This is a genomic window from Pseudoalteromonas sp. 2CM41L (assembly GCF_023161905.1).
In the GTDB taxonomy this organism is placed as follows: domain Bacteria; phylum Pseudomonadota; class Gammaproteobacteria; order Enterobacterales; family Alteromonadaceae; genus Pseudoalteromonas; species Pseudoalteromonas atlantica.
The window spans coordinates 1-115343 of record NZ_JALNTN010000013.1 but is presented as its reverse complement, the minus strand read 5'-3'; the positions used below and the strand labels follow the sequence as shown (position 1 = coordinate 115343).

Genomic DNA, 115343 nt, shown 5'->3' with positions numbered 1-115343 from the left:
GTCGCATTATAGGGAGATCCGAAAACAGATCAACCCTTTTTTGAAGAAAACTTGAAATAAATGACTGTTCGCTGAGTATTTGAGCTAAACGCTCAAAAACTCTACTAAAAGTAGCCTTAAGCCCACTAAATTAGCGAGTTAAAATTAAATATCTCTGTTTGGTTGGCCAAATTGCTTTATCACTATCCTAATTACACTGTACATTTACAGCCTGGGGTATGTTTTATAAACCTTATACACTCGACTTATAGGGTTACCGCATAATTAAGCTTTTTGAGAATGCAGGCTTTATAACTACATTGGTTTAACTAAGTCGGTTTAACAGAATGAAGGTAATAGGTAATAGGTAATAGGTAATAGGTAATAGGTAATAGGTAATAGGTAATTATCAAGTAACTATTTGGAGGGATGTCAAATTTTAGGCATTAAAAAGCCGAGCATTAAGCTCGGCTTTTTGGTGTCTCTTTAAAGACTTACTCTGCAGACTGCGCGTCTTCTTGAACTTCTTCGTTAGTCGCTGGGCGACCTACTAGTTCAATATAAGCCATTGGTGCATTATCACCAGCACGGAAGCCACACTTAAGAATACGAGTGTAACCACCTGGACGGTCTGTATTACGAGGACCGATTTCGCTGAACAACTTACCAACTACTTCATTATCACGCGTGCGAGCAAACGCTAAACGGCGATTTGCTACACTGTCAGTCTTAGCCAGTGTGATTAAAGGTTCAATTACACGGCGTAACTCTTTCGCTTTAGGCAAAGTAGTTTTGATGATTTCATGTTTCACCAAAGAACCTGCCATATTGCTGAACATCGCTTTACGATGGCTACTGTTACGGTTTAATTGACGACCACTCTTACGATGGCGCATGACCCTATCCTTCTAACTAAACTAATATAGTGATTTAGATTATTCAGCTAGGCTTGCAGGCGGCCAATTTTCTAGGCGCATGCCTAGAGAAAGACCACGTGAAGCTAGCACGTCTTTTATTTCAGTTAGAGACTTCTTGCCTAGGTTAGGCGTTTTAAGAAGCTCAACTTCAGTGCGCTGAACTAAATCACCGATATATTGAATTTGCTCGGCTTTCAAACAGTTTGCTGAACGTACTGTTAGTTCAAGATCATCAACTGGACGAAGTAGAATAGGATCGAATTCTGGCTTCTCTTCTTTCTCTTCTGGCTCAGTTACATCACGTAAATCTACGAATGCATCTAATTGCTCAGCTAAGATAGTAGACGCACGGCGGATCGCTTCTTCAGGATCTAAGGTGCCGTTTGTTTCCATATCAATGATTAACTTGTCTAAGTCTGTACGTTGCTCAACACGGGCTGATTCAACCGAGTACGCAATACGTTCAACTGGGCTGAATGATGCATCAAGCAGCAATCGACCAATTGGACGCTCATCGTCATCAGAGGATAAACGACTAGATGCCGGCACATAACCACGACCACGCTCAACACGAATACGCATGCTGATCTCGCTGCTATCTGTCGTTAAATGACAAATAACGTGATCTGGATTAGCAATTGTTACATCGCCATCGTGCTGAATATCAGCCGCAGTCACAGGGCCTACACCAGATTTAGTCAGGGTCAGAAAAACTTCATCTTTGCCTTCTAACGTTACTGCTAGACCTTTTAGGTTTAGTAGTATTTCAATGATGTCTTCTTGTACGCCTTCTTTCGCGCTGTACTCATGCAATACACCGTCGATTTCAACTTCAGTTACTGCACATCCAGGCATAGATGATAACAGTATACGGCGTAAGGCATTACCCAGAGTATGGCCAAAGCCACGCTCTAGTGGTTCTAAAACTACTTTAGAACGCGTTGGGTTGATAGCGTCGATATCGACTAACCTTGGTTTTAGAAATTCTGTAACAGAACCCTGCATTTTATCCTCTCTTAACTCTTAACTTTACTTAGAGTAAAGTTCGACGATTAGTTGTTCATTAATGTCCGCAGACAGATCTGAACGCTCAGGTAGGCGCTTAAAGCTACCTTCCAATTTCTTACCGTCAACTTCAACCCAAGTCGGCTTTTCACGTTGCTCAGCCAACTCTAGAGCAGCGATGATACGTGCTTGTGTTTTAGACTTCTCACGGATTACTACAGTATCTTCTGGAGCAATTACGTATGAAGGAATGTTCACAACACGACCATTAACTAAAATCGCTTTGTGGCTTACTAACTGACGTGCTTCAGCGCGTGTGCTAGCAAAACCCATGCGATATACAACATTGTCTAAACGTTGCTCTAAAAGCTGTAACAAGTTTTCACCTGTATTACCTTTAAGGCGAGCAGCTTCTTTGTAGTAATTACGGAATTGCTTTTCTAATACACCGTAGATACGACGTACTTTTTGCTTTTCACGTAATTGTAAACCGTAATCAGATAAGCGACCTTTACGAGCGCCGTGCTGACCAGGTGCAGTCTCAAGTTTACACTTAGAGTCGATAGCTCTTACGCCGCTCTTAAGGAACAGGTCAGTACCTTCACGACGACTCAGCTTGAGCTTAGGGCCCAAATATCTTGCCATGTTATTTCTCCTAACCTATTGTTAAACGCGACGTTTCTTCGGTGGACGACAACCATTGTGTGGTATTGGCGTCACGTCAGTAATGTTGGTGATACGGTAACCAGCAGCATTCAAAGCACGTACAGCAGATTCACGACCTGGACCTGGACCTTTAATGAAAACTTCTAGATTTTTTAAACCGTATTCTTGAGCAGCAGTACCTGCACGCTCTGCAGCAACCTGAGCAGCAAATGGTGTAGATTTACGTGAACCACGGAAACCTGAACCACCGGCAGTAGCCCATGATAGTGCATTACCTTGACGGTCGGTAATTGTTACAATAGTGTTGTTGAAAGACGCATGAACATGAGCCATACCATCAGCAACTTGCTTTTTAACCTTTTTACGACGAATTGGTGTCTTAGCCATAATACTATCCCCTTATCGCTTAATAGGCTTACGAGGACCCTTACGGGTACGCGCGTTAGTCTTTGTTCTTTGACCACGTAGTGGTAAAGAGCGACGGTGACGTAGGCCACGGAAACAACCAAGGTCCATAAGGCGCTTGATATTTAGAGTAACTTCACGACGAAGGTCACCTTCTACAGTGTACTTGCCAACTGCATCACGCAGTACGTCAAGAGTTTCGTCTGAAAGTTCACCGATTTTTGTGGTCTCGGCGATACCAGTCGCTTCTAAGATAGCCTTAGAGCGAGTCTTACCTATGCCATAAATAGCTGTTAAACCAATAACTGCATGTTTATGATCAGGGACGTTAATGCCAGCGATACGGGCCACTAACACATCTCCTATATTTGAATTTGGTAATCAAAAGTTTGAAAAGCCCGTAAGGATACTCAAACGAAGACCAAATCACAACTAAAAACACAGGCCGAGAAATCTCAGCCTGCACGACTGTTTACTTAGCCTTGCCTTTGCTTATGCTTAGGCTCACTGCAAATTACGCGTACTACACCAGCACGTTTAATAACTTTACAGTTACGGCATATTTTCTTAACGGAAGCACGTACTTTCATTGCTCAACTCCGTAAACTGACCTTATCGGCCGTAGCCTTTAAGGTTCGCTTTTTTCAGCACAGAATCATACTGATGTGACATCAGGTGAGTCTGTACTTGTGCCATAAAGTCCATGATTACTACAACGATAATCAAAATTGATGTACCGCCGAAATAGAATGGCGTTTGCCATGCCATAGTCATGAATTCGGGCACCAGACAGATAAAGGTTATATACAAAGCACCTGCCAATGTCAGGCGTGTCATCACTTTATCAATGTATTTAGATGTCTGCTCACCTGGACGAATACCTGGGATAAATGCGCCAGATTTCTTCAGGTTGTCTGCTGTCTCACGCGGGTTAAAAACCAACGCTGTGTAGAAAAAGCAGAAGAAGATGATAGCTGCTGCTAGCACCATCGCATACAAAGGCTGACCTGGAGTCAACGTTGTTGCAATAGCTTGTAGCACATCAGCGACCGGACCTTCACCCTGGCCGAACCAGCTTGCAATTGTACCAGGGAACAGAATTATACTGCTAGCGAAGATTGGTGGAATAACACCCGCCATGTTTACTTTTAGTGGTAAATGCGTGCTTTGAGCAGCAAATACTTGACGACCTTGTTGGCGTTTAGCGTAGTTAACAACGATACGACGTTGTCCACGTTCGAAAAACACTACAAGATAAGTAACAGCGAATACTATAACCGCAACCATCAACAGTACAAAAACATTCAAATCACCTTGGCGCGCCATTTCGGCTGTCGAACCAATAGCAGACGGCAGGTTAGCTACAATACCAACAAATATTAGAACTGAGATACCGTTACCGATACCGCGTTCTGTTATTTGTTCGCCCAACCACATTAGGAACATAGTACCAGTTACTAAACTCACCACTGCGGTGAAATAGAAACCGAGACCCGGGTTAACAACTAACCCTTCCATCATGCCCGGTAAGCTAGTTGCAATACCGATTGATTGGATAGTAGCAAGCACAAGCGTGCCGTAGCGTGTGTACTGGCTAATTTTTTTACGCCCTTGCTCACCTTCTTTCTTAAGCTCTATAAACGGAGGATACATATGCGTTAATAGTTGCGTAATAATCGAAGCCGAGATATACGGCATAATACCCAGTGCTAACACTGAAGCTCGCTCAAGCGCACCACCGCTAAACATGTTGAACATCTCAACAATGGTGCCCTTTTGTTGCTCGAAGAAATCGGCAAGTACAGCGGCGTCAATCCCAGGGATTGGCACAAATGAACCTAGACGGTAAATAATGATAGCACCTAAAACAAATAGTAATCGACGCTTCAATTCCGAAAGTCCACTTTGTGCACTTTGTGTATCTTGACCTGGTTTAGCCATTAGTACTTCCTTAGTCTTCTACCTTGCCTCCGGCAGCTTCAATAGCTTCGCGAGCACCTTTAGAAGCCTTAAGGCCTTTAACGGTAACAGCGCGTGAAACTTCGCCAGATTTAACAACTTTAACGAACAGAACGTTCTTTTTAACTAGACCAGCTGCTTGTAACGCGTTTAGGTCTACCACATCGCCTTCAACTTTAGCGATTTCAAAAAGGTTTACTTCTGCAGATACTAACGATTTGCGTGAAGTGAAACCAAATTTAGGTAGACGACGTTGCATAGGCATTTGACCGCCTTCAAAACCAACGCGTACTTTACCGCCAGAACGTGATTTTTGACCTTTGTGACCACGGCCACCAGTCTTACCAAGACCAGAACCGATACCACGACCAACACGTTTTGGAGCAGTTTTAGAACCTGCAGCAGGTGAAAGTGTATTCAAATGCATGAAATTAACCCTCTACCTTAACCATGTAAGAAACTCGGTTGATCATACCACGCACACATGCTGTGTCTTCTAACTCAACAGTGTGGTTGATACGACGTAAACCAAGACCGCGTAATGTAGCTTTATGCTTCGGTAAACGACCGATAGAGCTCTTTACTTGTGTTACTTTTACAGTTTTATTTGCCATGGTTACCCCAGAATTTCGTCTACGCGCAGACCACGTTTAGCAGCGATTGACTCAGGAGAGTTCATGTTCTCTAGAGCTTGAATCGTTGCACGTACTACGTTGATCGGGTTGGTAGAACCGTAACATTTAGAAAGTACGTTCTGCACACCAGTAACTTCTAGTACTGCACGCATAGCACCACCTGCGATGATACCAGTACCTTCAGATGCTGGTTTCATGAACACTTGTGAGCCAGCATGACGTCCTTTAACAGGATGCTGTAATGTGTTGCCATTTAGGTCTACATTGATCATGTTGCGACGTGCTTTTTCCATTGCTTTTTGAATAGCAGCTGGAACTTCACGAGCTTTACCATAACCAAAACCTACTTTACCTGCGCCATCACCAACTACAGTTAGTGCAGTGAAGCTAAAGATACGACCACCTTTAACTACTTTAGACACACGGTTTACCGCGATTAGCTTTTCAGCTAAATCAGGCTGTTGTTGCTTTGCTTCTACGTTAGCCATTGTCTACTCCTAGAATTGCAAACCGGCTTCACGCGCAGCATCAGCTAGCGCCTTCACACGGCCGTGATATTTAAAGCCACTGCGATCAAAAGCAATCTTTTCGATGCCTTTGTCAGCCGCACGTTCTGCAACCGCTTTACCAACTGCTTGTGCAGCTGAAACGTTGCCTGTGCCTTTAACTGTTTCGCTAATAGCTTTCTCAACAGTAGAAGCAGCAGCCAGTACAGTACCCTCAGCATTAACTACTTGAGCGTAAATGTGACGTGGCGTGCGGTGGATAACAAGACGCGTTGTGCCTTGTTCAATATAATTTCTACGAGTGCGTTTAGCACGACGTAGACGAGCTGTTTTTTTATCCATCGTCTTACCTTACTTCTTCTTAGCCTCTTTACGGCGTACATTCTCATCTGAATAACGAACACCTTTACCTTTATAAGGCTCTGGTTTACGGTATGCACGAATGTTAGCAGCTGTTTGACCAACTAACTGCTTATCTACGCCCTTAACTAGAACTTCTGTTTGGCTTGGAGTTTCAATCGTAATTCCCTCAGGAACTTCGAAATTAACTGGGTGCGAGAAACCAAGTGTTAAGTCTAAAACTTTACCCTTAGCTGCAGCACGGTAACCAACACCTACTAACTGAAGTTTCTTCTCGTAACCTTCATGCGTACCAACAACCATGTTGTTGATTAGAGCGCGAGCAGTACCTGCTTGAGCCCATGCATTAGCTACGCCTTCACGAGGTAAAGTTGTAATAACGTTGTCGTTAACTTGTACTTCAACAGCGTTGTTGATAGTACGAGTAAGTTCACCGTTTTTGCCTTTAACTGTGATGTCCTGGCCTTTTAATGTAACTTCTACACCGGCAGGAACATTGATTGGTGCCTTTGCTATGCGAGACATAGTTCCCCTCCGATTAAGCTACAAAGCCAATGATTTCACCACCAACACCAGCACTACGTGCTGCGCGGTCTGTCATTAGGCCTTTAGAAGTTGATACGATAGCGATACCAAGACCACCCATTACCTTCGGTAATTCGTCACGTTTCTTATAGATACGTAGACCAGGGCGGCTAACACGCTGGATATTTTCAATTACAGCTTTGCCTTCGAAGTATTTCAACTCGATAGAAAGCTCAGGTTTCGCTTCGCTGTTTACAGCGAAATCTGCGATGTAACCTTCGTCTTTTAATACTTTAGCTACTGCTACTTTCAGCTTTGAAGTTGGCATCGTTACAGATACTTTCTTCGCTGATTGACCGTTACGGATACGTGTAAACAAATCCGCGATAGGATCTTGCAAGCTCATAGTCTTACTCCCGTGATACTATTACCAGCTAGCCTTTTTAAGGCCAGGAATTTCACCGCGCATAGCTGCTTCGCGAACTTTAATACGGCTCATGCCGAATTTGCGAAGGAAACCATGTGGGCGGCCCGTAATGTTACAACGATTACGTTGACGTGCAGGGCTAGAATCACGTGGTAAAGCTTGAAGCTTAAGTACCGCGTCCCAACGATCATCTTCAGATGCGTTAACATCGCTGATGATAGCTTTTAGTGCTGCACGCTTTTCAGCGTACTGAGCAACTAGTTTAGTGCGCTTTGCTTCGCGCGCTTTCATAGAATTCTTTGCCATAACCCTACCCTTATTTCTTGAATGGGAAGTTAAACGCTTCTAACAACGCACGGCCTTCCTCATCAGATTTCGCAGAAGTTGTGATTGTGATATCCATACCGCGTACACGGTCTACTTTATCGTAATCAATTTCTGGGAAGATGATTTGTTCACGTACGCCCATGCTGTAGTTACCACGTCCATCAAAAGACTTAGCACTCACACCACGGAAGTCACGGATACGTGGGATAGCGATTGATACCAAACGCTCAAAAAAGTCCCACATACGCTCGCCGCGTAAGGTTACTTTACAGCCTATTGGGTAGCCTTCACGCACTTTGAAGCCAGCAACAGATTTGCGTGCTTTAGTGATTAAAGGTTTCTGACCAGCGATAGCTTCTAGATCCGCAACAGCGTTATCTAAAATCTTCTTGTCAGCTAGGGCTTCGCCCACGCCCATATTTAATGTGATCTTTTCGATCTGAGGGACTTGCATGACAGAGCTGAAACCAAACTTCTCTTGAAGCTCAGCAACTACTTTGTCTTTATATACTTCATGCAGTTTCGCCATCATTCTACTCCAACTATTAGATAGTTTTACCAGTAGATTTAAAGATACGTAATTTCTTACCATCTTCAATCTTGAAACCTACACGATCTGCTTTACTCGTTTCCGAGTTGTAGATCGCAACGTTTGATACGTCGATAGACGCTTCTTTCTCAACAATGCCGCCAGCTTGGTTCAATTGTGGAACCGGCTTTTGGTGTTTCTTGATTAAGTTAATGCCTTCGACAAATACTCGACCAGACTCGGTAACAACTGAAAGCACTTTGCCGCGCTTACCTTTGTCTTTACCTGCTAGTACGATTACTTCGTCATCACGACGGATTTTTGCTGCCATGATAGACTCCTTACAGTACTTCTGGGGCTAGTGAAACAATTTTCATGAACTTATCATTACGAAGTTCACGAGTCACAGGGCCGAAGATACGAGTACCAATTGGCTGCAAGTTATCATTTAAGATAACAGCCGCATTGCTATCGAAACGGATCAGAGAACCGTCCGGACGACGAACGCCTTTTTTGGTACGCACAACTACCGCGTTTTTAACATCACCTTTCTTCACTTTACCGCGAGGAATAGCTTCTTTCACAGAAACTTTAATGATATCGCCAACTGCCGCATAGCGACGGTGTGAACCACCAAGGACTTTTATACACTGCACTTTGCGAGCGCCGCTGTTATCAGCAACTTCCAGCTGAGTTTGCATTTGGATCATGTTAATGACCTCCGGTGTAGTAATTACAACTTGCCTTAAATTTGTTTAAAATCAAGGCACTTCGATTAAATCCCACTCAAAAAACAACAGAGTTGTCTCTTAAGGGCGGGCAATTGTACCAGCATTGGCTAGTGAGTGGTAGGTTATTTTTTAATTAATTTAAGGGAAGGACAGATTAAAACTGAGTAAAAACCGCTATGTAGCTATTTTACAAGTGGTTATAAAACAATCAAGGCGCAAATAGCGCCTTAATTATTTATTTGTGGGGCTTAATAGTTAGCCAAATAAACCTTTTAGTTTATCTTTAACTTTGTCCTTGGCTTTTTCTTTTGCTTTCTCTTTGGCGTCATCGAGTTTTTGTTTTGCTTCATCTTTAAGCGCGTTGCTTACATCTAGCTTAAAGCCAACGTCATGAAATGGGCCTTCTATACGCAGTGGGATTTTAAAGCCTGTACTATCATCTGTAGTGCCTTGCCCTTCAATCGAATCAACAATGCCGGTCACTAAGCGATAATCAACATTGGTTTTAGGCAAATCTACATCGCCCTCACCTGTAATACGAATAAGTGGGCTCATCAGCGATAGGTCGTTATTATGGCCCACGCCATTAGTAAAGTTAAAGCTACCGGTGAGCGCAGAAAAATCTGTTTGCTCTGATTCTTCAAAGCCTGTATCAAGCCCTTCACTCACAGCACCAAGATTACCCGTAATAAGCTCTTTGCCTTTGCGAACCATCTCAGCCACGTTTGCGCCTTTAACAGCACCATCGGCAAATTCAAAGCTAACCTTGCCATTTAATGCATTAATGAAGGTTTTTTGACTTTGCCCAGTTGTGGTTAAATTCCAATTTAATGACCCTTTACCCATAAGCTTATCAAAGCCAGCTGCATCAGTGAGTAACGGTTGTGCGTCTATGTCGGCTAAATCAAAATTTGTGCTTATTTTATACGGCGTTTGCTGCGCATTTATGTTGATAACCCCTTTACCAGTGCCCTCATATGCTTTAAAGCTATCTAAGCTTAATTTAGCAACGCTGTTATTTAAATCGACTGTAAATTGATTAGCACCTAGCTCAATATCGTTAGCTTTTAAACCGCTTGAGCGAATAACTACATTAGCATTAAGTGCATTTAATGCGCTTAAATCAATTTTAGTATCGTCCCAAACAATCGGCTGCGCGGCTTTAGGTTCTTCGCTTTGCGGCGCTTGCTGCTTAGCGACTACCTCCGGTAAGTAGGGATTCAAATCAAGCATACCTAGGTCTATATCAGCATTAACCGCTAGTTTATTGCCTAAGTTTACTTCACTTTTTCCTTTAATCTCTAATTCATCTAGGGTAGCAATCAGCTCTTCTAAGTTAAACGTATCATCTATAAGATGCATTTTACCGTTTACACTAAACGCATTAAATGCATTTTCTTTAGCGTTTAAGTCTACCCCTTGCCAAGTTGCTAGCTCCTTAACAGAGTCGCCACTTAGCGCTAACTCGCCTTTTATATCTTTACCTTGGCGAGCAATACTGCCGTTAAAAGTAAGATCGACCAAGCGAGAGTCTACGCTTTGAGTAACCTCAAATGTCGCCCCTTCAATTGCCTTTGCCGGCGTATCAAGTTTTACATCAAGCTCAAAGCGCTCTTGCATATATGTAATGCCGCCTTTGATCTCTAGTGTTTTACGTAGTGAAGGAAGTAAAATAGCCAATTCCAAGTCACTAATTTGTTGTTTAGCGCCTGTTTGCCCATCTAGGTAAGTAAACGTACCACCGTAAATAGCCACTTCACCTAACTCTATATCAAAGTTCTCTGGTAGTTTAACAGCCTCACCTGATTGAGTTTGCTCTTGCGGCTGCTCTGCTACAGCATCAAACAACTGCCAGTTAGCTTTACCGTTTTTATCAGTTTCTAATAAAATATTGGGCTCGTTAATAACAAACTTATCAAGTTTGAATTCGCCGCCAAATAACGATAACCATGGTATATGCACAGCTAATTGCTCCATACTTGCCATGTCGTCGCGCGAGCCTGTCTGCATGTTTGCAAAGTGTACATCGTTAAGCTCTAACTTTAATGCAGGAAATACACTAAGCGTTTTATCACCTTTAATAGTAAGTGTGCGCCCTGTTGTTTTTTCAACCTGTTCAGATACTTTATTAAAAATAGTATCGGTTGGGATTAAAAACGGAGCGGCAATAATTAACGCAATACAAAGTAAGAGTATTACACCAACAATTTTGAGTAAGGTCTTCATGATCATCCTTTCAAACGTGCAAATAATGTTCTTATCATAGCGAGTGTTAGCTTTAAAATCATTGTCGTTGTGACAAAAAAGCACTTTATTGTAATTTATTTAATTTGAAATGAATTTATGCTTAAAAGTAAACGTTGCGAAATTGGTGACTAAAAGTAAAGCTCATCAAGTTTAAATCTAACCAAGTATTAAACCCTACAACATTGCATCCCTTGAATTGTTAGGTATGATGCACGGCCCTGTTGCTATTGGCGTATTTGCGCTAAAATAAAGCAGCTAAAAAATGTATCTACTCGGAGACTCTACAAGGCATGAAAAAACTGCTAATTTCACCGTCAAAAATGGCGCTAGGCGAACAAGAAAGTCAAATTTACCAAAACATCTTGAAGCAAGCTTCAGAACTAAGCCTAAACCTAATGGCCGTGAAAGTAGAAAACCACCCAGAGGATTTTTTAGGCTGGTGTTATGAGCTGCTAAGTGCAAGTAAAGACCGTATAAATTACGATTTACTAGAGCCACAACAACTGCCAGTTTTAAAAAAGCTGCACGACCAGCTAACCTCAGCAATTAGCTTTTTACAGCTTAAAACAATACGTGTAGCACCTTGGCCTGTTATTAGTATGTTTGTAGAGCAACACAAAGAACTTATTGCACTGGACGAACAGCTTCGCCTTACCACGTATTTGCACAGCATTCGTGAGCAAGCACTAAAAGATATGATCCCAGAGGATTTACTGGCATTTAGTGGTAAACACACTGCCACGCTCGACCCAAGCACCTATAACTTTGATGTTGAATGGTTCGCATCAACAAAAAGTGCAAAGGGTTTTCATCAAATGCTAGCCGACTTACCTGGCGCGTTTGACGATGCACTTGCTAACATCCCGCTTGAAGGTGATGTGAGCGAAGCTGATTACCAACAGTTTGTTGTTGCTTATTTACTTGCCTTTAACGGTAGCGATGAAAAGCCAACCCTTGCTCCTGCTACACGTTTATTAGCAATGCGCCGCCCCGATGTGTTTACGCCGATTAGTAATAGCCGTCTTGATGCATTATGCGCAGCTTTAGGTATTACAAAATTAAACAATCGCGACTTTGAGCGCTACTGGCAAGATATAGTACAAAGCATTCATGCTATGTCGTGGTTTAAAATGGCTAATGGCAGCAATGAACTAGAAGAGCAACTAGTTAGTATAAAAGCGTTATTACCGTGCTTTTTTTACTATGCAGATGCCAGCACGGCCGACAACTCAAATTATATTAAGCTATTAAATAAACCTAAACGCAGCACAACAAGTGCAGGAAAAGCACAGCGCAGAGGTAAAGAGTCAGCCGAAATACTTGTAGACCGTGCACTTGCAGCCGATGACATTCCCGAGCATATTCGTAGCAAACGCGACTCTATTATTAGCGAAGTACAAAAAGGCCGCGGAGTAAACGAAACAATTAGTCTTATGCGCACTATATTTGGCTAAATTTACCTAACCTAACTGTATTTTTCTGGTGCAGTTAGGTTAATTTATGCACCAGCAGTGTGCGTTTTTTAATTAACCACCTCAATCATCCCCTCTTCTAAAACTTCTCAACATATTGTTTTATAAAAGTAAAAAAACAGTTTTATAGAAATTATTTTAAGCTGGCACATACAGTGCAATTGCATTCCCAGTTAAACAATAAAACACCGCCAGTCAAAGGGTTGCCAATAAGAGAATAAAAACCTAGGCGATAAAAATCATATAACGGGAAATGGACATGCTAAAACTAAAAAAAACCGTCGCAATTAGCGCAATAGCTTTATTAGGTGCTACATCTTTAACATCAACAGCCGTACATGCAGAAGTAACAGCAAACGCAGCGGCTACGTCTAACTACTTATGGCGTGGTCAAGAGCAAACTGGGGGCGATGCTGCTATTTCTGGCGGTATTGATTACGCTGACGAGTCAGGCTTTTATGTAGGTACTTGGGCATCAAATGCTTCATGGGCCGATGAAATGACTTACGAGCTTGATGTTTACGCGGGTTTTGGTGGCGATATTAACGACACATTTAGCTACGATGTAGGTTACATTTATTACGCTTACCCAGATGCAGCTTCTGAGGCAGATGCTGATTTCTCTGAAATTTACGGTAGCATCAGCGCAGAAGGTTTCACCTTTGGCGCTGCAATCCTTGCCACTTCAGCGGCAGATGGCGATGGCACCGACTTTGGCGATTCATTATACCTAAATGCCGATTACAGCTTTGCTGTTGGCAGCAATGGTACTGAGGTTGCGCTGCACTTAGGTCACTACTCTGGCGACTTTATAGGCGATGATAATATTATTGATTACGGTATCTCTGTATCAAAAGATGGTTTTACTTTTGGCGTATCTGACACCGACATGGATGAGTCAGATGTTAAAGTTTACGTAGGCTACGCTGTAGACTTTACGCTTTAAAACAAAATGTGTTACTTGCTGCAACACTAAGGGCCTTTTGGCCCTTTTCTCGTTTAGGGCACCTAAATACTCACAGCGCCTTTTAATTTTAGCTACTAAAGCACTTTGCTATATAACCCACTTCGGTTAATCGCCGAGCTTCTCGCTGCTATTACCCCTTTTTACCAATATGCTAATTCGCTTTATTAAGCTTTATTGCGCATTTGTATTAGTAATTCGCTAAAACAAAAAAGGCCGCATTAAATGCGGCCTTTCAGTTAATTACTAATCGTTAATCGTTAAAACTTAGCTAGGTTGTTTTTACTGTCTTTATCTACAAGCTTAATGTACGGGTCAACCCCTGCGTACACTGGCTTTTCTTTTACTTTTAGCTCAATAGCATTAGTACCAGAGACTATTTGATGCTTTTGCGAGTAAATCACAAAGTCTTCAGCGAGAAGGTTTTCAGGGTCATCGCTAAACAATGCAATATCAATTAGCTCATCAAGTGGTTGCTCGGTTTCTTCACCTTGTCCATCGGCATGCTGCTTAGTTGCTTCAACGTTCAGTGTTACTGTATAAAAACCTTCGCTATCAACATCATCTGTAACCGACACTGCTTTCATTTCAAGCTCATAAAGCGTTATATATTTAAACTGATCATCAATAAAACGTTGCTCCGCTTGCGTTGCGTCTTGTTTTAAATAGCTAAGTAAATCAAGCGTAGTTGGGTATGGGGTTGATTGGTATTTAAACTCATTCAAAAACGCTTTAAGTGCGGCATTTAAGCGTTCTTCACCTAATCGGTCATACAAAGCCATCATCGCAACTGAGCCTTTATTGTAATGAAGATATTGTTGCGACTGCGTTTTATACAGCGGCATTTCTTCAAAGGCTTCGCCTGTGCGGCCCATTAAGTATCTATCTAACTCGTACTTTAAGAATTTACGAAGCTTCTCGGCGCCAAAGCGTTTTTTTAGTACCATAAGCGCACTGTATTGGGAGAGCGATTCAGAAATAACGGCACTGCCCTCTACATTAGCCCCAGATACTTGATGCCCCCACCATTGGTGTGCAACTTCATGTGCGGTTACATAGTAAGGTAGGTCAACTTTACTCTCATCTCTTAAGTCTGTGTTAAAGCCAATACTTTCTGAGTAAGGCACCGTATTAGCAAAACTTTGCGCAAACGAGCGATACTTAGGAAACTCAATAATACGAAGCTGTTTATGCTGATATGGCCCAAAGGCTTGCGTGTAGTAATCTATTGAGTCTTGTACCGACTCAATCATACGGTCAACATTCCATGCATGATCTTTGTGGTAGTACACCTCAATATTTACACCGTTATGTTCAACCTTTTTGCTTTCAAGCTCCGCCGAAAGCACAGAATAAAAGTTTAAAATAGGGGCATCCATTTTATAAACAAAAGTACGTCTTCCGTCTTTTACACTTTCACTTTTTAAATAACCGGGTGTAATAGCAAATTGTGACTCATCAGTGGTTACTGTTGCCTTGTAGTTTATAAAGCCATTAGCAGGCCCAAACTCATTTTGCGTATAATAGCGGCTGTCTTCTAGTTTATGTGCACGTTCAAGCTCGGGTAAATCGTGCTTACGGCGCTCATACTTATCCGCAATTTGAAAATACTTTTGATAACCAAAATTTGGTAATAATTCTCTATTATTTACAAATGTACCATTGTGCACGAGTTGAGTATCAGATCCTCTATCAACAAAACCGTCGTGTTCACGAGTAACAGAAAGCTCACCTTCGCGTACTTCATTAGGCATTAGCGGTTGTTCAAACTCAAACCATACCATGCCAAAATCGGTTAAACGCTCAACTATTTTTCCGCCCGCCATTTTTACATCCCAGCTTTTAGATTGGCTAGGCTCGTTAATTAACACACGGGTTATTGGCTCGTTTGCGGTATTGGTAAACTTAATTTTAGCCACGGCATTTAAAGCACGTTTTTTAGGGTAAATATCAATGTGTAAATCAACATCAGTTATTATAGGCAGTGGCAAGTCTTTGTATTGTGAGAACTCTTGCTCATACCTTACTTGTAGCGCTTCGTTATCATCACTTGTTACAAACTCATTTATTACACGGGTGTTGTAATAAATGTTATAACCCGCGCCCACAAATACCAATAAACTTATAACGGCTGCAATCTGGCCTTTTAAAGACATGTTGTAACGCACTAAAGATAAACGCGTACGCAATGTTTGCGATGGACCACGATGCCATAAAGCAAACCCTACAATAGCTAAAAACACACTCAATGCGCCCCAATATAGGGTATACCAATGCGCGCCTTGTAAAAAATGCCCGTAACCGTTTATGTCTGAATACGGTACGCTGCTGCTTTGCGAAAAATGATACATATGATGCTCAAACCCGTAAGCACCCATTACCATTTGAGCAATGTAATACAGAATAAACAAACCCATACCTATGTATTTATTAGGGCTAACTATTTGTAAAAAGAACGCCAAAATAGCCATCATAATTAAAGGCAATAATGTAAGGTAACCCAACCTAAATAAGTACTGGCCAAGCTCTAGGTTAAATTGCCCCTTAAATAGTTGCACTGCAATGGTAAACATCATACCTACTAAATAAAGGCCACAAACCGCAGTGATTAGCGCAATAATTTTAGATACCCAAAACACACTGTTATGCACTGGGTAGCTGTCAACAATATCGCCCATACCACTGTGGCGTTCTCGCCAAACCAGCTCTGCGCTGTAATAAGCAATAATAATAAACATAAATATAGCGGAGGCGTTTTGAATAATGCCCACCATGTTTTGTGTGAGCGGCCAATCTGTTGTGCCATATGCGCCAATAGGCGCAAAAAGTGGTGCGAGTAACGTAATAATACTGACACCCGCTAAAATCATAAAAGGAGCACTTAATATAACCTGCTTAAGCTCAAATAAGCTGCGCATTACTAATTGCGATTGCGTATTGACCCCTTTTGACTTGTAATTTTTAGCGCTGCTAATAAGTGCTGCTTGTTTGTTTTTTACAAACGTAGAAACAGCAAATTGCTTTTTCTGTTTTTTAGTGACTACGCGATTAGCTAACTTTCCGAGGCCAAAAAACATCGCTAAACTTAGTGCTACCCATAAAATACGGTTAATTAAAAAATCGCCCGAAAGCGTTAACACTTCAGTATTTTTATCACTTACAGTCCAGTAACGGGTTAAGTCAATTAACGACCCAGTGCCAAATGGGTCTGCGTAAACAACAATATTTCTAAACGCTAAATCGTCAAAATAGATACTCGCCAATTGGTAACTTATATAGATCACCACGGCCGTTACATATACCGCCATCATGGTTTTAAAATAAACCGCCACACTATTAAAAATAGCACTGAGCACCAATAAGCTTGGCACCGCTAAATATAAAAAAGGCGCAGCGTAATATATAAACTTATTAGGGCCTACTAGCTCACTATCAAGCCAGCCAACCAACAAGCCAAACTGAGATCCCAAAAATACGCCTAGTGGCACAGTTAAAAAAACAACGAGCACAACCAAGTAAGCACCAAAAAAACGCCCTGATTGATAAGCAAGCGGGTTAACGGGCTTACTAAACACCAGCTCATCCATTTTGGTCTCGCTGTTGCGAATCGCTGAGCTTGCAACAAAGTTAACCACTAAAAACATAGCAAGCGTACAAAAGGTAACCGTTAAAACCATAATGGTATAAGGCGAATTCATATGAACATTAGCCCCACCTAGCGGAAACTTACTACTGGAGCTTATAAAAAACGCCATAAAAAAGAAGATTAATGAGGTCACATAAAACGAAGGCTGGCGCACAAAATAGCGCAGCTCAAACGCGAGCATATTAAAAAACATAGCGCCCCCTTATGCTACTTGGCTGTTACGATGATTAAGCAACGTAGAAAAATATACATCTTCTAGGTTTGCACTGCTGAGCTCAAAACCTTCAGGGGCTTCATTGGCTAATACATGTAATATGGTTTGCCCAGCAAATAAGCGTTTTGAAATAACAGGCAGTTGCGGCTCAAGCTCTAGTGCTTCTTCTTGGCTCATGGCTTTGCGCCAAATTTGGCCTTGGAGTTTATCGGTAAGGGCAATGGGGTTACCCTCTAATAGTATTTTTCCGCCTGCCAGTACGGCCATGTTTGGGCAAAGCTCTGCCACATCTTCAACAATGTGGGTCGATAATATAACGACTTTTTGCTCGCCTAAGCTTACTAGCAAGTTATGAAAACGATTTCGCTCTTCAGGGTCTAACCCTGCTGTTGGTTCATCAACAATTAGTAAATCAGGGTCACCTAGTAAGGCTTGTGCAATACCAAAACGCTGGCGCATACCGCCCGAAAAGCCACTTACCGCTTTTGAGCGATGTTGATATAAATTAGTATGTGCAAGCAAGCCTTCTACCGACTCTTTACGCTCGCCTTTATTATGAATGCCCTTTAAAACAGCCATATGGTCTAGCAAGTCGTAAGCACTAACACGTGGGTATACACCAAAATCTTGCGGTAGGTAACCTAAACGTTGGCGCAGAGCCTGTGGGTCTTTAAAAACATTAATACCATCAAAAGTAATTGAACCCGAATCGGCAGATTGCAACGTAGAAATAGTACGCATTAGTGATGATTTACCGGCCCCATTTGGCCCAAGCAGCCCAAACATTCCTTTTCCTATAGATAAATCAACACCTTGTAGTGCATGTACGCCATTATCGTAGGTTTTAGATAACCCTGTTATTGATAGCATTTTTACTTCCTTGAATTTTAATAGTTTTTTTATTGCGCTTTTTATATCACATTAAAAAAAGGAACATAAGTTACGCAGCGGTTAATTTTGTAACAATAAATAAACACAATAGGTAATAATACTTGCCTCGCATTTATTCAGTCGGTATAAAAACCACACACACACTTTATAAGAAGCGTAAAGCCATGCAAAAACATCAAAGCCAACCACTAAACGACTTTATAGAATACCCTCACGATGAAATGCTAAAACGCGCAACCGAATTTTTACAAACCAGCCAGCGCCGCCATAGTATTCGCAGCTTTAGCGACCGACCTGTGCCTAAAAATATAATTGAAGCCTGTATAAAAGCAGCAGGTACCGCGCCAAGTGGAGCGAATCATCAACCGTGGCATTTTGTAGCTATAAACAGTAGCGATGTAAAAAAACAAATAAGAGAGGCCGCCGAAAAACTAGAGCGCTCTTTTTATGAAGGCAGAGCAGGAGAAGAGTGGCTTGATGCGCTAAAACCATTAGGTACCGACGCCAATAAACCCTATTTAGAGCATGCGCCTTGGCTTATTGCAGTGTTTAGTCAAAAAAAAGGCGGTGTGAATACGGATGATAAAAACACCAATTATTATGTGCACGAATCAGTAGGGCTGGCTACTGGGTTTTTAATACAAGCCCTGCACCGCTGTGGCTTAGCTACGCTTACCCATACACCTAAACCAATGAGTTTTTTAACCGACATTTGTAAGCGCGACAAAGACAACGAACGTCCTTACATGTTACTTATTGCGGGCTACCCAAGTGACGATGCAACTGTACCTGTCCATGCACTTGATAAAAAGTCGCTTGATGAGATTGCCACTTTTATTTAAAGCAAATTACTCAGCCGTACTTTGCTTACAAAACCATTCGTAAAGTAACGTAATAATCGACTCAACCTTTGGGTCGATTAACGAATAATAAATTGTGTGTCCCTCACGGCGAGTTGCCACTAGCTGGGCTTTACGTAAACTCGCCAAATGCTGAGACAAAGCAGACTGCGCCAACGGAACATTTTGATTTAACTCACCCACACTTTGTTCACCTTGCAATAAACTACATAAAATCATTAAACGGTTTTTATTTGCCATTAATTTTAAAAATTGCTCTGCCTGCTGAGCGTTTTCTGCAAGTTGTTCAATATTCATAGTGATACTTAATTATTTTGCGTGTTTTAATTATAGACTTTTACATTAGTAAGTTCTAATATAATTAACATTAGAAAAAGCTAATATTAAGGTCAATTCATGAAAATAAGTGACGCCATACTCTTAATTGGCGGAAGTGCCGTTACAATTTCTGTGCTTTTAAGCTACTTTGTTGATAGTAACTTTCAATTTTTAACGTTATTTATTGGTATTAACTTAGTGCAATCCGCCTACACTAAATGGTGCCCATTAATGACTTTTTTGCGCAAAAGAGGATTTACAGACTAATGCTTACTTCAATTCCTGATTTACTAAAAATTATCACACCTAACCAACGCCGTATTGATGCAGCGCAAGCAAAGCAAGAGCTAGAACAAAATAAAGGTTTACTTATTGATGTACGCGAACCCGCTGAGCATGCCAATGTAGCTGCGGTAGGGGCAATAAATATTCCACGCGGATTACTCGAAATGAAGCTAATGGAAATAGAAAAAGACGCTGCACGCCCTATTTACTTACATTGTGCCAGCGGTGCCCGCGCCACTTTAGGTGCAGAAGCGCTAACCCGCGTAGGCTACGAAAACGTTACCGTTATTACGTGTAATGCAACGCAAGTAAGTGAAGTTTTTTAATTGCTTCACAAAAAAGTAACCTAAATTGCCTACACTTTGCTTTTTACACTTTACAGGTACAAAGCAATGGCATTTACACGGAGAAGTTTTTTAAAAGCATCGGCAGCAGGATTTGGCGCTGCCGTATTATCACTTGGTTTAACAGGCTGTCGTTTTGACGATGATGACGACACTCCCGTTAGCTTTGACCACGGCGTTGCCAGCGGCGACCCGCTAAGCGATAGCTTAATTATTTGGACCCGTGTAACCCCACTCGATGTAACAACTAAATCGTTAAAAGTACAATGGCAAGCCGCCACCGACCAAAGCTTTACAAATATTGTTCACGATGGTGAAACACATATCAGTGATACCACCGACTTTACTCTTAAAGTTGATTTACAAGGGCTTGATGCCAACACAGTTTATTACTATCGCTTTAATGCACACGGAAAAACCTCCCCTATCGGACAAGGTAAAACGCTTCCTGTCGGTGCGGTTGATCAGGTGAAATTAGCCGTTGTATCGTGCGCAAATTATCCTGCCGGGTATTTCCATGTGTATGGCGAAATTGCTAAGCAAAGCGATTTAGATGCGGTACTGCACTTAGGTGATTACATATACGAATACAGCAATACGGGTTATGCAAGCGAAGACGCCGCACAGTTAGACCGACTGCTACCATTAGATAATAGCAGCGAAATTATCGCACTGACCGATTATAGAAAACGCTATGCAAATTATCGCCTCGATGCCGACTTACAAGCAGCCCATAGCCACTGTGCATTTATAACAGTGTGGGACGACCACGAAATCACCAACGACACATGGCGCGAAGGCGCAGAAAATCATAACGAAGGTGAAGGCGAATTTAGCCAACGTAAACTCAATGCACTACAAGCCTACTTTGAGTGGATGCCAATTCGTAATGTAGCCGACAAAGAACGTATTTACCGACGCTTTGAGTTTGGTAATTTAGTCTCTTTATACATGCTAGATACCCGTGTATTAGCCCGTGATGAGCAGCTTAACTATAGTGATTTTGACCTTACCTCCCCTGCAGGGCAAAGCGCATTTGCTGCAGCAATAGGCGCAACAGACCGTGCATTATTAGGCAGCGAACAACTTACATGGCTTAGCGATGCAATCACTACCTCAAGCACACAGTGGCAAGTGTTAGGGCAACAAGTGCTAATGACAAAAATGCACTTACCAGTAGAGGTCATGTTACTACTTGCTAGCTTACAAAGTGCTCAGGCAAACGGAGGCGATCCAAGTGAATTGCTCGCACAGGCCAATGTATTATTTGCAGAGCTGGCGCAAATTAAAGGCCGTGTATTAGCGGGCGACCCAAGTGTAACCGAGGCAGAGCTTGCCCGTGTTCAAACCACCATACCGTATAACCTTGATGCGTGGGATGGCTACGCCTACGAGCGAGAAGTATTATTAGGCACCGCTATTGCAGCACAAAAAAACTTAGTAGTTTTAGCCGGAGATACTCATAACGGCTGGGCGGGCCAGCTTAAAACTGATGCCAGTAACCCTATTGCAGCCTCACAAAATGCTGGGGTGGAATTTGCAACGGCATCGGTTTCATCACCAGGGCTTGAAGAATATTTAGCGCTAAACACACAAGATGCGCAAACCGTAGCGCAAATAGAGCAAGTAATTGCCTTATTAGTTGATGACCTTGCTTATAATAATTTAGTGGAGCGCGGCTATTTAACCATTACATTTACACCTGCAAAAGCCAGTGCTAAGTGGAATTATATAAGTACAATTAAAGCGCGCGAATATCAGGTTGTTGAAAGCCGTACCAAAGAGCTAAGTATGCTGGCAGGTCAGGCTCAATTACAAAACGCTTAACGCTTCGCCTCTAAAGCTGCCAAACGCGTATCTATGCGCTCTACTACCTCAACTAAGCGAGCAAGTAATGCTTGGTTGAGGTGATCTTCAGCAAGCTCCTGTGTTTTAGGGGCTTGCGCAGCTAAGTTATCTTTTTGCTCAAGTATGGCTTCTCTAAACTCACTGGCATTTTCAACACCAAGTAATGACACTAATGCGCCATGACCCGACTGCCCTGCAGTTTCAAAGCTTAACCGGTATAACCCAAAAAAGCGCATAAGCGGCCCTTGGTTCAGCCCCACATCGGTTATTTTTTCAAGCGGTATAGATTTTTCTTCTTTAAATAAAATGCCGCGTTTAACCACCAGCTTTTGCGTGAGTAATTGCGCCGACATAGCGGCCAAAATTTTACCTGCCACCAGCCATACAACAAATAACACCACAGGTATAAGTGGAATGGTTACTAATGCAACGGCACTAAAAAAGCATGCCATGGTCATCCAGTATTGCTTCACTTTGGGATCAAAGCTGGCACTTTTTAAGATAGGGTTATTCATTGGTTTATCCTCATTCCCATTTTATTAATCTAATCAAACGTATGCCTTTATTCACTTATGTGATCAACGTCTTCAATGCAATTTAGCCACTTACATTCAGATAAACTTTCATACACTCTCTTACAAACGCCAATCAAAAATATAGCTACACTAAAGCCTAATAGCGTTGCGGCACACTTTACTTATCGCAAACAATTTTCACTTTTTACTTAACACCAAGGCTCCTATGAACACTTATATACAAAACTCACTACGGTTATTAGTTGGCACACTTGCACTTGGCAGTATTACTGCTCAAGCTGAGTCGCAGTTTTCATTAGGGGGCGGTGTCATTTCTACCAGCTCACCTTATGCAGGTACCGACAGTGAAACGCTATTTTTACCTATCATTACTTACGAAGGCGAAAGGCTTAGTTTTAAAGGTTTGTCGCTTGATTATAAATTAGTGGAGCAGCAAGGTTTTAACTGGTCATTAGTTTTAGAGCCAGGCGATAACTTTAATACCTCAGATTCAGACCTTGCAGCCATAAAAGCCTTAGACGATAGAAAGCTATCACTCTACGCAGGCACGCAGGTTAGCTACACTGCAAGCTTTGGTAAAATAAGCGCCAGTGCTACCCATGATGTAATAGGCCACGGCGATGGCGCTAAATTTAAAAGCAATTACAGTTACCCTATTAAATTATCTAAACAACTAATGCTCATTCCTTCTGTGGGTGTTGAGCTAAATAGCAGTGATGTATCTAACTATTATTATGGTGTAGCACAGGGCGAATCTACCACCTATGCGCCTTACGAACTTAGTTCTACGGTTAACTACAATGCGGGTTTATTTTTAATGTATTACATTAATAAAAACTGGAACGTAAATGCCATGGTTAACTATAAGCAGCTCGATTCTGATATTGAAGACTCACCCATTATTGATACCGATAACACCACGACTGTGATGATGTCGGTTAACTATCGTTTTTAATCCCCCCTTTGTTAGGCATTAATTAAGCATTAAAAAAGCCGAGCATACAGGGCTATGCTCGGCTTAGGTTTGGGAAAATATAACTGCTACTGCTTATTAATAAGTATGCTTACATTTTCTCTATCTGGGCCTATTACATTAAACGTGTAGGTACCTTGTTCGGTAATATTCAGTGCTATGTTGGCGCCTACCGCTTCAAGTGGTGTTAGTTCATCAATTACCACTACCGGCGTATCGCCTGCTCCACCGTAATCCACTGTGCTCCAATCTTCAGACGCTACTTTAAATTCGTAGTCGCCTACCTCTAATTCAATAGAAGCAGAGTAAATTGCATCACCCTCGTACATAAGCGGGTTATCGGTACTCCAGTCATTTAAGCTGCCGCGAATAAACACCGGTGTTTGTGCAAACATTTCGCCGTTGAGCACTTTTAGCGTTACGTTATTTAAATCACTGGCGTCAAATATAAACTGGTATTCACCTTGCTCGGCAATGTCTATAGTCATATTCGCGCCCGCAACCGACAACTGCTCAGCGGTGCCAACCATTACACTGGCATCTCCCTCAGCCGAGCCATAATCAACCGTGCTCCAATCTTCTGACGCTACTTTAAATTCATAGCTTGCAGCGCTCAGTGTTTTAGTAAAGGTGTAAATGCCTTTACCTTTATAACTTAGCTCATCGGTTACTCCCCAGTCATTAAGCGTACCGCGCACATAAATAGCCGTGCCTACAAATGGCTCTTCGTTATATAAAGTAAGCGTTGGATTTTCTGGGTTTGAAGCATCAAGCGAAAATACATAGGTTGCATCAATGGCAGCGCTGAAGGTCATGTTTGCACCTGAGCGCGTTAATGGCTCACTTTGATTTTCAACTACATCTTTATCAGCGTCAGTAAGCGCACCAAAATCAACTGTAGACCAATCTTCTGAGGCAATTTTAAATTCGTAGTCGCCAGCGCTTAGCGCAATTGCTATACGGTATTCACCCTCGCCAATATATTCAAATGCATCGCGTGTGCCCCAGTCGTTTAAAGTTCCGCGCACAAACACTGCGGTGCTGCCATAAGGTACTACATCAGGCGCACCTACGGTCGCATTTGCACTTAAACCAACACCTTGGCTCTCACCTTGGTTTTTAGTAAAAACAGCTAGTGTGTAGGGCGGTACAGTAAATGTGCCTTCGTTATCGCCTTGGGCAAAATTGGCGCTGGCCATGCTTGCATCAACACTGTTTTTTAATACGTCGTGTAATTCAAAACCCGCTGCAGTGGCAATAGTATGGCTAAGGGTTTGCTCGGTTGCGTTAATCATCACTACAAGCGCGTCAAATGCTGGGTCTAAGTCTGTGAGTCCTTCGCCATCATCAATGCTCATTACAATTAAGCCATGTTGCTGCGCTTTACCTACGTTATGAAAACCCACTCGCTCAATGACATCTTGCTCTGTGGTTAATCTAAATAGTGGGCTGCTGCTACGTATTTGTAAAAACTCGTTAAATACATCACCTGCATAAGCTATGTCTTGCGGCATTGCCTGTGCATCTAGATTAGCAGAGATAGGCATAATTTCAGACCATTTTTCTTGGTTCTTCTCTGCGTTTGGTAAACCAATGTTCCAGTTATTATTCTCTTTGGTTAAATCAACAGCATTAAACCAATCACCGGCATTATAGCTATCACGATCCATTGACTTAGAACGCAGTAAATCAGCGCCTAATTGCATAAAAGGAATGCCTTGGCTCATAAGTGGAATAGACAATGCCATGTTGTGCGCGCGCACACGTTGCTCAATACTCATGCTTGATGCATGTTTGTATTGCAACTGATCCCACAGTGTTTCGTTATCGTGTTTTGATACGTAATGAATGCTATCTGCTGGGTCTAGTGCATACGCCGTTGGCTGAGTATTCCAAGTAAAGCTATTACCTTTAGATGAATTACCTTTAAAGTCTTTTAAAATGTAATTTTGTAAGTTGCCCGCCAGCGATAACCGTAACGTGTCTTGTTCGGCTAGGTTGCCATCTGTCGGGTTATTGCTAAACATTGCACCACCACGCACGGCTTCACGAATACGGTCGTTAAATGTACCCACCTCTGAGCCTGCCATATCAGCCTGTTTAGCTTGTGTGAATAAACGATTGTTAGCTACTTCACCAAAATCCCAGCCTTCACCGTAAAAATAGTTATCAGGGTCAACTGCCTGCACGGCTTCACGCGCAGCTAATATTGATGATTTAGGCATATGCCCCATAACATCAAATCTAAAACTGTCGTAGCCAAATTCACGCGCTAAAATAACCAATGAATCAGTAACAAACTTATCCATCATTACATGCTCTGTAGCTGTATTTTCACAACACGTTGAGCGCTCTATTTCACCACTTACTTCGTTATAGCGATGATAGTAACCCGGTACTAGCTTATCAAATACCGACTTGTCCCAAATACCCGACGACGTTGTATGGTTATAAACCACATCCAGTACAACACGAAGTCCTACTTCTTGCAGTGATTGCACCATGGCGCGGGTTTCTTTAACGCGGGCAATGCCCTCTGGGCTTGAGGCATACGAGCCTTCAGGCGCTATAAAGTAATGCGGGTCGTAACCCCAGTTAAAGCCGTCTAAATCACGCATCGCACTGGCTAATGCTTGTGCATCATCTGAGCCAGGGAGGTAACTTTGCATAATATCGACAATGGTGCTGTTTTTATCTTCGATTTTACATGCATCAGCTTCATCGTTAATACGCTCACATAATTTACCTAAGGTGTCTGTAATTTCCACACGCTGTGAGGCATCCTCTTCAATGGTGCCAATATCAGTCACTGGCAGTAAATGAAAGTGTGTTAAGCCTTTATCTGCTAATTGCTTAAGGTGCTGCATTGGCACGCTTTCAAGTTCAGTGAATGCAAGGTATTTACCACGGTTTGCTTCGCTTACTGACTGATCACGCACACTAAAATCACGTACATGGCCTTCATAAATAACCGCATCTTCTGGGTTAGTAATAGTAGGCACGATACGCTCATCCCAGCCTTCTGGTTTAGTGTCATCATCGGCTAAATTAATCAGCTGGCTGTATAAACCATTGGTAGATACATTGAGTGAGTAAGGGTCTGTACTCCAAAGCGACTCTATTTGCTGAGTCAGTGGGTGGTAAACATCAAAATTAAAGCGGTAGTAGTGGCGGTCGTATTGCATATCTAAACTTGCTTGCCAAATACCTGTCTGTGTATTTAATGTCATTGGTATAGAGTGCACTTGTGTTTTTGCATCATCAAACACGTTTAGCACCATGTTATTAGCAGTGGGTGCCCACACAGTTACATCAATCGCGTTATTGCCATAAGTTACGCCAAGTACAGCTTCGTTAGCGTCGTCTTCGCCTTGTGTGTAAAGGGCATCGAGTGCTTTAGCGGTTTGCACATAGCTTGCTTCTAGCAGCTTACCTTCACTATCGTAACCGGCAATAACAAGCTGCGATTTTATAAGCGCTTTAGCCGTGTTTGTATCCCAACTTCCTTCGTATGCGTTCCAAGTGGTTAAATGCGGTACTTTTGCCGCTTGCTCATCAGTTAAACTGCTTGATTGCAGCGTAACAGTATCGCCGTTTAAACCAGTATCAATATCCACTTCAAGCTCAGCCGTAGCTGATGAATGCAACTTAATTAGGCTTGTAAGCTCGTTACTTGGTTTATACAAAATAGTATTTAAATCAATCCAATGCGCTGAAGCACCTGTTATAGCAACTGCGCGTTCGCCCAAACTTAAAATAGGGTATTCAAACACTGAAGGCTCACCATGAATGGTAAAGTTCATACGTTGAAAGGTTTCATCATCTTGCATCAGCGGCATGGTTAAATCCACATCACCAAACGCTTTACCCGTGCCTTCTGTACCAATATGAATAATAAAATTGGCACATTCGTTATAACCCTCTTTAAGGTTAATTATCCAATACGCACCGTAGTTAGGGTCAATACCATCGTATTCATGGCCGTTAGCCCAATCGCTGGTATCAAATGGCGGTGCATAAGCATCGCATACTTCGTTATTCCACGAATGTAATCGGTAGCCTTCGTAGTTATCATCGGCTAGGCGGTTATAAAATAAAACCGCCTCTCCTTCCCCTGCAAATACCACAGGGTCTGGCAGGGTTGGGTCGGCGCCAACCACACAGCTTTCGTTATTTTCATCAGGTACTGTCGGTGCAGGGCACGATATAGGTTCGGGATCGACACATTGTGTCCCCGCTTCATTAGGCACTTGTGGCACATTACAGGTAAGTAATGGTTCACCAGATTCAACATCATCTGTTCCACCACATCCTGCTAATATCATTAACCCTAAGGCTATTAGCAAATATTTAGACATAGTTATAATTTTCATTTTTAAACGCTCCGTTTGCTAATTAATGACTGTATGTAAAACCAAGATAAAACTGACGACCAAAGTACTGAGTCGTCCCTGTTCGCTGCTCTGAGCCAAAGTAGCTTTGGGTTGGTTCATCGGTTAAGTTATTAACTTGCAAAAGCATGGTGAGTGAATCGCTAAAGCGATAAGACGTTTGAAAATCGATGACTGTTTCAGTATCAAAATTAACCACTTGTTCGTTAATGGCAACCTGCTCTGATACAAACTCATCGCGGTAACGTACATTAAGGCGGGTTTCAAAATCGTCTAAAGCATAAAACACCGTGGCATTAAGCACGTTATTAGACAGCCCAGGTAAAGATTGCGCTAATGTATCGCCCCCTAAACTGGTAATCGATTCAATTTCACTTTCGGTGTATGAGTAACTTGCATTAGCGCCTAAGCCATTAAATGGCGAAGGTAAAAAGCTAAACACTTGCGTATAGGCAAGCTCTAGCCCTCTAATGTAGCCACCTTCACCGTTATTAACTGCCGTGGTGTAAATACCGTTAGTTGTGGCAACTTGCTCGCTACTGACAGGGTCTTCTATAAAGTCAGGGACATTAAAGCCATTGCCTTTAAAGTCGAAGTTTTCGATTGATAAGATTTCAACAAACGAGTCTATATTTTTATAAAATAACGCCGCAGCGACAGTGCCGTTACCTTCTTCAAAATAATATTCGTAAGATAAGTCGTACTGGTCAGCATAGAAGGGTTTTAAAAATGGGTTGTTATTACTTGAACCGTTAATAACACCATCATCACTTACGTTTGCGCTGGCATCGCCCGCTAAGCGGTTAATTGGCGCACGCGACATTACTTTAGCCGCAGCAAAGCGTACAAGTGAATTGTCGTTAAGTTGCAGGTTTAAATTTAATGATGGTAAGTAGTCGGTGTATTTAGTGCCTAATACATTAGGTGCGTATAAATTATTTACAATGCCGTTCTCATCAACAATATTTTGTGCACCTAAGCGCGCATCGCCTGCTACGTTTTCTAGTACGGTTGCCGATTGGTCGGTTTCAACGCGGCGCACACCCACATTACCCGATAAGTCGAGCCCAGCAATTTGCGTGTTAATGTTTACCATAACGTACGCAGCTAGCACATCTTCAAACACCGAGCCGCTTTGCAGCACTGACCACGAATAGTTAGTTGTGTAACCTTGCGCGTCGTCTACGCCATCGGCGTTGCCCCATGTTTGAACAGGCTCAGGCGTACCATCTGGAAACCATGCGTTAAGTGCTTTGTCTAAATCAATGGCTAAATACGACGGGAAGTAACTAAACTCGCCCTGCCAGTCAACCACTGACGCCATATCGTCGGTTAAACGCAAAGGGGGTTGCGTTGCTGAAAACGCCCCGTCGTTACCGTACTCAAATACCGAGCGTTTACGACTGTACTCTCTATCTGAGTAGCGCGCCCCAAACTCTACTGAGCTAAATATGTCGCTTTCTAGCTCGTATTTAAAGTCGAGCCTAAATGCAGTTACTTCATCTTCTGTTTGATCTGGGTAAATACCATATTTGCTGACCATTACACGGTCTATATCACTAAAGGCGGCCGCCTGATTAAACCCAACGTCAGGTAAATTTAAGCCGTTTAATTGATAGTTAATTGCTACGTTGTTATCAAATACTGGCGTTTCTGCATTGGCATCTTCTGCTACTAAGCTCCACAGTAAGCCATTTCTAAAATTACTTTTTGCCCGAGAAAGCGACACATCGGCATTTACGTTTAGTCTATCGGTTACCTGCCAATCGGCATTAACGCCAAAGCTGTCTACTTCGTCAAAGTCTTGGTTGTCGTCGTTCACTATTTCAACACGGGTATAACTTTGCGAAGTGCGGTTAACCGCTGCGCCTATTACGGCATTACCATCAAGCTGAGCGTTAGCATATGCAGCTGTTGGCCCGCCTAATTTAACCCTCAGACCGCGAGCAAATGACTCTTTATCAAAGCGCGATAAAAACGCATCACCTTTTAATTTAAAGTTATCTACCGGCGCCCACTCTATAGCTGCTAAATAACCATTACGGGTTTCTTCGCCGCCTAAATGCTGTAGCTCAAAGCCTTCGCTAATGTATTCGTTTTCTGGATTAGCTAAAGGGCCATTGGTGTCGTTAGCTGCGCCATCAACGTCTTTTGTGTCATTGTACGCAAGGCCAATAAACTGCGTTGCTACACTTGGCTGAAACAAACGCGCATAGCCCAGCGCTACGCCTAACGTGTCGTCTAGGTATTTGCCTTGATACGAAAAACTAATTCGGTCGCCAAATTCAGTGGCATCCGATACCTCTGAGGCGCGGTCGTTATACATACCGCGCACATTAGCTACAAATTTATGCGTTTGATCATTATTAAGTGGACTGGCGGTTTCAAGCTCTACCGTACCGGCCACGCCACCTTCAATAAGCGATGCCTTTGGCGATTTGTATACCGCCGCAGAGCTAATTAATTCTGACGGATATTGGTCAAACTCAATACTGCGGCTGCCACTTGTAGATACTTGCTCGCGGCCATTAAGTGTTGAAAATACAAACCCGCCCGACAGCCCGCGTATATTAATTTGCGCCGCTTGCCCACCCGTTCGTACCGCTGAAATACCAGGTAATCGTGTTAGTGCATCGGCCATTGAAATATCAGGCAGTGCCCCTAAATCATCGGCAGAAATTTGTTCTGACACCGTATCGCTAAAACGCTTTTGATTTAAAGATTGGATTAAACTGCGGCTAAAGCCTCGCACTTCAATAATTTCTAAATCTTCAGCTTGTGTGCTGGGTGATTGATTTGTTGAGTCTTCGTTTGCAGCCAATGCACTATTAGCGGCAAATAAAGCCAGCATAAGTGCACTTAGTTTAAACTTGTCCATGTGTGTGAACCTTTGAGTTATTGTTGTCAGGTGTTGCTGTATTGTTTAAAACACAACCAACAAATTGTAACTAAAAGGTAAAATTAATGTGATGAATACGTATGCAGGGCGTGAGGGTTAGGCTGCAGGGGCATATAGGCTCGCGCCCCTGCATCGGGAACGCGATTTAAAGGCTTAGCACCACTTTTATCGCAAGGGCAATAAATACGACTCCCAGTATTTTATCAAGCCACGGACTTTGCTTGGTAAAGCCAAAGCGATTTTTTGAAACCTCTGTCAGCAACGCCACCAGCAAATACCAGCCGGTATCAATTACAAACACGGTTAAACACATAATTATACCCACACTTAAAGTAAGTAGCTGAGGGTCAATAAACTGCGAGAACAAGGCTAAAAAGAAAATAGCGAGCTTGGGGTTCAAAAAGGCAATAGCAAAGCCATCTTGTAAAGCTTGGCCAGCACTTACTTCACTTTTTTGTACTTCAAGTTCGTTATTGCTGGGTTTTGCTAGCAATATTTTTATACCTAAATACGCCAAATAGGCTGCGCCTAAATACACCAGTATTTGATAAACAGTCGGAAACTGCATCATTAAAGCGCCTAGCCCTAATAACGATGCACCTGCGTATAACCCAACACCAGTACCATGGCTGAGCGCGGCAAGCATTCCGTTTTTCATACTGCCGTTAAGTGAGTGCTTTAAAACTACCGCTAAACTTGGCCCTGGCGACATTGCGCCCATCATACAAATAGCCGCTAGGCTTAACCATACTGTAAATGTCATTTAAAGCTCGTCAATTTCAATAAGTAATGTATAACCGTGCACTTGCCCATAAAAACCGGTTATTGGCACTGCGCTAATCACTTTCCAGCCATCTTGATTTAATTCCTGTATGCGGTCATTCAGTGCGGCTATATCTACGCCACCCAAAAAACGGGTCTTTCTAAATTCGATTACTTTTTGCATTTTAATCCTTGTGTATCTTATACCAATTCGCTTATTTAAGTGATCTTTTTTGAGGACGGAAAAACGTGTTGATAGCTAGGCAAAAAATTCGCTGTTTAGTTGTTCTAAATTAGAATTTTTTAACGCAGGTAGCGACACGTTTAGGCCCGCAAAATGATTAAGTAATATTGCGGATTGGTATTATAAGGTGTATTCAAAATCGTAGTAGTGAATCCCTTGCTCAATACGTATTTTCATACTGCCCGTTAACCCTTCTAGCTCATGAGTGCCTGAGTCGGGAATTACATTTAAAGTTAGGCTGTCTTGGCCTTTATCCATAGTACCAAAATGCTGTAATACAAAGCTGCCTTGTTTACCTTCAAGCTCGCCTATTACTTGCTCTATGGCAACATAACCGGCACTGCCTTGTGTAGGAGTCATGGCACTTAGCATTTCGCCTTGGCTGGTGGCATTTAAGCTACCTTTAAATGTTTTATCTATCGACATACGCCCTAAATTAACGCCGTTTTGGCCGCTTGCGTAGCCTTCTATTGGGGCCAGATTTACATTAAATTCTCCACTTACGGTTGCAGTAGTCATAACGTTTCCTTATTGATGCTAATGTTTAAAAGTATTGATTTTTATTATCTTAGTGCCATATCTATACCTTAACCTTTAAAAAGAATCCACTATGTCAAAAACAAGCCCTAAGCCCGAAAAAGCCGCTTTTAGTAGTTTATTACCTATTTTTGCGTTTATTAAACCGTATAAATGGATGGTAGTGGCGGCACTTGGCGCCCTTTTAGTCACCGCTGGTGTTAACTTATCATTAGGGCAAGGGGTTAAGTTTGTCATAGATCATGGCTTTATTGCTGGCTCCCAAGCGCAGCTACAACAAGCTGTATTAGTGCTTATTGGTTTAATTAGTTTATTGGCCGTGGGCACCTTTAGCCGCTTTTATTTAATGTCCTGGATTGGCGAACGCGTTAGTAACGATATTCGCAAAGCGGTGTTTAATCGCATTGTTACCTTGCACCCCAGTTACTTTGAAGAAAACCGCAGTGGCGAGCTTATGTCGCGTTTAACAACCGACACCACTTTGCTGCAATCGATTATTGGCTCTTCCTTTTCTATGGCGCTGCGCAGTGCATTAATGTTAGTGGGTGGCTTGGTAATGCTGTTAGTGACTAACTTAAAGCTTACGCTCGTAGTGGTTGCGTGTGTGCCGCTAGTATTAGTGCCGATGATGGTATTTGGCAAAAAGGTTCGCAAACTTGCAAGTTCTAGCCAAGATGCAATAGCCGATATAAGCACCTATGCCGGCGAGATCATTCAAAATATTAAGGTAGTTCAAAGCTATAGCCACGAACAGCGTGAGCAACACGCCTTTGCACTTGAAACCGAAAAAGCCTTTAACGTTGCCAAAAGCCGTATTAAACAGCGCTCTTTTTTAATTGCTGCGGTAATATTTTTAACCTTTAGTGCGATTAGCGTAATGCTCTGGGTAGGCGGTAGTGACGTACTGGCAGGCACTATGACAGGCGGTGAGCTAGGCGCCTTTGTGTTTTACGCCATTATGGTGGCCATGTCGGTGGCTACCGTAGCCGAGGTTTACGGCGAGCTACAACGAGCTGCTGGGGCGGCAGCGCGCCTACTTGAATTACTGGCCGTCAAAAGTGAAATAGAAAACCCTGTCACTCCACAAGACGAAAAGCTATTAATAAAGACTGACAGCCCCGCCATTACACTTGAAAATATTAGCTTTAACTACCCATCTCGCCCCGATGTAAGCGCACTTAACAAAATAAGTTTAACAATAGAGCAAGGTAAAACAGTGGCTATTGTAGGCCCCTCTGGCGCAGGTAAAACGACGTTATTTGAATTACTACAGCGCTTTTACGACCCTGCTCACGGCGCGATTAAGTTTCATGATGTAAATATTAAAGACATATCGCTTACCACCCTGAGGGACAAAATGGGCATGGTGGCACAAAACCCTATTTTATTTAGCTCAGATGTAATGCATAACATTCGCTACGGCAACCCAAACGCCACTGACGAGCAAGTATATGCAGCCGCAAAACATGCTCATGCCGATGAATTTATTAAGCAATTACCACAAGGTTATAACAGCTTTTTAGGTGAGCAAGGCGTAAGGCTATCGGGCGGTCAAAAGCAGCGTATTGTATTGGCACGCGCTATTTTAAAAGACCCAGAAATACTGCTTTTAGATGAAGCCACCAGTGCACTCGATGCGCAAAGCGAGCACCACGTACAAGCCGCGCTTGAGCATTTAATGCAAAATAGAACAACGTTAATTATTGCCCATAGGCTGGCAACGGTTAAACATGCCGATTTGATTGTAGTAATGGAAAATGGGGAAATAAAAGCAACAGGGAGCCACCAGCAATTGCTAGCAAGCTCCCCTTTGTATCAGCGTCTTTGTGAATTGCAGTTCAACAAAAACTAACCTTCTGTGTTTGGCACTATTTGAATTTCTACACGGCGGTTTTGAGCTCGGCCATTAGCGCTATCGTTAGTGGCTATTGGACGGGTTTCGCCGTAGCCTGTAGTGCTAATACGTGCAGCCATAATTTGCTGGTTCACTAAGTAATTTTTAACGCTTTGCGCGCGCTCGCGCGACAGGTTCATATTGTAGCTGTCTTTACCTGTGCTATCTGTGTGACCTTCCACGCTTAGGTAGGTTTTTTCGTATTTGCTCATTACTTTAGCAATGGCGTTTAGGGTATCGTTAAAACCTGATGAAATATAAGATTGGTCTGTCGCAAAGGTAATGTTAGATGGCATAACTAAACGTAAGTTATCGCCCTCACGTACAACTTCAACCCCTGAGCCTGCTAGTTCATCACGAAACGCTTCTTCTTGCTTATCCATGTAATCACCTACAGCAGCACCCGCTAGTGCGCCAATAGCAGCACCAATAAAGATGCGCTTGTCTTTATGATTACCCGTAGCTTTACCTAATACGCCACCTGCGGCTGCACCAATTGCGGCGCCTTTGCCTGTGTTGTTCATTTCGCAACCACTTAGTAATACAGCTACTACGGTTACGCTTAAAAGTGATTTAGTTAAAGTCATGTGATGTCCTATTCATTAAGAATTATAAAGCGAGTATGCAAATACATGTATGAACAAACTATGAAGAGCATGTTAAAAGCAGTTCGCTTTATACCAATCCACTTAATTAACCTGAGCTGCACATAAGAAATGGAACTAAATGCCCTTGCGGTGATCAGATCTTTCGACCAAGAAACATAAGATTACCAAGGCAAGGGCATGAATAACTTAGATGCAATTTACGTAGATGTCGATGATTTTTGTTTATTGTTTGAACCTCAATGGCTTAAACACCTAATAGAATCAGGTGAAAAGCAACGCATTAAGCCATCTCGACTATCCTCTAGCGAAGTGATGACTATATTAATTGCTTTTCATCAATCAGGTTATCGCGACTTTAAAACTTACTACACCAAATTTGTTTGTCAGTATTGGCGACATTATTTTCCTGATTTAGTCAGTTATACACGTATGCTGAAGTTACTTCAGGCCACGTTACCTGCTCTGTGTAGCTATCTGAAGCAGCGCTTTGATAAACCAACAGGCATTGCATTTATCGATTCCACTTCTCTCAAGGTGTGTCACAACATGCGTATTCCTCGCCACCAAGTTTTTGCGGGAGAAGCCAAACGAGGCAAAGGAACAATGGGCTGGTTTTATGGTTTTAAACTTCACCTCATCATGAATGATGAAGGTGGTTTATTAGCTGTAAAAGTGGCAGCTGGGAATGTTGATGATAGACAGCCGGTATTAGATATGGTCGATAATGTTACAGGTAGTTTATACGCTGATAAAGGTTATGTATCTGCAAACTTAAAAGCGGAACTTGCTGAGCAAGGCATTAATTTTATTACAGGACAACGAAGTAATATGAAACGTCAGCCAATATCATCTTGGGATAGAGCGATGTTATCAAAGCGTTTCATCATTGAAACAGTTTTCGACCAGCTGAAAAATATGGCTCAAATAGACCACACAAGGCACCGCAGCTGCATCTCATTTATGGTTAATTTAATGGCTGGATTAATTGCCTACACTTTTCAGACTAAAAAGCCGAGTATAAAAGTGACTCGACTTTAATTCTTATGCAGATCTGAGGTTAATTAAGTGGATTGGTATTATTTGTAGATTACGAATTAATGTATGCATTTAATAAAAGTGTCATACTCCTTTGTGACAATTTAATGAACTTTTAAAAGGATATGAGCTCAATGTTAGTCGCTATTTTTAGACAGTTTTTTTTACTTGGCTGCATGAGCTTTGGTGGCCCTGCTGCCCATTTAGGCTATTTTAAACGCCACTTTGTAGACACACTAAACTGGTTAAGCGATACCCGCTACGCGCAGCTTATTAGTTTAAGCCAAGCGCTGCCCGGGCCAGGTTCAAGTCAAGTGGGCTTTGCAATTGGTGTGGAGCGGGCGGGGGTTATTGGTGGCATTACCGCATTTATCGCTTTTACCTTACCGTCTTTTTTAATCATGTTGTTATTAGCGGTAAGCGCGCATCAGTTTGATGCTGTTTACTTTGCTATTATTGCGGGCTTAAAACTGTTTGCGGTTGTTATTGTGGCCGATGCAACACTCACTATGGCAAAAAGCTTTTGTACCAGCGCTGCGCTCAAGCTTATCGCAGTAATGAGTACCTTGGCTTTATTGCTATTTCCTTTACTTGGCACGCAAATAGCTATTTTAGTGAGTGCCGCTGCTATAGGCGCAATTTGGCCTCTGTTACAACTCAACACCCAGACTGAGCCTAAAGCAGATACTAAAAGCGCGTTTAAGTGGCTTCCTTTAGGCTTATTTGTTTTACTACTCGCTATTAGCTTTATACCTTTAGGTGATGACCTTACTTTGTTTGCTCCTTTTTACCAAGCGGGCGCTATGGTGTTTGGGGGCGGGCACGTGGTATTGCCTGTATTGCAAGCTGGCGTACCAGCGCTAAGTAACGATCAATTTTTAAGTGCGTATGCCAGTGCTCAAGCTATCCCTGGCCCCATGTTTACAATAGCCACTTACTTAGGCGCGCAACTCACTTCAGAGCAACCCTTAATAGGGGCCATAGCTGCAACCCTACTTATTTTTACACCGGGTTTTTTATTAATGCTGGCGTTTCAAAAAAGCTGGTTAAACCTGGCAAGTAAACCTCGCTTTGCAAGCTCTATTGCGGCGCTTAACGCTGCCGTAGTGGGCTTTTTAGCGGCGGCTTTGTACTCACCTATTTGGACATCGGCCGTTCACAACCTATGGCAGGTTGCACTGGTTATTGCTGTTTTTGCATGGCTAAGAATGAAAAAGCCACCTATTTGGTGGCTATTAGCTTTATTTATTGGTGTGGGTCTTGTTCAGCACTATTTGCCATTACTTTAAAGGTCGGCTTATCGGTTTGCTGTGCATTAGGCGGGCTTAATTGCCCGCTAACACTTTGATACGCTCTAAGGCCAAATACTGGCAACACTGCCAATAAGTGATCCATAATTTCGGCTTGTAAATGCTCGTAAGATATCCAACGCTTGTCTTCACTAAAGCAATAAAACTCAATCGGTAAGCCGTGGTTCATTGGTTGTAGCTCACGCACCATAAGCGTCAGTGAGGTATTTATTCTGTTATGCTGCTTTAAATAGCCCTCAGCGTAGCGGCGAAACAAGCCTAAGTTAGAGACCGGATCAGGCAACGAGGCAACACGTATATATTCATGCAGTGGTATAGCTGCATCTATTTGTTTTCTAAATTCGTCACTTACTAAGCATATGCTGTGCATATCAATATTAAGTGAGCGCTTAATACGTCGGCCGCCAGACTCTTGCATTCCTCGCCAGTTTTTGAACGACCCTGCTACCAGCATATAAGTAGGAATAGTCGTAATGGTGTTATCCCAGTTACGCACTTTTACGGTGTTTAGCCCTAAGTCTATTACTTCACCGTCGGCGCCGTAGTTTTCTACTTGAATCCAATCGCCGTAAGTAACTAATCGGTTTGCCGCAATTTGAATACTGGCTACAAAGCCTAAAATAGTGTCTTTAAAAACCAATAAAGTAACAGCGGCTATCGCACCAAAACCCGACAAAATATAGGTAGGCGATTTTTCAAGCACAATGCTGACTATTAAAATTGCACACACAATAAAGGTGATCAGCTTAACAACTTGTAATAAGCCCTGAATTGGCACTTCGCGGGCAAAATCTAGCTGGTTATAAATAGCGCCGGCAATGCTTACAATGCTGCTAAAAATAAAGCCTACATGAATAATTAATATACCTTGGCCAATGGTTTTTAGTATTTCGGCACTAAGCTCATTAACAGGGTAAACGCTGTCGAAGGTTGCTAAAAAAAGCACGCTACATAGCATACCGGCTATGCGCTTATTAAGTTTTGTGAGCAACGGAGAAAGTAACCCTATGCGCTCTGGAGATAACTTAGTCACCACTTTTTGAATGCCTGGCAGCATTAAGCGGCGTGTAAATAAATACACCACTAACAACGAAAACACACCAATAGAGGCTGCAGTAATTGCACTTAAAAAATCTGCGTCGGGTACTTTTTCAAACCAAGGAGCGATTAGCTCCTGCAGGTGGGTATTGGTCATAGTGTTTCTATTTCCTTACAAATGGGTGGCTCAGGTAAATCGTGTTGGGCATAAATGCTGGCAAGTTGCGCGTCTTTAGCAACCCATAGCTCATTAACGTACTTTTGAAAGTGGCTTCTAAATGCTTTGTCGTGTTGGTAACTACCTAACATTTGCTGGTTTATAGCAACCACATCAATAGAAACATAAATTGAATCAAGCTCGCCCTTTAAAATATTACGACAAACATGGCTTGTGCTGCCGCTGTACACCACACTGGTATTTAGCATGGCGTCAAATTGCTCGCCAAGTACCTCAAGTGCAAAGGCAATCCCGCCCGCTTTGGGCTTGAGTAAATGTTTAAACGGGCTTTGCTGGCTTGCATGCTTTGCGTGCGTGTAGCGGGTGCCTTCAACAAAATTAATTATGGTGGTGGGATTATTCCTAAAATTACGACAGCTTTGCTTGGTACGCTCAACATCTAGCCTTTTAAGCTTGGGGTTTTTAGCAAGCTGCGCTTTAGTTACGCGCTTCATAAAAGGCATGCCCATAGCCCATGCGCCAGAGCCAATAAATGGCACATACTTTAATTCGTCTTTTAAAAAAAACTTTGGTGCTGGTAATACATTAATTGAGCTAAGCACCACAATATCTAACCAGCTCATGTGGTTACAAATTAGTAAGTACCAACTTTTTGAATTTACATCGCCGTTTATGTTTACTTTTATGTTGGCGCAGCCCAGCCACAAGCCAAACCGATTGCCATTACACCAGCCTCGGTACACGCTATGCAGTATGGTGTTAATTATAGAAAAAGGCAGGACAAGCTTTATTAACCCTAGCATTAATACTAAGGTGCCAAAAATGATTACATTTGAAAAAATCACGCAGCCTACAATTAAGCCGCTGAGCCAATTTGGTAACCACTTTTTTAGCATAATTGTAAGCCCATTTTTTATTACCTTATTATTTATGGTTTTGTTCGAGCTGCAAAAGCGTGTGCTCTTTTTCTTCCCATAAACGGTTTAATTCACTTTGAAAGCCGACTCTAAACTCAGAGTCGCCAGTGTAATCACCAATCAACTCCTCGCTTACTGGGCGAATGTCTACATGCACATTAATTTGCTTCACTTTGCCGCCGGCAAAGTCCATAAACGTAGGGATGCCATCGGGGTAATGAATGGTCACATTAACCACTTTAGAGATTTGCTCACCCATGGCTTGCATTACGAATGCGATCCCGCCTGCTTTTGGCTTTAATAAATGCGGAAAAGGGCTATTTTGGCGAGCATGTTTTTGTGTTGTAAAACGTGTACCTTCTACAAAATTAACAATGCTTACTGGCATTTCTTTAAATTTTTCGCAGGCTTTGCGGGTTGTTTCTATGTCTTTACCACGTAGCTTTGGGTTCTTTTTTAGCTGCGCTTTGCTGGTGCGGGTCATAAACGGAAAGTCGAGCGCCCACCAGCACAGACCTAAAATTGGCACGTAAATTAACTCTTTTTTCAAAAAGAAATTTAAAAAAGGTATTTTACGATTAAATACACGTTGCAGTACTAATATATCTACCCAGCTTTGGTGATTAGCAATCACTAAGTACCAGTCTTTTAATTTGGTTTCTTCAAGGCCGGTAACGTTAATTTGTGTTGGCGTGAATAAGCGTTGGTTAATGCTATTAACCGACACCCAAATAGTGGCACACTGTTTAGCAACCCAGCTTAAAAGCTTTTGCATAGGCTTGATAGGGATTAATTTTAATAGCCCACAAACAAAAATAGGCACAAACCAAATAAGTGTGTTTATTGTATAAAGCATAATACTTAATACACTGCGGATTACTGACATTTATTTACTTTCCTTTAAACAATGCGCGCCAAACAGCGACGCTTTTAATTCTGAGAGTGTACGGTTAATCTTCAAAGTAAGTATAACCTTCAAGCCCGGCATTAAGCTCGGCTAAATACCCTGCTTTACACTGCTCAGACACTGCTAGCTTGTTGACCAATAATTCAAAGTTTTGTGCCAAAATGGCGCTATCATAGTCAACAAACTTTAATACATCCTTAACGCTATCACCTTTAATAGCATTGGTTAATACATAACCGTCGTCGTTAAGCTCTACATGCACTGAGTCGGTGTCGCCAAATAAGTTATGTAAATCACCTAAAATTTCTTGGTAAGCCCCTACCATAAACATGGCTATATGGTATTGCTCGCCATGTTGATATTCAGGTATAGGTAAACTGGTTTCTATGCCCGCGCCTTCTACGTACTCACGAATTTGCCCATCTGAGTCACAGGTAATATCTTGAATAATAGCGCGCTGGGTAAGCGGTTTATCTAAATTCTCGATTGGCATAACCGGAAACAACTGCTCAATGCCCCATACATCAGGTAACGACTGAAACAGTGAAAAGTTAACAAATAGCTTATCGGCTAGCTTTTCGTGTAAATCGTCAAGTACCTCACGGTGCGCACGCGCGTTATTACTAAGTGATGCGCGTACTCGGTGCAAAATAGTAAAGTATAATTGTTCTATTTTCGCCCACTCTAGCATGCTTACTAACCCATGCACGTATTGGTCGTGCGCTTCGCTAAATAAGTGCATCGCATCATGGTAAATCTCTAGCGCCATACGCGGGTTTAAACGCTGTAAACACTGCCACATTTCATCAAGCACTAGCGCACTGTTTTTAAGTGGCGGTTCTGGATTTGGATGATTTGGCGCTTTTTCTACGTCTATTACATCGGTAATTAACACCGCGTGGTGCGCTGTTAAAGCACGCCCTGATTCGGTGATAATGGCTGGGTGCGTAAGTTGATGTTGGTCGCACACCTCAGCAAAAGCATTAACCACATTACGTGCGTATTCTTCAACGGTGTAGTTCATCGAGCAAGCACTGCGTGAGCCTGAGCCTTCGTAATCTACCCCTAAGCCACCGCCTACATCAACTGTATTAAGCGGCACTCCTAGCTGGGTAAGTTCAGCAAAGTGGCGCGCGCATTCACGCAGGGCGCGGTGTATATCGCGTATGTTGGCAATTTGAGAGCCAATATGAAAATGCACCATTTGCATTAAATGTAATTTATTATGCTTTTTAAGCACCTCAACAGCACTAAGCACTTGGCCTGCAGTTAAGCCAAATTTGCCTTTTTCGCCCCCGGTATTTTGCCACTTACCTTTGCCTACTGAGTTTAAGCGAATACGTATACCAATGGCAGGCTCTATGCCTAGGTTATCTATTTCTTCTAGTAAGGTCGTCAGCTCTGAGAGTTTTTCGACGACTATTTTAACGCTGTGCCCCATGGCTTGACCAATACAGGCTAAACGTAAAAACTCACTGTCTTTATAGCCATTGCACACAATAGTAATGGGTTTATCGGCTACCCCTAAAATTGCCATAAGCTCAGGCTTTGAACCGGCCTCTAGGCCAACTAAACCACTTGGGTGCGCCAATAGTTTACTGACCACCGAGCGCTGCTGATTAACTTTTATAGGGTATACACACGTGTACTTGCCTTGGTACGCGCGGCTGCTGCGCGCTAAGGTAAATGCGTTGGTAAGTGTATCTACTCTATTTTTTAAAATATCGGTAAAGCGCACCAACACCGGCAGTGTTAAACCTTGCTGCTTAAATTGCTCTGTGAGCTGCGTTAAAGAAATCGCATTTTTAGATTGGTCACCATCTGGGTAGGCAACCAGCTCGCCTTGTGCGTTAATATCAAAATAGCCATCGCTCCAATGAGCAACATTATATGTAGCGCGTGCTGTTTCTAAACCCCAAGTCATGGCAACTCTTCTTTAATCAATTAGCTATAAAGGCGCATTTTAATACGTCACTACCCCCTACGCTAACAAAAATTGAACTTTAACTCGATACTGGCTAACTTTATTGGCAAAGCAGTTAAAATTTCATTGAGCAAAACGCGAAGCACTGGCAGAATTGCCCCTTTTTCATACTCAACTTAAAAAGTGTAAAAGCAACTATGGCAAATTTAGATCAAAGTAAGTGGTTTACAGAAATTAGCGACCGCGATGGCAGCGCATTTTCATTACGTATCAACAAAAAGTTGGATGAAAAACAGTCTCCTTTTCAAAAGGTAGAAATGTTCGAAACCACAGACTTTGGTAATTTAATGATCATCGATGGCTGTACTATGGTGACTACCCGCGAAAACTTTTTTTACCATGAGATGATTAGCCACCCTGCACTTTTAGCGCACCCAAATCCTAAAAACGTGGTAATTATTGGCGGCGGCGATTGCGGTACATTACGTGAAGTTTTAAAACACCCAGGTGTAGAAACCGTAACGCAAATAGATATAGACGAAGTAGTCACGCAAATGTCGTTAAAATACTTCCCAGAGCTTTGTGAGTCTAACAACGATGCACGCGCAACGGTTATGTTTGATGATGGTATAAAATACATGCGTGATGCTGCGGGCGAGTCTATTGATGTTGTTATTGTTGATGGTACAGACCCAGTAGGCCCAGGCGAGGGATTATTTAACCACGCGTTTTACACTAGCTGCTTAAATGCATTACGCCCTGGTGGTATTTTAGTGCAGCAAAGCGAATCGCCATTAATGCATATGCCACTGCTAGTAGAAATGCGCGAGGCCATGCTAAGTGTGGGCTTTAACGACTTACAAACACTGCCATTTCCACAGCCAATTTACCCAAGCGGTTTATGGTCAGTAACGCTTGCTCGTAAATCACAAGCATTTAATGGCTTTAGAGAAGCCGATGCCGAGCAAGTTGCACAACAAAGCGAATACTACAACAGCGGTATTCATCACGGCGCACTTGCTACACCAAACTTTATGAAACGCGCATTTGATAAAAAATAATTCACACTTTTTTTGAAACTAAAAGGGAGCTTTAAAAGCTCCCTTTTTTGTACTTTAAAAACGCCATTGAGCGTTGAGCATAATTTGCTGCTGCGATATTCGCTGAGCAAACCCACTACCCGGCCTATTTTGTACAAAGCTATGCAGCGCCGAGCCTTCAACACCTATTTGTACCGTATCGGTTAATTGGTAACGCCACGTAGCTGTTAAGCCTTCGCCATGGCTGGCGTTAGGGTCAAATCCGGTGGTGTCATCGTCATCTACTTTAAAATAATCATACCTAAGCGATAACCTATGCTTACCTGCTTTATGGCTGAGCATTAAATAATGGCTATAAAAACGGTTATAAATAAGCTTATTAGCCCCCATTTCGGTTTTACCATCGAGTAGCTGGGCAATCAAACGGGTTTTACCTGTAAATTTATATAACCACGCTAAACTGCTAAAGCGAGTATGCCAAGCATACTGCCCTGTTGTGCGATTAAAAATGCTGGGATCGGCGTTATTATCGTAATAATAAAACCTAAACTGCGAGCGTTTTAAATAATCCCAATGCACACCGGCATAGTAGCCAAAGCGGCCATCTACTTCTTCAAAAGGCAGTACTTGGTTAGCTTGCCAACGTAATTCGTCACTATTTAATGCCGCAATAGGTGCAAATTGTACACTTTCGTTAAATGTTGTTTGCCTGTCGTGCAGCGCAAACCCGCGCCACGAAAGCAACGTCCCTGTTGGGTCGTTCCCTTTAAAAATAGCAGCGCTCACACTAAAGCTATGCTTAGAATTAAAACGTTTACCTGGGCGCTTAATGCTAAGCTCACCACCTATGGTGCGAAGCTCTTCGCCAAGCCAACTGTTTATGGCCGAATTAGTATAATTGTAAGGCGATGTCCAGCCTATATCGGGGTTTTCTAGCGACATACTAGGGTAAAACCCACCAAGCTTTACATGCCATTTATAACGGCTGTTTACTAACGGCTGATACTGTAAATACGCTTGGCTTAAACCTAATGTGGTGTTCGGCTCTTGATTAGCATTTACAACGGCATGTGCGCTCCAGGCACTACTTAAATCGGCCTTAAAATCTATAATTCCTTGCGATAACAAAATGCTATCACTGCTATCTCCATGGCGATATAAACCAATACCGCCATCTTGAAAGCTTTGTGTATCATCGCTTGCAACCGCACGAACCTGAATAAGCCCTTTAACTTGCGAAAAAGCCGGTAGGCTCATAAAAAGTAGGCCAAGTAATACTGTATTTTTGCGCTTAATAGTCATCAAATTCATCCGTAGCAAAGTCTATTTGCTCGGCTATGGCCTGCTTTACGGTGTAGTCTATAGGTGAATCGCTTACATTAACGCTGTGGGTTTCTACGTTGCTTATATCGCTAAAGCCAGAATGCCATACACTCATGCTGTATTGCCCATTAGGGGCAGTTAAATTAACCATACCGTTGTCGTCGGTAATTGCAAAAACGGTGCTATCAACCACCACAATATAGCCCAGCATCCAGTCATGAATATTACAGCCAAGCTCAACCACCCCTGTTTGATCAAACGTTATGGGCGCTTTAGGCTGCTCTTTGTAAAGTTTCAACTCAAAGGTTTTAGCTTTAGAAAACGAATAGACGTGGTGCATGATAGAGTCGGCATTAGGAAACTCTACCTTTGCATTTTGCGGAACAACTAACGTACGCGGCGTAAACTCGCGGTTTTGTTGGCTCATTGCGTAGGTTTTACTTTCTTGATTGCCGGCCTGAATCGATGCCCCGCTTAGCCACACAACCGCATTTGCTAAAGGCTGATTATTGGCATTTTTTATAGTTATTGTTGTTGCTGCTGCGCAGGTACTCATACTTAGCAGTAACACACTTAGTAAGGGTTTTATCATGGGGCTAATCACTATTATCAATTTGTTTACATTATAGACCGATTAAACCGTTAAATTCTTTCTATTTTTTAAAACATTGAATACGTATGTAGACAGTCGTATTAACAACTCACTGCCATTATCCTTAAAGGTCACCACCGACTCATCAAAGGACACACAATGAGAACATCCGCACTTTTACTACTGGCGTTTGCTGGCAATAGCTTTGCACAAACCGCTGTAGTTGAATCACCAAACTCACAAATAAAAGTAACTATTTCAGATGAAAATAGCACACCCAGCTACGCTATTAGCTTTAAAAACAAACCAGCTATAAACGCATCGCGCCTGGGTTTTGAATTTAAAACCCAAGCCGCATTTAGAGATGGTTTTAAAATTACCCATGTTAAGCAGCAAAGCGTAAGTACCCAGTGGCAACAACCTTGGGGCGAGCGACAAACGGTTACTGATAAACACAACGAAGTTGCGGTTACGTTTACAAAAAACGAGCCTAATGGTGCAACCTACACAGTGCGCTTTAGAGCTTTTGATAGTGGCGTTGGCTTTAGATACGAAGTACCAAAACAAGCAGGCTTTGAGCAAACACACATTACCAAAGAGCTCACCGAATTTGCCATTAACAATAACAACAATGCCACCGCCTGGTGGATCCCCGCTCGCGGCTGGAACCGATACGAATACGTTTACAACACCACCGCATTAAATGACGTCCCCCTTGCACACACGCCGTTTACCTTAAAAACCAATGACGGTACCCATATAAGCATTCATGAAGCAGCCTTAGTTGATTACGCAGGCATGGTGCTTAATCAACGCCGCCCAGGCACTTTTAATGCCGATTTAACACCGTGGTCAGACGGCATTGCCGTTAAAAAACAAGGTGCATTTAATACCCCTTGGCGCACCATTCAAATTGCCGACAGCGCGGTAGGCTTAGTCAATTCAGACATAATATTAAATTTAAACGAGCCTAATAAACTAGGCGATGTGTCGTGGGTAAAACCTGGCAAATACGTGGGTATTTGGTGGGGCATGCATATAAACACACAAACCTGGGGCAGCGGCGAAAAACACGGTGCCACAACACAAACCACTAAGTACTACATGGATTTTGCCGCAGAATATGGCTTTGATGGCGTACTAGTAGAAGGCTGGAACATAGGCTGGGACGGTGACTGGTTTTTTAATGGCGATGTATTTAGTTTTACACAACCCTACGACGACTTTGATATAGCGGCCCTTACTCAATACGGCAAACAAAAAGGCGTGCAGTTAATTGGCCACCACGAAACATCGGGTAATGTAAGTAACTACCGTGACCAAATGGAGGATGCCTTTGCCCTTTACGAAAAATCAAACGTAAGCCAAGTTAAAACGGGTTATGTAGCGGATGGCGGTAACATAAAACGCATAGACGAAAACGGCATTGCCCGTCATGAGTGGCACGACGGCCAATTTATGGTTAACGAGTACCTTTACAACGTAAAGCTGGCTGCTAAACATAAAATTAGTATTAACACCCACGAGCCAATAAAAGACACAGGCCTGCGTCGTACCTACCCAAATTGGATTGCCCGCGAAGGGGCACGCGGCCAAGAGTTTAATGCATGGGGCACGCCGCCCAACCCACCAGAGCACATTCCTATGCTGGCGTTTACCCGTATGCTGGCAGGGCCTATGGACTTTACCCCTGGCATTTTCGATATGGGCTTTAATGGCTTAGGCGATGATACAAACCGCCCACAAACAACGCTTGCCAAGCAGCTTGCACTTTATGTTGTGCTGTATAGCCCGATTCAAATGGCCGCCGACTTACCTAAAAACTATTTAGCCAAGCCTGATGCATTTCAATTTATTCAAGACGTACCAACCGATTGGCAGCAAAGTATTGCGCTTGATGGCGAAGTGGGCGACTTTATTGTTTTTGCCCGTAAAGAGCGCAAACGCGATAAATACTCAGGAAACGATTGGTACTTAGGCGCCGTAACCGACGAGAAAGCCCGAACTATTGAGGTAAAACTCGACTTTTTAGAAAAGGGTAAAAAGTTTGAAGCGCATATATACCAAGACGGTAAAAACGCTGAATGGAAAAACAATCCGTACGATTTAGATATCGAAAAGCGCGTAGTTAGCGCAAATGACAAGCTAACTTTAAAACTAGCAACAAGTGGTGGTACAGCAATCCGCTTTAAAGCACTCTAAGTTTTAGCACTATTAACGTTATGGAAATAGCCAACTCTGCACAGCTTACTGTGCAGAGTTTTGTATTTTTATAGGTAAATAAATTTGTGCACTTAGGCCGCCTTCTGGGCGGTTTTCTAGCTTAACTTTACCATCGTGCATATCAATAATACGCTTAATAATGGCAAGGCCTAAACCACTCCCCTCACTACCACGCGCGGTATCACCTTGTTTAAAAGGCTCAAACACCGATTCTAGTTCGCTTTCTGGTATACCGGGGCCGTTATCGTTTACCGCTATCACAACGTATTTTTTGTTTGAATTAAAGTAGCTTAATACTTCTATATCGCCGTCTGAATAGCGCAGCGCGTTTTCAATCATGTTAGTAATTACACGCTTAATAGCCACACTACTTAACGGAACAAGCCCTACGCTGGGGTTGCCTTTAAAGGTAATAACGCGTTGCTGTTTAAGCTCACAATTAACCACTTCAGTCACTAGCGCATTTATATCTTCGCAAGCAAGCTCATCTGTTTTGTGGTGGCGTAAATACTCAATAAATTGATCGATAATGCCGTTCATATCTTCAATATCGTAAATAATGCCTTCGCGAAGGTAGTCATCTTCATCGTTCATCATTTCGGTGGCAAGGCGGATACGAGTAAGCGGGGTGCGTAAATCGTGAGAAACACCGGCCATGAGTAAACGGCGATCGTTTTCAAGAGCAGCAATACCGCGCGACATTTGGTTAAATGCACGGGTAACTTCTATTACTTCACTGGAGCCTTCCTCTTCAAGCTTACTACTAAAATCGCCCTTACCCACTTTCACGGCTGCTTGCTGCAACGCCTTTAATGGGCGGTTTAAGTGCCGAGCAAATAGCCAGCCGCCTAACACACTTAAAAAACCAATACTTGATAAGTAAAACGTTAAAAATTCAAGGTTGTTTTCTTGATACCCGCTAAGCGGTACTTTTACCCAATAACCTGGTGCTTGCGGCGCTTCTACCCAATAAATCAGCGGGTCGGTTTGACTAATACGCACCCGAGCAGAACCATTTAATTGCTCAGACATACTACGCGACAGCATCGAGTATTCTCGGGTTTGACCCAGCCCTTGGCGCATTGCCTCGCGCTGCGTCATCACTTCTATACCTGTAATTTCAAAAAACTTTTCAGATACTTCGTCGTTGATTTCTACGCCGTCTTCCCAGTCTATAAATACCGTTTTAATTTGCTTAGCGAGCATTAAATTTACTTGCTCTATGGTTGGTTTTACAACGTAAAAGCTCACCGTTACATACGACACTATTTGGTTAATTAGCAGTAAAGCGGCCACTAAAAATACAGTTTGGCCAAACGCACTACGCGGAAAAAAACCCATATAAACTACTTATCACCGTCAGGAACAAATACATAACCCAAACCCCATACAGTTTGAATATAGCGCGGGTTGGCGGCATCTACTTCTATCATGCGGCGCAGTCGCGATACTTGCACATCAATACTGCGCTCAAGCGCACTGTAATCTCGCCCACGGGCAAGGTTCATTAGTTTATCGCGGCTCAGTGGCTCGCGCGGGTGCGATACAAGCGCTTTAAGTACGGCAAATTCACCGCTGGTGAGTGAAATGGTTTTATCGCCCTCGCTCATTTCGCGCGTGGCTAAATTAAGCGTAAATTGACCAAAGGCTATTAAGTTTTCTTCTGCTGCGGGTGCGCCCGGTACTTCTTTGGCGCGGCGGCGTAAAATAGCTTTTATGCGAGCCAGTAATTCGCGCGGGTTAAACGGTTTCGGGATGTAGTCGTCTGCGCCTAGTTCAAGGCCTATAATACGGTCGACCTCATCGCCTTTTGCTGTCAGCATCACAATAGGAATTTCGTTTTCTTTTTGGCGTAGCCGGCGGCAAATAGATAAACCATCTTCGCCTGGTAGCATTAAATCAAGCACCATTAAGTGAAAGTTTTCTCGCTCAATGAGTCTATCCATTTGCTCTGAGTTTGCGGCGGTTCTAACAATAAAGCCTTGCTCTACTAAATAACGCTCTAGTAAGCTGCGCAGGCGCATATCGTCATCTACAACTAATACTTTTGTGGTTTCGTGTCCCATTGCGTGTTTCTTATTTTTATTTCCAATTAATAGTTAATATAAATGAAAAACTTAATAATCAAAATCTAATTGCGCGCTTAGATTGTTACTGAACATTTCAAAGTTATAATATTAAAGTTTACACTCGACAAATTTTAGCAATTTTAATAACGTGCACAGCATTAGAGTTAATGAATAAAAGCCCATGAAAACAAATTTAATAACCCGCGAAGGTTACTTACAATTACAGCAAGAGCACGACCATTTATGGAACGTTAAACGCCCTGAAGTCACTAAAATAGTGAGTTGGGCGGCAAGCCTTGGCGATCGCTCAGAAAATGCAGACTATCAATATAATAAACGCTTACTGCGCCAAATTGATCGTCGTGTTCGGTATTTGCGCAAACGCCTACCCGATTTAAAAGTGATTGATTACTCACCGCAACAAGACGGTAAAGTATTTTTTGGCGCATGGGTAGAAATAGAAAACGAGCAAGGCGAGGTTAAAAAATTTAGAATTGTAGGGCCTGATGAAATATACGACCGTAAAGACTACATATCAATTGACTCACCTATGGCGCGCGCCCTGATAAAAAAACAAGTAGACGATGATTTTGAGGTACCTACACCGCAAGGTAAAAAAGAATGGTATGTAAATAGTATTGAATATCAAAAATAGTCCCCCATAACACTATTAATAAATAACTACTTTGATTCAGATCAGGTAAATTTTTTATTGTGTAATATATCTCATTAGGATATATATTGGTTTAGCAGGTTTATCTTTAACCTGATTTTTAAGGTAGTGGCTATGTCAAACTTAGTACAGCGCATATGTAGTAATGCCGTATTGTTTGCACTTTTAATGAGTGTGAGTTTGACTCTGCATGCCAATACCACCGAAGTAAGTGTAGATAACGCCAGTGTATCTAATCATTTTATCGCTTGTGAATTTCCTGACCAAGCAACCCCCGACATTGACTTAGATTCTCATGTTAATGCATTTGCTATTAGGTTGTTTCAACCGCTACCTAATGCTGTTTCATCTTTTTACCAAAGTACAAACCTATACCGTCCTTTTAGTACGGCATATCAACGTGGTCCACCTAGCTATTTAATTTAATTCACAATTTTACTTTTTGATTAAATTTTATAACTAATAAGGTGACTACTATGTCTAACTTTAAAGAATTACGTACCCAAAATATTTCTCATGGCGTTATTGCAAGCACGTTTGAAGATCAACAAGCCACTATTGATTTAACATCTCCGGCTTTAACCGTAATCAATAACTTTACCCAAAAAACGCCAATTCGCGCTCAATACGACACTCCTATCAGCGAGGCGCTTAAACAAGTACTAGCAGAGCATTCTGACTATGTATTGGTGACTGATGATGCGCAAAAATTAATTGGTATTGTTTCAAGTGCCGACCTACAAAGCGCTAAAATTACGGCCATTGCACAGCGTTTAAATACCAGCCGCAATGAAGTGAGCTTACGCTACATTATGACACCTATTAGCCAACTTAATGGCGTAAGTATGCAAAGCCTAAGCTATGCAAGTATTGGCGATGCACTACAAACAATGGAACATCAAGGCAGCATGTTTTTATTAGCAACAACCACTAATAACGAAATATGCGGGTTAATCTCGGCGCGTCAAATAGCTAAAACATTGCATATTCCAGTGCATATTACCCCTATTGCTCACACGTTTAGTGATGTTTTAGAAAGCGTAGAGCACCCTCACTAAAGGGCGCTTTTACGCTTTGTAAGCTCAGCCAAGCCAACCATCTTAAAGCAAGCAAAATTGCTTGCTTTAAGAGCTTTTTATTACAACCTGCTGTGATATTATTCAACTAATAAATACCTGCCAAACTCATTAAATAGCAACTTTAATAAGCTGGGTATAACAGTACCAGAGGGATTTTCTGGTTTTATTTTTTGTATTAAAAGGTTTATGCATGAGCGATATCTCTGCACGTTTAGCCACTGAGCTAAATGCACAACAGCAACAAGTTGTTGCTGCTACAAAATTACTTGATGAAGGCGCAACGGTTCCTTTTATTGCGCGTTACCGTAAAGAAATTACCGGTGGATTAGACGACACGCAATTACGCCTTTTAGAGCAACGTTTGTCGTACTTGCGCGAGCTTGAAGAGCGCCGCAGCTTTATTTTATCAACCATCGAATCGCAAAATAAATTAACGCCAGCACTGAGTGACGATATTACCAGCGCACAAAGTAAAACTGAGCTTGAAGATTTATACCTTCCTTATAAAGCTAAACGCCGTACCAAAGGGCAAATAGCCATTGAAGCAGGCCTTGAGCCACTTGCCGATGCGCTATTTAACGACGCAAACTTAGAGCCAGAGCAACAAGCGCAGCAGTTTATAAATGCCGACAATGGCATTGCTGATACCAAAGCAGCCCTTGATGGCGCTAAATTTATTTTAATGGAACGCTTTGCAGAAGATGCCAAGTTATTAGCTAAATTTAGAAGCCACATTAGCCAACACGGCGCTATACAAAGCACACTTATTGACGGCCAAGAGCAAGCCGGTAGCAAATACCGCGACTACTTTGACCATCAAGAACCTCTTAAAAAGGTCCCTTCTCACCGCGCACTTGCTATGTTGCGCGCGCGTAACGAAGGTATTTTGCAGCTGAGTATTAACCCAGAGCCAAGCAGCGAAAATGCAGCCCAGCTATGCGCGCAAATGATTGCTGATCACTACCGCTTAGATGTGAAATATAAAGCAGCTAGCGCATGGCTATTAAGTGTTGTGCAATGGGCATGGAAAATAAAGCTTGGCCTACACCTAGAAAATGAATTTTTAGCAGCCATGCGAGAAAAAGCCGAAACCGGCGCTATAGATGTATTTGCTAAAAACTTAAAAGACTTACTTATGGCCGCCCCTGCTGGGCCGCGTACCACGCTTGGTCTAGATCCTGGTTTGCGAACTGGCTGTAAAATTGCCGTAGTTGATGGCACAGGTAAATTGCTTACAACCCAAACTATTTTCCCCCACGCACCACAAAATCACTGGGAAAAATCATTACGTACATTAGAGCAACTATGTCGCCAGCATAAAGTAGAGCTTATTGCGATTGGTAACGGAACCGCATCACGCGAGTCTGACAAGCTAGTAGGCGAACTTATTAAGGCCAATGCTGAGCTTAAATTAAACAAAATTATGGTAAGCGAAGCCGGCGCGTCTGTTTACTCTGCGTCTGAATTTGCAGCGAATGAATTTCCTAACTTAGATGTGTCTTTGCGTGGCGCGGTATCTATTGCGCGTCGCCTGCAGGACCCACTTGCCGAGCTTGTTAAAATTGAGCCAAAATCAATTGGTGTAGGCCAATACCAACACGATGTATCGCAAAGCCAATTAGGCCAAACACTAACCGCAGTGGTAGAAGACTGTGTAAACTCAGTGGGTGTTGATTTAAATATGGCCTCGGTGCCGCTTCTTACACGCGTATCGGGGTTAAATAAAACCTTAGCGCAAAATATAGTAAATTACCGCGACACTAACGGCACGTTTACTAAGCGTAGCGAACTTAAAAAAGTTGAGCGTTTAGGACCAAAGGCGTTTGAACAAGCAGCAGGCTTTTTGCGTATTAATCAGGGTAAAGACCCACTTGATAACTCATCAGTTCACCCTGAAGCTTATCCTGTTGTTAAACTTATTTGTGAGCGTAACAACCTTGATGTAAATAGCTTAATAGGCAATAGCGAGTTTTTAAATAAGCTGGTTGCTAATGACTACACCGACGAGAAGTTTGGTTTACCTACCGTTACCGACATCATTAAAGAGCTAGATAAGCCTGGGCGCGATCCTCGTCCTGAGTTTAAAACTGCTGAATTTAAAGCCGGTGTAGAAAAAATAACAGACCTAAAACCCGGTATGATTTTAGAAGGTGTGGTTTCTAACGTTGCTAACTTTGGTGCGTTTGTTGATGTAGGTGTTCACCAAGATGGCCTAGTGCATATTTCGGCAATTACTAATAAGTTTATCTCTGATCCGCGCGAAGTAGTAAAAGCCGGTGACATTGTAAAAGTAAAAGTGGTTGAGGTAGATGCCCCACGTAAGCGCATTAGCTTTACTATGCGCTTAGATGATGAAATAGACACAAGCAATAAACCCGCTGCCGCGCCGCAAAAGCAACGCAGTAATCAGGGCCAGCAACCGCGTGCAGCAAAACCAAAGCGCGATAACGGTAACGCCATGATGGGTAATGCCTTTGCCGATGCATTTGCTAATGCAAAAGTAAAAAAATAATACCCGTTTGCTTCATTAAGTGATCTCTCCTCAAACTAAAAAGCCGCTCATTGAGCGGCTTTTTTAATTATGCTTTGGTTTTAACCAAACGCAGAAAAACCACTCTCGTTTTGGGGTGAGCTAGTCATTTGATAAAAATTAGCAATACGACCAGCTCGTGCGTCTACTTCTGGGTCGCGTGATTGCTCGGTATTAGTATCGTTTTGAGACTCAGCAGTGCTGGTTTCGTTTATTGATAACGCACTTTGTGGCTCTTGAGCTTGCGCTTCATCGTCAGCAGGGGCTGATAATTCAGCTTGCGCTGCGGCCATTTTTTGGGTTGCATCAGCGGCAATAGCTCTATCGGCACTAGAAGGTTCAGCAGGGGCAAGTGCGGCTGCACGTACCGTTTGCATTTTATCTATAGTGGCTTGCGGATCGCCGGGGATTTCAGATACATCAATTTGTACCTCACCGCCAACAGCGTAATTAGTGCCATCTGGTCCGCGTTGGTATTCATAATTTGGTGAGCCTGCATACTGCCCACCCACCGATGCATGAGCTTGTTCGTGCACACGCACTTCAGTATCGCGCGCTTTAAGCTCTTCAATTTGCTGCTGCTCTAATTCTAGCTGTTGCTGAGCTTGCTCTTCTTCGGGTGTGTCTTCGCTTGCTTGTTGCTGTCCGCTATCTGAATTTTCGCTGCCTTGCTGGCGCTGCTCAACAGCTTGCTCATCACTGAGTTTACCGGTTGCATCGTAGGTGGCGGCTTCTGCACTGCTTGGCAGTTTTGCTTTATCAGCATCGCTTTGCGCTTTGGTTTCGGTATTACTGGCGCTATTGGGTGCAGGGGCAGGAATAACTTCGCGCAGTTGGTTGTCACGCCGAGCGGTTTCCGTATAAACATTGGCGGTGTTTATATTGATAGACGGAAATGGCGTGACAATATTCATAACGTTTAAACTTTAATATCGATTAGCGTACCAAGCACTTCATCTGCAGTTTGAATAGATTGCGTGTTTGCCTTGGCATTAAACTCTTCAACTTTTAAATTAACAAGCGCTTCGTCAACCCGAGCTGGTTGTGCAACAGGCGCTGTTACAGCCTCTTCAGGTCGCGCAGCTGTTAACTGGCGCTGTTGGGCTAGTTGCGTATCGTCTTGCTCTTCAATGGTGGCACGGTTTATCTCTGCGCTTGCTCGTTCTATACCTTGGCTTGCACGATTAAACCCTTCTACACCACTATTAAATACTGAACCAATAGCCATGCTGTACCTCCAAAAAATAAATATTGTTTAATTATCGCTCACTTCATGGGCAAAATAAAGCTTTAAACAGTACCTTTCTTTAGGCTATTTTAAAGCATTGATTTAACGGCAGATAAAAACTCTTTTTTATGAGAAATAAACGGTGCATGGGAGGCTTTGTCTAGTACTTCGTATTCAAACTCAGTATTTAGTGCTGCCATTTTATTAATTGCTTTGTAAGGTACCAGCGCATCTAAACGGCCAAATATCGCTTTTATAGGCACTGGGCAATGCGCAAATACGTTGCGTAAATCATCATTTTGTAAAATATTTAAACCCGCACTTAACGCCTCACTTTTAGGCGCGCTGTACTGATTTAGCAAGTGCTTTAGCTGCTTTATATCATCGCGTGCCGACTCACTACCCATGGCCTGAATAGCTAAAAAGCGCTCTATGGTTTTTTCTCGCTGATTAACTAATTGCTCTTTAAATTGCTCAAGCACGCTGGCTTTTATTCCGGGCCAATCTTCTGCCTCGGCAAAAAAAGGGCTTGAGGCAACTAAAATTACTTTTGATACTTTATTTGGCCAATGTTTAGCAATATAAAGTGCAAACAATCCTCCTAGCGACCAGCCCATTAAAATAGAGCCAGAGCTAAGTTGCTCGCTTACGATTTCAGCTGCATCGTGTAAATTATAAGGGCTTGGGCAGCTATTGCTGTTGCCAAAGCCAGGCAGGTCAATACTGCGCACCGAGCCACTGTATAAAAACGTCAACTCTGGCTGCACTAATTGCCATACGCCTTGGTTCATGCCCCAACCATGTAATAAAACTAACTCGCTTTGCATATTTGACTAACCTTAACCAAACTTAGCCACATCATAACGCTTACATTGACGAAAGCAACGCAAGGAGCAACCAATGCAACACTCATTTTTTAATTGGTTATTTCCCTCTTATTGCGTGCAATGTCAGGGAGTTATTAGTGCTCAAGAGGGATTATGCGACTATTGCTTAGCGGATTTAAGCGTGTTTGATTTAAATAAGCACAGTAATTTATTGCACCACCCGGATACTGTAGAAATGTTTCCGCATTGCGAGTTTGATAAGCTCTTTGCCTGTGCTTTTTATCAACCCCCTTTTGAGCATTGGCTTAAACGGCTCAAATTTAATAATCAAATTCACTATAAAAAAGCGCTGCAACAAGTAATTAAACGCCAGCTAACGGTGTTTTTTGAAAATTTAACTACCCAGCCCGACATAGCTATTATTTTACCTTTGCACCGAGGGCGCTTTTTAACGCGCGGGTTTAATCAGGTAAGCCAAGTGTGGCAACCGTGTTTGGCAAAACATATTTGTATAAGTAATGCGCTAATACGCAATAAAACCACACAAGCACAGTCACAATTATCTAGAGCTAAGCGGATTAAAAATGTAAAAAATGCCTTTGTATGTACACAAGATATGAGCGGTAAAACGGTGGTTATTGTAGATGATGTAATGACCACAGGCGCCACGCTCAACGCGGCTACCCGGGTATTAAAGCAAGCGGGCGCTAAACAAGTCTGGGCTTTTGCTACGTGTTTAACGCCACTTTAAAGGTGTAATTAATCACCTCTTACTCTAAATGTGTGGCCAAAAAATAAAGCATTACTGAGTAATCGGCTTGTGCCGTACCAGTATCCTCTAAATACAGGGTTATCTGTCATCGCAATAACACTGCCACGCCCGTATGAGTGAGCCATCATGGCTGCTGCACCGGCAATTTGCTGCTCATTTACGCCATCGGTAAACCCTGCTAATAGTGGTTTTTGCGGGTAAGTGAGTATGTTTACAAACGGGGCAGATGATTTTTCTAATAACCAGGTACTATTTTTAAATACAGGCAGCGTTTCACGATTAAGCGAAAACGTTAGTGGATGCGTGGTGTCTACATCGGTATTAAAAATAGCGCCGGCTATACGTTGTCGCCCTGCTAAATGGTCTTTATCTGCGTAATTTAGCCCTTGAGTATTAAAAGCGCTGGCTACATCTTGCCTAGATAAATAATTAGCCTTAAGTAATTGCTGATCAGCTAAAAATTTAGCGCCGCCTTTGTGGCCCCAAATTACGCCGCCTTTTCTTACCCAGCTTTTAATAGCAACTTTATCACTATCGGGTAAGCCCGAATAATTGCCATTAGCTAGTACAATGTGGCTGTAATTATTTAAATCTAGGCTACCTAAACGCTCCATTTCCACTATGGTCGGAGAAATACCAACAAAGCGGTCAAGGTAATACCATACTTCACCCGCTTCGTATTGGCTTACGCCTTTACCGCCCACAAGCAGTACTTTTGGCTCGTTTAATACCGCCATAGTGCGCGAGCCTAAATCGGCGCCTTTCCCTGTAAGGCCCGTGGTAATAGGCTTTATCGCAATACCAAATTGCGTTTGAGCATCGTTTAAAATAGCCACCCAATCAGGGTTTGTTTGCAGCCCGGCGGGGACAATAATGCTGCCAGGTGCAAAGTCTATTTCGGTGGTGCTGCTTTTAGCTGTTAAGGCGCTTAACGCGACACGCGCTTTAATGCCTTGCTTTAGCAAGCTATTTAGCATTTTAGGCGCTAAGTAATCGTCCCAGGCAAAGCCAAATGCATAGCTTTGCTTTAACGCAGCAAATGATGGTTTAACTGCTTTTTGCCACGCTGTGCTGGCTACTTCTAAGCCCCAACTACTTTTTACTTGTGCAAACTCTAAATTAAAAGCGTGGGCGAGTGTCCAGCCCGACACATCATAAAATGTGTTATCGGCAAAACTTTTTTGCTCACTAAAAATAGCTTTTACTAAACGAAACTGTGGCTGAGCTAACGGCACAAAATAACTCTGGGTGCTAAAGTTTTTGCCATTGGCTTTTAGCGCCTTTGTAAGTGGATAGGCGTTGATTTGATGCTGCTTTAACAGGTTTAAAAATAGTTTAATCCGGGTGTTGTCTTTAGCGCCCTCAACCACATAGCCTTCAAAACTTTCATCATGTGCTAAATCAATTGCTTGGTTATAAAATTTTGCCTGATAGGTTAATAGCGCCTCGCGGTTATCTACCGCTGCTTTAAAGGTTGATAGGCTTGTTAATAACTGATTTTTAATAGTAAAAGGAAACGTAAGCGTACCATTTATGGTTTCTTGTACATGCCCACGTGAGCTGGCTTGCTCAAATAAAATACCTATACCGCCGTTTACATCGGGGTAGGTTGAACCCTTGCCGTAATAAAAGTCGTCAAAGCTTTCTTCGGTAAAATAAAGGGCATTATTTTTATCTAAAGTTTTAGCATGGTAATTGGCTATGGCTTTAGTAAGCGTTACGTTTTCATCTGGGGTAATTGGGTGCTTGCGACTGGCAATGCCAGGTTGAAAAAAGTAGCTGCTGTTTGGGCCCATTTCATGAAAGTCGGTAAGAATATTTGGCTTCCATTGATGAAACTTAGCAATGCGTGCACGCGACTCTGGGTGTTGTAGTAACAACCAATCGCGGTTTAAATCAAACCAATAGTGATTTGTACGGCTACTTGGCCAGCTTTCTACGTGTTCACGCGTTTTAGGGTCGCTTGATAAGTTCATCCCCCGATTACTATTAGCCCAATTAGCAAAGCGAGCCAAGCCATCGGGGTTAAGTGAAGGGTCGAGCAAAATAACGGTATTATTTAATAGTTTTTCTATTTCTGGGCCTTGCGCTGCAGCAAGGTAATACGCAACCAATAAAGCGGCATTGCTGCCTGATGACTCATTGCCATGCACACTGTATCCCATCCAAACTACGGCAGGCTCATTTTGTGTGTTTTTAGCTTGCTCACTGTTTGTTAAACGGGCTAAGTGCGCTTGGCGAATTTGCTCTAAGTTAGCTAGTTTTTCAGCGCTGCTAATACTTAGCATCACAAGCGGACGTTGCTCGTGTGTGCGCCCTATTACTTCAAAATTTATACGATTACTTTTTTGCGCTAGAATTTCCATGTAACGCACCAGTTGGTCGTGCCTTACATGCCACTCACCTACTTCGTAACCAAGTACGTCTTGTGGGGTGGGTATTGTTTTATCAAACTCTACATCTTGTTCAAAATAATACGAAAGTGGTTTTGCCATACTTGAAAAGCTAAGCATTGCCACCATTATAGTTACTATCCAGCGCATATAAATCACTCTAAAAATGTTTGTTATTTGCACGCTAGCATTGCTTAAAATAGATGCCAACTTTTTACGCTCAACACTAGCCGCAACACGATGAGCGGAGTATGATATGCAGTATCCGAGTAATTTAGTCAAGTATAGACGGTTTTATGATTTCTATTTCCGAAACAGCACAAGCGCATTTTGCTAAACTTTTAGCAGATCAAGCACAACAAACTAATATTCGTGTGTTTGTTGTAAACCCTGGTACATCACAAGCGGAATGTGGTGTTTCTTATTGCCCAGAAGACGCCGTAGAAGACAGCGATATTCGTCTTAATTTTAATGGTTTTGATGCCGTAGTAGATACAGAAAGCGCTCCTTTTTTAGAAGAAGCTGAAATTGATTTTGTTACCGACAAAATGGGCACTCAGTTAACTTTAAAAGCGCCTAATGCAAAGGCACGTAAACTAGGCGATAACGCATCGCTAAATGAGCGTGTTCAACATATGCTAGAAACCGAAGTAAACCCGCAGCTAGCTAACCACGGTGGCCAAGTAAGCCTAGTTGAAGTAACCGCTGAAGGTATTGCAGTACTTCAATTTGGTGGTGGTTGTAATGGCTGTTCTATGATCGATGTAACGCTTAAAGAAGGCATCGAGAAAGAAATGATTGCAAAGTTTGATGAAATCACCGGTGTTGCCGACATTACCGAGCACCAAGCGGGCGATCACTCTTATTACTAAGCAATAATGTTAAAGCCGCTTATTTATCGCTTAGGGAGTAACCCTAAGTTGAGTTTAACGCGCTTTTTTCGCGGCTTAGCACTGTTTGTGCTAGCCGTGATATTTATTGCCCTTGGCTACTACACCCACTTTAGCTTACAAATTATAGGTGTGGTTATTTTAATCCCGGCATTATTTTTTGCTGCATGGGGTTATAGCGGTATTTTTGCCAATCGTTTCTCGCAAGTTTTAAAAGATATGGGGCCAAAAGATCACGACCCCGACCTATGGAAATGACATGTTCGCTTAATCTAGCAGCTGATTAGTTGCTTTTAACTGCAAATACTTAATAATTAACGTAACGCCGCGCATAAGCATAAAGCAACTCATAGCCAGCCATAACGCATTATTTTGCCACTCTATAAACACCCAAAACACCCCAAAAAAGCCAACAGCAGCTGAAAGAATCATACTGTTACGCATATTTTTTGCCCGTGTGAGCCCTACAAATACGCCATCAAACAAAAAACAGCTCATTGCTAACATAGGCAATACTATTACCCACGGTAAGTAATTTGTCGCAGCTTCTATCACCTCGGGTACATTGGTTAAAAGCTTAATAATAGCGCTGCCAAACACAGCAAAAAATACGCTGTATAACACGCCAAAAAGCATACCCCAAAACACACTTATTTTTACCCACAATCTAATGTTATTAACGCTTCGCTGACCTTTAGCTTGACCAACTTTGGCTTCGCTTGCATAGGCTATTCCATCAAGTGCAAAGCTTACTAACATTAAAAAATTAAGTAACACGGCATTTGCTGCAAGCGTTGTTTCGCCTATGCGGGCGCCATAAAAGGTCATAAAGCTAAAGCATAATTGCAAAATTAAAGAGCGAATAAATATATCTCTATTTAAACTAAGTAGCTCTGCCATTTTGCTAACACTGAGCCAGTTGGGCACGCTTAGCTCCACGCCTTGCTTTTTAGCGAGCTTAATCACTAGTAGCAACGCAAAAGCCAACGCGCTGTAATCCGCAATTAACGACGCCCACGCAGCTCCCGCTACTGCCCAGTCTAAATACACCACAAAATATATATCGAGCACTATGTTGGTAATATTGGTCACTAGCAGCAAGTAAAATGGCCCACGCCCATAATGTACGCCAAGCATCCAGCCAAGCAGCACTAAGTTACAAAGTGCGGCAGGGGCACTAAATATACGAATACTAAAATACTGATATGCTTGAGCAAGAACCTCACTATTTGCGCCTGATAAAAATGCAATGGCTTGTTTTATCAAAGGCGATAAAGCTATAAGCGCTAACGCCACACACACGGCAAGTAATAAGCTGCGTTTTAAAAGCGCTGCCAACTGTGTTAAGTTATTTTGCCCGTATGCTTGGGCCACTAACCCTGTGGTGCTCATACGTAAAAAACCGGCGAGCCAAAATAAAATAGAAATAACAGCTGAGCCAAGTGCGATGCCCGCTAAGTAATGTGCGCTACCTAAGTGGCCAATAACAGCGGTATCAACAATTCCTAACAGTGGGACAGTAATATTTGATAATATCATTGGACCCGCTAGCAACAGCAAGCTTTTATGGTGTGCCTTATTATGTTTAAGAAATTGTTTCATTTAGTTTTAATTACTCTCATTTGTTTATCAGTACGTGCTCATGCGGCGGTTATTTTACAGTATCACCATGTAAGCGAAACCCTTCCGGCTGTGACCAGTGTAAGCGCAAATACGTTTACCAAGCATTTGAGCTACTTAAAAGAGCATAATTTTAATGTTATTGCACTAAATGAGCTAATAAGCGCTATACAACAAGGCAAAACCTTACCTGAGAAAACAGTCGCTATCACCTTTGACGATGGTTACAACAATAACTACGAACAAGCAGCGCCTATTTTAGAAAAATTTGGTTACCCCTATACTATTTTTGTAAACCCGACCCTTATTGATGAAGGTAAAGGCTACGTAATGGGGTGGGATAAATTAAAAGAGCTCGCAGGCAAAGGGGCGTTAATTGCCAATCACACTGCCCAGCATGACTACCTGCATATTAAGCTAAAAGGTGAGAGCGATGCACAATGGCAAGCACGTATAAAACAAGATATTTTGCATTCTCAACAGCGTATTAAAGAAGAAATAGGCCACGACTATAAATACCTAGCGTACCCGTATGGTGAGTTTAATAACAAACTACAAGCGCTTGTAGAAGAGCTTGGCTTTATTGGCATTGGTCAGCACTCAGGCGCTGTAAATAAAAACGCTAACTTTACCCGCTTACCGCGTTTTCCAGCCTCCGGCTTTTACAGTAAATTAGATACGCTAATTACAAAATTAAACTCTCGGGCGTTTAGTATTAAAACCCTAGATTACCAAGACAGTGTAACCTCACAAAACCCACCAACGCTCAGCATTGAGTTTGAAATGGGTGATTTTCATAAAAGTCAGTTTGCGTGTTATGTCTCAAGTGTGGGGCAGGCTAAGTTAACTTGGATAAACGACACAACTGTAAAAATTGACTCTCCAAAGGCGCTAAATAAAGGCCGTTCACGCTTTAATTGTACCGCCCCTTCTATTGAGCACCCTGGTAGTTACTATTGGTTTTCGCAGCCATGGGTTATTCAGTAGCAATTACACCTTTATAGCCTGATGCAATAAGCGTTGGGTTACTTTATCAAGCGCAACAATTTCGTGAGCGGCACCTAAATCAACCGCCGCTTTGGGCATTCCCCACACCACAGAAGAAAACTCATCCTGTGCAATGGTGTAACCACCCGCTTGTTTAATGCTAAGCAAGCCCTTTGCTCCATCGCTCCCCATACCGGTTAGTAGCGCTGCCACAATGTTTTTTGCACCGCACTCAAGTAACGAGTTAAATAATACATCTACCGCCGGTTTATGGCGGTTAACAGGCTCAGAATCATCAAGCTCGCAATATAAACTTGCCCCTCTTTCTTTTATACTTAAGTGCAAACCACCTGGGGCTATATAAGCCCATCCCGCAGTGAGCTTGTCGCCGTGCTGCGCTTCTTTTACGTTAATTGCACAGGTGCGGTCCATACGCTGGGCAAACGAGGTACTAAATACCGGAGGAATATGCTGGGTAATCACAATCGCAGGGCAATTGGTCGGCATTTTTATAAGCACTTCTTTTATTGCTTCTGTGCCCCCTGTTGAAGCCCCTATCGCTATTACCTTGTTTAATAAAAATTGTGCATTGCTAGGTAAAGGCTCGCTCACTGTGCTTACCTTTTTAAAACTTCTTACCCTTGCACCTGCCGCCACACGCACTTTTTGCTGCACAACATATGCATATTGACTCATTTGCTGCTTAACATTCACCGTTGGCTTGGCAATAAAATCCACTGCACCAAGCTCAAGTGCTTCTAACGTGATAGGCGAGCCTTGCTGGGTTAGTGTAGAAATCATCACAACGGGCATAGGTCTTAAGCGCATTAGGTTTCTTAAAAAGCTAATGCCGTCCATTTTTGGCATTTCTACATCGAGGGTAAGCACATCTGGATTGAGCAATTTAATCATTTCTCGTGCTTGATAAGGGTCTTCAGCACAGCCAACAACCTCGATATCGCTAGCCTGAGATAATATTTCGCTCAGCAAACGCCTTATCAGTGGTGAATCATCTATTATCAGAACTTTAACCATTACGGCTCCTAAAACAGCTCTATGTTAGTCTCGGTGGCTTTATCTTGTTGCTTAAGGTTTTGCAGGTAGCGCACTTCGCGTTTTTCAATTGTATTGTTGTGCAAATTCTTCAGCTTCTTTACGTGGACTTTGCCCGTATGCGGATGAAAAAAAATTTTTCGAGGCCACGGCCCCCCCATATCTTGTGCAACAAGATTGAGCGACTCTTCCTGAATATACGCATTGGCAAAGCTAATATTACCTATCCCTATGTCGGTCATGGCGCTAATTATTTTGCCGCCACCAAAGAGTTTTATTTTTAAATTTTTTCGCGCAGCACCACCTTTGAGTACTTCGTTGATCAGGTATTCCATTGCCCAGTTTCCGTAGCGGCAGCTCAAACTATGGGCACTGTTTAATTCTAGGCCTTTTTTTACTGGCAACATAAAATGATTTACGCCACCTATACCGGCTTTTTCATCGTAAACACACGCGGCTATACACGACCCAAGTACTGTAGAAATAAGCTCATCATTTTTTGAGACATAAAATTCGCCAGGTAATATTTTTGCCACCACGCTTGTGCGCCCTGCATCCCAGTAACGTTTTATATGTTCAAATCCTGGGAGCACCGGCCTAAACTGTGCGTGCATTGTGTTGCTTTTGATACATGGTTTTCCCTAAATTTTTAAACTCAGAATGCTCTTTTCCCATACTCTCTGAGTGCCCTAAAAACAAATAACCGTCACGATTAAGTGCATTTGCATAACGTTTAAACAAGGTGTCTTTTGTTTCTTTATCAAAATAAATAACCACGTTACGACATAAAATTAAGTCAAACTGCCCTTTCATGGGCCATTCTTGTAAAAGGTTAAGGCGTTTAAAAAAAATGTGCTTATTTAACTGTGGTTTTACTTTATATGTTTGCCCATCTTTGCTTTTTAAAAACCACTTTTTAAGTACATTGTTTTCTAAGCCATTTACATTAGCCGCGGTATAAATACCCGCTTGTGCTTTGGCTAATACATTAGAATCTAAATCGGTTGCTAAAATTTTTACATCCCAAGAACTTGGGAATAAACCGGCAAGGGTTATTGCTAAGCTATAAGGCTCTTCGCCTGTAGAGCAACCCGCTGACCATACGCGTACTCGTTTTGTTACTTTGTTACTGCTAAGTAACTGCGGCACTATGGTGTTTTTTAAAAACTCAAAGTGGTGGGGTTCTCTAAAAAAGGAGGTTAAGTTAGTGGTAATAGCATTAATAAATGCGTCAAACTCAGCCTCTTTATTATTGTCTAAGTACTCTAAGTATTGAGAAAAGTTTTTAAGTTTATGCTCTCTTACCCTTCTTGCTAAGCGGGAATACACCATTTCGCGTTTATGATCGCCAAGTACAATTCCGCACGCGTTATAAACTAAAGTGGCAATGTCTTTAAAATCTTTATCGGTACATAAAAATTCTTTCATTGTCATACCATCCCTTGTAAAGCAGGCTTGCTAGGGTATTAACTAGCAAGCCAGTAATGACTAAAACTCTTCCCATTCATCTGCTGAGTCTATAAAGTTTTCGCCTTTGGGTTGGGTATTTTTTAAATAGCCACTAGGTTGGCGCGCAGGGGGCGCTGAGCGTTCAAAGTGTGTATTTGGCAATGTGTTCATGCCTTGCTGCCCGAGTGAAAAAAAGTGCAATAACTGACGCATCTCGTTTGCTTGCTCAGCCATTGACTCGCCCGCCGCAGACGCTTCTTCTACAAGGGCCGCATTTTGCTGGGTCATTTCATCCATTTGGGCAACCGCTTTATTAACTTGCTCAATACCTGCGCTTTGCTCTTCAGAGGCTTCGGTTATATCCGAAATCATTTGCGTAACACGTTGTACGCTTGAAACAATTTCTCTGAGTGTTTCGCCCGACTCATTTACAAGCACAGAGCCATCGGTCACTTTTGCAACGCTGTCTCTAATAAGCTCTTTAATTTCTTTGGCTGCTCCAGCTGAGCGCTGCGCTAAATTACGCACCTCACCAGCAACAACGGCAAAGCCACGGCCTTGCTCACCCGCTCTAGCAGCTTCAACGGCGGCGTTAAGTGCCAGTAAATTAGTTTGAAAGGCAATTTCATCAATCACGCCAATAATGTCTGCAATTTTTTTACTCGACTCGTTAATGGCCGACATACTCGTTACAGCTCTATTAACTACTTCACCACCTTGAATTGCTTTCTCGCAGGTTTCTTCGGCTAAATCGTTAGCGACTTTTGCGTTATCTGCATTTTGTCTTACGGTACTGGTCATTTCTTCCATACTTGACGCGGTTTCTTCAAGTGATGAAGCTTGTTCTTCGGTACGCTGGCTTAAATCGGCGTTGCCTTGCGAAATTTCCTCTGCGCCACTGGCTACTAACGTGGCCGATGAGTTAATTCGATTAATCACATCGGTCAATTTATCTGCTGTGGTATTAGCATCTTGCTTGAGCTTATCGAACGAGCCTTGATACTCTTTTTCTATGCGTTTTGATAGGTCACCATTGGCCATTGCATCAAGCATTTGCGCGGTATCACTAACGGCATCATCCACAATTTCAACTAAGCTGTTTAAGCCTTGCGCTAAGCGTAAGAAAAAGCCTTCTTTACCTTTTTCATCTACTCGGGTTTCTAAATCGCCATTACCTGCATCGCTGACTAATTGTGCAATTTCTTTTTCTATTGCAACTTCGCCCGTTCTATCTTCCCACTCAACTACGGTGCCTATGCGTTCTTGTTCTGGTGTAAAAATAGGGTTTGCAACTAAACCAAACGTGCGCCCGCCTACTTTTATTTCGGCTCGGTAAGTTGTTGTAAGCTTAGCTAGTAGGTTTTGTTGATGAGCCGGATTTTTATGGAATATATCAATGTTTTGCTGCATTAAATTGGTGCTATCAAAATTTGGCAGCTCCTTTTTCAAATCATCTTCGGCAATACTCATCATCGATTTAACCGCGTTGTTCATGTATACAATTACATTTGAAGCATCGGCTATCATGGTGTTTGTTGCTACGGTATCAAGCGCTTGTTTTACTCGTAAGTTTTCTTGTGCTTCAGCACGTTCTTGCTCCGCTTTTGCTACGCTATCGGTAATATCTTCCCACTCAACAATGGTGCCTAAATGCTTACCTTCATGGTTTATCCACGGTGTAGCAATTAAACTAAAAATAAGCCCCGCTAAACGTAACTCAGTTTTATAAGGTTGTTTTAAGTTTTTTAATAGTTCGCGTTGATGAGCTGGGTGCTTATGAAAATCATCAACACACGTGCCTATTAAATTATCAACAGAAAAACTAGGTAGCACACCTTGCAACTCAGTTTCTCGCGCTTTGAGCATTAACTTAACCTGATCGTTTACAAATACAATATTTAGGTCTTTATCGGCAATCATTACATTGGCTTGGCAAACAGTTAACGCACTTGCTAAATCGGCAGCCTTTTTAGACTCGCGCTCTAGCTGTTTTTGCGCGGTGATATCACTGGCGTATTTAATAACTTTATAAGGCTTGCCGTTTAAATCGAAAATAGGGTTATAAGAGGCTTGGATCCATATTTCTTGCCCTTGTTTGCCTATTCGCATGTACTCGCCCGAGTCGTACTCGCCTCGTCCTAACTTATCCCAAAATTGTTTATACTCGTTTGTTTTAGCGTATTCTGGGTCGACAAATAATTTATGATGCTGGCCTTTTATTTCGCTAAGTTGATAGCCTAAACCATTTAAAAAATTGTCATTGGCAGTAATAATTGTGCCATCAAGATTAAACTCAATCACCGCCTGAGATTTACTAATTGCCTCAAGTTGGCCTTGCGCTTCAGCGGCCTGTTTCTTTTGTTCGGTAATGTCGGTAGCAAATTTAATTACTTTTAGCACTTGCCCTTGGCTATCAATAATTGGGTTATAGGTAGCTTGGATCCATACCTCTCGCCCTCCATTAGCAAGACGCTTAAACTCATTAGAAATAAACTCACCACCGCGCAAGCGTTGCCAAAAATTTTTATACTCGCTGCTTTGTGCTTCATCTGGTTCAACAAACATAGAGTGGTGCTGCCCTTGCACTTCCTCTAAACGGTATCCCATTGCATTTAAAAAGTTTGAATTAGCCGTAATTATTCTGCCACTGGGTTCAAATTCAATAACCGCTAATGATTTATTTAATGCATTAACGATTAAGTCATTACTTGATTCTGACTGCTTCGGATTACTAAACCATCCCATGCCCATCACCACCTTTATGTTTGTTTTTGTTGCTACATAGCGCTGTGGCTATATATCCATTGTTCTTTGTAAATCTATCAACGAGACCATTTTTTCGCCCACGTTCACCAACCCTGCGACATATTCACAATTACTCGAATCAGACAGGCTAGGGACGGGCTTGGCGTCTTGCTCTGCAATGCTGTAAACATCTGACACCGCATCTACTGCGATGCCCATTATTTTTGAATCGTTTTCAAAAATAACTTTTACAACAATAACAACTGTTAATGGCCCATATTCAGTGCTTGGCAGGCCAAAACGTAAGCGTAAATCTATTATTGGCACTATGGTGCCGCGAAGGTTTATCACTCCTTTAACAAAATCCGGTGCGTTGGGTAGTACGGTAATTTCTTCCCAGCTCCTGATCTCTTGCACGGTTAATATATCTACGCCGTATTCTTCGCCAGCCATAATAAAGGTTAAAAACTGCTTAACGCCTTGCTGTTGCCCTAAATCAATTTTGTTGTTTAGCTCGCTTTGCTCACTAATCATGAAGCCTCCAGAGGTGTTTTAGATTCTATGATTAGCTCTTGGCTACCTGGTTTTTTAAGCCCTGATAATTTTATTAAGCCGCTAATATCAACAATTAACGATACACGCCCGTCGCCTAAAATAGTTGCTCCAGACACCCCATCTACTTTTTGATAATTGGCCTCTAAACTTTTTATGACTACCTGCTGCTGCGAAAGTAAGTCATCTACCAGCAAACCCACTTTTTGGTTGTCGGTTTCAACAACCACCAGCAAGGTTTTGTCTAATGACTCTATGGCGTTTTGATGATTAAAAATTTGATATAAGCGTAAAATAGGAATGTATTCGTCACGCAGCCTTAGTACATCTAGGTCTTTACCCACTCGGCTTACTTTAGTGATATCAATCTGTAGCGATTCAACAATAGAAATAAGTGGAATAATATAAGTATGCTGGGCAACTTTAACTAATTGACCATCTAAAATGGCAAGCGTAAGGGGCAACCTAATTGTAAAGGTAGAGCCAACGCCAGGCGCTGAAGAAACCTCAACAGAGCCATTTAAAGATTGAATATTGCGCTTAACAACATCCATTCCTACACCACGCCCAGATAAGTCGCTAACCGCATCGGCGGTAGAAAAGCCAGGCATAAAAATAAGCTCGTTAATTTCATCATCTGTTAAATTACAATCAGCGGTGATTAGCTCATTAGCAATGGCTTTTTCTTTAATTTTTTGCGTATTTAAGCCTTGCCCGTCGTCCATTATTTCTATCACGATATTGCCGCCTTGATGAAAGGCATTTAAGGTCACGGTGCCCACTGGGTCTTTACCTGCGGCAACCCGCTGTTCAATTGTTTCAAGGCCATGGTCGAGCGAATTTCTGACTAGGTGCACCATGGGGTCAGATATTTTTTCCATTACCGTTTTATCTAGCTCGGTTTGCTCGCCTAATAATTTTAACTCCACCTGTTTATTTAGTTTTTGCGCTATATCGCGCACTAAGCGCGGAAACCGGCTAAATACAAAGTTAATCGGTAACATACGTATACGCATAACATTTTCTTGCAGGTCTCGGGTATTGTGCGCCAGTTGTGCCAAACCTTCTTGTAATGACGTAATGGTTGATTCGCTAATTTCTTGCTCGCTCAACTGATTTAACATGGCTTGTGTTATCACCAGCTCACCAACCATATTTATTAACGAGTCTACTTTGTCTATTCCTACTCTTATGGAGGTAGACTCAGGTGCTGATGTTGGCTTTTTATCGGCTGTGGGTTTGCTTTTAGGTTTGTCGGGTGCTTTTTTAGCATCGCTAATAGGCGGTGTTTGAGCTGAGTTGTCGTTGCTCTTTTCATCAGCGTATGCGGTGTGAGAAGTGTCTTCATCAAATAACCCGCCACAAAGCTCTATTTTTATATCGGCATCATCTTCTACCCATTCAAATACCTCTTTAATAGCGGCTTCTTTTTCGCTGGTATTTAAAAAAAAGCGCCAGTGTAAGTAGCACTCGTCACTGCTTAAATCTTTAATATCTGGGATATCGTCTAAAAAGGCCTGTGTTTCAAGCTCGCCGAGTTCAGCTAGTTCGCTGATCATAAATAAAGGCTCGTTGCCTGTTTTAAAAAGGTGATGATGCGGTTTAAAATCAATTTGAAAGGTATTTACCTCAGCAGCAGCCGTGACTTCGCTTGCCTCGCTTGGAGCTGAATCGGCTTGCATTTCCAGTACAATTTCAAACTGTTTTTTTAAGGTTGTAGCATGTGATAAATCAGGCTCTTGCTCTGCTTGCAGCTCACCGAGTAACCCACGCAAGCAATCAACAGCTTTAAGCAATAAATTAACGTGCTCGGTGGTGAGTTCGCGCTCACCTTGGCGTATTTGATCCAGTAGGGTTTCTAGCACATGGGTAAACTCAGCAACAGAGTTAAAGCCAAAGGTGCCACTGCCCCCTTTAATTGAGTGCGCAGCTCTAAAAATAGTATTTATTGTTTCTAAGTCTTCTTTGCCGGGCTCTAAATTTAATAGCTCGGCCTCCATTGTATCTAGGCCTTCAAAACTTTCTTCAAAGAACACTTCAAAAAATTGACTTAAATCTATACTCACGCCGCACTCCTCAGTTAACGAATTACTTTTTTAAGTACCGCTAGTAACTGATCCGGGTTGAAAGGCTTTACAATCCAGCCTGTTGCGCCAGCTGCTTTACCTTCTACTTTTTTATCTAATCCTGACTCTGTGGTTAGCATAAGTAGCGGCGTAAATTTGTAATCAGGAAGGCCTCTGAGCTCTCTGATAAGCGTAATGCCATCCATAATGGGCATATTTACATCTGAAATTACCGCATCAAAACTTTGCTGCTTGGCAATCGCGAGGGCTTCGCTGCCATCTTTTGCTTCGGTAACATCAAAACCTGCGGTTTTAAGCGTAAAGCTCACCATTTGACGCATTGACGCAGAATCATCAACCGCTAAAATTTTCTTCATATAAACCTCTAACCTTTACTTTCAAGTGTTAAATATTGACTTAAGCCAAGTTGATTAATGGCGTTTTGAAGTGCATCACTGCTGCCTACCCATACAATTTTATGGTGTATGGTAAGTAGGTGTTTTTGTAAGGCACACAAAAGTTGAATTGACGCGGTATCGGCTGAAACAACCTCACTGACATCTAAACAAATATCGTTGTTGCTATTGAGTTCTTGTAATAAATCTTGGTGAAGAGTCTCTACTTGCATAATCGCAAGTTCGCTTGGAAGTTTTAGCATTTTTTCAGGACTTTCCCTGTCAATTCAATTCATAACAAAAGCTTAGCCTTAGTTATTAAAATTGCCATAAAAGGCTCAAAAAAATTAATAAAACTTTTAAAAGTGGCGCTAAAAAGCAAAAAAGGAGCCTAAGCTCCTTTTAAAATGCGTGAAAAGTTTAAAACTAGTTTTTATAGTAATCCGCTATTTGTTTAAATTCGCTAATAAGTTGAGTGGTATTAATAAGGGGCACATTTCCTTGTTGGAATTCAGGCTTAAATATGGCTCTTACCGCTCCATTTGCATCAACTAAAGCCACCGAAGCACTATGATCGACCGCATATTCTGATTCTTGCGAGTCACTAATGGCATAAATTAGACCAAGCTCTCTAACCACCGGGAATAGGTTTTTGTGCTCACCCGAAACAGCTAAAAAGTCAGGGTTAAAATAATCAATATACGCTTTGCGCTTTACCGGCGTATCGCGTTGAGGGTCTACCGACATAAACCAAATTTGCAGTGGGTATTCGTTATGTAACTTTTTATACACGCTGTTTAGTTTAGCAAGCGTTAATGGGCAAATATCTGGACAACTGGTATAGCCTAAAAACACTAAGTTCCACTGCCCCAAAAATTGCGCTTTGGTGACTAACTCACCGTTTTGGTCGTTAAGAGTAAAATCAGAAAGAGGCTTTGCTTGCTCATACACTAAGGCTTGCACATCGGGTGCACTATTTTGCTCTGAGCAAGCGACTAATAAAAACGAAAAAATTACAACTAAGCTAATCCGTAACTGCTTCATAAAGGGAGCCATTTATCTATAAATAAGATCACGAAGAGTACCATTAAATGCACAATTGAAAAGCGAAATAAGTCCATTGCGGTGTCATCGCTCGGGGCTAATTTAAGCTTAACCGCTTTATACAAAAAGAGTGCATTGAGTACACATGCGCCTACTAAATAAATACCGCCCGACATACCAATTAAATAAGGTAATACACATACAAGCGCCAGTAATATGGTGTAAGCCACAACACAGGTTTTACAAAAGTCGATACCGTGAGTTACTGGCAACATAGGAATTTTAGCGCGTTCGTAATCGCTTTTGCGTGCTATTGCCAGTGCCCAAAAATGCGGTGGGGTCCACGTAAATATAATCATTACGAGTAACCATGGCGCGGCTGCCATTTGATTGGTTTCAGAAACCCAGCCCAATAAAGGCGGCATTGCCCCAGCTAAGCCACCAATTACAATGTTTTGCGGTGTGGCACGCTTTAAAAAAGAGGTATAAATAAAAGCATACCCAACTAATGCAAACAAAGTAAGTACGGCTGTTAGAGTGTTTGCCCAAAGCATTAGCATTATAAAACCAGCAACCCCTATCACGCCTGCAAAGCTTAGCGCATGGGTTTTACTAAGCCGGCCTTTGGCTACAGGGCGGTGGCGTGTACGCGCCATTTTTGTATCTATTTCGCTATCAACAACATGATTTATTACCGCCGCAGCGCCAGAGAGCAAACCAATGCCTAATAAACTAATAAATTGTACTGCAATGCCTCGCCCTACATCAGGCGCCAGTGCCAAGCCAACCCAGGCAGTAAGTACCAACATAGCCACTACTTTAAACTTGCTAATAGCTAAGTAATCTTGCAGTAAATTATAAGCACGTTGAATAAAAGGGTGTGCGCTAATAACCTGTAGTTCTTTTTTGTCGAGTGTGAGTGCCATAATTATTCCCCTTTAAGTGCGTGCTTTTAGGTAGTAACACAACCTAACCATAGTCAATAACAAGATAGCTGCCATTAAATTGTGCGCCAGCGCCACTCCAAGCGGAAAGTGCCAATGCACCACTGCAAGCCCTAAACTAATTTGGCAAAGTAGCGCAACAAGCACGCTGACAGTACAGTGTTTTATTTTTGCAGATTGCGCCTGACTGTATATACGCCACATAATTAGCGCCAACACAATACATGTAACTAGCGCCCAAATTCTGTGTAGTAAATGAATAGACATACGCGCCTGTTGCGATAGCACTCCGTACTCATAATTACTGTGCTCAAGCGGCAGCTGAAACACACTACTGAGTGAAAATGGCTGCGCATAACTACACAGCGGTAAGCCATTACAGTGTGGCGCTGCATAATTTGCTGCAAGCCATCCTCCTAATGCAATTTGAATAACCAACACAGTCAATGCAACTAAGCTCAATGAAAAATAGCCTTTAGCGCTACTATCTCCGCCCTCTATGGGTTTAGTAGTTAAACGTAGGTATAAAAGAGTGATTAGCGATAAAATACTAAATCCCCCCAGCAAATGCCCCATCACAATAAGTGGTTGTAAGTTCATAGTAACGGTCCACATACCCAGCGCAGCCTGAAATATAACTAACAATAATAAGGCTAGCGGTAATTTAACCGGCGTGTTTGAGTAATGGCGCTTTACAAAAGCCAATACGAATAGCGCTAAAATAAGCAACCCCAGCGCGCCTGCAAAGTAACGGTGGATCATTTCTTTCCACGCTTTGGCGGTTTCAAACATCATATCTGGATAACTTTGGGTAGCTAGTGCGATATCGGCTTCATGCTTTGGTACAGTTAAAAAGCCATAGCAACCGGGCCAATCAGGACAACCAAGCCCTGCGTCACTTAAACGTGTATAAGCACCTAGCCCTACCACCAACAGCGCAAGTAACCCCGTTGCAAGTACCCAGTTTTTATAATTTTTATACATAGGAATCTCCCATTAACAATGCGCTATTAATTAGCTTGAACGAGAATAATTAAGCAGTTTTTTTAAATCTTTTAATAAACCTTTTTGCACTAAACGGTTTTCTTGTGGCTGCTCTTTAAACGGATACTCAAGCACCACTAACCCCATATGATCGATTAAATATAAGCTAGCGGGCTGCAAATTTTGTTGCGCGTTAAAGGTTTTCCAAGGAATGTTTTTAACTTTAGGCGCCCCCATTACAGCCATATCAACCTTGCCCTGATTTTTTCCTAAGGCGATATATAAGTTATCAAGCGCATTGAGCTGCTCATTGCACGAAGCATTACATTTATTGGAGTAATTAAGCGCAATTGTCCATTGCTTAGGGTTGTGCTGCTGCCAGTTTTCAAGCTTTACTTCGCGCTGTAAAAACTCGCCATTATTGGTAATTGCGCTCGGCAACCAGTCTAGTTTTAGCGCACCGTATGCAAGTACTAGCGGTACAGCGCAACATACAACAAACAAAACTAAGGGGTTATTTTTCATTGTTAGTCCTCTTTTTACTGGCAAAAATGGCCACCACTACGCAGGCTAAGGCTATTAAAAACCATTGCACTGCATACGCTTGGTGCTTTTGCGGACTCATCACCACCGCTTTATAATGCGGTATAGCTAGCACATCTCCTGCACCTTGACGATAAGCCATAAAATTAAATAACGATTGATTACTCTGCTCACTTAGCTTTTGTAAATCTATTGATTGAATTCGTTTTTGAAGGTCTTGTTTTGTCGAATTGGTTTGTAAGTTAAAGCTCGTTAAATTTCGCTCTTTTATCTGCGCTTTAAACGTAATATTACGTTTAGGAAGTTGGATGTTAGGTAATTCGCTGCGTGAAATAGGCGCTTTTACCCACCCTAAATTAACGAGTAAAGCGTCACTTGCTTGGCTTGGCTTAAATAACACCAATAAGTCGTAACCGACTTGCCCTTGGTAAACTTGGTTATCTAAAAGCCAGTATTGCTGATTTATTATTTTTCCGACAAGCTCAACCACTACACCTGTTTTATTCCACTTTGAAGGCATTGCCTGTAATTGCTGCCAGCTCATTACGCCTTGGGTTTGCATGTTAGCTATAGCTGTTAACTGTTGCTGCTTTTGATCAGCCCTTGCTAATTGCCAATACCCTAAACGTACACATACCAGCACCACAGCTACCACAACGCAAAGTGCGATAAATGAGCTAAGCTTTTGTTTACGCCTTAAAATTAACTGCATAAAGGGTCAACCCAGTGATTATTAAAATTATTATTGTGCTGCTGTTACTATTTATACTTTTCAACTTGTTTAGAGCGCTATTTATTATGGTGACCGATAAATCTGGCGGTCGGCCTATGTCGCATTTTTTAGGCCGTCGCGTGCTGTTTTCTGTGGTGGTTTTGGTGATGGTGATAGCCGCTGTAAAACTTGGTTTTATAAAGGCTAATCACTCACCATTAGCCGTTACAACACATACACAAAAACAAATAAACACAGCCACACCACATCAACAAAATGCCAATACCAAGCCGCTGCTTGAAACGCAAAATGTTTATCTTTCGTAAAGTGGCCTTTTAAAATACGCACAAATACAACAAACAAAATGATGGCGCCAAGGGTCACATGCATGCCATGAAAACCTGTCAGCAAAAAGAATGTATTCCCGTAAATGCCTGCGTCTAGTGTTAAGTTTAAGTCGTTGTAGGCATAAATATATTCTTCTACCTGCAATGCTAAAAAGCACACACCCAATAAAATGGTTGCCCCTAGCATCACTTTTAGCGGTTTACGCTTATTGTTTTCAATGGCTACGTGAGCAAAATGCAAAGTAACCGAAGACGCTAATAAAATAAGCGTATTAATAAGGGGTAAGCCTTGCCACCCCATAGCTTGCGTGGTTTCACCTGCTGGTGTGGTTAGTAGTGGCCATACGGCCTCAAAGGTAGGCCAAAGCACCTCGTTGGTCATCGCATTATTCCCAGCGCCGCCAAGCCAAGGCACCGACAGTATGCGGGCGTAAAATAATGCGCCAAAAAAGGCCATAAAAAACATAACTTCAGAGAATATAAACCAGCTCATTCCTTGTCGAAATGAGCGGTCCATTTGCGCTGAATATAAGCCCTGATCAGACTCGCTAATTACATTTTTAAACCAGCTAAAAATCATATACAGCAGCACTGCAATGCCTGCATATAGCAAGTACACACCGCTGCCCCCTTCACTTTCTAAGTTCATGACTGTTAAAGCCGCACCCACTGCAATAAAAAATAACGCCACCGCGCCCACTATGGGCCAAGGACTTTGCTCAGGTACGTAGTAGTTTTCATAATCTTGATTCATGTTACTTGCTCCTAGTTTTACACTAGTCATGCAGGCTAGTTATTACTTGCTACTAGCTGCTCACTAATATCAAATACGGTGTACGATAAAGTTAGCTCTTCTACATCGCTCGGCAGTGCGGTATCAACATAAAAAAGCAGCTTAAACTCAAGCTCTTCACCCGCTTTTAGGGGTTGTTGATCAAAGCAAAAGCACGCTATTTTATGTAAGTACTTGGCTGCCTTTCCGGGCGATACAGAAGGTACCGCTTGCATTACTTTATCAATATCACTGGTGTTTTTTGCGCTAAACATTACCTCACGCATGGCACCTGGTTTCACATCAACACTGTATTCTTTAGATTTAACAATAAACGGCGCACCACTTTGCGCATGGGTTGTAAAGCTCACACCTATTTCTCGATTTTGTGCAACCTGTGTACTTTGTTTAGCTTGCTCAAGCGACGGCTTGCCATTAAGCCCAGTTATGTCGCAGAACACGTCATATAAGGGCACTAAGGCAAATGCAAAAGCAAACATACCTATACAAATAAGAATTAGGCGCTTTAATAGCGGTGCATGTGTCATTATTTAATTTCCGGCGGCGTAGAAAAAGTATGATACGGCGCAGGAGAGTCCACTTCCCACTCTAAACCTTCAGCACCATCCCATACTTTTGCAGGGACTTTATCGCCCCCTCGGGCACATTTAATTACCACAGCCACAAAGAGTAACTGCGATAAACCAAAGGCAAACCCACCTATGCTTATGATTGCGTTAAAATCAGCAAACTGCAGGGCGTAATCGGGAATACGGCGCGGCATACCTGCCAGCCCTACAAAATGCATAGGGAAAAACAATACATTTACGCTTACCAGCGATAACCAAAAATGCCACTTAGCCAAGGCAATGTTGTACATGTTGCCCGTCCACTTAGGCAGCCAATAATAAGCCCCCGCCATAATCGAAAATATTGCCCCCGTAACTAACACGTAATGAAAGTGCGCCACCACAAAGTAAGTATCGTGATACTGAAAATCAGCAGGCGTTATAGCCAACATCAGCCCCGAAAAGCCCCCTAAAGTAAACAGCACAATAAAGGCAATACTAAATAGCATGGGCACTTCAAAACTTATTGACCCTCGCCACATAGTGGCTACCCAGTTAAATACTTTTACCCCTGTAGGCACCGATATCAGCATGGTCGCGTACATAAAAAATAGCTCGCCAGCAACGGGCATACCGGTCGTAAACATATGATGTGCCCACACTATAAAGCTCAGTAATGCAATAGAGGAGGTTGCGTAAACCATTGAGGCATAACCAAATAGTTTTTTACGTGAGAATGTAGGCACTATGGTCGAAATAATACCAAAGGCGGGTAAAATCATGATGTACACTTCGGGATGGCCAAAAAACCAAAATATGTGCTGAAACATCACCGGATCGCCGCCACCTGCCGCATCAAAAAAGCTGGTTCCAAAGTATTTATCGGTGAGCACCATAGTGACCGCTCCGGCCAGTACGGGCATAACAGCAATTAATAAAAATGCGGTTATTAGCCATGTCCAAACAAATAATGGTAGTTTCATCCATGTCATGCCTGGGGCACGTAAATTAACAATGGTCACAATTACGTTTATTGCGCCCATAATTGAGCTAATCCCCATAATGTGCACTGCAAACACAAACATTGCAGTGTTGTCGTTACTATACGTTGTTGAAAGCGGCGCATAGAACGTCCAGCCAAATGCGGGGCCGCCTCCAGGCATTAATAACGAGGCCAATAAAATTAAAAAAGCGAAGGGTAAAATCCAAAAGCTCCAGTTGTTCATTCTGGGCAGCGCCATATCTGGCGCACCAATCATGAGCGGTACCATCCAGTTAGCAAGCCCCGTAAAGGCTGGCATAACAGCACCAAACACCATAATTAAACCGTGTACTGTGGTCATTTGGTTAAAAAAGTGTGGGTCTACCAATTGTAATCCTGGCTGAAATAACTCAGCCCGAATAACCATGGCCATTGCACCGCCAATTAAAAACATAGTCAGCGAAAAAATTAAGTACATGCTGCCAATATCTTTATGGTTTGTTGTGTATAACCAACGTTTAAACCCTTTGGCTGGGTGATGGCCGTGGTGAGCGTCATTGGCGTTAGGTTGTTCTACTATGCTACTCATTAGTTCGCCTCCGCATCAAGTGCTGCCTGAATTTCACTAGGTTGGATGACATCACCCGTTTCATTACCCCACGCATTACGTTTATAGGTAATTACCGCTGCAAGTTGTTTAATTGAGAGCTGCTTTGCAAATGCCTGCATTGCAGTTCCTGGGCGGCCATGAATCACTACATCAATGTGATCTTTTATATCACCCAAAACAATGGGGCTGCCTTTTAACGCAGGAAATACGCCCGGTAGCCCCATACCTGTAGGTTGATGACACGCAGCGCAACTTGCCATATACACTTGCTCACCTAGTGTCATTAGCTCTTCTTTAGGAATTGTTGTCTCAAGCAATGCTGCATCAGCAAGTGCGGCTTTTTGCTTAGCTTGCTTAGCATCTGCAAGCCATGCGTTAAAATCCTCTTGCGATTTAGCTTCAACCACCACGGGCATAAAACCATGATCTTTACCGCACAGCTCTGCACACTGTCCTCGGTAAATACCTTCTTCGTTAATGTTGGTCCACGTTTCGTTGATAAACCCCGGATTGGCATCTTTTTTAACGGCAAAATCGGGTACCCACCAAGAGTGGATAACATCATCAGAGGTCATTAAAAAACGCACCTTTCGATTAATTGGCAGTACTAAAGGTTTATCAACCTCAAGTAAATAATTAGGGTTTTTATTAGCAAGGTTGGCTATTTCGTCTTGAGGGGTAGATAAAATAGAGTAAAACTCTACGTCTTCGCCCATATATTCATAATGCCACTTCCACTGTGACCCTGTAATTTTAATGGTTAAGTCAGCCTTACTGGCATCTTCCATCGCAATGAGGGTTTTAGTGGCAGGGATTGCCATGGCAATTAAAATAACAAACGGAATGGCAGTCCAAAGAATTTCTACTTTGGTACTTTCATGAAATTGGGCAGGAACTGCCCCTTTAGATTTACGGTGATGAATCAGTGCCCAAAACATTATTGCGAACACTATCACCCCAATCACACAACATATTAAAAATATGGTCATGTGTAGCTGATATACATTATTACTTATATCGGTTACGCCCTTGCGCATATTGTATTGGCTATTAGCCAGCACTTGCTGCGGGAACATAATCAACACAAGCCACAAGGTAGAGGTCAGTTTACCCATGTGACGGCTCCTTTGATGCTATTGCGAATGCAAAGCGAAGAGGCATACGGCTTAAACGCCAATTCGTTATTTTTATTTTTTAACCAATCTTATTTTTGATTGGTATCGCTAGGACAACAAAAGGTTTGTGTATATTGTGTGTTCTCATAACTAAAAAGCTGTGAGTTATTGTTAGTCCAGCACATTAATGATTAGCTAAAAAACGTACAACAAGCAAGTTTTAGTATAAAAAACAATCAAGTGATATTTTAAAATTGACTAAATGACGGCGTATTAAATTGTTATTTAACAGCCAAGATACGAGCAAAATTAAGGGATGTAACACGCTTAGGAAGATAAAAGTATGAGTGAAAAAAAGTTTACAGCCTAAATAATTTTAGGGCGTTTTGAGATGGCGGAAGGTTTGTTTTTAAAACAAAAATGCACACTAAAAAGTGCGCATTTATAGATATTACTTAAAAATAGTTAAAAATTACATCCAATCGGCATTTCTTATTACGCCAACGGCTAACCCTTCAATATTAAAAGATTCGTTTTCAAGGTCTACTTCAATTGGCGTAAACTCTTCGTTTTCGGCGTGTAATAATACTTTTCGACCTGCTTTTTCTAGGCGTTTTACGGTTACGTCTTCATCTACTCGTGCAACCACAACTTGGCCGTTTTCTGCTGTTTGAGTACGGTGCACAGCAAGTAAGTCGCCATCCATAATACCTATATCTTTCATACTCATGCCGTTAACACGCAGTAAAAAGTCGGCGGCTGGTTTAAACATAAGTGGGTCTATTTTACAGTGACTCTCAACATGTTCTTGCGCCAAAATAGGCGAACCCGCTGCAACTCTACCTATTAATGGTAGCCCTAGTTGCTCAGGCTCTTCTTCTTCAACCAATTGAATACCACGGCTTGCGCCTGGTTTCATTTTAATAACACCTTTTTTGGCAAGCGCTTTTAAGTGCTCTTCTGCGGCATTGGCACTTTTAAAACCGAGTGTTTGCGCAATTTCGGCACGTGTAGGAGGCATACCAGTGTCTTTAATAAAAACTTTTATTAGTTCGAGTATTTGAGCTTGGCGTTTAGTTAATGGTCGCATACAACTGGTTTTCCATACAGTACATTTAACTGTGAGTATATACAGTTAAATAAAAATCGCAAATTTAAATTGTGCTTTAAAATAGCTAAATACACCGCACCTGGATAAATTTTAGGTAATTACAGACGTTCAGTATTTAAAATGCTATAAATTTGCTTTCAATATAAAGGAGTAATTATGAGTATTTGGCATCAACCCATTACATTAGAGCTTTGCAAACAGTTAGATGAGGGAATAAACGGCCAAGGCACGCTAATGAAAACCATGGGCATAGAAATAACCGAAATAGGAGATGATTACCTGGTGGCTACCATGCCTGCTATTCCTGAGCATCATAATCCTATTGGTATGGTACATGGTGGCGCAAATGTGGTACTTGCCGAAACCGTAGCAAGCTACGCCGCTAACTTTGTCGTGGACTTTACAAAATTTTATTGTGTTGGACAGGAAATTAGCGCCAGCCACCTAAAGGCCTCTCGAAATGGCACTTTAACCGCCGTTACTCGTGCATTTCATATTGGTAAGCGCAGTTCTGTATGGGAAATAAAAATAACCAATAGCCGCGGCGAGCTTTGCTGCGTATCAAAAATGACCGCAGCGGTTGTCGAGCGCAAATAATTAACTATGGCTACTTTTCGATAGGGTAAATTGTTATTTCCATACCAGCGCCAATGGCAGATATACGTAGCAGTGTATCTGCATGTAGAGCTTGGTTAAAACACTTAGGTGACGTGCCCGACTCAAAGCCTATATCAAACGTTCTGCGCGAACAGCTTAGCCACTGCTTAAGCGCATTACGTGAACACGACTCTATTAATTCACATAAGTGGTTGATTGCTTTGTCTGGCGTGGTTATATCACCTGAGGCTTCAATACGCGCCAATTGACGATATTCGTCTTTGTCATAATGCAAAACCATCGCGTTTTTCTTTAAGTCTGCCACCAGGGCGCTAATATCTTGTTTAGACTCAAGCTCTAGATCTACATTTAAAAATTGAATTTCCGACATTGTCTGCTTTTTACCCTCTTATAGTTTCATCGCAAACTTTAACGCAGTTTTACTTTTATACCAAATCAACTAAGCGCTAAACATGGCTTTATTAATAGAAAATACCTGTTTAAACGCCATTGGCACCTAATTTGCCTTATAAAACGGGTTAGGCTAGTTACGCTTAATTTTACCGTTTATGTATGAAAGTTATACACACTCTGTGTAATTAAACGCTTCAGGAGGACAATTATGGTAGATCATGGCCCGCAAATTAAAAACGACGATCAGTACGATGCGCTTCGAGATGAAGGCATGAGCAAACAAAAAGCCGCGCGCATTGCTAATAGCAATACTCATAAAACCGCTGTTAAAGGCGGCAAAGCCTCAAAGTATGAGCAGCGCACTAAAAAGCAGCTGTACAATAAAGCTAAAGAGCTCGGTATTAGTGGCCGCTCTAAAATGAGCAAACAAGGGCTAATAAATGCCTTACGTGAGCATTAAACACAGCCTCACTGATTTTTTACCGCTCCTTTTTATTATTTTTATAAAGTTAGAGTAAGCTTATGAATAACTGCGACAAAATGCCGCAGTAAAAGCATGGGCTGCTGTAATACACTAACGCTAAAAATAATAAGAAGCACAAAATGAAAAAACAACTATTTAAGCGCGCTCGAAAACTACATAAGTGGCTAGGCTATTTACTTGCCTTACAAATTTTAGCTTGGCTTTTAGGCGGCTTAGTAATGAGCGCGATACCACTTGAATACGTACACGGTAAGCACCTTGCTAAGCGCACACTTACAAACCCATTTACTCAAGCAGACTACCCCACATCACTCGATAATATTACTGCCCAAGTGCCTAACCCCACGCAAATAGTGTTTGAGCACTTTTTAACAACCCCGCTTATTACTGTTATTAATACTGACGAGCAGCAAAGCTTTAATGGTTTAACGGGGCGCCCTTTTCAGCCACCGACTAAAATACAAATTACCGCTAATGCACAAGCGCATTTACTCATCGACGCTAAGCCAATTAGCACAACACTTTTAAAACAAGGCACTCGAGAGGTGGGATACAAAACAAATGTGTGGCAAGTACAATTTAACGACACCTTTAATACCACGCTGTATTTAAATGCAATTAACGGTAAAGTTATCACCGTTCGCAGCACACTATGGCGCATATTTGACTTTTTTTGGATGCTACACATAATGGATTACGACGAGCGAGAAGATTTTAACAACCCGCTTCTCATCAGTTTTGCAGCCACCAGCGTACTATTTTGTTTATGCGGTATTATTTTATTAATACAAAACGTTAGGCTAAAAAAACTTACACGTGTTGGTCAATCAAAATAGGGTTGCCGTCTGGGTCGGTAATAATAAAACTTTTATCACCCACAGGTTCAACCTGGATATGAGCGTTTTGAAAATATTCGCTAAGCGCATCAACATCCTTAAACTCTGTAACGGTTTGTGCGTTTTGATCCCAGCCAGGATTGAAGGTCAGCATGTTTTTATCAAACATACCCGAGAACAAGCCAATTAAATGCTCACCGTTTTTCATCACTAGCCAGTTTTGCTCTATCTCACCTGCAAACTCGCTAAAGCCCAACTTTTCGTAAAACGCTTTTGAGGCTCTAATATCTTTAACTGTTAAACTTATTGAAAAAGCACCTAGCATAGTCATCTCCTCGCTATTTTTTATATCAGTATAGAGTGTACTAAGCATTGCGGATTAAAATTTGTTCAGGCTTTATCTTTTAGCAGCAAAACTTTAGACTAGCGCCTCCTGTAGTTCACGTATGTGATGGATATGCTTAAATTTATTTTGGCCTTTGTGGCTTGTTGTATTTGTTTTTCTGCATCGAGTGAAGAATTTACCCGTTTTTCAACGGCTAAAAGGCACTTAATTAAAACCCTACCCGAAAACGCCAAAAGCCTTTACTGCGGCTGCGACATTAAAAAACAAGGTAAAAAGCTAATCCCCGACCCTAGCAACTGTGGTTATATTCCACGTAATACGTTAACTTCCTCTGGCAAGGTTAATGTACGTGCACTGCGTATAGAGTGGGAGCATATAGTGCCGGCGTGGGAATTTGGTCACCAGTTACAATGCTGGCAAAACGGTGGTCGTAAAAACTGTCGCAAGGTCAGTGCTAAATTTAGAAAAATGGAAGCCGATATAAACAATTTAGCCCCTGCTATTGGCGAAATTAACGCAGATCGCTCTAACTATCGCTTTGGTATGCTTAGCGAAAACGCTACCCAATATGGCCGCTGCCAAGTAAAGGTTAACTTTAAACAACGCGTTGTAGAGCCTCCTTTTTATGCCCGTAAGCGCATTGCCGACACCTACGCCTATATGCAAAAAACATACGGCTTAAAAATATCAGACAAACAACAAAAACTATTTGATGCCTGGCAAAAACAAGCATTTGCAGATAAAAGCAGCGCAAGTAAGCTGTAGCACACCTAAGTGTATACACTCATTTACATAATTTAGGGGCGAATACGTTGAATAAATGAGCGGGTGTTGTAGTATTTTAAACAACTTATTTACAAAAAGTAGTTTTGTATGTTTAAAAATAATAAAGCAACACTCGCTATTATTGCTGCACTTTCAAGCCTAACGCTTGTGGGCTGTGGCGGTGGTAGCAGCATGAATGAAACGCCCGACCCAGTCGTCACCCCCCCTGCTAGTTCAGCCCCAACTTGGACGGCAGGTGTATTTGAGCCATCGGAGGAGTTAAAAAACTTTTGCGAAAACCCACGCACAGGTAACGATCCGTTTAATAATAATGAGCCTTACCCAGACCAAGCCGGTTCGGCCCTTTACGAAAAGCTTTGGCTTCGCTCGTGGAGCGACGAAACCTACCTTTGGTATGATGAAATAGCCGATAACGACCCTGAAAACTTTGCTACAGTGGCCGATTATTTTGCCCAACTAAAAACCGAAGAACTAACCGACTCTGGTGCTAAAAAAGATAATTTTCATTTTTCAGAGCCTTCTGAGGACTACTTTCAAGAAGCGCAATCAGGTGTAACCTCAGGCTATGGTATAAATTGGGCATTTATTGGCGACCCAGCTGATAGAATTTTACGTGTTGCCTATCTAGAAGACGACTCACCAGCAAGCCAAATTGGTTTTCAACGTGGCGATACTGTACTTGAAGTTGATGGCGTAAGCATTAATACCAGCACACAAGCAGGCGTAGATACCTTAAACGAAGGATTATTTAGCCCCACTAATGGCGACTCGCACACCATCGTTGTGCGCAGTAACGATGGCGCTGAAAAAACCTTTAACGTAACTGCCGGCAACATAGAGCAAACACCGGTACAAAACGTAAAAACCATTACCACTGCAAATGGCACTAGCGTAGGGTACATGCAGTTTAATAGCCATATAGGTATTGCCCAAGAAGGCTTAATTGCTGCCGTTAATAAATTTAAAACCGATAACGTAGAAGAGCTTGTTATCGACTTTAGATATAACGGAGGCGGTTTATTAGCGCTTTCTTCGCAGCTGGCTTACATGGTGGCGGGCAGCGCCAACATTCAAAACCGTATTTATTACCAAACTCAGCAAAACGATAAACAACCGGTAGAGTCGCCTTTTCCGTTTATAGATGAAGAAATTGATTACTCAACTTTTTTTAGCACTGGCGAAAGCCTCCCCGATTTAAACCTATCTAAGGTGTATGTGCTTAGTACATCGGGTACGTGTTCAGCCTCAGAAGCCTTTATTAATGGCTTAAAAGGCATTGACGCCGAGGTAGTGCTCATTGGCGACACAACCTGCGGTAAACCATACGGTTTTACCCCAACACATAACTGTGGCACCACCTATTACACCATTCAATTTAGCGGTATTAACAGTAAAGGGTTTGGTGAATATGCAGCAGGCTTTACGCCAACGCCTACACCACAGTTTGATGCTGATGTAAAAGGCTGTGTAGTCAGTGACGACTTTGATAATCAACTAGGCGATCCAAACGAAGGGATGCTCTCTACTGCGCTTTATCATATTGATAATAACGGCACGTGCCCTGTTAGCACCGCCTCTGCAAGTATTAAAACGCAAGTACAAAGCGCTGCTGGCGATAGCAAGCAGCTATTACCTTTAAACGCACCTAATAACGTTAACCGTGGCAATATGGATTTAACCTGGCCTACGTTAAATAAGGATAAGTAATGGCTAAACTACTGGCAATATTAACCTTATTATTTATTGGAGGCTGTAACAGTATGAGTAATGCCACTGCTAAGCCTGCACTACTTACCGAGGTAAACCCAGGCGTTATAGCCACGCTCCAGCAAGCGATTATAAAAGCAAAGGGCGGCACACTAGTTACACTGGCCGACACCGTTTTTACTAAACGCAGCGAGTTATTACTAAGCCATGGAAATAGTAAAGACTCTAATGGTATGCCCATAATGGGCGCGCATAATATCAAGCCAGAAAAGTTTGTTTTACAAATAATCGGCAAGCAGTGCGTGCTTTATTATCCTAAAAAAGATATGTTTATTGAGCTTAAAAACGTAAGTTGTAAAGCACAATAAAATACTATTAAAAAGGCACACAGCATTAATACTGTGTGCCTTTATCGTTTTTCACTTGGTTTATAAGTCTTGATGCGGACCAAACACTTCGTAATGAATATGCTCGTTTTTAACACCTAGTGCCAGTAACTGGCTTTTCACAAACGCCATAAACCCAGCGGGGCCACATAAGTAAAAATTACCATTTGTAAGAGGTAGCTGTGTTTTTATGGCAGTTAAGTCCATTAACCCTGTAAAATCAGCCCCTTCACTACTTTGATTAAACCACGTAATAGTTTGCAAGCTGTTATAAGCCGTACTTAATTCATTTAAATAGTGTGCAAACGAGTGCTGCTGCGTATTTTCGCACGCATGTAAATACATAATATTTTGCTTAGGGTTATCGCTTAATAGCGTTTCGAGCATCGCAAGCATTGGGGTTTGCCCTACACCTGCTGAAATAAGCACCGTAGGTTGAGTACTATTTCGTAAAAAGAAATCACCTGCAGGCGGGTATAGTTCAACTATGTCACCTTGAGCTAGTGAGTGTAAATAATTAGACACCATGCCAGGCTTTGGCTGTAGCTCTTTTTTAACGCTAATACGGTAGTTTTTACCATTGGCTTTTTGTGAAATAGAATACTGGCGAATTTCTTCATATTCAGCGCCCGCTGGTTTAACTTTAACCCCTAAATATTGGCCAGGTTTATGGGTAATCACCGCTTTGCCATCTATAGGCGTTAGTGTAAAGCTTGTTACGAGTGCTGATTCAACCTGTTTGTTGGTTATTTCAAATTGGCGCGTGCCCGCCCAACCACCGTGTTTATTTTTACTGTGCTCATATAAAGCCGCTTCTTCAGTAATACACATATCAGCAAGCAGTGCATATGCTTCACGCCAAGCGTATTCTACATCTGGCGTAAACTGCTCTGGTATTAGCTCTTTTAAGGTGCCAATTAAGTGAGCACCAACAATGGGGTAGTGCTCTGGTAAAATATTTAAACTGGTGTGCTTATGGTTAATGCGCGCTAATGCCTCTTTTAACACCGCTAAGTTATCAATGTTTTGAGCGTATGCAGCTAATGCGTTAAACAAAGCAAATTGCTGGCGCCCTGTATTTTGGTTGGTCATATTAAAAATATTTTTAAGCTCTGGGTTATGGCTAAATAGTCGCTTATAAAAATGATCGGTCACAACCGTGCCGGCTTGCGCTAATAACGGAACAGTGCTTTTAACAATCTCAATGGTTTTATCAGATAACATAATGTAGTCCTGTAGGTAAACTAACCACGGCGCCCATCAACACGACGGCGCGTTAATATAGGTGTGCAGTAAATTAAAAATAATAAAAAAGCCACTAACCACAGCAAGGCGCTGATCTGCCAAGCAAAGTGTGGCGCAATAATTAAGGGGAGTATGGAGCGAGTAATAGCTGCCACCAGCACAAGCGCAAAAGCAACAGATATATATTTAGGTGTATTAAGCGTACGCCCTGTATGCCCTAGCGATACACGGGTCATCATGGCTAAAATCATCATCCCTATTGTGCCAATAGTGATAAGGTGGAGCGCATCTTTGAAGGGGATTACGCTTGTGTAAAAGCTCAGTGTAATCATCATTAAGCCAACACCTAAAGCAAAATAAGAAAAATGCAAAGACCATAATAAAGGCACTTTTAGCACGTTTGCATGCCACCAAAGCTTTGCGCGAATTAAGTGAAGCACAGCCACTATTGCAACAATGAATGCAGGGCTAATTGAGCTTAAAAATAATTTACTGATAAAAAATAAAGTAATTGCCAATATTGATAAATACAGCAGTGCTTTATCAATATTAGGAGTGCGTACTTGCTCGCTAAGCGCTAAGCCTTTAGCTGTAAAAAAAGGAATAACCCGCCCTGCTACAATGCCGACCAGTAAACTGACAACCAGTACCGCAGTGTCAACCACAGCTAATGCAAGCTGCATGTTGTTATTTAAAACAAGGAGTAAATAAAGAGTATTAAGGGCGCACAGCACGCTTAAAATAACTAAAAACGGGTAATTATTTTTACTGCCTGCTGTTAATAGCATATTAGCCAGTGCCGTAATTGCCCCAAGCCACCATGCTAGCTGTAGCAAAGTAACAAGCCATAAATTAGCATTAGCAAAATCAGGCAGCTTTATAAAAAATGCTAAACGAGCACTTATCCATACAAAAGTAAGTAGCATAAGTGCTTTGCCATTTATACTTTCGACGCCTGTCCAAGTTTGTGCCGCCGTAAGTAAAAAACCGACTGCTACCACTCCTGCAAAGCCAAATAGCATTTCGTGCGCGTGCCAAAGTGTGGCTGGCATGGTTAAGTGCCAACTAGCATAGCCCTTTAAAATAAGTAGCCAATACCCTATCGAAAAAAATGCCAGCAAACCGCCTGCTAAAAAGTAGGGTCTAAATGCAAGCATCCATAACGGCCATTTTGTTACGTGATGAATATCTATGTGCGCTGGCATTGGCTCTGTTAAATTTAGTGGGCGCATTAGCGTACTTCCTGCCCTAAACCATGTTGAGCAACACAACGCAGCACATAACTAACTTTTAAAATAGCTGCCACTACAATCGTACTAATATGCGCTGATATTTGTACCTGCATCGAAAAGTGCTCTGCGTACGGGTAACTAATTAAAATGCTCACAACCATACAAATAGCGCTAAGCCCTAATACTGTATTAGCAGTAAATAATAGCGTTCTAAAAAATACGCCTAACTCAACCTGGTTGTTTGCATTATTTAGTGTAAGTGTGTTCATAACTACCTCAGTAACCATTAACGTTACTTAGCTATTACACATAGTGTGCCAATAAAATAAGACATTAATATTCAGCAAGTTAAATATAAACACTTTACAAATTGAGTCTTTATGACACACTCTAATTTAAATCATAAAAACACAAATAGGTCATTTTGACATGAACCAGCAATTCAACCTTACCCAAGTGGCTTTAGAGCTTGCCCAAAGCACGCTGCACGAGCACAGCTTTGATCAATTATTGGCAACGGTTGAACGTGTAATACCTAGCGATGCCAGTGCGTTACTTGTTGTGCAGGGCGAGCAACTTAAACCCTTAGCCATCAAAGGTCTGATGCCCGACAGCCTTGGTAGGCGCTTTAAAATAGGAGAGCACCCACGATTAGCGGCCATTTGTAGTGCAAGCCACGCATTACAGTTTGCACACGACTGCCCCCTGCCCGACCCATACGACGGCCTACTGCTGGCCAAAACGGGCGATATTCCTGTGCATGCCTGCTTAGGCTTACCCCTTTACGATAAAAACACTTTGCTAGGCGTGCTTACATTCGATAGCTTAAACGCAAATGCCTTTAGTAGTATTAGCGCAGATACACTCAGCACCTTACAAACACTGTGCAGTGCGCATTTTAAAACAGCCCTAGAACTTGCCCATTACAAACACCATGCACAGCATTCAAACGCCCTTGTGCAAGAGTTAACGCGTGATGCGCTTACTCGCGATGGCGGCGAAATTATTGGCCAAAGCCCTGTAATGCAAACGCTTAAAAATGAAATAAAACTCGTAGCGGCCTCTAATTTTAGTGTATTGGTGTTAGGAGAAACGGGCGTAGGAAAAGAGCTAGTAGCGCGTAATATTCACTTAAATTCTGCCCGAAAAGATCAACCGCTGATTCACTTAAATTGTGCCTCACTCCCCGAAAACCTTGCAGAGAGTGAGTTTTTTGGCCACGCCAAAGGCTCATTTACTGGCGCACAAAATGCCCGCCAAGGTAAGTTTCAGTTAGCTGATGGTGGCACGTTATTTTTAGACGAAATTGGCGAGCTACCATTGGCTATGCAAAGCAAACTATTACGGGTGTTGCAAAGTGGTGAAATACAAACAGTGGGAGAAGACACGCCAAAATATGTGGATGTAAGGGTAATAGCAGCCACTAATCGTGATTTAAAACATGAGGTAGCACAAGGCCGCTTTAGAGCCGATTTATATCACCGGCTAAGTGTTTACCCTATTACCGTGCCGCCACTTAATAAACGCGAGCACGACATAACTTTATTGGCTGGTTATTTTATTGAACAAACTGCCCGTAAATTAGGTATTAAACAATTAAAGCTAAGCACTGAAGCGCAAGTATTGCTCAACCAATACAGTTGGCCTGGTAATGTACGCGAGCTTGAGCATGTTATTAGCCGCAGCGCATTAAAAGCTAAACAAAGCCAGTGGCAAAACCCAATAATAACAATTACAAGCGAGCACTGCGATTTAGCCCAACAACCAAACAACAACGCGCACGTTAGCACGCCAATTACCGCCCACATTGCTCATCATCAACCCTTAAAACAGGCCGTTGAATCTTTGCAATTTACGGTTATTACCGAGCAATTAAAACAGCATAATTATAATTGGGCAGCTACTGCACGAACCCTTGAACTCGACAGAGCCAACCTAGTTAGGCTTGCCAAACGCTTAGGCATTAAAGTTAAAAAAACTATTTAACGTGTGGCATGTTACTAAAGTAGGTTTTTAATAAGCCTGCAAAAGCTTGTACTTTCGCGGTGCGGTGTACTAAATGGTGAGTAACCAACCAAGAGTCAAACTCCCAATGTAATTTGTCGTGCAATATAGGCACTACGTCGGGGTTATTTTCTATCGAGCTTTGGTGCAACCCCCCTATGCCTAAGCCTTTAATAACCGCGCGCGCCGCTTCTGAGGTTTCTGATACTCTTAATTTAATTTGCGACTGAGGAATAAACTCATCAACCCAGCTAAAGTACGGTACACGCGCATTAAATCCCGCAATACCCGATATAAAATTATGCTGCTTTAAGTCTTCTAAGGTTTTTGGCATGCCGTGTTTAGCAATATAACGTTTGTGGGCATAGAGGCCGGCCGATAGCTTAGCTAAGTGCTGCGCTATATAGTCGCCTTCATCAGGTTTGGGGCCTACACGTATTGCTATATGAGCTTGTCCGTGGTCAAGCCTTAGGCGCTTTTGCTCTAAAATAACTTCTAGCTGCACTTGCGGATGCAATGTTTGAAATTGCTCACACACGTTGCTTAGCATATCCATAAAACCACTTACGGTAGTCAGTAACAAGCTCCCTCTGAGCTCACTATCGGCTGCGGCAATGGCATTATGTAAACCTTCGAGTGAGTTATCTATTGCTTGTGCGGTTTCAAATAATTTTGCCCCGCTTTCGGTTACTTTATATCCGCGCGCATGGCGATGAAATAACCGTACATTTAAGTTTTTCTCTAAGTTATTTATGCGTCTCAACACTGTGCTATGGTGCACACTTAGTGCCTCTGCTGCGGCGGTCAAAGTACCTAGCCTTGCCACTTCAAAGGCAACTTTTACGTCTTGCCAGTCGTCAAATTTTATTGCCACGCTACCCGCCTTCTACTTATGTGCATATACGCACATAAGTGTTGCGTTTATTCGGGTTTTCTACAAGCAAAAATTTGCTACATTAGTGTCATACCCAACCAATAAAAGGTCTTAATTATGTCAGCACCAAAAATTATCGCGCTCGCGGGTAGCCTGCGTAAAGATAGCTTTAACCAAAAACTCATTAACGAAGCAGCTCGTTTTGCTCTGCAAACCGGTGCTGAAGTGGAAGTAATTACACTCGCTGAGTTAAATTTGCCATTATTTAGCGAAGACATTGAAGCGCAAGGCACACCCACCGATGCCCAACTATTGAAAGATAAACTGCGTAATGCTGATGGTATTTTACTAGCAAGCCCAGAGTACAACGGCTCAATTACTGCTGCACTTAAAAATGCAATTGATTGGGCATCGCGAACTGAGCAAGGCGCAGTACCCGCATTTCGCAACAAAGTAGTGGCGTTATTTGCTACATCACCGGGTGGTTTAGGTGGTTTGCGCGGCCTAAACCATGTACGCGATATTTTAAGCGGGATTGGCTCGTTAGTACTTGCCGACCAGCTCGCTATCCCATCAGCATTTACTGTATTTGACGAAGATGGAAAAATTAGCGACCCAACCACAGCAGAAAAAGTTAGCGTATTAACGCAGCAGCTCGTTTCTGTTGCTAGTAAATTAAGCTAATTTTTACGATTGTGTCGCTGCTAATTTAGCAGCGATAAAATCGGTGTGCGCTACATATAAAAGCCCAGCCACTTTGCGTATTACATACTCTTCTTGAGGGTCTATCTCTCCATCGGCATACGCCAATCGCCATAATAGCTCAATTATTTCAATGCGCTGCGCCGCACTGCAGTGATCGTTAATCTGCTTAGAAAATTGAAAGTAATCAATAGCCCCATCTAAGCTACCAGCGGCATTCGTGGTGAGCTCATCAACTTCCGATTCTGTTAAATTAAAGTATTTTTTTAAGGTTACAGTCAGGGTGTGTTGTTCATTATGGTCGAGCTTAGAATCAGCACGCATTACTTCAATAAGCAGCGCAGCAACCGCTGTTTTTAGATCATGCTGCTCTATGCTTGGCTGTTGCTCGTCAAAAGCGGCAAACAGTTGTTTTATTTGTTTGAACATCACATATTCTCTTTTTGGGTGTTAGACTTAACTTAAATACATCGCACTTAATGCTTTATTAATGGGTATTAAGTTCGCAAATTAAAGGATACATTTTTATGAAAGGCTTATACACACCGCATTTAGTTGTTGGCGCTGCATTGCTAGCCTTTTCTGGTATAGGGAGCGCCTTTGCAGAAGTGGGCGAAAAAGAAAAGTCATACGACTTTGATAACAAAGTACATTACTACCAAACCAAAATTGGTGAAGACAACTATAAAATAGAAATACAATCAGACGATTACAAACACTTTGCTAATCAAAGTATGTTTTTACTGCGCCACGCAGACAGATTATGCCGCGGCAGAACCTTTATGTTAAAAGTGCTTGAAGGCGTGCAAGAGTACGAACGTTTTCCTACTAAACCACGCGCTTATCAACCACCATTAAACGTTTTACTACAATGTGACGCACCCGAGAAAAAAGAAAAATAGTTTATTTTTCGTAGCCCCACGGCGCTGCTGGTGGAGTAATTGGTTTAGTTAAATCAAAGTCCACCTTAAACTCGCGCCCTTGGCGAATTAACCGATACGTAAAAACCTCAGGATAAATATACATTTGCCATGTATTACCTGCCGACTGCGCTATCCCTTGTGCTACAAATAACTCTTTAGAATATTGGTCGGCCGGGAAAGACTGCATTTGTGCAAAACCCGCATCAAGGGTATGACCGCCATACATAGTTGAAACATCGTCGCTGCCATCTTCATGGCGATGATCGTGCTTTAAGCTCAAACCACTGCCCGTTTTAGTAATGATCCATGTACGCGATGCATCATCTCCCACATGAAATGGTACTTGCAGCTCGCTATCAGTACATTTACGAACATGCATGATTAGTTTTTTATTCTCAAATGAGCTTGGGCCTTTTGCGTTATCTACGCTTACTTTGCCCTCAAACGCTTTACCACAATGCGCAGCTATATTATTAAAAAATGCATCGTGTGTTGGTATAGATACCAAAGGCGCAGGGCGCGCAATAGCCGCTGATGAGGCAAGTAATAACGTTGCTGCCGTTAATAATTTCATAAAGTACTCTTATAATAGTTTTTTCATACCATAGCGGTTTAAGTTAATAATGGGAAATAGCTGCGACAAGTGGCTTTTCTGCTCTGTTTTTCATTAATGTTAAAAGTGAATAATGGAAGTCTTGAAAAATCACCTCACCCCATATTCGCGAATAAACACCAAAATTTGTATTATCTTGCACAGTCGTTTTTAAAGTTAAAATAGTATTGCCGCTTTTATCTTCACTTAACGCATACCCACCATAAAGAGGTGAAAAGTATTCGCCGCCTAGTTTTACGTGTTTATCGAGTGCGTCATCGGGAATAGCATCAGGGTCTATCTCAAATCTATAAAGCATCTGTTTATTTGGCTGCCAATCCGTAATCACTTCTTTAAATGCAACTCCTTTTTGCCATTTACTGGTTCTAACAGCCCCGACCCCCGTAGCATTCATATCTGCCTCTAAAGGTTTAGGTACACCTATTAATTGGGTAAGCGAAAATGGCAATTCTTGTGGCTCTATGGTGCTTACATTTGCAAGCTGCTGCCACACACGGTTTATAGGCGCTTCAATAACTATAGAGTTGGTGACTTCATACGTTTTTGATAAGTGTAAATAATTTACCTCAATAGGTGAGAGCAATACAGGAAGCAAAGCTATTGAAAGTAAAGGCCTGTTAGCGTTTTTTGTTTGACGGTTTTTAATAAAGCCTGCCAGTAAACCACCCATACTTGCAAAGAGCATAAAGGCAGGCAAAGCCATTGCCACACAAATACTGCCTTCCAGTAGTGTAATAACGCTTACAAGTAAAAAAACAAAAATTGGCTGCCAAGCAATTGTCACCATTTGCCTTTTAGTTAATGTATTTGAGCTTTTAAATTCAAAATGAATACGAATATAGCCAATTGCAACGGGTACTAAAAACATAAATGAAATAGATACAAGGCTACTTAAATTATAAGTATCAAGCAGCTCTACAAACAGCCGCATAAATATGCCGTAAAGCGTACCAAGTAGAATACCAATTGATTTAGGAGATTGAATTTGCATTGTATTTCTTATTATTTGAGTAACCATTGAACCTAGCAGATGCGCTATTTCAGTTCAATTAAAATACATAAACCACTACTTAGACTAAAGGATAACAGCCTTGTTTTTACAATGTTTCACCAAATTAGAACACATAAAAAAACAAATCAACACACTGATTTTAAACAAAATATACTTTACATTTAAGAATGCCTACACACTGAATTAGCATAAAATAAAGCCATACACGACCTTTTGCCTATACATTCCTAAGTAAAAGCTGATCTACTCTGCTTGTTCACTATTCATTTGCTTTAACAAAAGCCGTATTAATAAATAAGCAACGAGTAACAGGAGGGACTATGTCAGTAACCCCAAAGGGTAACGAGCCAGAAAAAACAAGCGCATCCCACGTAGATGATGCCAACAGCTATCAAAAAAAGCATAAAGCTAGTTCAGAGTTTAATACCCGCGACGAATACCTAGAGCACGAGCTGCAAATTATGCAGCCTAAACGCTGGCGGCCTAATTTACCCTTTAGAGACTACCGCTTTGAATTTGAAGACACGATTCCTGCCATGGCGGGCACCATTGGTAAAGTCGTTATGGTGGGTGCTATTGCAGCTACATTTGCAGCGCCACTGGGTTTAAGTGATGCGTTTGTGTTAGAAAACGTACGCTATGAATTACTGATTGTTTCTATTTTTATTATTTTGTTTTCAGGCTTTATTTTACCTACCGCTAACTTAGCAGGTACTCATGGGCCACTTATTCCTCTTATTCCTATTGTGGTTGCCGCTGGCGGCCACCCTATGGCGTTTGGCTTACTGATTGGTGCCTTTGGCTTTATTTTAGCCATAACCAAAGGAGGGAGCTTGCTGGCACGCTTAACGAGTAAAGGCGTGTGCGGGGGCTTACTTATATATTTAGGCTTTATTGGCACAATTTCGCAGGTTAAAAAGCTGTTTGCATGGGCTGAGGCCATTGATATGGCGCACATTGCATTTATTGTTATTTTGGCGACCATTTTATTATATGCGTTACTTGAGCACTTTAAAAAGCGCTGGTTAGCTGTGCCGCTTAGCTGCCTTATTGGCGGTGTGGTTGCATTTGCACTCGGTGCGCCGTTTGAATTTAATACCGCGCCGGGCTTACCAAATATGAACCCAGCTTATTGGTGGGGCGAAAACACAGGCTGGATGCTTGGCTTACCTACGCTTGAAAGTTTTGTGGTTGTGCTGCCGTTTGCGGTATTGGCTGTGGCTATGTGGTCACCGGATTTTTTAGGACATCAAGTATTTCAAAAAATTAGTTACCCGCAACGCACTGAAAAAGTTCAAATGAACATAGACGACACCATGCTAAGCGCATCGGTTAGACAAACCTTTGGCTCGCTGGCCGGTGGTGCTAACTTTACCTCATCGTGGGGGACTTACATTGTCCCTGCCGCTATTGCTAAACGCCCTATCCCGGCGGGCGCCATTTTAACAGCCGTATTTTGTATTATTGCGGGTTTATGGGGCTACCCAATGGATTTAGCCATTTGGCAACCTGTGCTGTGTGTTGCGCTTATTGTAGGTGTGTTTATTCCGCTGCTTGAGGCAGGTATGGAAATGACACGCGAAGGTAAAACAACGCAATCGGCCGCTATTGTTGTGTTTGCCTCAAGCTTGGTTAACCCTGCTTTTGGTTGGTCACTGACTATGCTGCTTGATAACTTAGGCTTAATTGGCTGTAAAGAGCGCAGTGCTAATTTAACTAAAATGAGCCGCTGGGTTATTCCGCTAATTATGTTTGTTATTTTAACTACCGTTATGGCTATTGTTGGTATGCTGCCAGGCATACCTGCGCTAATGGCTGATTTTAGACATTAATAATTTGAAGAGTTAAACATAAAAAAGCGCGGCTTATATACTCAGCCGCGCTTTGTTTTCATATGTAATTAATTGCTTTTCGTTACTGCCAAGGGCGCTCAGCAGCAAGTTGTTTTTCAAACGCATCAATTTGTGGATTTAGCGTTTCGGTCACACCAATAAAATCTAAGCCACTTAATAAACGCTCTTTTACGTCTTTACGAATATCAAAGCTAATTGGCGCAAACTTATCGCTTGTTAGTGTTTGGTTTTCAAGATCGATTTGAATGTTTATATCGTCGTGTTGCTCACTAAGTACAAACAATTGCTCAAGCGTATCAGCGGGTAGCGCAATGGCTAACATTTGGTTGTTGCCACAGTTATTAAAGAAAATATCAGCAAAGCTTTCCGCTAAAATTACTTCAAAACCATATTGCTTAAGCGCCCACGGTGCATGCTCGCGTGATGAGCCACAACCAAAGTTGTCGCGGGTTAATAATATTTGCGCGCCTTGGTAGCATGGGCGGTTTAAAATAAAATCAGGATTTGGTTCGCCGTTTTCTAGGTAACGCCAATCGTAAAACAGTGCTGCATCAAAACCATCACGGCTGGTTGATGTTAAAAACTGCTTAGGAATAATTTGGTCTGTATCTACATTGTTTTTATCAAGTGGGGCCATTAAGCCACTAAAAAATACGCTCATTAGGCTTCTCCTCTTATATCAACAAAGTGACCATGTATTGCAGCAGCGGCTGCCATTGCTGGGCTTACTAAGTGCGTACGCCCGCCACGGCCTTGGCGCCCTTCAAAGTTACGGTTAGACGTAGATGCACAGCGTTTGCCCGCTTCTAAGCGGTCGTCGTTCATTGCTAAACACATTGAACAGCCCGGCTCGCGCCACTCAAAACCTGCCGCTTTAAAAATATCGGCTAAGCCTTCGTCTTCGGCTTGCTTTTTAACAAGACCAGAGCCTGGTACGATAAGTGCTTCAATGCCAGCTACAACCTGCTTACCTTCAACAATTTTCGCCGCTGCACGTAAATCTTCAATACGGCTATTAGTACACGAACCAATAAAGACTGTATCTACTTTTGCGCTTGATAATTTATCGCCGGCTTTTAAGTCCATGTATCTAAGTGCGCTGCGTATAGCATCGGCTTTAATTAAATCTGGTTCTTGGTCAGGATCTGGTATGCATTCATCAACGCCAATTACTTGCTCTGGGCTTGTACCCCACGTAATTTGCGGCTGAATGTCGTCAGCTTCAAGCTCAACACTCAAGTCAAACTCTGCGCCTTCATCTGATTTTAAGGTTTCCCAGTATTCAACTGCAGCGTCAAAGTCAGCGCCTTTAGGTGCAAATGGGCGACCTTTTAAGTAATCATACGTGATTTGATCTGGTGCTATTAAACCTGCTTTTGCACCCATTTCTATACTCATGTTACATAGCGTCATACGGGCTTCCATTGAAAGTGCTTCAATGCCTTCACCACAAAATTCAGCAACATAACCTGTACCGCCAGCTGTACCTAACTTACCAATAACCGCCATAATTAAATCTTTAGAGGTTACAGTTGGGCGAAGCACACCGTTAATTTGAATTTTTAACGATTTTGCCTTTTTTTGCTGTAGCGTTTGCGTTGCTAATACATGCTCAACCTCAGAAGTACCAATACCGTGCGCTAATGCGCCAAACGCGCCATGCGTAGAGGTATGGCTATCACCACATACAATGGTAGTGCCAGGCAAGGTAATACCTTGTTCGGGCCCCATTACATGCACTATGCCTTGGTTAATTGAGTTTAAATCGTAAAGTACAATGCCAAACTCTTTACAGTTAGCATCAAGTGCCATTAACTGGTTTTTAGATACTTCGCTTGCTGCATCAAGTGATCGGCTTTTAGTCGATACGTTATGATCCATTGTTGCAAAGGTTTTTTCTGGGCAACGTACCGTACGGTTTTTTTCACGTAGGCCTGCAAAAGCCTGTGGTGATGTCACCTCGTGTACTAAATGACGGTCAATATAAAGTAAATCAGTTTGCTCGTTTATGCTGGCAACGGTATGTGCTTGCCAAATTTTGTCGTATAACGTTTGGGCCACTTGCTAATTCCCTACTTTGTTAAGTCGCAGCATAACGGTGCTGCGATTTATATATTAAATACGTGAAACGATGGCAGCTGCCACATCGCTTGTGCTGTATCCACCTTGTGGGTAGATATCTGGCGTGCCAACGCCTGCTTCTACGGCTTCGGCTACGGCTTTTTCAATAGTGCGCGCTGCTTCGTCTTGGCCTAATGAGTAACGTAGCATAAGTGCAGCACTTAAAATTTGCGCAATCGGGTTTGCAACCCCTTTGCCAGCAATATCTGGCGCTGACCCACCGGCTGGTTCGTATAAACCAAAGCCCGATTGATTCAAGCTGGCCGATGGTAATAAGCCCATTGAGCCTGTGATCATCGCACACTCATCTGACAAAATATCACCAAATAAGTTATCGCAAAGTAGCACGTCAAACTGGCTAGGCTGTTTAACTAATTGCATAGCTGCGTTATCTACGTATATGTAATCTAGGCTTACTTCTGGGTAGTCTTTGCTTACTTCGGTAACTACTTCACGCCATAATACGCTTGATGCAAGCACGTTTGCTTTATCAACCGACGTTACATGGTTACTACGTAATTTTGCTGCCTCAAAGGCAAAGCGGGCAATGCGTTCAATTTCTTTACGCGAGTAAGTTTGTGTATCAAATGCGGCTTCTTCAGCGCCTTCGCCGCTTCGGCCTTTTTCACCAAAGTAAATGCCGCCAGTAAGTTCGCGTACACATAAAATATCAAAGCCTTTTTCGCTAATATCTGCACGTAATGGCGATGCTGCGCTAAGCGCTGGTAAAAGCTGTGCTGGGCGTAAGTTACAAAACAAACCAAAGTGCTTACGAAGCGGTAAAAGCGATGCACGCTCAGGTTGCTCATTAGGTGGTAGGTTTTCCCATTTTGGGCCACCTACCGAGCCAAATAAAATGGCATCGGCGTTTTCACACGCACTTAGCGTTTTTGGTGGTAATGCTTCACCAAATTCGTCAATAGCTGCGCCACCAATAGCATGATGCTGACGGTTCAGGGTAAAACCAAACTTATTGCTTACAGCATCAAGTACTTGCTCTGCTGCTGCCATTACTTCTGGGCCAATACCGTCGCCTGCTAATACGGCAACGCTGTAGTTTGTTTTACTCATCCTGCTTTCCTTTGTTGTTTTAAATCAGACACTTTTTGTGCACGATAAATTAAGTTGTAAACACGGATCATGGCGCGTACCGACGCCTCTACCACATCCGCAGCAATACCCGCACCGTGATAAGGACGGCCATCGTATTTAGCAATAATGTTTACTTGACCAAGCGAACTTGCGCCTTGGCCAGTGGCTTCTAAATTGTATTCAATCATTTCAACGCTCATACCAGTTAAGCGCTCAATAGCCGCAAATGAGGCTTCAACAGGGCCATTACCTGTAGCAGCTTCTTGTTTTGCTTCGCCATCAATTAACATCCCAATGGTAGAGCTGGCTACCGACTGTGAGTTAGACGCTGAGTTTACAAACTCTAATTGGTATTTTTCGTCTTTGTCGTTAATTTGATTAAAGTAAATCATGGCTTCAAGGTCGTAATCATATACGGTACCTTTTTGGTCAGCTAACGCTAAAAAGCTCTCATATAAGCTGTCCATATCGTAGTCAGCTTTTTGATAACCTAACTCTTCTAAGCGGTGCTCAATAACATGACGGCCCGAACGAGAGGTCATATTTAATTGGTTATTTGGCACACCGACGCTTTCTGGCGACATAATCTCATAAGTATTTTGCGCTTTTAATACGCCATCTTGGTGAATGCCCGAGCTATGTGCAAAGGCGTTTTCGCCCACAATGGCTTTATTTGGTTGTACCGGCATATTGCATATTTTTGCCACTTGGCGAGATGCGCGATAAATTTCTTCGCTTTTAATATCGGTGTGTACGTTTAAGTGGTCTTTGCGCATTTTCATGATCATCGCCACTTCTTCAAGCGAGCAGTTACCCGCACGCTCACCAATACCATTTATTGTACACTCAATTTGGCGAGCACCTGCTTGTACCGCGGCTACCGAGTTAGCTACAGCTAAACCTAAATCGTTATGACAATGTACACTTAAACGCGCTTTATCTATATTCGGCACGTTATTCATTAAATGGCGGATCATTGCGGCGTATTCGTCTGGCGTTACAAAGCCAACGGTATCAGGTAAATTAATAGTAGAGGCACCGGCGTTAATTGCCTGCTCAACAATTTTACATAAATCCCAGTGCGGCGTACGCCCGGCATCTTCACACGAAAACTCAACATCATCAGTGTAGTTACGCGCTAATTTAATTGATTTAACCGCCATGGCCGTTGCATCGTCTAGGCTCATACGTAATTTGTGTTCAAGGTGCAAAGGGCTTGTGGCAATAAAAGTATGAATACGGCTTTGCTGTGCTGTGCGAAGTGCCTCACCACAGGCTTCAATGTCTTTTGCTACTGAACGTGCTAAACCACAAATAATTGGGCCTTTAACTTCGGTTGCTATACGTTGCACCGAGCGAAAATCAGCGGGGCTCGAAACCGGAAAACCCACTTCCATCACATCCACGTTCAAGCGGCTAATAGTATGCGCTAGCTGAATTTTATCGTCTTCTGTAAGGCTTGCTTTAAGTGCCTGCTCGCCATCACGTAAGGTGGTATCAAAAATCCATACTTTATCTTTGTCTTGCATAACTGCCCCTCATTCCTCTGTTACCCAAATTTCAATTTATCCCAGCCGCGAGATAATAAAAAACCCCGCAATTGCGGGGTTTTTAGTGTTTAACTCGATGCAAACACACTAATCCCCGCTCACTGACCATAGCAGTAAGAGGTTAAGTTTTAGTGTAATTAAACGAATATTTTGCATCTTGTTTCTTGTGTGTGTGTTCAGTGAGGCCTATTTTTAACATTACAAAGCAGTTGGTGCAAGCATAAATATTCCAAACAAAGGAATAAAAACCCCACATTAAAGAAATTTATATACCTTAAAATAGCATATTCAGGTTTTATAAATCACACAGCTACACTTTTTAGCTTAAATTAATGTGTTGAGTAAACTTGCGTGCTTAGATTAACTTATTGCTAATTTTTTAAGCTAAACCTGATTATTTGTTTCACGAATATAATTACCTGCACCGCGGGTAATATAACGTAGCTGCCAAATAACCCGCTCAATGAGTTCTTCGCGTTGTTGACCTTCTATATCAAGTGCTTCAGCGCCGGCATTAAATACCAGTGTTACCATGGCTTCGGCCTGAATATAAGCATGGATTGAATCGCACTTGGTTTCGCTTTCTAAATAATGCGCAAGCTCTAAAATAAAGTGTTTTACCTCACGCGCTACGGCGGCTCTAAAGGCTTTTGAGGTGCCAGAACGTTCTCGCAGCAGTAATCTAAATTGGTTGCTTGAGTTATCAATAAACTCCATAAAGGTAACAACCGAAGTATTTATTACGCTGCCGCCACTGGCTATACGTCTGCGGGCTTGGCGCATAAGCTGGCGAAGGGTTAAGCCTGCTTCGTCGACCATGGTTAAACCTAGCTCGTTCATATCTTTAAAGTGGCGATAAAAAGAGGTGGGGGCAATACCTGCTTCGCGGGCAACTTCGCGTAAGCTTAAATTAGAAAAACTATGATCAGCACTAAGCTGATTAAATGCCGCCTCAATTAAGGCTTGTCGTGTTTTTTGTTTCTGTTGTGCTCTAACACCCGACATCCACAGCTCCCTGAGTAATTTTATATGAAGTTTTAATGATAATTAGCCGAATTGTCTAGTCTAATACTTGACGCCAAGAGATTGAAACACTATTTTAGCTTACAGTTGTACGCTGAGAGTAAAAACGATGAATAAACCACCGATTATTTGGACAAACGTCCTATTTTTTAGCCTAACCTTTTTGGCGGCTGTCACACTTGTACCTTGGTACGGCATTAGTTACGGATTTACCAGCGCGCATTGGATTGCATTTGTAGGCTGTATGTTTTACGCAGGCCTATCTATTACTGCCGGATACCACCGATTATGGGCGCATAAAGCCTATAACGTACACCCTGCAATAGAATTTATTTTTGCCCTTGGTGGCGCATTTGCTTTGCAAAACAGTGCGTTGCACTGGAGTAGCGATCATCGTATACACCACGGCCAAGTAGATGACCCAGTAAAAGACCCTTACGCCGCAACTAACGGTTTTTGGTACAGCCATATTGGCTGGATGCTACGTGATTACCAAGGCGACAGTTATAACGATTACAGTAATTGTCGCGATTTACAGCGCAATAAAATTGTTATGTGGCAGCATAAACACTACTTAAAGCTTGTTATAGCCATGAATGTCGGTTTACCGCTTGTGCTTGGTTTATTAGTAGGCGATGTGTGGGGTATGCTACTACTTGCAGGTTTATTGCGCTTAGTATTGAGCCAGCACTTTACCTTTTTCATTAATTCATTGGCTCATATTTGGGGCTCACGCCCATACACTGAGAAAAACACTGCGCGCGATAATGGCTTTTTAGCGTTATTTACTTATGGCGAGGGTTACCATAACTTTCACCATATTTTTGCAAGCGATTACCGTAACGGTATTAAGTGGTTTCATTACGACCCAACTAAATGGATGATTCGCTCTTTAGCAGCGCTCGGTTTAGCCAGTAAATTAAAGCGCACCCCGGTTGAGCGCATAGAAAAAGCCAAAGCCGAAACGCTAATGAGTAAAACGCAAACGCGCCTTTCAAAATTGCCTTTAGCGCAAGATAAGCTTACATTATTACAACAAGAGTACGATTTACTGCTGAAAAAGCTGCAAAATTACTGTTCACTACAAAAACAAGTGTTAGAAGCTAAAAAAAATAACATGGCAAAGCAGTGTGAACAATCAGCATTAATGACACAATACCATGAGCTGGAAGCCGCCTGGGAAAATCAAAAACAGGCATGGCTAGCACTTAATGCGAGGTTATTAAAAGCCTCTTTTAATTAATTTAGGAGTGGCTGTGGCCAAACAACCAGAACAAAAAAAAGCACCCGTAGTTTACCAATATGACGCAATAATTATTGGTACGGGCCCTGGCGGTGAAGGCACCGCCATGAACCTATCTAAAAACGATAAAAAAGTAGCGGTTATTGAGCGCCAACAAGCGGTTGGCGGTGGCTGTGTACATTGGGGAACAATTCCTTCAAAAGCATTACGCCACTCGGTTAGCCGCTATATTGAATACAAAGCAAACCCACTTTTTAATGTTGGCGAGCGCCCTAGCCGCTTAACGTTTCCTGATATTTTAAGTCATGCAAGTTCTGTTATTTCTAAGCAGTCAAACTTACGTAGCAGCTTTTACGACCGTAACCGCATTCATATGTACCAAGGCGATGCGAGCTTTGTAGATAAACACACGGTTGAAATTAAGCGCCTTGATGGCTCAGCAGAGCGTATTACCGCTAAAACCATTGTAATTGCTACTGGCTCACGCCCATACCGCCCACCTGAGGTCGACTTTAGCCATTCACGTATTTACGACAGCGATACTATTTTAGGCCTAGAGCACGACCCACAACGTGTACTTATATACGGTGCGGGTGTTATTGGCTGTGAATACGCTTCAATCTTTAAAGGCTTAGGTGCTAAGGTAGATTTAGTAAACACGCGCGACCGCTTATTAGCCTTTATGGATGCAGAAATTTCTGATGCGCTTAGCTACCACTTTTGGAATAGCGGTATTGTTATTCGTCATAACGAAGAGTTTGACCGTATAGAAACACGCTCAGATTGCGTTGTAATGCATTTAAAATCGGGCAAGCGTGTAAAAGCCGACTGTATTTTATTTGCTAACGGGCGCACAGGTAATACCGATACGCTAAACCTTGAAGCTATTGGTTTAAAAGCCGATGGTCGAGGCCAGCTTAAAGTCAACGAAATGTACCAAACTGAGGTAGACAACGTTTACGCAGTAGGTGATGTAATTGGCTACCCAAGCTTAGCGAGTGCTGCATTTGATCAAGGCCGTATAGCTGCCGATGCTATTGCCTGCGGTAATTGCGAAGATAAGCTAATTATAGATATACCGGCCGGTATTTATACCATTCCTGAAATGAGTTCGGTAGGTAAAACAGAGCAACAGCTAACCGCTGCAAAAGTACCGTATGAAGTTGGTCGTGCTCAGTTTAAGCACTTAGCTCGTGCGCAAATTGCGGGTACAGAAGTTGGTAGTTTAAAAATATTGTTTCACAGTGAAACAAAAGAAGTACTTGGCGTGCATTGCTTTGGTGAGCGTGCCTCAGAAATTGTTCACATTGGCCAAGCCATTATGGAACAAAAAGGGGCAGGCAACACTGTTGACTACTTTGTAAATACCACATTTAACTACCCAACGATGGCAGAAGCCTACCGTGTTGCGGCGTTAAATGGATTAAATAGGTTATTTACTTAACCCGATTACTACACAGCAAAAAGCCCGCTAATTAGCGGGCTTTTTAATAGCTATTAATACTACGGTTGTTATTTGTGGTATTGCGCGCTTAGCTCATGTACTGCATTAATAAATACACCGGCGTTTTCTGGGTCTACATCTGGTGTAATACCGTGGCCTAAGTTAAATACGTGGCCATCACCTGTGCCAAAGTCTTCTAAAATAGTGCCTACTTCTTGGCGGATACGATCAGGCGTACCGTGAAGCATTGACGGGTCCATATTACCTTGCAATGCAACTTTATCGCCTACACGACGTTTAGCGTCGCCAATATTAATAGTCCAATCAAGACCTACTGCATCACAGCCTGTTGCTGCAATTGCTTCAATCCACTGGCCACCATTTTTGGTAAATAGCGTTACCGGCACTTTACGACCGTCGTATTCGCGAATTAAACCATCAACAATTTTATGCATGTATTGCAGTGAGAATTCGTTGTAATCGCGCGGGCTTAATACGCCGCCCCACGAGTCAAATACCATTAACGATTGCGCACCGGCTTTTACTTGCGCGTTTAAGTAATCAATGACTGAATCAGCTAATTTATCTAGTAATAAATGTAGTGTTTGCGGCTCTGCAAACGCCATTTTTTTAATTTTACCAAATACTTTACTGCTTCCACCTTCAACCATGTAAGTTGCTAGTGTCCACGGTGAACCCGAAAAGCCAATTAGTGGCACTTCGCCTTTAAGTTCACGGCGAATAGTACTTACTGCGTTCATTACATAGCCAAGCTCGTCAGTTGGGTCTAGCTTAGGAATCTTTTTAACATCAGCAAGTGACGAAATAGGGTTTTCAAATTTAGGGCCTTCACCGGTTTCAAAGTACAAACCTAAACCCATAGCATCGGGAATAGTTAAAATGTCACTAAATAAAATAGCAGCATCTAACGGGTAACGGCGAAGGGGTTGTAGTGTTACTTCACATGCAAGCTCAGCATTACGGCACAGGCTCATAAAATCGCCCGCTTGTGCACGTGTAGCACGGTACTCTGGTAAATAGCGTCCTGCTTGGCGCATCATCCATACCGGTGTTACATCAACGGGTTGTTTTGCAAGTGCACGTAAATAACGGTCGTTTTTTAATTCGCTCATAGCGTAAATAATCCTGAGGCTTATAGAAATTGTTCAAGATTGTACCACCATATTCTCCGGCTCTCTATCGCTAAGCTCTTAAAACATGTGTTACAGCTAACAGAACCTAGTTTGTTGCTTATTTAGTCACATTTGAGTGTTAAATAACCAAAAAGAACTAACAATAAAAACTTTTTGTTAATATGTTTGCAACATAACAAAAACCTTGGTATTGTTTGTCCCGCGTTAACAAGAACAATAATAAAAATCTTAAACAACAATAACAAAAATATTTATAATAAAAATAACAAAAATCTTCTATAACAATAAGAAAGCTTGTATTAACAGGCCAAAACAAGAAATTAAGCCACCTTAACCGGTGGTTTTTTCTTGCCTGCAATAAAATGATAATTTACCTACAATAAATACACACATGCACCAGCTCATACCTTTTACTTGTTGATATACACTTAAATAAAATATATCTTGATGTATAAGAAAATTTAAATTTAACCATAAAAGTGACCCAGCTTAGGAGAACAGTAATGCTGACGCGCGTAGAGAAAGCTCAACAAAAATGGGGTGGTAGCCATACTGTCATTGATAAATGGTTAAACGAGCGCCAAGAGTTAATTGTACTTTATTGTAAAATGGCTGGGTTTTCGCCATACGACAAAAAAGATCACGCCTTACCAGAGCCAGAACAAATTCAATCATTTTGCCAAATTTTAATGGATTACTTATCTGCCGGCCATTTTGAAGTGTACGATGACATTGCAAAAGCCTGTGAAAGCAAGGGCCTTGAAAGCCAAGAGCTGGCAAATACAATTTACCCGCGCATTTCTAGCACAACAGATATTGCTTTAGATTTTAACGATAAATACGCAGAAGTAGATAAAGAGGACTTATTAGCTGAGTTTGATAACGATTTGTCGGTACTTGGCGAAACGTTAGAAGCGCGTTTTGAACTAGAAGATGAGCTAATAGATAATTTGTTTTCTAACCACACAGATTAATAAAATTGCCTACAAAAAAGGGACCGTTATGGTCCCTTTTTGCGTTATAAGCTACCGCTTATTGCGCAGGTGCTTCGTCATCTTGTATTTCAAGTAGTTCTACTTCAAAAACAAGCGTTGAGTTAGCTGGAATTTTACCTAGGTCACGATCGCCGTAAGCAAGTTCAGAAGGAATAGTGAACTTGTACTTAGACCCTACTGACATAAGCTGTAAACCTTCAGTCCAACCCGCAATTACACGGTTAAGAGGGAAAGTAGTTGGCTCGTTACGCGCATAAGAGCTATCAAACTCAGTGCCGTCTAATAAAGTACCTTTGTAATGTACTTTAACTACGTCTGTTGCTGCTGGCTTTTCGCCTTCGCCTTCGCTAAGTACTTCGTACTGTAGACCTGACTCAGTTACTGTTACGCCTTCTTTTTTAGCATTTTCTTCTAGGTATTTTTTACCTGCTTCTTTGCTTTTTTCAGACTCAACTTTAGCTTTAGCTTCTTGCTTTGTACGCACTGATGTATCTAGCTCAGTTAGCACTTCACGGATTTTTTCTTCATCGATTTTTGCATTACCAGCAAGCGCGTCTTCAAAACCACGAATTAATAGTGCTTGGTCTAGTTCAATACCAATCTCTGATTTATCAGCTAGGTCTTTATTTAAAAAGTTACCTACTGATGCACCAATACCGTATGCTTGTTGCTGCTCTACAGTGTCTAATTTAACTTCAGCTTGTTCTTGTTTTGCTTCTTGATTACAAGCTGTAAGCGCTAAAACCGACGCTGCAATCAATGACAATCTAATCGTCTTTTTCATTTTAAATCTCCGACACACTTTGCAGTTGTCATTTATTGTATTATTACTAGTTAAAGATTAACGGCCTACATGATAGGCTGCTTGTTTAATAACTAACTAAATTAAAACCTAACCTATTATAGTGATTAGACAAACACCCTAGGCCTTCAACGTGACCTAGTCTAACCTCTCAGTCACTAAGAGTTAAGAGGAAATACCTGTAATATGTCGATATTTCGTACTTTTTTAATCGCTTTTAGCTGTTTATTAGCCCTAGCTTGTAGCGATCAAAAACAGCAAGCTGCACAACGCTTTGAACACGCAGCACAGGGTGCGTTTTCCTCGGCAGTATCTAACGATGGTAAATACAGCCTAGTCTCCTCCATTCACCATGGGGTCGCCCTGTGGGATAATCAACAGCAGGTGCTAAAATATCAATGGTTTCAACAGCAATCACAAGAAAGCCTAGTGTATGCTGTGGCTATTGCGTTTGATAATAGCGTGGCCGTTACCGCAGAAAAAACCACCTTTGCCGTGTGGGATATTAGCAGCGGCGAAAACCGCGGCTATTATAAAATTCAACAAGCCACTATTCGCGATATTGCGATAAGTAACCAAGGCCGCAGTGTTTTATACGGCAGAAGCGACGGCGTAGTGGTATTTTTAAACCTAGAAACCGGACGCCGCATTGAGTTTTTAGGCCACCAAGACAAAGTAAACACCGTTGATTTATCGCCTAATGGGCGCTACGCCTTAAGCGGCTCAAACGATTACGTTGCTTATTTTTGGGATACACGTACAGGGCAAGTAATTCATCGCTTTAATCACCCGACTCGTGTTACCCAAGTAACCCTAGACCCACAAGGTCGCTACGCATTTACCGCAGATAGTATGAAGCAAGCACATGTATGGAAGCTGACTACAGGTGATCTTGTGAGTAAACTGGCGTATATTGCGCGTCAGAAAATTTTTACTGCGGTACGCTTTAACGAACAAGGCACATTGCTGGCCACAGGCTCGCCCAATAAGCGCGTTGACTTATGGCAGTTACCCAGCGGAGAAAAAATTCAAACTTGGCAAGTCACACCACGTGAAGGCAGTAAGCCTAAATCGGCTGTGGTGCTAGATGTAACGTTTATAGATAACGGCAAGTCGTTGTTAACCGAGAGCTCGAGCGGAATTGCAGAGCACTTTACAATACGAGAAGCAAATGAACACAATTGAAAATCGTTTAATGGAGCTTGAGGCAAAAGTTGCTTTTCAAGACGAAACAATAGAAATATTAAATGACGAGCTAAAAGCACACCAACAGCAGCTTGCAAAAATGAAGCGCCAAACTGAGTTACTAGCAGAAAAACTTAAAGAAGCGCAGCAGCCGTCGTTAATGTCGCAAATGCAAGAGCCGCCTCCTCCACATTACTAAGGTGGGTAAAAAATAAAACCGGGTTAATCGCCCGGTTTAAATACACCAATTACTTGTTCAAATTGGCGAGTAGATGCCTGAACAGCGTTATCGGGTTGCGCCATTTTGTGGCCGCACTCTACACACTCTACTTTTTCAACATCATGTTCTCTGTACAGCATCATGGTATCCATGGCTTTACACTCAGGGCACGATGCACCAGCAATAAATCGCTTCTTTTGTCTCACAACATTTTTCCTGTGGTTTGAACTGCAGATATTTTATCGTATAACTTCCTATGTTGATACGCTTGATAAGAGCAATACGTTCTATGGTATGATAGCGCCAACTTAACCAGGGCACAGTAAAGTAACGCATTCATGATCCAAATCTCAGAAATAGAACTACTTCGTGGCGGAAAAGCCTTATTAAAAAATGCCTCGGCTACTTTATTTCCACAGCACAAAGTGGGCTTAGTTGGCGCTAATGGCTGTGGTAAATCTACCTTATTTAGTTTATTAAAATCTGAGCTGCAACTCGATGCGGGTGATTGCAATATACCGAAAGATTGGTCTATTGCCTCTGTAAAACAAGAAACCCCAGCCCTTGAAATAAGCGCCATTGATTATGTACTTCAAGGCCACCCTGAATACTATGCATTGCGCATTGCCCTGCGTGAAGCTGAGCAAACAAACGATGGTGACACCCAAGCCAAAGTACATATTCAGCTTGAAAATATTAAAGGCTACAGCATAGAGTCAAAAGCGGGCGAATTGCTGCACGGCTTAGGCTTTGCTAATCACCAAATAGAAAACCCTGTAAGCGCATTTTCTGGTGGTTGGCGTATGCGTTTAAACCTTGCACAAGCACTTATTCGCGATGCCGACTTACTATTACTCGATGAGCCTACCAACCACCTTGATTTAGATGCCGTTTACTGGCTTGAGCGCTTTTTACGCGCCTACACAGGCACCTTGGTACTTATATCTCATGACCGCGAGTTTTTAGACGCCGTGGTTGATCAAATTTGGCATGTCGATAAACAGCTTATTAATGTGTACAAAGGTAACTACTCACAGTTTGAACGCCAAAAAGCAGAGCGCTTGTTACAACAACAAGCAATGTTTGAAAAACAACAAGAGCAAATTGCCCATCTTGAACAGTTTATAACTCGCTTTAAAGCCAAAGCCAGTAAGGCCAAACAGGCACAAAGCCGTGTAAAAGCACTCGAACGTATGGAAAAGCTGGCACCTGCACATGCCGACTCACCATTTGACTTTGAATTTGCCGAGCCAACAGCCCTGCCTAACCCGCTAATGACCCTAGATAAAGCAAAAGCAGGTTATGGCGATGTCACTATTTTAAATAATATCGCGCTAAACCTAGTTCCTGGCAGCCGTATTGCGTTACTCGGTCGTAACGGCGCGGGTAAATCAACGCTTATAAAGCTATTAGCGGGCGAGCTTGAGCCGCAAGCAGGTAAAGTGGTTCAACACCATGGCTTAAATATAGGTTACTTTGCGCAGCACCAACTTGAATCGCTTGATTTAAAAGCCAGCGCAGTGACCCATATTCAACGTTTAAACCCTCAGGCCACTGAGCAATCATTGCGTGACTTTTTAGGTGGTTTTGCATTTATTGGCGATAAAGCACTTGAGCCCGTGGCGCCGTTTTCGGGCGGTGAAAAAGCCCGCTTAGTGCTAGCCATGTTAGTGTATCAAAAACCCAATTTACTACTACTTGATGAGCCAACTAACCACCTTGATTTAGAAATGCGCCACGCGCTAGTAATGGCACTACAAGGCTTTGAAGGCGCCATGGTTACCGTATCGCACGATCGCCACATGCTTAAAAACACCGCCGATGAATTTTATTTAGTCGATGATGGCAAAGTCACTCAATTTGGTTACGATTTAGATGCCTATTACCAATGGTTACTCAATGCAAATAAAGAAGCCGCTAAAAGCCAGCAGCCTGACGAGCCAAAAGCAAATCCAAGCGTTAATCGTAAAGAGCAAAAGCGCCTAGAAGCTGAGTTTAGAAAAGCCATTCAACCGCTTAAAAAACAAATTGAAAAGCTTGAAAAGCAGCTCGATAAATTTACTGCAGAGCTTAGCGAAGTTGAAGTAGCCCTTGGCGACAACACACTCTACAACGACGATAACAAAGCCCAGTTAAAAGAGCTAATTGCTAAGCAAGCAACGCTTACCCCTAAAGTAAACGACACTGAAGAAGAGCTACTAATGGCGCTTGAAGAAATGGAAGAAAAAGAGCAGGCCTTTGCCGATGAACTTGCTCAATAAAAACGACTTTTGGCAATTTGCCTGCGCTTTGTACGCAAAGCCTGGGCAACAACAAACCTTGCTGGCACTGCAAAACCAGCAAGGTAAAAACGTTAATCTGTGCTTATTTTTGCTGTACTTAGATTCACTTAAGCTAAGTATTAATGCCGAGCAGCTCAGTGTTTTAATAGACTCAGTTAATGAATTTGATACACAAGCACTTAAACCTCTGCGTGCCGCTCGTCGTTATTTAAAAGCCAATCAAGAAAGCATCAGCGACTATGCAAAAATACGCCAAGAGCTATTAAGCGCCGAGTTAAAGCTTGAAAAGCAACAACAGCAAATACTGGTTGATACAGCGAATAAGCTTAGCTTTTTAGAAGCTGTAAAGCCAAACAATATTGAGCTGTATGTGAAAGCCACTTAAGCTGTCAGTTTTTACACCCTCTTCTAAATGTTCATTTTAAAGCCAATTAATCACAAAGAGGATTAGAGACGCTGCGCTTTTAGAGGAAAATAAAAGCCAAGTTATTATCGCTAGATAATATAAGCCTAGCCGCTACTGGCTTGTGGCTATATTTTCTCATTTACTTCTCATTTTTTTCTCTTTGTGCAAAAAATCTTTAAGCCGATTGATTCTTCAAAGCCTATAGGCGCTGCAGTAGAAACTGAATAGCTCCTAAAACATGATCTACATCAACTTTACTTGGTTACTTTTTCCACGCAGAGAAATAGTTTGATCTCGATCACATTATGCTTTGCAAAGTCACTTTATGATGTCTCCATCAACTGAACGAGGAGATTAATCATGAACGTATTCTTTAGAGACTTTTTTAGCGACCCTGTTTTATTTATGTCTTTTGGGATTTTAGGCGTCGTGATTTCTCTTTGCCTATTTTACGCTTTTTACTTTATTAAAAAAATTAGCGAGGCTGAAGTTCCCGAGCATCATTAAGCACGACGCACAAAGCGCCTACTCAGGTTACTGATTAGGCGCTTTTTATTTTATAAAGCGAAAAATTTGGTACACTAACGCTTCGTTTTTTTCATAGTGCGTAGTACAAACATGATCAATAAGTTTAAACCAGCATGGTGGATGACCAATCGTCACGTTCAAACCATAATGCCGCGTTTTTTCCGTCCATTTCACAATACGTCCTACGAACTTGAGCAACTTGATACGCCCGACGGCGATTTTATTGAACTTGCATGGTCGCTGCCTCATAACGAAAACGCTCCCCTTGCTGTGGTTTTACATGGCCTTGAAGGCAACATAAATAGCTTTTATGCCAAAGGCATGATGAAAGCCTTAAAAAAACAAGGCTATGCCGTAGTACTTATGCACTTTAGAAACTGCTCAAGTGAAGTTAACCGCTTACCCCGTGCTTATCATAGTGGCGATACCGCCGATTTAGCTTTTTTTATAAATCATTTAAGGGAGCAATTTCCCAGCCGCCCTATTATGGCTGTTGGTTTTTCGTTAGGGGGCAATGTACTGGCTAAATACCTAGGCGAAGAGCGAGAAAACTGCCCATTAAGTGCTGCAGCCGTGGTTTCGGCTCCTTATGATTTATCATCATCAAGCGATGTTATTCGTAAAAGCTTAGGCAAAATTTACCAAAAGTATTTGCTCGATAGAATGAAAAAATCAATGCAGCGTAAATTGCCACAAATTAAGCAGCAAATACCTATTACCTCTGAGCAGTTAATGAAAATTGACGATTTGCTAGAGTTTGATAATCAACTAACTGCTCCACTGCATGGCTTTGAAAACGCACATGATTACTATCGCCAAGCCAGCGCAATGCCTTACTTAAAGCATATTGCGATTCCTACGTTAATAATTCATGCCAAGGACGATCCAATGTTGTCGATTAAAGCCGTGCCAAGTAGGCGAGATGTGAGTGAGCATGTTACCCTGAGCGTCTCTGAAAAAGGCGGCCACGTAGGGTTTATTAGCGGTAATAATCCGTTTAGGCCGGTATTTTGGCTTGAACAAGCCGTCCCTCATTATTTTGGCCAGCACGTCCCCACTAAAGCGAGCAGTAAGCAGTTATGATTATCCCTTTTGAACAACTTGATAAAGACACCCTCTATAACCTAATTGAAAGCTACGTGCTTCGTGAAGGCACCGATTACGGTGAGCAAGAAGTGAGTATTCAAAGTAAAGTAGCGCAGGTTAATCAGCAGCTTAGAAATGGTGAAGCGATGGTGTTTTTTTCTGAGCTACATGAGTCGGTCACTATTATTTCAAAAAATGAATTTAAAGCACTGCAAAGCGAAGAGCATGAAGCACAGTCGTTTGATTAACGCCTAACACTTGTAACTTTTGAGCTGAACGTACACAATGGCTTTTTACCCAAAGAGCCAAAACATGATAAAACTCAGCACTCTAGTGGTAGCCATATCACTAGCTTTAACACCACAAGCCTTTGCAGAGCAAGTAAAAAGCCCGTCAGACAAAGCAGTAAAACTAGCAAAAGACACTATTTTAATCGACACCCATATTGATGTACCTTATCGTATCCACGAAAAATGGGTTGATGTAACTAAAACCACCGACGGCGGCGACTTTGACTACCCTCGCGCAGTAACGGGCGGTTTAAACGCGCCTTTTATGTCGATTTATATTCCTGCTCACTTAGAATTTGAAGGCAAAGGTAAAAGCTACCAGCTAGCCAATCAAATGATTGATAGCATGGAAGCGATTGCACAGCGTGCTCCTGATAAATTTGCTATTGCTAGCTCAACAGCGGATATAGAAGCGCAATTTGAGCAAGGTAAACTGTCAATTGCGATGGGCATGGAGAATGGCTCGCCAATTGAAGGAAAAATGGAAAACCTTCAGCACTTTTTTGACCGCGGTGTACGCTACATCACGCTTGCGCACTCGCAAAGCAACCATATTTCTGACTCGTCTTACGATATTCGTCGTAAATGGAAAGGTTTAAGCCCATTTGGTAAAAAGCTAATTACTGAAATGAACAACGTCGGTATGCTAATTGACGTATCACATATATCAGATGATGCGTTTTATCAGGTAATGGAGCTATCTAAAACGCCGGTGATTGCTTCACACTCTTCACTGCGCAAATACACGCCGGGCTTTGAGCGTAATATGAATGATGACATGTTATTAGCGCTTAAAAAGAATGGCGGGGTTATTCAAATTAACTTTGGCTCAAGCTTTGTAACCTCTAAAGCCGGTGCGTGGTACAAAGACCTTAAAAGCACTAAAGAGACCGTTAAAAAAGAAGGCACTAAGCCGAGTAAAGGCTTTGATGCAGCGTACCGCGCTAAAAACCCATTCCCGTTTGCAAGCCTTGAGCAAGTACTTGATCATATTGATCACGTTGTAGAGCTTATTGGCATTGATTACGTGGGCATTGGCTCTGACTACGACGGTGTAGGCGATTCGTTACCGATTGGCTTAAAGGATGTATCTAGCTACCCTAACCTAGTGCAAGGCTTAATGGACAGAGGTTACAGCGATTCAGACATTAAAAAGATTTTAAGCGAAAATACGCTAAGGGTTTGGAAGCAAGCCGAAGCATATGCGAAAAAGCACTAAGCTGTAAGCTGTCAGTTGTCAGTTGTCAGTTGTCAGTTGTCAGTTGTCAGTTGTCAGTTGTCAGTTGTCAGTTGTCAGTTGTCAGTTGTCAAAAAGTTTAATTAATAGCGCGGCTTAAAGTCGTGCTTTTTTATGTGTTAAGTATAATTTAACACCAAGCTGATCTGACTCCATAAAAGTAGACACCTATTTAGGAGTCAGTTCTCATGAAAGTAAAAGCGTTTCGTAAACATACAG

Annotated in this window: 118 protein-coding genes; 42 read left to right on the top strand and 76 right to left on the bottom strand. The window is 42.2% G+C overall.

What is annotated here, in order from left to right:
• Positions 1–473 precede the first annotated feature (473 nt).
• The 18 genes from rplQ to MTF64_RS14865 all read right to left on the bottom strand — a co-directional run bounded on the left by rplQ (position 474) and on the right by MTF64_RS14865 (position 11197).
• The gene (gene rplQ, locus MTF64_RS14950) at positions 474–875 is read right to left on the bottom strand and encodes a 50S ribosomal protein L17 (protein ID WP_004589197.1); all 402 of its coding nucleotides are present in this window, start codon (positions 873–875) and stop codon (positions 474–476) included.
• Between the two features lie 39 nt (positions 876–914).
• On the bottom strand, positions 915–1901 hold the full coding sequence (gene rpoA, locus MTF64_RS14945) for a DNA-directed RNA polymerase subunit alpha (RefSeq protein WP_004589198.1): 987 nt from the start codon (positions 1899–1901) through the stop codon (positions 915–917).
• A gap of 24 nt (positions 1902–1925) precedes the next feature.
• Positions 1926–2546, bottom strand: a complete 621-nt coding sequence (gene rpsD / locus MTF64_RS14940; RefSeq protein ID WP_004589199.1) for a 30S ribosomal protein S4 — start codon at positions 2544–2546, stop codon at positions 1926–1928.
• A 21-nt stretch (positions 2547–2567) separates the two neighbouring features.
• Positions 2568–2954 (bottom strand): 30S ribosomal protein S11, encoded by a 387-nt coding sequence (rpsK, locus tag MTF64_RS14935; protein ID WP_002959471.1) that lies wholly within the window; start codon positions 2952–2954, stop codon positions 2568–2570.
• A gap of 12 nt (positions 2955–2966) precedes the next feature.
• Complete coding sequence (rpsM, locus tag MTF64_RS14930) at positions 2967–3323, bottom strand: 30S ribosomal protein S13 (protein ID WP_004589200.1); 357 nt, start codon at positions 3321–3323, stop codon at positions 2967–2969.
• Between the two features lie 125 nt (positions 3324–3448).
• Positions 3449–3562: a 50S ribosomal protein L36 gene (rpmJ, locus tag MTF64_RS14925; protein ID WP_002959476.1), complete on the bottom strand. Its 114-nt coding sequence runs from the start codon at positions 3560–3562 to the stop codon at positions 3449–3451.
• Positions 3563–3584: 22 nt separating this feature from the next.
• Positions 3585–4913, bottom strand: a complete 1329-nt coding sequence (gene secY, locus MTF64_RS14920; protein ID WP_004589201.1) for a preprotein translocase subunit SecY — start codon at positions 4911–4913, stop codon at positions 3585–3587.
• Positions 4914–4923: 10 nt separating this feature from the next.
• Entirely contained in the window at positions 4924–5358 is a 435-nt protein-coding gene (rplO, locus tag MTF64_RS14915; protein ID WP_004589202.1) for a 50S ribosomal protein L15, read from the bottom strand.
• A gap of 4 nt (positions 5359–5362) precedes the next feature.
• On the bottom strand, positions 5363–5545 hold the full coding sequence (rpmD, locus tag MTF64_RS14910) for a 50S ribosomal protein L30 (RefSeq protein WP_004589203.1): 183 nt from the start codon (positions 5543–5545) through the stop codon (positions 5363–5365).
• A 2-nt stretch (positions 5546–5547) separates the two neighbouring features.
• A complete protein-coding gene (gene rpsE / locus MTF64_RS14905; RefSeq protein WP_004589204.1) occupies positions 5548–6054 on the bottom strand; it encodes a 30S ribosomal protein S5 in 507 nt (168 codons plus the stop codon).
• A 9-nt stretch (positions 6055–6063) separates the two neighbouring features.
• Positions 6064–6414, bottom strand: a complete 351-nt coding sequence (gene rplR, locus MTF64_RS14900) for a 50S ribosomal protein L18 (RefSeq protein ID WP_004589205.1) — start codon at positions 6412–6414, stop codon at positions 6064–6066.
• A 9-nt stretch (positions 6415–6423) separates the two neighbouring features.
• Positions 6424–6957 (bottom strand): 50S ribosomal protein L6, encoded by a 534-nt coding sequence (gene rplF / locus MTF64_RS14895; RefSeq protein WP_004589206.1) that lies wholly within the window; start codon positions 6955–6957, stop codon positions 6424–6426.
• Between the two features lie 13 nt (positions 6958–6970).
• On the bottom strand, positions 6971–7363 hold the full coding sequence (gene rpsH / locus MTF64_RS14890) for a 30S ribosomal protein S8 (protein WP_004589207.1): 393 nt from the start codon (positions 7361–7363) through the stop codon (positions 6971–6973).
• 21 nt (positions 7364–7384) lie between these two features.
• On the bottom strand, positions 7385–7690 hold the full coding sequence (rpsN, locus tag MTF64_RS14885; RefSeq protein ID WP_004589208.1) for a 30S ribosomal protein S14: 306 nt from the start codon (positions 7688–7690) through the stop codon (positions 7385–7387).
• Positions 7691–7700: 10 nt separating this feature from the next.
• Positions 7701–8240, bottom strand: coding sequence for a 50S ribosomal protein L5 (rplE, locus tag MTF64_RS14880; protein WP_004589209.1), 540 nt, complete (start codon positions 8238–8240; stop codon positions 7701–7703).
• A 16-nt stretch (positions 8241–8256) separates the two neighbouring features.
• Complete coding sequence (rplX, locus tag MTF64_RS14875) at positions 8257–8571, bottom strand: 50S ribosomal protein L24 (RefSeq protein WP_004589210.1); 315 nt, start codon at positions 8569–8571, stop codon at positions 8257–8259.
• Positions 8572–8581: 10 nt separating this feature from the next.
• Positions 8582–8950 carry a 50S ribosomal protein L14 gene (rplN, locus tag MTF64_RS14870; RefSeq protein WP_004589211.1) on the bottom strand — a complete coding sequence of 123 codons (369 nt, stop codon included), beginning with the start codon at positions 8948–8950 and terminating at the stop codon, positions 8582–8584.
• Between the two features lie 276 nt (positions 8951–9226).
• Entirely contained in the window at positions 9227–11197 is a 1971-nt protein-coding gene (locus MTF64_RS14865) for an AsmA family protein (protein WP_248451843.1), read from the bottom strand.
• Positions 11198–11508: 311 nt separating this feature from the next.
• Between MTF64_RS14865 and MTF64_RS14860 the strand changes: the two genes are divergently transcribed.
• Together MTF64_RS14860 and MTF64_RS14855 are read left to right on the top strand one after the other, a co-directional pair.
• The gene (locus MTF64_RS14860; protein WP_248451842.1) at positions 11509–12672 is read left to right on the top strand and encodes a hypothetical protein; all 1164 of its coding nucleotides are present in this window, start codon (positions 11509–11511) and stop codon (positions 12670–12672) included.
• A 277-nt stretch (positions 12673–12949) separates the two neighbouring features.
• A complete protein-coding gene (locus MTF64_RS14855) occupies positions 12950–13636 on the top strand; it encodes a TorF family putative porin (RefSeq protein WP_054983352.1) in 687 nt (228 codons plus the stop codon).
• A 278-nt stretch (positions 13637–13914) separates the two neighbouring features.
• Here MTF64_RS14855 and MTF64_RS14850 read toward each other — a convergent pair whose 3' ends face one another.
• Both MTF64_RS14850 and MTF64_RS14845 read right to left on the bottom strand, forming a co-directional pair.
• Complete coding sequence (locus MTF64_RS14850) at positions 13915–17493, bottom strand: M1 family aminopeptidase (RefSeq protein WP_248451841.1); 3579 nt, start codon at positions 17491–17493, stop codon at positions 13915–13917.
• Positions 17494–17502: 9 nt separating this feature from the next.
• Entirely contained in the window at positions 17503–18384 is an 882-nt protein-coding gene (locus tag MTF64_RS14845; protein WP_248451839.1) for an ABC transporter ATP-binding protein, read from the bottom strand.
• Positions 18385–18569: 185 nt separating this feature from the next.
• Between MTF64_RS14845 and MTF64_RS14840 the strand changes: the two genes are divergently transcribed.
• Positions 18570–19247, top strand: coding sequence for a nitroreductase family protein (locus MTF64_RS14840; protein WP_248451838.1), 678 nt, complete (start codon positions 18570–18572; stop codon positions 19245–19247).
• Between the two features lie 6 nt (positions 19248–19253).
• Here the strand turns inward: MTF64_RS14840 and MTF64_RS14835 are convergent, their stop codons facing one another.
• Positions 19254–19562, bottom strand: coding sequence for a metalloregulator ArsR/SmtB family transcription factor (locus MTF64_RS14835; protein WP_024033876.1), 309 nt, complete (start codon positions 19560–19562; stop codon positions 19254–19256).
• 99 nt (positions 19563–19661) lie between these two features.
• On the opposite strand from MTF64_RS14835, the gene MTF64_RS14830 reads away from it, so the two are divergent.
• The 3 genes from MTF64_RS14830 (at position 19662) to MTF64_RS14820 (ending at position 22039) form a co-directional block, all read left to right on the top strand.
• Positions 19662–19850 carry a DUF2892 domain-containing protein gene (locus MTF64_RS14830; RefSeq protein WP_004589221.1) on the top strand — a complete coding sequence of 63 codons (189 nt, stop codon included), beginning with the start codon at positions 19662–19664 and terminating at the stop codon, positions 19848–19850.
• Positions 19850–20194, top strand: a complete 345-nt coding sequence (locus MTF64_RS14825; protein WP_004589222.1) for a rhodanese-like domain-containing protein — start codon at positions 19850–19852, stop codon at positions 20192–20194. Before MTF64_RS14830 ends, MTF64_RS14825 begins: the two co-directional genes overlap by 1 nt.
• A gap of 66 nt (positions 20195–20260) precedes the next feature.
• The gene (locus MTF64_RS14820) at positions 20261–22039 is read left to right on the top strand and encodes an alkaline phosphatase D family protein (RefSeq protein ID WP_248451837.1); all 1779 of its coding nucleotides are present in this window, start codon (positions 20261–20263) and stop codon (positions 22037–22039) included.
• On the opposite strand, the gene MTF64_RS14815 is transcribed toward MTF64_RS14820, so the two are convergent.
• The gene (locus MTF64_RS14815; RefSeq protein ID WP_248451836.1) at positions 22036–22575 is read right to left on the bottom strand and encodes a PH domain-containing protein; all 540 of its coding nucleotides are present in this window, start codon (positions 22573–22575) and stop codon (positions 22036–22038) included. The genes MTF64_RS14820 and MTF64_RS14815 overlap by 4 nt on opposite strands.
• Positions 22576–22801: 226 nt before the next feature.
• Between MTF64_RS14815 and MTF64_RS14810 the strand changes: the two genes are divergently transcribed.
• Positions 22802–23551, top strand: coding sequence for a MipA/OmpV family protein (locus tag MTF64_RS14810; protein ID WP_248451835.1), 750 nt, complete (start codon positions 22802–22804; stop codon positions 23549–23551).
• An 86-nt stretch (positions 23552–23637) separates the two neighbouring features.
• On the opposite strand, the gene pulA is transcribed toward MTF64_RS14810, so the two are convergent.
• From pulA to MTF64_RS14785, 5 genes are all read right to left on the bottom strand, one after another.
• A complete protein-coding gene (pulA, locus tag MTF64_RS14805) occupies positions 23638–27942 on the bottom strand; it encodes a pullulanase-type alpha-1,6-glucosidase (RefSeq protein ID WP_248451834.1) in 4305 nt (1434 codons plus the stop codon).
• 22 nt (positions 27943–27964) lie between these two features.
• Complete coding sequence (locus MTF64_RS14800; RefSeq protein WP_248451833.1) at positions 27965–30838, bottom strand: TonB-dependent receptor; 2874 nt, start codon at positions 30836–30838, stop codon at positions 27965–27967.
• 166 nt (positions 30839–31004) lie between these two features.
• Positions 31005–31622 carry a LysE family translocator gene (locus MTF64_RS14795; RefSeq protein WP_004589230.1) on the bottom strand — a complete coding sequence of 206 codons (618 nt, stop codon included), beginning with the start codon at positions 31620–31622 and terminating at the stop codon, positions 31005–31007.
• A complete protein-coding gene (locus MTF64_RS14790) occupies positions 31623–31805 on the bottom strand; it encodes a DUF4177 domain-containing protein (RefSeq protein WP_248451832.1) in 183 nt (60 codons plus the stop codon).
• 180 nt (positions 31806–31985) lie between these two features.
• Complete coding sequence (locus MTF64_RS14785; RefSeq protein ID WP_248451830.1) at positions 31986–32384, bottom strand: DUF3224 domain-containing protein; 399 nt, start codon at positions 32382–32384, stop codon at positions 31986–31988.
• A gap of 91 nt (positions 32385–32475) precedes the next feature.
• Here MTF64_RS14785 and MTF64_RS14780 point away from each other — a divergent pair, with 91 nt between their 5' ends.
• Complete coding sequence (locus tag MTF64_RS14780) at positions 32476–34254, top strand: ABC transporter transmembrane domain-containing protein (protein WP_248451828.1); 1779 nt, start codon at positions 32476–32478, stop codon at positions 34252–34254.
• Here MTF64_RS14780 and MTF64_RS14775 read toward each other — a convergent pair.
• Entirely contained in the window at positions 34251–34883 is a 633-nt protein-coding gene (locus MTF64_RS14775; protein WP_248451827.1) for an OmpA family protein, read from the bottom strand. The genes MTF64_RS14780 and MTF64_RS14775 overlap by 4 nt on opposite strands.
• Positions 34884–35081: 198 nt before the next feature.
• On the opposite strand from MTF64_RS14775, the gene MTF64_RS14770 reads away from it, so the two are divergent.
• Together MTF64_RS14770 and chrA are read left to right on the top strand one after the other, a co-directional pair.
• On the top strand, positions 35082–35942 hold the full coding sequence (locus MTF64_RS14770) for an IS982 family transposase (RefSeq protein WP_248451826.1): 861 nt from the start codon (positions 35082–35084) through the stop codon (positions 35940–35942).
• 131 nt (positions 35943–36073) lie between these two features.
• Positions 36074–37228: a chromate efflux transporter gene (gene chrA / locus MTF64_RS14765; RefSeq protein ID WP_248451844.1), complete on the top strand. Its 1155-nt coding sequence runs from the start codon at positions 36074–36076 to the stop codon at positions 37226–37228.
• Here the strand turns inward: chrA and MTF64_RS14760 are convergent.
• From MTF64_RS14760 to speA, 4 genes are all read right to left on the bottom strand, one after another.
• On the bottom strand, positions 37185–38444 hold the full coding sequence (locus MTF64_RS14760) for a mechanosensitive ion channel domain-containing protein (RefSeq protein WP_248451825.1): 1260 nt from the start codon (positions 38442–38444) through the stop codon (positions 37185–37187). The genes chrA and MTF64_RS14760 overlap by 44 nt on opposite strands.
• Positions 38441–39361, bottom strand: coding sequence for an acetyltransferase (locus tag MTF64_RS14755; protein WP_248451824.1), 921 nt, complete (start codon positions 39359–39361; stop codon positions 38441–38443). Before MTF64_RS14755 ends, MTF64_RS14760 begins: the two co-directional genes overlap by 4 nt.
• 28 nt (positions 39362–39389) lie before the next feature.
• On the bottom strand, positions 39390–40268 hold the full coding sequence (locus MTF64_RS14750) for an acyltransferase (RefSeq protein ID WP_248451823.1): 879 nt from the start codon (positions 40266–40268) through the stop codon (positions 39390–39392).
• Positions 40269–40332: 64 nt separating this feature from the next.
• Positions 40333–42213: a biosynthetic arginine decarboxylase gene (gene speA / locus MTF64_RS14745; RefSeq protein ID WP_248451822.1), complete on the bottom strand. Its 1881-nt coding sequence runs from the start codon at positions 42211–42213 to the stop codon at positions 40333–40335.
• 197 nt (positions 42214–42410) lie between these two features.
• Here speA and speE point away from each other — a divergent pair, with 197 nt between their 5' ends.
• Positions 42411–43274 carry a polyamine aminopropyltransferase gene (speE, locus tag MTF64_RS14740; protein WP_054983340.1) on the top strand — a complete coding sequence of 288 codons (864 nt, stop codon included), beginning with the start codon at positions 42411–42413 and terminating at the stop codon, positions 43272–43274.
• Between the two features lie 54 nt (positions 43275–43328).
• Here speE and MTF64_RS14735 read toward each other — a convergent pair whose 3' ends face one another.
• Positions 43329–44555 (bottom strand): hypothetical protein, encoded by a 1227-nt coding sequence (locus MTF64_RS14735; RefSeq protein WP_248451821.1) that lies wholly within the window; start codon positions 44553–44555, stop codon positions 43329–43331.
• Positions 44545–45168 carry a methylamine utilization protein gene (locus tag MTF64_RS14730; RefSeq protein WP_248451819.1) on the bottom strand — a complete coding sequence of 208 codons (624 nt, stop codon included), beginning with the start codon at positions 45166–45168 and terminating at the stop codon, positions 44545–44547. Before MTF64_RS14730 ends, MTF64_RS14735 begins: the two co-directional genes overlap by 11 nt.
• Positions 45169–45327: 159 nt before the next feature.
• On the opposite strand from MTF64_RS14730, the gene MTF64_RS14725 reads away from it, so the two are divergent.
• Positions 45328–47370: a glycoside hydrolase family 97 protein gene (locus MTF64_RS14725; protein WP_248451817.1), complete on the top strand. Its 2043-nt coding sequence runs from the start codon at positions 45328–45330 to the stop codon at positions 47368–47370.
• Between the two features lie 45 nt (positions 47371–47415).
• Here MTF64_RS14725 and envZ read toward each other — a convergent pair whose 3' ends face one another.
• Both envZ and ompR read right to left on the bottom strand, forming a co-directional pair.
• A complete protein-coding gene (gene envZ / locus MTF64_RS14720; RefSeq protein ID WP_024033891.1) occupies positions 47416–48732 on the bottom strand; it encodes a two-component system sensor histidine kinase EnvZ in 1317 nt (438 codons plus the stop codon).
• Between the two features lie 5 nt (positions 48733–48737).
• Positions 48738–49457, bottom strand: a complete 720-nt coding sequence (ompR, locus tag MTF64_RS14715) for a two-component system response regulator OmpR (protein ID WP_004587537.1) — start codon at positions 49455–49457, stop codon at positions 48738–48740.
• A gap of 184 nt (positions 49458–49641) precedes the next feature.
• Here ompR and greB point away from each other — a divergent pair, with 184 nt between their 5' ends.
• From greB to MTF64_RS14695, 4 genes are all read left to right on the top strand, one after another.
• Complete coding sequence (greB, locus tag MTF64_RS14710; RefSeq protein WP_004588245.1) at positions 49642–50115, top strand: transcription elongation factor GreB; 474 nt, start codon at positions 49642–49644, stop codon at positions 50113–50115.
• A gap of 132 nt (positions 50116–50247) precedes the next feature.
• Positions 50248–50559, top strand: coding sequence for a hypothetical protein (locus tag MTF64_RS14705; RefSeq protein WP_248451816.1), 312 nt, complete (start codon positions 50248–50250; stop codon positions 50557–50559).
• A 50-nt stretch (positions 50560–50609) separates the two neighbouring features.
• Positions 50610–51191, top strand: coding sequence for a CBS domain-containing protein (locus tag MTF64_RS14700; RefSeq protein WP_004588243.1), 582 nt, complete (start codon positions 50610–50612; stop codon positions 51189–51191).
• 211 nt (positions 51192–51402) lie between these two features.
• Positions 51403–53724, top strand: a complete 2322-nt coding sequence (locus MTF64_RS14695) for a Tex family protein (RefSeq protein ID WP_248451815.1) — start codon at positions 51403–51405, stop codon at positions 53722–53724.
• A gap of 80 nt (positions 53725–53804) precedes the next feature.
• Here MTF64_RS14695 and MTF64_RS14690 read toward each other — a convergent pair whose 3' ends face one another.
• The 3 genes from MTF64_RS14690 to bioH all read right to left on the bottom strand — a co-directional run bounded on the left by MTF64_RS14690 (position 53805) and on the right by bioH (position 55797).
• The gene (locus MTF64_RS14690) at positions 53805–54656 is read right to left on the bottom strand and encodes a putative metalloprotease CJM1_0395 family protein (RefSeq protein WP_248451814.1); all 852 of its coding nucleotides are present in this window, start codon (positions 54654–54656) and stop codon (positions 53805–53807) included.
• Between the two features lie 5 nt (positions 54657–54661).
• Complete coding sequence (locus tag MTF64_RS14685) at positions 54662–54970, bottom strand: hypothetical protein (RefSeq protein ID WP_004588240.1); 309 nt, start codon at positions 54968–54970, stop codon at positions 54662–54664.
• An 89-nt stretch (positions 54971–55059) separates the two neighbouring features.
• Positions 55060–55797 carry a pimeloyl-ACP methyl ester esterase BioH gene (gene bioH, locus MTF64_RS14680; RefSeq protein ID WP_248451813.1) on the bottom strand — a complete coding sequence of 246 codons (738 nt, stop codon included), beginning with the start codon at positions 55795–55797 and terminating at the stop codon, positions 55060–55062.
• 73 nt (positions 55798–55870) lie between these two features.
• On the opposite strand from bioH, the gene MTF64_RS14675 reads away from it, so the two are divergent.
• Positions 55871–56548, top strand: coding sequence for a ComF family protein (locus tag MTF64_RS14675; RefSeq protein ID WP_248451812.1), 678 nt, complete (start codon positions 55871–55873; stop codon positions 56546–56548).
• 8 nt (positions 56549–56556) lie between these two features.
• Here MTF64_RS14675 and MTF64_RS14670 read toward each other — a convergent pair whose 3' ends face one another.
• A complete protein-coding gene (locus tag MTF64_RS14670; protein WP_174694614.1) occupies positions 56557–59112 on the bottom strand; it encodes a M14 metallopeptidase family protein in 2556 nt (851 codons plus the stop codon).
• A gap of 146 nt (positions 59113–59258) precedes the next feature.
• Between MTF64_RS14670 and nfuA the strand changes: the two genes are divergently transcribed.
• Both nfuA and MTF64_RS14660 read left to right on the top strand, forming a co-directional pair.
• Entirely contained in the window at positions 59259–59834 is a 576-nt protein-coding gene (nfuA, locus tag MTF64_RS14665) for a Fe-S biogenesis protein NfuA (protein WP_096042447.1), read from the top strand.
• Positions 59835–59840: 6 nt separating this feature from the next.
• Entirely contained in the window at positions 59841–60110 is a 270-nt protein-coding gene (locus tag MTF64_RS14660; RefSeq protein ID WP_029774191.1) for a hypothetical protein, read from the top strand.
• Positions 60111–60119: 9 nt separating this feature from the next.
• Here MTF64_RS14660 and MTF64_RS14655 read toward each other — a convergent pair whose 3' ends face one another.
• Positions 60120–61391, bottom strand: coding sequence for an MATE family efflux transporter (locus MTF64_RS14655; RefSeq protein ID WP_054983329.1), 1272 nt, complete (start codon positions 61389–61391; stop codon positions 60120–60122).
• Positions 61392–61433: 42 nt separating this feature from the next.
• On the opposite strand from MTF64_RS14655, the gene MTF64_RS14650 reads away from it, so the two are divergent.
• Positions 61434–62459: a polysaccharide deacetylase family protein gene (locus tag MTF64_RS14650; RefSeq protein ID WP_248451811.1), complete on the top strand. Its 1026-nt coding sequence runs from the start codon at positions 61434–61436 to the stop codon at positions 62457–62459.
• 3 nt (positions 62460–62462) lie between these two features.
• Here MTF64_RS14650 and MTF64_RS14645 read toward each other — a convergent pair whose 3' ends face one another.
• From MTF64_RS14645 to MTF64_RS14585, 13 genes are all read right to left on the bottom strand, one after another.
• Positions 62463–63494 (bottom strand): chemotaxis response regulator protein-glutamate methylesterase, encoded by a 1032-nt coding sequence (locus tag MTF64_RS14645; protein WP_248451810.1) that lies wholly within the window; start codon positions 63492–63494, stop codon positions 62463–62465.
• Between the two features lie 8 nt (positions 63495–63502).
• The gene (gene cheD / locus MTF64_RS14640) at positions 63503–64126 is read right to left on the bottom strand and encodes a chemoreceptor glutamine deamidase CheD (protein WP_029774194.1); all 624 of its coding nucleotides are present in this window, start codon (positions 64124–64126) and stop codon (positions 63503–63505) included.
• Positions 64110–64940, bottom strand: coding sequence for a protein-glutamate O-methyltransferase CheR (locus MTF64_RS14635; RefSeq protein ID WP_248451809.1), 831 nt, complete (start codon positions 64938–64940; stop codon positions 64110–64112). The genes cheD and MTF64_RS14635 overlap by 17 nt, the downstream gene beginning before the upstream one ends.
• Before the next feature lie 60 nt (positions 64941–65000).
• Positions 65001–67706 carry a methyl-accepting chemotaxis protein gene (locus MTF64_RS14630; protein WP_121638242.1) on the bottom strand — a complete coding sequence of 902 codons (2706 nt, stop codon included), beginning with the start codon at positions 67704–67706 and terminating at the stop codon, positions 65001–65003.
• Between the two features lie 48 nt (positions 67707–67754).
• Positions 67755–68240, bottom strand: coding sequence for a chemotaxis protein CheW (locus tag MTF64_RS14625; protein ID WP_004588228.1), 486 nt, complete (start codon positions 68238–68240; stop codon positions 67755–67757).
• A complete protein-coding gene (locus tag MTF64_RS14620; protein ID WP_248451808.1) occupies positions 68237–70324 on the bottom strand; it encodes a chemotaxis protein CheA in 2088 nt (695 codons plus the stop codon). Before MTF64_RS14620 ends, MTF64_RS14625 begins: the two co-directional genes overlap by 4 nt.
• A gap of 14 nt (positions 70325–70338) precedes the next feature.
• Complete coding sequence (locus MTF64_RS14615; protein WP_029773320.1) at positions 70339–70701, bottom strand: response regulator; 363 nt, start codon at positions 70699–70701, stop codon at positions 70339–70341.
• An 8-nt stretch (positions 70702–70709) separates the two neighbouring features.
• On the bottom strand, positions 70710–70982 hold the full coding sequence (locus MTF64_RS14610; RefSeq protein WP_004588224.1) for an STAS domain-containing protein: 273 nt from the start codon (positions 70980–70982) through the stop codon (positions 70710–70712).
• 163 nt (positions 70983–71145) lie between these two features.
• The gene (locus MTF64_RS14605; RefSeq protein WP_024033911.1) at positions 71146–71763 is read right to left on the bottom strand and encodes an SCO family protein; all 618 of its coding nucleotides are present in this window, start codon (positions 71761–71763) and stop codon (positions 71146–71148) included.
• Positions 71760–72689: a heme o synthase gene (gene cyoE, locus MTF64_RS14600; RefSeq protein ID WP_024033912.1), complete on the bottom strand. Its 930-nt coding sequence runs from the start codon at positions 72687–72689 to the stop codon at positions 71760–71762. Before cyoE ends, MTF64_RS14605 begins: the two co-directional genes overlap by 4 nt.
• Before the next feature lie 12 nt (positions 72690–72701).
• Positions 72702–73691, bottom strand: coding sequence for a COX15/CtaA family protein (locus MTF64_RS14595; protein WP_248451807.1), 990 nt, complete (start codon positions 73689–73691; stop codon positions 72702–72704).
• A gap of 30 nt (positions 73692–73721) precedes the next feature.
• Entirely contained in the window at positions 73722–74216 is a 495-nt protein-coding gene (locus tag MTF64_RS14590; RefSeq protein WP_055255278.1) for a hypothetical protein, read from the bottom strand.
• Entirely contained in the window at positions 74206–74946 is a 741-nt protein-coding gene (locus MTF64_RS14585; RefSeq protein WP_248451806.1) for an SURF1 family protein, read from the bottom strand. Before MTF64_RS14585 ends, MTF64_RS14590 begins: the two co-directional genes overlap by 11 nt.
• A 14-nt stretch (positions 74947–74960) precedes the next feature.
• Here MTF64_RS14585 and MTF64_RS19995 point away from each other — a divergent pair, with 14 nt between their 5' ends.
• Positions 74961–75272, top strand: coding sequence for a DUF2909 domain-containing protein (locus MTF64_RS19995; RefSeq protein ID WP_095206665.1), 312 nt, complete (start codon positions 74961–74963; stop codon positions 75270–75272).
• Here MTF64_RS19995 and MTF64_RS14575 read toward each other — a convergent pair.
• From MTF64_RS14575 to lexA, 5 genes are all read right to left on the bottom strand, one after another.
• Complete coding sequence (locus MTF64_RS14575; RefSeq protein WP_004588217.1) at positions 75172–76047, bottom strand: cytochrome c oxidase subunit 3; 876 nt, start codon at positions 76045–76047, stop codon at positions 75172–75174. The genes MTF64_RS19995 and MTF64_RS14575 overlap by 101 nt on opposite strands.
• A gap of 35 nt (positions 76048–76082) precedes the next feature.
• A complete protein-coding gene (locus MTF64_RS14570; protein WP_004588216.1) occupies positions 76083–76613 on the bottom strand; it encodes a cytochrome c oxidase assembly protein in 531 nt (176 codons plus the stop codon).
• Entirely contained in the window at positions 76613–78205 is a 1593-nt protein-coding gene (ctaD, locus tag MTF64_RS14565) for a cytochrome c oxidase subunit I (RefSeq protein WP_004588215.1), read from the bottom strand. Before ctaD ends, MTF64_RS14570 begins: the two co-directional genes overlap by 1 nt.
• Positions 78205–79341 (bottom strand): cytochrome c oxidase subunit II, encoded by a 1137-nt coding sequence (coxB, locus tag MTF64_RS14560; protein WP_248451805.1) that lies wholly within the window; start codon positions 79339–79341, stop codon positions 78205–78207. The genes ctaD and coxB overlap by 1 nt, the downstream gene beginning before the upstream one ends.
• Positions 79342–79813: 472 nt before the next feature.
• Entirely contained in the window at positions 79814–80431 is a 618-nt protein-coding gene (lexA, locus tag MTF64_RS14555; protein WP_004588213.1) for a transcriptional repressor LexA, read from the bottom strand.
• Positions 80432–80608: 177 nt separating this feature from the next.
• On the opposite strand from lexA, the gene MTF64_RS14550 reads away from it, so the two are divergent.
• The gene (locus MTF64_RS14550; protein ID WP_004589367.1) at positions 80609–81049 is read left to right on the top strand and encodes a hotdog fold thioesterase; all 441 of its coding nucleotides are present in this window, start codon (positions 80609–80611) and stop codon (positions 81047–81049) included.
• 10 nt (positions 81050–81059) lie between these two features.
• Here the strand turns inward: MTF64_RS14550 and MTF64_RS14545 are convergent, their stop codons facing one another.
• Complete coding sequence (locus MTF64_RS14545; protein WP_004589368.1) at positions 81060–81440, bottom strand: hypothetical protein; 381 nt, start codon at positions 81438–81440, stop codon at positions 81060–81062.
• Positions 81441–81668: 228 nt separating this feature from the next.
• Here MTF64_RS14545 and MTF64_RS14540 point away from each other — a divergent pair, with 228 nt between their 5' ends.
• On the top strand, positions 81669–81923 hold the full coding sequence (locus MTF64_RS14540; protein ID WP_024033916.1) for a Rho termination factor N-terminal domain-containing protein: 255 nt from the start codon (positions 81669–81671) through the stop codon (positions 81921–81923).
• A gap of 143 nt (positions 81924–82066) precedes the next feature.
• Entirely contained in the window at positions 82067–82783 is a 717-nt protein-coding gene (locus MTF64_RS14535; protein ID WP_248451804.1) for a hypothetical protein, read from the top strand.
• Here the strand turns inward: MTF64_RS14535 and MTF64_RS14530 are convergent.
• The gene (locus MTF64_RS14530) at positions 82758–83108 is read right to left on the bottom strand and encodes a VOC family protein (protein WP_054983318.1); all 351 of its coding nucleotides are present in this window, start codon (positions 83106–83108) and stop codon (positions 82758–82760) included. The genes MTF64_RS14535 and MTF64_RS14530 overlap by 26 nt on opposite strands.
• Positions 83109–83234: 126 nt before the next feature.
• Here MTF64_RS14530 and MTF64_RS14525 point away from each other — a divergent pair, with 126 nt between their 5' ends.
• The 3 genes from MTF64_RS14525 to MTF64_RS14515 all read left to right on the top strand — a co-directional run bounded on the left by MTF64_RS14525 (position 83235) and on the right by MTF64_RS14515 (position 85990).
• The gene (locus tag MTF64_RS14525) at positions 83235–83894 is read left to right on the top strand and encodes an endonuclease (RefSeq protein WP_096042458.1); all 660 of its coding nucleotides are present in this window, start codon (positions 83235–83237) and stop codon (positions 83892–83894) included.
• Between the two features lie 108 nt (positions 83895–84002).
• A complete protein-coding gene (locus MTF64_RS14520) occupies positions 84003–85622 on the top strand; it encodes a S41 family peptidase (RefSeq protein ID WP_248451803.1) in 1620 nt (539 codons plus the stop codon).
• Positions 85622–85990 (top strand): hypothetical protein, encoded by a 369-nt coding sequence (locus MTF64_RS14515; RefSeq protein WP_248451801.1) that lies wholly within the window; start codon positions 85622–85624, stop codon positions 85988–85990. Before MTF64_RS14520 ends, MTF64_RS14515 begins: the two co-directional genes overlap by 1 nt.
• 60 nt (positions 85991–86050) lie before the next feature.
• On the opposite strand, the gene hmpA is transcribed toward MTF64_RS14515, so the two are convergent.
• From hmpA to MTF64_RS14500, 3 genes are read right to left on the bottom strand one after another with little or no spacing between them, the layout of a single operon-like run.
• On the bottom strand, positions 86051–87232 hold the full coding sequence (gene hmpA, locus MTF64_RS14510) for an NO-inducible flavohemoprotein (protein WP_096042460.1): 1182 nt from the start codon (positions 87230–87232) through the stop codon (positions 86051–86053).
• 20 nt (positions 87233–87252) lie between these two features.
• Positions 87253–88485, bottom strand: a complete 1233-nt coding sequence (locus MTF64_RS14505) for an NnrS family protein (RefSeq protein ID WP_248451800.1) — start codon at positions 88483–88485, stop codon at positions 87253–87255.
• Positions 88485–88754 (bottom strand): hypothetical protein, encoded by a 270-nt coding sequence (locus MTF64_RS14500; protein WP_248451799.1) that lies wholly within the window; start codon positions 88752–88754, stop codon positions 88485–88487. Before MTF64_RS14500 ends, MTF64_RS14505 begins: the two co-directional genes overlap by 1 nt.
• A gap of 160 nt (positions 88755–88914) precedes the next feature.
• Here MTF64_RS14500 and norR point away from each other — a divergent pair, with 160 nt between their 5' ends.
• Positions 88915–90471, top strand: a complete 1557-nt coding sequence (gene norR, locus MTF64_RS14495) for a nitric oxide reductase transcriptional regulator NorR (protein WP_248451798.1) — start codon at positions 88915–88917, stop codon at positions 90469–90471.
• On the opposite strand, the gene MTF64_RS14490 is transcribed toward norR, so the two are convergent.
• Positions 90464–91363, bottom strand: a complete 900-nt coding sequence (locus MTF64_RS14490) for a LysR family transcriptional regulator (protein WP_248451797.1) — start codon at positions 91361–91363, stop codon at positions 90464–90466. The genes norR and MTF64_RS14490 overlap by 8 nt on opposite strands.
• Before the next feature lie 117 nt (positions 91364–91480).
• On the opposite strand from MTF64_RS14490, the gene MTF64_RS14485 reads away from it, so the two are divergent.
• Positions 91481–92047 carry an NAD(P)H-dependent oxidoreductase gene (locus tag MTF64_RS14485; RefSeq protein WP_029773331.1) on the top strand — a complete coding sequence of 189 codons (567 nt, stop codon included), beginning with the start codon at positions 91481–91483 and terminating at the stop codon, positions 92045–92047.
• 3 nt (positions 92048–92050) lie between these two features.
• Here the strand turns inward: MTF64_RS14485 and MTF64_RS14480 are convergent, their stop codons facing one another.
• Positions 92051–92494, bottom strand: a complete 444-nt coding sequence (locus MTF64_RS14480) for a TerB family tellurite resistance protein (protein ID WP_121638126.1) — start codon at positions 92492–92494, stop codon at positions 92051–92053.
• A gap of 98 nt (positions 92495–92592) precedes the next feature.
• On the opposite strand from MTF64_RS14480, the gene MTF64_RS14475 reads away from it, so the two are divergent.
• Complete coding sequence (locus MTF64_RS14475) at positions 92593–92967, top strand: hypothetical protein (protein WP_004589382.1); 375 nt, start codon at positions 92593–92595, stop codon at positions 92965–92967.
• Position 92968: 1 nt separating this feature from the next.
• On the opposite strand, the gene MTF64_RS14470 is transcribed toward MTF64_RS14475, so the two are convergent.
• Entirely contained in the window at positions 92969–93562 is a 594-nt protein-coding gene (locus MTF64_RS14470; protein ID WP_248451796.1) for a hypothetical protein, read from the bottom strand.
• A gap of 43 nt (positions 93563–93605) precedes the next feature.
• On the bottom strand, positions 93606–94592 hold the full coding sequence (locus MTF64_RS14465; protein WP_248451795.1) for a hypothetical protein: 987 nt from the start codon (positions 94590–94592) through the stop codon (positions 93606–93608).
• A 341-nt stretch (positions 94593–94933) separates the two neighbouring features.
• Here MTF64_RS14465 and MTF64_RS14460 point away from each other — a divergent pair, with 341 nt between their 5' ends.
• Positions 94934–96445 carry a DUF3360 family protein gene (locus tag MTF64_RS14460; RefSeq protein WP_248451794.1) on the top strand — a complete coding sequence of 504 codons (1512 nt, stop codon included), beginning with the start codon at positions 94934–94936 and terminating at the stop codon, positions 96443–96445.
• A gap of 82 nt (positions 96446–96527) precedes the next feature.
• Here MTF64_RS14460 and leuD read toward each other — a convergent pair whose 3' ends face one another.
• The 5 genes from leuD to fabR form a co-directional block, all read right to left on the bottom strand.
• Entirely contained in the window at positions 96528–97127 is a 600-nt protein-coding gene (leuD, locus tag MTF64_RS14455) for a 3-isopropylmalate dehydratase small subunit (protein ID WP_004589386.1), read from the bottom strand.
• On the bottom strand, positions 97127–98527 hold the full coding sequence (gene leuC, locus MTF64_RS14450; RefSeq protein ID WP_024033932.1) for a 3-isopropylmalate dehydratase large subunit: 1401 nt from the start codon (positions 98525–98527) through the stop codon (positions 97127–97129). The genes leuD and leuC overlap by 1 nt, the downstream gene beginning before the upstream one ends.
• A gap of 54 nt (positions 98528–98581) precedes the next feature.
• Complete coding sequence (leuB, locus tag MTF64_RS14445) at positions 98582–99658, bottom strand: 3-isopropylmalate dehydrogenase (protein ID WP_004589388.1); 1077 nt, start codon at positions 99656–99658, stop codon at positions 98582–98584.
• Complete coding sequence (leuA, locus tag MTF64_RS14440) at positions 99655–101208, bottom strand: 2-isopropylmalate synthase (protein WP_004589389.1); 1554 nt, start codon at positions 101206–101208, stop codon at positions 99655–99657. The genes leuB and leuA overlap by 4 nt, the downstream gene beginning before the upstream one ends.
• A 405-nt stretch (positions 101209–101613) precedes the next feature.
• On the bottom strand, positions 101614–102234 hold the full coding sequence (fabR, locus tag MTF64_RS14435) for an HTH-type transcriptional repressor FabR (RefSeq protein ID WP_248451793.1): 621 nt from the start codon (positions 102232–102234) through the stop codon (positions 101614–101616).
• A 127-nt stretch (positions 102235–102361) separates the two neighbouring features.
• On the opposite strand from fabR, the gene MTF64_RS14430 reads away from it, so the two are divergent.
• Both MTF64_RS14430 and sthA read left to right on the top strand, forming a co-directional pair.
• Positions 102362–103495, top strand: coding sequence for a fatty acid desaturase (locus MTF64_RS14430; RefSeq protein ID WP_054983308.1), 1134 nt, complete (start codon positions 102362–102364; stop codon positions 103493–103495).
• A gap of 13 nt (positions 103496–103508) precedes the next feature.
• A complete protein-coding gene (gene sthA, locus MTF64_RS14425; RefSeq protein ID WP_029774151.1) occupies positions 103509–104939 on the top strand; it encodes a Si-specific NAD(P)(+) transhydrogenase in 1431 nt (476 codons plus the stop codon).
• Between the two features lie 68 nt (positions 104940–105007).
• On the opposite strand, the gene hemE is transcribed toward sthA, so the two are convergent.
• Positions 105008–106072: a uroporphyrinogen decarboxylase gene (gene hemE, locus MTF64_RS14420; RefSeq protein WP_024033935.1), complete on the bottom strand. Its 1065-nt coding sequence runs from the start codon at positions 106070–106072 to the stop codon at positions 105008–105010.
• 524 nt (positions 106073–106596) lie between these two features.
• Between hemE and MTF64_RS14415 the strand changes: the two genes are divergently transcribed.
• On the top strand, positions 106597–107067 hold the full coding sequence (locus tag MTF64_RS14415) for an Rsd/AlgQ family anti-sigma factor (protein WP_004589394.1): 471 nt from the start codon (positions 106597–106599) through the stop codon (positions 107065–107067).
• A 58-nt stretch (positions 107068–107125) separates the two neighbouring features.
• On the opposite strand, the gene fkpA is transcribed toward MTF64_RS14415, so the two are convergent.
• Positions 107126–107872: an FKBP-type peptidyl-prolyl cis-trans isomerase gene (gene fkpA, locus MTF64_RS14410; protein WP_096740303.1), complete on the bottom strand. Its 747-nt coding sequence runs from the start codon at positions 107870–107872 to the stop codon at positions 107126–107128.
• A gap of 204 nt (positions 107873–108076) precedes the next feature.
• On the opposite strand from fkpA, the gene MTF64_RS14405 reads away from it, so the two are divergent.
• The gene (locus MTF64_RS14405) at positions 108077–109075 is read left to right on the top strand and encodes a hypothetical protein (RefSeq protein ID WP_024033936.1); all 999 of its coding nucleotides are present in this window, start codon (positions 108077–108079) and stop codon (positions 109073–109075) included.
• Entirely contained in the window at positions 109062–109274 is a 213-nt protein-coding gene (locus tag MTF64_RS14400) for a SlyX family protein (protein WP_004589619.1), read from the top strand. Before MTF64_RS14405 ends, MTF64_RS14400 begins: the two co-directional genes overlap by 14 nt.
• Positions 109275–109297: 23 nt before the next feature.
• On the opposite strand, the gene MTF64_RS14395 is transcribed toward MTF64_RS14400, so the two are convergent.
• Positions 109298–109501 carry a YheV family putative zinc ribbon protein gene (locus MTF64_RS14395; RefSeq protein ID WP_004589620.1) on the bottom strand — a complete coding sequence of 68 codons (204 nt, stop codon included), beginning with the start codon at positions 109499–109501 and terminating at the stop codon, positions 109298–109300.
• 132 nt (positions 109502–109633) lie between these two features.
• On the opposite strand from MTF64_RS14395, the gene MTF64_RS14390 reads away from it, so the two are divergent.
• The 6 genes from MTF64_RS14390 to MTF64_RS14365 all read left to right on the top strand — a co-directional run bounded on the left by MTF64_RS14390 (position 109634) and on the right by MTF64_RS14365 (position 115106).
• Positions 109634–111556 carry an ATP-binding cassette domain-containing protein gene (locus MTF64_RS14390; RefSeq protein ID WP_064384660.1) on the top strand — a complete coding sequence of 641 codons (1923 nt, stop codon included), beginning with the start codon at positions 109634–109636 and terminating at the stop codon, positions 111554–111556.
• Entirely contained in the window at positions 111540–111962 is a 423-nt protein-coding gene (locus MTF64_RS14385) for a TIGR02444 family protein (protein WP_248451792.1), read from the top strand. Before MTF64_RS14390 ends, MTF64_RS14385 begins: the two co-directional genes overlap by 17 nt.
• Before the next feature lie 381 nt (positions 111963–112343).
• The gene (locus MTF64_RS14380; protein ID WP_004589623.1) at positions 112344–112490 is read left to right on the top strand and encodes a hypothetical protein; all 147 of its coding nucleotides are present in this window, start codon (positions 112344–112346) and stop codon (positions 112488–112490) included.
• A gap of 111 nt (positions 112491–112601) precedes the next feature.
• Positions 112602–113594, top strand: coding sequence for a hydrolase (locus MTF64_RS14375; protein WP_248451791.1), 993 nt, complete (start codon positions 112602–112604; stop codon positions 113592–113594).
• Positions 113591–113845 carry a YheU family protein gene (locus MTF64_RS14370; protein ID WP_004589625.1) on the top strand — a complete coding sequence of 85 codons (255 nt, stop codon included), beginning with the start codon at positions 113591–113593 and terminating at the stop codon, positions 113843–113845. Before MTF64_RS14375 ends, MTF64_RS14370 begins: the two co-directional genes overlap by 4 nt.
• 64 nt (positions 113846–113909) lie before the next feature.
• Entirely contained in the window at positions 113910–115106 is a 1197-nt protein-coding gene (locus MTF64_RS14365) for a dipeptidase (RefSeq protein WP_248451790.1), read from the top strand.
• Positions 115107–115343: the final 237 nt, after the last annotated feature.

What these genes read in the sequence shown, in the direction of transcription:
- fkpA (WP_096740303.1), bottom strand. Translation starts at nt 107,872, where the DNA reads ATGAAAAAGACGATTAGATTGTCATTGATTGCAGCGTCGGTTTTAGCG.
- hmpA (WP_096042460.1), bottom strand. Translation starts at nt 87,232, where the DNA reads ATGTTATCTGATAAAACCATTGAGATTGTTAAAAGCACTGTTCCGTTA.
- MTF64_RS14760 (WP_248451825.1), bottom strand. Translation starts at nt 38,444, where the DNA reads ATGACCAATACCCACCTGCAGGAGCTAATCGCTCCTTGGTTTGAAAAA.
- MTF64_RS14825 (WP_004589222.1), top strand. Translation starts at nt 19,850, where the DNA reads ATGCTTACTTCAATTCCTGATTTACTAAAAATTATCACACCTAACCAA.
- leuD (WP_004589386.1), bottom strand. Translation starts at nt 97,127, where the DNA reads ATGAGCGTATTTTTTAGTGGCTTAATGGCCCCACTTGATAAAAACAAT.
- MTF64_RS14530 (WP_054983318.1), bottom strand. Translation starts at nt 83,108, where the DNA reads ATGCTAGGTGCTTTTTCAATAAGTTTAACAGTTAAAGATATTAGAGCC.
- MTF64_RS14795 (WP_004589230.1), bottom strand. Translation starts at nt 31,622, where the DNA reads ATGACATTTACAGTATGGTTAAGCCTAGCGGCTATTTGTATGATGGGC.
- MTF64_RS14585 (WP_248451806.1), bottom strand. Translation starts at nt 74,946, where the DNA reads ATGCAGTTAATTTTAAGGCGTAAACAAAAGCTTAGCTCATTTATCGCA.
- MTF64_RS14830 (WP_004589221.1), top strand. Translation starts at nt 19,662, where the DNA reads ATGAAAATAAGTGACGCCATACTCTTAATTGGCGGAAGTGCCGTTACA.
- MTF64_RS14685 (WP_004588240.1), bottom strand. Translation starts at nt 54,970, where the DNA reads ATGGCTATTGGTTCAGTATTTAATAGTGGTGTAGAAGGGTTTAATCGT.
- rplX (WP_004589210.1), bottom strand. Translation starts at nt 8,571, where the DNA reads ATGGCAGCAAAAATCCGTCGTGATGACGAAGTAATCGTACTAGCAGGT.
- MTF64_RS14500 (WP_248451799.1), bottom strand. Translation starts at nt 88,754, where the DNA reads ATGAACACACTTACACTAAATAATGCAAACAACCAGGTTGAGTTAGGC.
- MTF64_RS14400 (WP_004589619.1), top strand. Translation starts at nt 109,062, where the DNA reads ATGAACACAATTGAAAATCGTTTAATGGAGCTTGAGGCAAAAGTTGCT.
- MTF64_RS14595 (WP_248451807.1), bottom strand. Translation starts at nt 73,691, where the DNA reads ATGTATAAAAATTATAAAAACTGGGTACTTGCAACGGGGTTACTTGCG.
- rpsK (WP_002959471.1), bottom strand. Translation starts at nt 2,954, where the DNA reads ATGGCTAAGACACCAATTCGTCGTAAAAAGGTTAAAAAGCAAGTTGCT.
- MTF64_RS14365 (WP_248451790.1), top strand. Translation starts at nt 113,910, where the DNA reads ATGATAAAACTCAGCACTCTAGTGGTAGCCATATCACTAGCTTTAACA.
- chrA (WP_248451844.1), top strand. Translation starts at nt 36,074, where the DNA reads ATGTTAGTCGCTATTTTTAGACAGTTTTTTTTACTTGGCTGCATGAGC.
- coxB (WP_248451805.1), bottom strand. Translation starts at nt 79,341, where the DNA reads ATGGGTAAACTGACCTCTACCTTGTGGCTTGTGTTGATTATGTTCCCG.
- leuB (WP_004589388.1), bottom strand. Translation starts at nt 99,658, where the DNA reads ATGAGTAAAACAAACTACAGCGTTGCCGTATTAGCAGGCGACGGTATT.
- fabR (WP_248451793.1), bottom strand. Translation starts at nt 102,234, where the DNA reads ATGTCGGGTGTTAGAGCACAACAGAAACAAAAAACACGACAAGCCTTA.
- hemE (WP_024033935.1), bottom strand. Translation starts at nt 106,072, where the DNA reads ATGAGCGAATTAAAAAACGACCGTTATTTACGTGCACTTGCAAAACAA.
- MTF64_RS14800 (WP_248451833.1), bottom strand. Translation starts at nt 30,838, where the DNA reads ATGGACAAGTTTAAACTAAGTGCACTTATGCTGGCTTTATTTGCCGCT.
- MTF64_RS14485 (WP_029773331.1), top strand. Translation starts at nt 91,481, where the DNA reads ATGTCAGCACCAAAAATTATCGCGCTCGCGGGTAGCCTGCGTAAAGAT.
- leuA (WP_004589389.1), bottom strand. Translation starts at nt 101,208, where the DNA reads ATGCAAGACAAAGATAAAGTATGGATTTTTGATACCACCTTACGTGAT.
- MTF64_RS14695 (WP_248451815.1), top strand. Translation starts at nt 51,403, where the DNA reads ATGAGCGATATCTCTGCACGTTTAGCCACTGAGCTAAATGCACAACAG.
- rpsH (WP_004589207.1), bottom strand. Translation starts at nt 7,363, where the DNA reads ATGAGCTTGCAAGATCCTATCGCGGATTTGTTTACACGTATCCGTAAC.
- MTF64_RS14405 (WP_024033936.1), top strand. Translation starts at nt 108,077, where the DNA reads ATGTCGATATTTCGTACTTTTTTAATCGCTTTTAGCTGTTTATTAGCC.
- pulA (WP_248451834.1), bottom strand. Translation starts at nt 27,942, where the DNA reads ATGAAAATTATAACTATGTCTAAATATTTGCTAATAGCCTTAGGGTTA.
- MTF64_RS14705 (WP_248451816.1), top strand. Translation starts at nt 50,248, where the DNA reads ATGTCAAACTTAGTACAGCGCATATGTAGTAATGCCGTATTGTTTGCA.
- MTF64_RS14835 (WP_024033876.1), bottom strand. Translation starts at nt 19,562, where the DNA reads ATGAATATTGAACAACTTGCAGAAAACGCTCAGCAGGCAGAGCAATTT.
- norR (WP_248451798.1), top strand. Translation starts at nt 88,915, where the DNA reads ATGAACCAGCAATTCAACCTTACCCAAGTGGCTTTAGAGCTTGCCCAA.
- MTF64_RS14520 (WP_248451803.1), top strand. Translation starts at nt 84,003, where the DNA reads ATGTTTAAAAATAATAAAGCAACACTCGCTATTATTGCTGCACTTTCA.
- ompR (WP_004587537.1), bottom strand. Translation starts at nt 49,457, where the DNA reads ATGGGACACGAAACCACAAAAGTATTAGTTGTAGATGACGATATGCGC.
- MTF64_RS14475 (WP_004589382.1), top strand. Translation starts at nt 92,593, where the DNA reads ATGAAAGGCTTATACACACCGCATTTAGTTGTTGGCGCTGCATTGCTA.
- MTF64_RS14645 (WP_248451810.1), bottom strand. Translation starts at nt 63,494, where the DNA reads ATGGTTAAAGTTCTGATAATAGATGATTCACCACTGATAAGGCGTTTG.
- MTF64_RS14610 (WP_004588224.1), bottom strand. Translation starts at nt 70,982, where the DNA reads ATGCTAAAACTTCCAAGCGAACTTGCGATTATGCAAGTAGAGACTCTT.
- MTF64_RS14780 (WP_248451828.1), top strand. Translation starts at nt 32,476, where the DNA reads ATGTCAAAAACAAGCCCTAAGCCCGAAAAAGCCGCTTTTAGTAGTTTA.
- MTF64_RS14775 (WP_248451827.1), bottom strand. Translation starts at nt 34,883, where the DNA reads ATGACTTTAACTAAATCACTTTTAAGCGTAACCGTAGTAGCTGTATTA.
- MTF64_RS14865 (WP_248451843.1), bottom strand. Translation starts at nt 11,197, where the DNA reads ATGAAGACCTTACTCAAAATTGTTGGTGTAATACTCTTACTTTGTATT.
- MTF64_RS14390 (WP_064384660.1), top strand. Translation starts at nt 109,634, where the DNA reads ATGATCCAAATCTCAGAAATAGAACTACTTCGTGGCGGAAAAGCCTTA.
- MTF64_RS14675 (WP_248451812.1), top strand. Translation starts at nt 55,871, where the DNA reads ATGCAACACTCATTTTTTAATTGGTTATTTCCCTCTTATTGCGTGCAA.
- MTF64_RS14460 (WP_248451794.1), top strand. Translation starts at nt 94,934, where the DNA reads ATGTCAGTAACCCCAAAGGGTAACGAGCCAGAAAAAACAAGCGCATCC.
- nfuA (WP_096042447.1), top strand. Translation starts at nt 59,259, where the DNA reads ATGATTTCTATTTCCGAAACAGCACAAGCGCATTTTGCTAAACTTTTA.
- MTF64_RS14755 (WP_248451824.1), bottom strand. Translation starts at nt 39,361, where the DNA reads ATGCTAAAAAAGTGGTTACCAAATTGGCTCAGCGGCTTAATTGTAGGC.
- MTF64_RS14810 (WP_248451835.1), top strand. Translation starts at nt 22,802, where the DNA reads ATGAACACTTATATACAAAACTCACTACGGTTATTAGTTGGCACACTT.
- MTF64_RS14660 (WP_029774191.1), top strand. Translation starts at nt 59,841, where the DNA reads ATGTTAAAGCCGCTTATTTATCGCTTAGGGAGTAACCCTAAGTTGAGT.
- MTF64_RS14415 (WP_004589394.1), top strand. Translation starts at nt 106,597, where the DNA reads ATGCTGACGCGCGTAGAGAAAGCTCAACAAAAATGGGGTGGTAGCCAT.
- MTF64_RS14670 (WP_174694614.1), bottom strand. Translation starts at nt 59,112, where the DNA reads ATGCGCTGGATAGTAACTATAATGGTGGCAATGCTTAGCTTTTCAAGT.
- envZ (WP_024033891.1), bottom strand. Translation starts at nt 48,732, where the DNA reads ATGGGTTTTTTTCCGCGTAGTGCGTTTGGCCAAACTGTATTTTTAGTG.
- MTF64_RS14430 (WP_054983308.1), top strand. Translation starts at nt 102,362, where the DNA reads ATGAATAAACCACCGATTATTTGGACAAACGTCCTATTTTTTAGCCTA.
- rplO (WP_004589202.1), bottom strand. Translation starts at nt 5,358, where the DNA reads ATGCATTTGAATACACTTTCACCTGCTGCAGGTTCTAAAACTGCTCCA.
- rplF (WP_004589206.1), bottom strand. Translation starts at nt 6,957, where the DNA reads ATGTCTCGCATAGCAAAGGCACCAATCAATGTTCCTGCCGGTGTAGAA.
- MTF64_RS14730 (WP_248451819.1), bottom strand. Translation starts at nt 45,168, where the DNA reads ATGATAAAACCCTTACTAAGTGTGTTACTGCTAAGTATGAGTACCTGC.
- rplE (WP_004589209.1), bottom strand. Translation starts at nt 8,240, where the DNA reads ATGGCGAAACTGCATGAAGTATATAAAGACAAAGTAGTTGCTGAGCTT.
- MTF64_RS14735 (WP_248451821.1), bottom strand. Translation starts at nt 44,555, where the DNA reads ATGACTATTAAGCGCAAAAATACAGTATTACTTGGCCTACTTTTTATG.
- MTF64_RS14785 (WP_248451830.1), bottom strand. Translation starts at nt 32,384, where the DNA reads ATGACTACTGCAACCGTAAGTGGAGAATTTAATGTAAATCTGGCCCCA.
- MTF64_RS14860 (WP_248451842.1), top strand. Translation starts at nt 11,509, where the DNA reads ATGAAAAAACTGCTAATTTCACCGTCAAAAATGGCGCTAGGCGAACAA.
- MTF64_RS14815 (WP_248451836.1), bottom strand. Translation starts at nt 22,575, where the DNA reads ATGAATAACCCTATCTTAAAAAGTGCCAGCTTTGATCCCAAAGTGAAG.
- MTF64_RS14690 (WP_248451814.1), bottom strand. Translation starts at nt 54,656, where the DNA reads ATGAATATTGTCACGCCATTTCCGTCTATCAATATAAACACCGCCAAT.
- rpsN (WP_004589208.1), bottom strand. Translation starts at nt 7,690, where the DNA reads ATGGCAAAGAATTCTATGAAAGCGCGCGAAGCAAAGCGCACTAAACTA.
- rpsD (WP_004589199.1), bottom strand. Translation starts at nt 2,546, where the DNA reads ATGGCAAGATATTTGGGCCCTAAGCTCAAGCTGAGTCGTCGTGAAGGT.
- MTF64_RS14535 (WP_248451804.1), top strand. Translation starts at nt 82,067, where the DNA reads ATGAAAAAACAACTATTTAAGCGCGCTCGAAAACTACATAAGTGGCTA.
- MTF64_RS14845 (WP_248451839.1), bottom strand. Translation starts at nt 18,384, where the DNA reads ATGCTATCAATAACAGGGTTATCTAAAACCTACGATAATGGCGTACAT.
- rpmJ (WP_002959476.1), bottom strand. Translation starts at nt 3,562, where the DNA reads ATGAAAGTACGTGCTTCCGTTAAGAAAATATGCCGTAACTGTAAAGTT.
- MTF64_RS14605 (WP_024033911.1), bottom strand. Translation starts at nt 71,763, where the DNA reads ATGAAGCAGTTACGGATTAGCTTAGTTGTAATTTTTTCGTTTTTATTA.
- MTF64_RS14820 (WP_248451837.1), top strand. Translation starts at nt 20,261, where the DNA reads ATGGCATTTACACGGAGAAGTTTTTTAAAAGCATCGGCAGCAGGATTT.
- rplR (WP_004589205.1), bottom strand. Translation starts at nt 6,414, where the DNA reads ATGGATAAAAAAACAGCTCGTCTACGTCGTGCTAAACGCACTCGTAGA.
- secY (WP_004589201.1), bottom strand. Translation starts at nt 4,913, where the DNA reads ATGGCTAAACCAGGTCAAGATACACAAAGTGCACAAAGTGGACTTTCG.
- rpoA (WP_004589198.1), bottom strand. Translation starts at nt 1,901, where the DNA reads ATGCAGGGTTCTGTTACAGAATTTCTAAAACCAAGGTTAGTCGATATC.
- MTF64_RS14545 (WP_004589368.1), bottom strand. Translation starts at nt 81,440, where the DNA reads ATGTCGGAAATTCAATTTTTAAATGTAGATCTAGAGCTTGAGTCTAAA.
- MTF64_RS14750 (WP_248451823.1), bottom strand. Translation starts at nt 40,268, where the DNA reads ATGTCAGTAATCCGCAGTGTATTAAGTATTATGCTTTATACAATAAAC.
- MTF64_RS14850 (WP_248451841.1), bottom strand. Translation starts at nt 17,493, where the DNA reads ATGTTTTTTAATATGCTCGCGTTTGAGCTGCGCTATTTTGTGCGCCAG.
- MTF64_RS14700 (WP_004588243.1), top strand. Translation starts at nt 50,610, where the DNA reads ATGTCTAACTTTAAAGAATTACGTACCCAAAATATTTCTCATGGCGTT.
- cyoE (WP_024033912.1), bottom strand. Translation starts at nt 72,689, where the DNA reads ATGGCACTCACACTCGACAAAAAAGAACTACAGGTTATTAGCGCACAC.
- MTF64_RS14650 (WP_248451811.1), top strand. Translation starts at nt 61,434, where the DNA reads ATGTTTAAGAAATTGTTTCATTTAGTTTTAATTACTCTCATTTGTTTA.
- speE (WP_054983340.1), top strand. Translation starts at nt 42,411, where the DNA reads ATGGCAAATTTAGATCAAAGTAAGTGGTTTACAGAAATTAGCGACCGC.
- MTF64_RS14480 (WP_121638126.1), bottom strand. Translation starts at nt 92,494, where the DNA reads ATGTTCAAACAAATAAAACAACTGTTTGCCGCTTTTGACGAGCAACAG.
- greB (WP_004588245.1), top strand. Translation starts at nt 49,642, where the DNA reads ATGAAAACAAATTTAATAACCCGCGAAGGTTACTTACAATTACAGCAA.
- cheD (WP_029774194.1), bottom strand. Translation starts at nt 64,126, where the DNA reads ATGCACGCACAGTTTAGGCCGGTGCTCCCAGGATTTGAACATATAAAA.
- MTF64_RS14655 (WP_054983329.1), bottom strand. Translation starts at nt 61,391, where the DNA reads ATGATATTATCAAATATTACTGTCCCACTGTTAGGAATTGTTGATACC.
- MTF64_RS14790 (WP_248451832.1), bottom strand. Translation starts at nt 31,805, where the DNA reads ATGCAAAAAGTAATCGAATTTAGAAAGACCCGTTTTTTGGGTGGCGTA.
- MTF64_RS14770 (WP_248451826.1), top strand. Translation starts at nt 35,082, where the DNA reads ATGAATAACTTAGATGCAATTTACGTAGATGTCGATGATTTTTGTTTA.
- MTF64_RS14525 (WP_096042458.1), top strand. Translation starts at nt 83,235, where the DNA reads ATGGATATGCTTAAATTTATTTTGGCCTTTGTGGCTTGTTGTATTTGT.
- MTF64_RS14575 (WP_004588217.1), bottom strand. Translation starts at nt 76,047, where the DNA reads ATGAATCAAGATTATGAAAACTACTACGTACCTGAGCAAAGTCCTTGG.
- rplQ (WP_004589197.1), bottom strand. Translation starts at nt 875, where the DNA reads ATGCGCCATCGTAAGAGTGGTCGTCAATTAAACCGTAACAGTAGCCAT.
- MTF64_RS14505 (WP_248451800.1), bottom strand. Translation starts at nt 88,485, where the DNA reads ATGCGCCCACTAAATTTAACAGAGCCAATGCCAGCGCACATAGATATT.
- speA (WP_248451822.1), bottom strand. Translation starts at nt 42,213, where the DNA reads ATGACTTGGGGTTTAGAAACAGCACGCGCTACATATAATGTTGCTCAT.
- MTF64_RS14380 (WP_004589623.1), top strand. Translation starts at nt 112,344, where the DNA reads ATGAACGTATTCTTTAGAGACTTTTTTAGCGACCCTGTTTTATTTATG.
- bioH (WP_248451813.1), bottom strand. Translation starts at nt 55,797, where the DNA reads ATGCAAAGCGAGTTAGTTTTATTACATGGTTGGGGCATGAACCAAGGC.
- MTF64_RS14515 (WP_248451801.1), top strand. Translation starts at nt 85,622, where the DNA reads ATGGCTAAACTACTGGCAATATTAACCTTATTATTTATTGGAGGCTGT.
- MTF64_RS14590 (WP_055255278.1), bottom strand. Translation starts at nt 74,216, where the DNA reads ATGAAAAATAACCCCTTAGTTTTGTTTGTTGTATGTTGCGCTGTACCG.
- MTF64_RS14625 (WP_004588228.1), bottom strand. Translation starts at nt 68,240, where the DNA reads ATGATTAGTGAGCAAAGCGAGCTAAACAACAAAATTGATTTAGGGCAA.
- rpmD (WP_004589203.1), bottom strand. Translation starts at nt 5,545, where the DNA reads ATGGCAAATAAAACTGTAAAAGTAACACAAGTAAAGAGCTCTATCGGT.
- MTF64_RS14470 (WP_248451796.1), bottom strand. Translation starts at nt 93,562, where the DNA reads ATGAAATTATTAACGGCAGCAACGTTATTACTTGCCTCATCAGCGGCT.
- MTF64_RS14465 (WP_248451795.1), bottom strand. Translation starts at nt 94,592, where the DNA reads ATGCAAATTCAATCTCCTAAATCAATTGGTATTCTACTTGGTACGCTT.
- MTF64_RS14635 (WP_248451809.1), bottom strand. Translation starts at nt 64,940, where the DNA reads ATGAAAGAATTTTTATGTACCGATAAAGATTTTAAAGACATTGCCACT.
- MTF64_RS14630 (WP_121638242.1), bottom strand. Translation starts at nt 67,706, where the DNA reads ATGGGATGGTTTAGTAATCCGAAGCAGTCAGAATCAAGTAATGACTTA.
- MTF64_RS14840 (WP_248451838.1), top strand. Translation starts at nt 18,570, where the DNA reads ATGCAAAAACATCAAAGCCAACCACTAAACGACTTTATAGAATACCCT.
- MTF64_RS14550 (WP_004589367.1), top strand. Translation starts at nt 80,609, where the DNA reads ATGAGTATTTGGCATCAACCCATTACATTAGAGCTTTGCAAACAGTTA.
- MTF64_RS14570 (WP_004588216.1), bottom strand. Translation starts at nt 76,613, where the DNA reads ATGACACATGCACCGCTATTAAAGCGCCTAATTCTTATTTGTATAGGT.
- MTF64_RS14725 (WP_248451817.1), top strand. Translation starts at nt 45,328, where the DNA reads ATGAGAACATCCGCACTTTTACTACTGGCGTTTGCTGGCAATAGCTTT.
- MTF64_RS14855 (WP_054983352.1), top strand. Translation starts at nt 12,950, where the DNA reads ATGCTAAAACTAAAAAAAACCGTCGCAATTAGCGCAATAGCTTTATTA.
- rplN (WP_004589211.1), bottom strand. Translation starts at nt 8,950, where the DNA reads ATGATCCAAATGCAAACTCAGCTGGAAGTTGCTGATAACAGCGGCGCT.
- rpsE (WP_004589204.1), bottom strand. Translation starts at nt 6,054, where the DNA reads ATGGCTAACGTAGAAGCAAAGCAACAACAGCCTGATTTAGCTGAAAAG.
- lexA (WP_004588213.1), bottom strand. Translation starts at nt 80,431, where the DNA reads ATGCGACCATTAACTAAACGCCAAGCTCAAATACTCGAACTAATAAAA.
- MTF64_RS14375 (WP_248451791.1), top strand. Translation starts at nt 112,602, where the DNA reads ATGATCAATAAGTTTAAACCAGCATGGTGGATGACCAATCGTCACGTT.
- ctaD (WP_004588215.1), bottom strand. Translation starts at nt 78,205, where the DNA reads ATGAGTAGCATAGTAGAACAACCTAACGCCAATGACGCTCACCACGGC.
- MTF64_RS14615 (WP_029773320.1), bottom strand. Translation starts at nt 70,701, where the DNA reads ATGAAGAAAATTTTAGCGGTTGATGATTCTGCGTCAATGCGTCAAATG.
- MTF64_RS14370 (WP_004589625.1), top strand. Translation starts at nt 113,591, where the DNA reads ATGATTATCCCTTTTGAACAACTTGATAAAGACACCCTCTATAACCTA.
- MTF64_RS14385 (WP_248451792.1), top strand. Translation starts at nt 111,540, where the DNA reads ATGAACTTGCTCAATAAAAACGACTTTTGGCAATTTGCCTGCGCTTTG.